The sequence below is a fragment of the Methylobacterium sp. 2A genome, from assembly GCF_009806555.1.
Classification (GTDB): domain Bacteria; phylum Pseudomonadota; class Alphaproteobacteria; order Rhizobiales; family Beijerinckiaceae; genus Methylobacterium.
This window is the reverse complement of record NZ_VUOK01000060.1, coordinates 109,061-220,165: the sequence shown is the minus strand read 5'-3', so window position 1 is coordinate 220,165 and position 111,105 is coordinate 109,061. Positions and strand designations below refer to the sequence as shown.

The 111,105-nt window shown below is 69.2% G+C and carries 107 protein-coding genes and 2 pseudogenes (1 of these 109 running past the window's edge); 55 read left to right on the top strand and 54 right to left on the bottom strand.

Features of this window, described 5'->3' with window-relative positions:
• The 4 genes from FVE89_RS27495 to FVE89_RS27480 all read left to right on the top strand — a co-directional run.
• Positions 1-160, top strand: the end of a protein-coding gene (locus tag FVE89_RS27495; protein WP_161393319.1) for a hypothetical protein. Its footprint begins 1,670 nt before the window's first position; 160 of the gene's 1,830 nt are visible here — the last part of the coding sequence; its start codon lies off the left edge, out of view; its stop codon occupies positions 158-160.
• Between the two features lie 240 nt (positions 161-400).
• Complete coding sequence (gene oxlT, locus FVE89_RS27490; protein WP_161393318.1) at positions 401-1,687, top strand: oxalate/formate MFS antiporter; 1,287 nt, start codon at positions 401-403, stop codon at positions 1,685-1,687.
• A gap of 240 nt (positions 1,688-1,927) precedes the next feature.
• Positions 1,928-3,673 carry an oxalyl-CoA decarboxylase gene (gene oxc / locus FVE89_RS27485; protein WP_161393317.1) on the top strand — a complete coding sequence of 582 codons (1,746 nt, stop codon included), beginning with the start codon at positions 1,928-1,930 and terminating at the stop codon, positions 3,671-3,673.
• Between the two features lie 192 nt (positions 3,674-3,865).
• Complete coding sequence (locus FVE89_RS27480) at positions 3,866-4,573, top strand: esterase (protein WP_161393316.1); 708 nt, start codon at positions 3,866-3,868, stop codon at positions 4,571-4,573.
• Here FVE89_RS27480 and FVE89_RS27475 read toward each other — a convergent pair.
• The 3 genes from FVE89_RS27475 to FVE89_RS27465 form a co-directional block, all read right to left on the bottom strand.
• Positions 4,555-5,733, bottom strand: a complete 1,179-nt coding sequence (locus tag FVE89_RS27475; RefSeq protein ID WP_161393315.1) for an HPP family protein — start codon at positions 5,731-5,733, stop codon at positions 4,555-4,557. The two genes, FVE89_RS27480 and FVE89_RS27475, sit on opposite strands and share 19 nt — an antisense overlap.
• A gap of 83 nt (positions 5,734-5,816) precedes the next feature.
• Positions 5,817-7,067, bottom strand: coding sequence for a formyl-CoA transferase (gene frc, locus FVE89_RS27470; protein ID WP_161393314.1), 1,251 nt, complete (start codon positions 7,065-7,067; stop codon positions 5,817-5,819).
• A 59-nt stretch (positions 7,068-7,126) separates the two neighbouring features.
• Positions 7,127-7,582 (bottom strand): PAS domain S-box protein, encoded by a 456-nt coding sequence (locus FVE89_RS27465; protein ID WP_161393389.1) that lies wholly within the window; start codon positions 7,580-7,582, stop codon positions 7,127-7,129.
• Positions 7,583-7,894: 312 nt separating this feature from the next.
• On the opposite strand from FVE89_RS27465, the gene FVE89_RS27460 reads away from it, so the two are divergent.
• Together FVE89_RS27460 and FVE89_RS27455 are read left to right on the top strand one after the other, a co-directional pair.
• Positions 7,895-8,548, top strand: coding sequence for an ABC transporter ATP-binding protein (locus tag FVE89_RS27460; protein ID WP_161393313.1), 654 nt, complete (start codon positions 7,895-7,897; stop codon positions 8,546-8,548).
• A gap of 137 nt (positions 8,549-8,685) precedes the next feature.
• The gene (locus FVE89_RS27455; RefSeq protein ID WP_161393312.1) at positions 8,686-9,927 is read left to right on the top strand and encodes a capsule biosynthesis protein; all 1,242 of its coding nucleotides are present in this window, start codon (positions 8,686-8,688) and stop codon (positions 9,925-9,927) included.
• Positions 9,928-9,943: 16 nt separating this feature from the next.
• On the opposite strand, the gene FVE89_RS27450 is transcribed toward FVE89_RS27455, so the two are convergent.
• Positions 9,944-10,546, bottom strand: a complete 603-nt coding sequence (locus FVE89_RS27450; protein ID WP_161393311.1) for a hypothetical protein — start codon at positions 10,544-10,546, stop codon at positions 9,944-9,946.
• Between the two features lie 213 nt (positions 10,547-10,759).
• Here FVE89_RS27450 and flhA point away from each other — a divergent pair, with 213 nt between their 5' ends.
• Complete coding sequence (gene flhA, locus FVE89_RS27445; protein WP_161393310.1) at positions 10,760-12,898, top strand: flagellar biosynthesis protein FlhA; 2,139 nt, start codon at positions 10,760-10,762, stop codon at positions 12,896-12,898.
• Between the two features lie 313 nt (positions 12,899-13,211).
• On the opposite strand, the gene FVE89_RS27440 is transcribed toward flhA, so the two are convergent.
• From FVE89_RS27440 to fliI, 3 genes are all read right to left on the bottom strand, one after another.
• Positions 13,212-14,279 (bottom strand): lysylphosphatidylglycerol synthase domain-containing protein, encoded by a 1,068-nt coding sequence (locus FVE89_RS27440; protein ID WP_161393309.1) that lies wholly within the window; start codon positions 14,277-14,279, stop codon positions 13,212-13,214.
• Between the two features lie 147 nt (positions 14,280-14,426).
• Positions 14,427-14,834: a flagellar export protein FliJ gene (gene fliJ / locus FVE89_RS27435; RefSeq protein ID WP_161393308.1), complete on the bottom strand. Its 408-nt coding sequence runs from the start codon at positions 14,832-14,834 to the stop codon at positions 14,427-14,429.
• 61 nt (positions 14,835-14,895) lie between these two features.
• Positions 14,896-16,248, bottom strand: coding sequence for a flagellar protein export ATPase FliI (gene fliI / locus FVE89_RS27430; RefSeq protein WP_161393307.1), 1,353 nt, complete (start codon positions 16,246-16,248; stop codon positions 14,896-14,898).
• A 417-nt stretch (positions 16,249-16,665) separates the two neighbouring features.
• On the opposite strand from fliI, the gene FVE89_RS27425 reads away from it, so the two are divergent.
• Entirely contained in the window at positions 16,666-17,367 is a 702-nt protein-coding gene (locus tag FVE89_RS27425) for a response regulator transcription factor CtrA (RefSeq protein WP_161393306.1), read from the top strand.
• Positions 17,368-17,608: 241 nt separating this feature from the next.
• On the opposite strand, the gene FVE89_RS27420 is transcribed toward FVE89_RS27425, so the two are convergent.
• The gene (locus FVE89_RS27420) at positions 17,609-18,370 is read right to left on the bottom strand and encodes a trypsin-like serine protease (RefSeq protein ID WP_161393305.1); all 762 of its coding nucleotides are present in this window, start codon (positions 18,368-18,370) and stop codon (positions 17,609-17,611) included.
• Positions 18,371-18,459: 89 nt separating this feature from the next.
• Positions 18,460-19,854: a cysteine--tRNA ligase gene (gene cysS, locus FVE89_RS27415; protein WP_161393304.1), complete on the bottom strand. Its 1,395-nt coding sequence runs from the start codon at positions 19,852-19,854 to the stop codon at positions 18,460-18,462.
• Positions 19,855-20,140: 286 nt separating this feature from the next.
• Here cysS and FVE89_RS27410 point away from each other — a divergent pair, with 286 nt between their 5' ends.
• Positions 20,141-20,488, top strand: a complete 348-nt coding sequence (locus FVE89_RS27410) for a hypothetical protein (RefSeq protein ID WP_161393303.1) — start codon at positions 20,141-20,143, stop codon at positions 20,486-20,488.
• A 15-nt stretch (positions 20,489-20,503) separates the two neighbouring features.
• Here the strand turns inward: FVE89_RS27410 and FVE89_RS27405 are convergent, their stop codons facing one another.
• A complete protein-coding gene (locus FVE89_RS27405) occupies positions 20,504-21,016 on the bottom strand; it encodes a CreA family protein (RefSeq protein WP_161393302.1) in 513 nt (170 codons plus the stop codon).
• A 158-nt stretch (positions 21,017-21,174) separates the two neighbouring features.
• Here FVE89_RS27405 and FVE89_RS27400 point away from each other — a divergent pair, with 158 nt between their 5' ends.
• Both FVE89_RS27400 and FVE89_RS27395 read left to right on the top strand, forming a co-directional pair.
• Positions 21,175-22,245, top strand: a complete 1,071-nt coding sequence (locus tag FVE89_RS27400) for a DUF2865 domain-containing protein (RefSeq protein ID WP_161393301.1) — start codon at positions 21,175-21,177, stop codon at positions 22,243-22,245.
• A gap of 68 nt (positions 22,246-22,313) precedes the next feature.
• Entirely contained in the window at positions 22,314-24,182 is a 1,869-nt protein-coding gene (locus tag FVE89_RS27395; protein ID WP_161393300.1) for an OmpA family protein, read from the top strand.
• Positions 24,183-24,241: 59 nt separating this feature from the next.
• Here the strand turns inward: FVE89_RS27395 and FVE89_RS27390 are convergent, their stop codons facing one another.
• Positions 24,242-25,450 (bottom strand): MFS transporter, encoded by a 1,209-nt coding sequence (locus tag FVE89_RS27390; RefSeq protein ID WP_202131106.1) that lies wholly within the window; start codon positions 25,448-25,450, stop codon positions 24,242-24,244.
• Between the two features lie 101 nt (positions 25,451-25,551).
• On the opposite strand from FVE89_RS27390, the gene FVE89_RS27385 reads away from it, so the two are divergent.
• From FVE89_RS27385 to FVE89_RS27360, 6 genes are all read left to right on the top strand, one after another.
• A complete protein-coding gene (locus FVE89_RS27385; protein ID WP_161393299.1) occupies positions 25,552-26,148 on the top strand; it encodes a TetR/AcrR family transcriptional regulator in 597 nt (198 codons plus the stop codon).
• A gap of 85 nt (positions 26,149-26,233) precedes the next feature.
• Entirely contained in the window at positions 26,234-27,442 is a 1,209-nt protein-coding gene (locus tag FVE89_RS27380; RefSeq protein ID WP_161393298.1) for an MFS transporter, read from the top strand.
• Positions 27,443-27,570: 128 nt separating this feature from the next.
• Positions 27,571-27,822, top strand: coding sequence for a type II toxin-antitoxin system ParD family antitoxin (locus tag FVE89_RS27375; RefSeq protein ID WP_161393387.1), 252 nt, complete (start codon positions 27,571-27,573; stop codon positions 27,820-27,822).
• Positions 27,819-28,031, top strand: coding sequence for a hypothetical protein (locus FVE89_RS27370; RefSeq protein ID WP_161393297.1), 213 nt, complete (start codon positions 27,819-27,821; stop codon positions 28,029-28,031). The genes FVE89_RS27375 and FVE89_RS27370 overlap by 4 nt, the downstream gene beginning before the upstream one ends.
• Positions 28,028-28,795: a class I SAM-dependent methyltransferase gene (locus FVE89_RS27365; RefSeq protein WP_161393296.1), complete on the top strand. Its 768-nt coding sequence runs from the start codon at positions 28,028-28,030 to the stop codon at positions 28,793-28,795. Before FVE89_RS27370 ends, FVE89_RS27365 begins: the two co-directional genes overlap by 4 nt.
• A 121-nt stretch (positions 28,796-28,916) precedes the next feature.
• Positions 28,917-30,203 carry a hemolysin family protein gene (locus FVE89_RS27360; protein WP_161393386.1) on the top strand — a complete coding sequence of 429 codons (1,287 nt, stop codon included), beginning with the start codon at positions 28,917-28,919 and terminating at the stop codon, positions 30,201-30,203.
• Positions 30,204-30,218: 15 nt separating this feature from the next.
• On the opposite strand, the gene FVE89_RS27355 is transcribed toward FVE89_RS27360, so the two are convergent.
• The 3 genes from FVE89_RS27355 to gltX all read right to left on the bottom strand — a co-directional run bounded on the left by FVE89_RS27355 (position 30,219) and on the right by gltX (position 32,335).
• Positions 30,219-30,533, bottom strand: coding sequence for a type II toxin-antitoxin system RelE/ParE family toxin (locus FVE89_RS27355; RefSeq protein WP_342389839.1), 315 nt, complete (start codon positions 30,531-30,533; stop codon positions 30,219-30,221).
• Positions 30,530-30,745: a CopG family transcriptional regulator gene (locus FVE89_RS27350; protein ID WP_202131105.1), complete on the bottom strand. Its 216-nt coding sequence runs from the start codon at positions 30,743-30,745 to the stop codon at positions 30,530-30,532. Before FVE89_RS27350 ends, FVE89_RS27355 begins: the two co-directional genes overlap by 4 nt.
• 249 nt (positions 30,746-30,994) lie before the next feature.
• Positions 30,995-32,335 (bottom strand): glutamate--tRNA ligase, encoded by a 1,341-nt coding sequence (gene gltX / locus FVE89_RS27345; RefSeq protein WP_161393293.1) that lies wholly within the window; start codon positions 32,333-32,335, stop codon positions 30,995-30,997.
• Positions 32,336-32,484: 149 nt separating this feature from the next.
• On the opposite strand from gltX, the gene FVE89_RS27340 reads away from it, so the two are divergent.
• The gene (locus tag FVE89_RS27340; protein ID WP_161393292.1) at positions 32,485-33,762 is read left to right on the top strand and encodes an FAD-binding oxidoreductase; all 1,278 of its coding nucleotides are present in this window, start codon (positions 32,485-32,487) and stop codon (positions 33,760-33,762) included.
• Positions 33,763-33,765: 3 nt separating this feature from the next.
• On the opposite strand, the gene FVE89_RS27335 is transcribed toward FVE89_RS27340, so the two are convergent.
• Together FVE89_RS27335 and FVE89_RS27330 are read right to left on the bottom strand one after the other, a co-directional pair.
• Positions 33,766-34,236: a hypothetical protein gene (locus FVE89_RS27335; protein WP_161393291.1), complete on the bottom strand. Its 471-nt coding sequence runs from the start codon at positions 34,234-34,236 to the stop codon at positions 33,766-33,768.
• Positions 34,236-34,649, bottom strand: coding sequence for a hypothetical protein (locus FVE89_RS27330; protein WP_161393290.1), 414 nt, complete (start codon positions 34,647-34,649; stop codon positions 34,236-34,238). Before FVE89_RS27330 ends, FVE89_RS27335 begins: the two co-directional genes overlap by 1 nt.
• 206 nt (positions 34,650-34,855) lie before the next feature.
• Between FVE89_RS27330 and FVE89_RS27325 the strand changes: the two genes are divergently transcribed.
• Genes FVE89_RS27325 through FVE89_RS27315 form a run of 3 tightly spaced genes read left to right on the top strand, consistent with a single transcriptional unit; the run spans position 34,856 to position 37,846 of the window.
• On the top strand, positions 34,856-35,488 hold the full coding sequence (locus tag FVE89_RS27325) for a TadE/TadG family type IV pilus assembly protein (protein ID WP_161393289.1): 633 nt from the start codon (positions 34,856-34,858) through the stop codon (positions 35,486-35,488).
• Entirely contained in the window at positions 35,482-36,129 is a 648-nt protein-coding gene (locus FVE89_RS27320; RefSeq protein ID WP_161393288.1) for a TadE/TadG family type IV pilus assembly protein, read from the top strand. Before FVE89_RS27325 ends, FVE89_RS27320 begins: the two co-directional genes overlap by 7 nt.
• Positions 36,113-37,846, top strand: a complete 1,734-nt coding sequence (locus FVE89_RS27315) for a pilus assembly protein (RefSeq protein ID WP_246731198.1) — start codon at positions 36,113-36,115, stop codon at positions 37,844-37,846. The genes FVE89_RS27320 and FVE89_RS27315 overlap by 17 nt, the downstream gene beginning before the upstream one ends.
• Positions 37,847-37,894: 48 nt before the next feature.
• On the opposite strand, the gene dksA is transcribed toward FVE89_RS27315, so the two are convergent.
• The 3 genes from dksA to FVE89_RS27300 all read right to left on the bottom strand — a co-directional run bounded on the left by dksA (position 37,895) and on the right by FVE89_RS27300 (position 40,880).
• Positions 37,895-38,314 (bottom strand): RNA polymerase-binding protein DksA, encoded by a 420-nt coding sequence (gene dksA, locus FVE89_RS27310; protein WP_161393286.1) that lies wholly within the window; start codon positions 38,312-38,314, stop codon positions 37,895-37,897.
• Positions 38,315-38,487: 173 nt separating this feature from the next.
• Entirely contained in the window at positions 38,488-39,504 is a 1,017-nt protein-coding gene (locus FVE89_RS27305) for a hypothetical protein (RefSeq protein WP_161393285.1), read from the bottom strand.
• A 2-nt stretch (positions 39,505-39,506) separates the two neighbouring features.
• The gene (locus FVE89_RS27300) at positions 39,507-40,880 is read right to left on the bottom strand and encodes an MBOAT family O-acyltransferase (RefSeq protein ID WP_161393284.1); all 1,374 of its coding nucleotides are present in this window, start codon (positions 40,878-40,880) and stop codon (positions 39,507-39,509) included.
• A gap of 159 nt (positions 40,881-41,039) precedes the next feature.
• Here FVE89_RS27300 and FVE89_RS27295 point away from each other — a divergent pair, with 159 nt between their 5' ends.
• Positions 41,040-41,294: a type II toxin-antitoxin system prevent-host-death family antitoxin gene (locus FVE89_RS27295; RefSeq protein WP_161393283.1), complete on the top strand. Its 255-nt coding sequence runs from the start codon at positions 41,040-41,042 to the stop codon at positions 41,292-41,294.
• Positions 41,291-41,734 carry a type II toxin-antitoxin system VapC family toxin gene (locus FVE89_RS27290; RefSeq protein WP_161393282.1) on the top strand — a complete coding sequence of 148 codons (444 nt, stop codon included), beginning with the start codon at positions 41,291-41,293 and terminating at the stop codon, positions 41,732-41,734. The genes FVE89_RS27295 and FVE89_RS27290 overlap by 4 nt, the downstream gene beginning before the upstream one ends.
• Before the next feature lie 5 nt (positions 41,735-41,739).
• Here FVE89_RS27290 and FVE89_RS27285 read toward each other — a convergent pair.
• A pseudogene (locus tag FVE89_RS27285) lies at positions 41,740-42,986 on the bottom strand (Hsp70 family protein).
• Positions 42,987-43,142: 156 nt separating this feature from the next.
• Between FVE89_RS27285 and FVE89_RS27280 the strand changes: the two are divergent.
• Entirely contained in the window at positions 43,143-44,639 is a 1,497-nt protein-coding gene (locus FVE89_RS27280) for an ATP-binding protein (RefSeq protein WP_161393281.1), read from the top strand.
• On the opposite strand, the gene FVE89_RS27275 is transcribed toward FVE89_RS27280, so the two are convergent.
• A complete protein-coding gene (locus FVE89_RS27275) occupies positions 44,640-45,068 on the bottom strand; it encodes a flagellar assembly protein FliX (RefSeq protein ID WP_161393280.1) in 429 nt (142 codons plus the stop codon).
• Between the two features lie 243 nt (positions 45,069-45,311).
• Here FVE89_RS27275 and FVE89_RS27270 point away from each other — a divergent pair, with 243 nt between their 5' ends.
• Genes FVE89_RS27270 through FVE89_RS27260 form a run of 3 tightly spaced genes read left to right on the top strand, consistent with a single transcriptional unit; the run spans position 45,312 to position 47,275 of the window.
• Entirely contained in the window at positions 45,312-46,448 is a 1,137-nt protein-coding gene (locus tag FVE89_RS27270) for a flagellar basal body P-ring protein FlgI (RefSeq protein WP_161393279.1), read from the top strand.
• A 25-nt stretch (positions 46,449-46,473) separates the two neighbouring features.
• On the top strand, positions 46,474-46,815 hold the full coding sequence (locus tag FVE89_RS27265; RefSeq protein WP_161393278.1) for a rod-binding protein: 342 nt from the start codon (positions 46,474-46,476) through the stop codon (positions 46,813-46,815).
• Positions 46,802-47,275 (top strand): hypothetical protein, encoded by a 474-nt coding sequence (locus FVE89_RS27260; RefSeq protein WP_161393277.1) that lies wholly within the window; start codon positions 46,802-46,804, stop codon positions 47,273-47,275. The genes FVE89_RS27265 and FVE89_RS27260 overlap by 14 nt, the downstream gene beginning before the upstream one ends.
• 20 nt (positions 47,276-47,295) lie before the next feature.
• On the opposite strand, the gene FVE89_RS27255 is transcribed toward FVE89_RS27260, so the two are convergent.
• The 5 genes from FVE89_RS27255 to FVE89_RS27235 form a co-directional block, all read right to left on the bottom strand.
• Positions 47,296-47,616 (bottom strand): hypothetical protein, encoded by a 321-nt coding sequence (locus FVE89_RS27255; RefSeq protein WP_161393276.1) that lies wholly within the window; start codon positions 47,614-47,616, stop codon positions 47,296-47,298.
• 1 nt (position 47,617) lies between these two features.
• On the bottom strand, positions 47,618-47,878 hold the full coding sequence (locus FVE89_RS27250) for a hypothetical protein (RefSeq protein WP_161393275.1): 261 nt from the start codon (positions 47,876-47,878) through the stop codon (positions 47,618-47,620).
• 151 nt (positions 47,879-48,029) lie between these two features.
• Positions 48,030-49,598 carry a flagellin gene (locus FVE89_RS27245; RefSeq protein WP_161393274.1) on the bottom strand — a complete coding sequence of 523 codons (1,569 nt, stop codon included), beginning with the start codon at positions 49,596-49,598 and terminating at the stop codon, positions 48,030-48,032.
• Between the two features lie 2 nt (positions 49,599-49,600).
• Positions 49,601-51,433 (bottom strand): flagellar hook-associated protein FlgK, encoded by a 1,833-nt coding sequence (flgK, locus tag FVE89_RS27240; RefSeq protein WP_161393273.1) that lies wholly within the window; start codon positions 51,431-51,433, stop codon positions 49,601-49,603.
• 31 nt (positions 51,434-51,464) lie between these two features.
• Entirely contained in the window at positions 51,465-52,805 is a 1,341-nt protein-coding gene (locus FVE89_RS27235) for a flagellar hook-basal body complex protein (RefSeq protein WP_161393272.1), read from the bottom strand.
• A 301-nt stretch (positions 52,806-53,106) separates the two neighbouring features.
• On the opposite strand from FVE89_RS27235, the gene FVE89_RS27230 reads away from it, so the two are divergent.
• Positions 53,107-53,574 carry a BLUF domain-containing protein gene (locus FVE89_RS27230; protein ID WP_161393271.1) on the top strand — a complete coding sequence of 156 codons (468 nt, stop codon included), beginning with the start codon at positions 53,107-53,109 and terminating at the stop codon, positions 53,572-53,574.
• Positions 53,575-53,582: 8 nt separating this feature from the next.
• Positions 53,583-54,041, top strand: a complete 459-nt coding sequence (locus FVE89_RS27225) for a response regulator (protein ID WP_161393270.1) — start codon at positions 53,583-53,585, stop codon at positions 54,039-54,041.
• An 18-nt stretch (positions 54,042-54,059) separates the two neighbouring features.
• Here the strand turns inward: FVE89_RS27225 and FVE89_RS27220 are convergent, their stop codons facing one another.
• A complete protein-coding gene (locus FVE89_RS27220; RefSeq protein WP_161393269.1) occupies positions 54,060-55,673 on the bottom strand; it encodes a peptide chain release factor 3 in 1,614 nt (537 codons plus the stop codon).
• A 179-nt stretch (positions 55,674-55,852) separates the two neighbouring features.
• On the opposite strand from FVE89_RS27220, the gene FVE89_RS27215 reads away from it, so the two are divergent.
• Together FVE89_RS27215 and FVE89_RS27210 are read left to right on the top strand one after the other, a co-directional pair.
• A complete protein-coding gene (locus FVE89_RS27215; RefSeq protein WP_161393268.1) occupies positions 55,853-57,379 on the top strand; it encodes a DUF1800 domain-containing protein in 1,527 nt (508 codons plus the stop codon).
• On the top strand, positions 57,376-58,563 hold the full coding sequence (locus FVE89_RS27210; RefSeq protein WP_161393267.1) for a DUF1501 domain-containing protein: 1,188 nt from the start codon (positions 57,376-57,378) through the stop codon (positions 58,561-58,563). The genes FVE89_RS27215 and FVE89_RS27210 overlap by 4 nt, the downstream gene beginning before the upstream one ends.
• Before the next feature lie 10 nt (positions 58,564-58,573).
• On the opposite strand, the gene FVE89_RS27205 is transcribed toward FVE89_RS27210, so the two are convergent.
• Complete coding sequence (locus FVE89_RS27205; RefSeq protein WP_161393266.1) at positions 58,574-59,620, bottom strand: low specificity L-threonine aldolase; 1,047 nt, start codon at positions 59,618-59,620, stop codon at positions 58,574-58,576.
• 220 nt (positions 59,621-59,840) lie between these two features.
• Here FVE89_RS27205 and rpsU point away from each other — a divergent pair, with 220 nt between their 5' ends.
• Positions 59,841-60,176, top strand: coding sequence for a 30S ribosomal protein S21 (rpsU, locus tag FVE89_RS27200; RefSeq protein WP_161393265.1), 336 nt, complete (start codon positions 59,841-59,843; stop codon positions 60,174-60,176).
• 168 nt (positions 60,177-60,344) lie between these two features.
• Here rpsU and FVE89_RS27195 read toward each other — a convergent pair whose 3' ends face one another.
• Positions 60,345-60,737 (bottom strand): response regulator, encoded by a 393-nt coding sequence (locus FVE89_RS27195; protein ID WP_161393264.1) that lies wholly within the window; start codon positions 60,735-60,737, stop codon positions 60,345-60,347.
• 318 nt (positions 60,738-61,055) lie between these two features.
• Between FVE89_RS27195 and FVE89_RS27190 the strand changes: the two genes are divergently transcribed.
• Positions 61,056-61,841, top strand: coding sequence for a class II glutamine amidotransferase (locus tag FVE89_RS27190; protein WP_161393263.1), 786 nt, complete (start codon positions 61,056-61,058; stop codon positions 61,839-61,841).
• A gap of 101 nt (positions 61,842-61,942) precedes the next feature.
• Positions 61,943-63,376, top strand: a complete 1,434-nt coding sequence (locus tag FVE89_RS27185) for an NAD-dependent succinate-semialdehyde dehydrogenase (RefSeq protein ID WP_161393262.1) — start codon at positions 61,943-61,945, stop codon at positions 63,374-63,376.
• A gap of 7 nt (positions 63,377-63,383) precedes the next feature.
• On the opposite strand, the gene FVE89_RS27180 is transcribed toward FVE89_RS27185, so the two are convergent.
• Positions 63,384-63,590, bottom strand: coding sequence for a SlyX family protein (locus FVE89_RS27180; protein WP_161393261.1), 207 nt, complete (start codon positions 63,588-63,590; stop codon positions 63,384-63,386).
• A gap of 506 nt (positions 63,591-64,096) precedes the next feature.
• Here FVE89_RS27180 and FVE89_RS27175 point away from each other — a divergent pair.
• On the top strand, positions 64,097-65,572 hold the full coding sequence (locus FVE89_RS27175; protein WP_161393260.1) for a PAS domain-containing methyl-accepting chemotaxis protein: 1,476 nt from the start codon (positions 64,097-64,099) through the stop codon (positions 65,570-65,572).
• Positions 65,573-65,596: 24 nt separating this feature from the next.
• Here the strand turns inward: FVE89_RS27175 and FVE89_RS27170 are convergent, their stop codons facing one another.
• From FVE89_RS27170 to FVE89_RS27160, 3 genes are all read right to left on the bottom strand, one after another.
• Complete coding sequence (locus tag FVE89_RS27170; protein WP_161393259.1) at positions 65,597-66,739, bottom strand: GGDEF domain-containing protein; 1,143 nt, start codon at positions 66,737-66,739, stop codon at positions 65,597-65,599.
• A gap of 220 nt (positions 66,740-66,959) precedes the next feature.
• Complete coding sequence (locus FVE89_RS27165; protein ID WP_202131104.1) at positions 66,960-71,030, bottom strand: Pls/PosA family non-ribosomal peptide synthetase; 4,071 nt, start codon at positions 71,028-71,030, stop codon at positions 66,960-66,962.
• Between the two features lie 111 nt (positions 71,031-71,141).
• Positions 71,142-71,729 (bottom strand): histidine phosphatase family protein, encoded by a 588-nt coding sequence (locus FVE89_RS27160; RefSeq protein WP_161393258.1) that lies wholly within the window; start codon positions 71,727-71,729, stop codon positions 71,142-71,144.
• Between the two features lie 96 nt (positions 71,730-71,825).
• On the opposite strand from FVE89_RS27160, the gene FVE89_RS27155 reads away from it, so the two are divergent.
• Together FVE89_RS27155 and FVE89_RS27150 are read left to right on the top strand one after the other, a co-directional pair.
• Positions 71,826-72,800: a polyphosphate kinase 2 family protein gene (locus FVE89_RS27155; protein ID WP_161393257.1), complete on the top strand. Its 975-nt coding sequence runs from the start codon at positions 71,826-71,828 to the stop codon at positions 72,798-72,800.
• 17 nt (positions 72,801-72,817) lie between these two features.
• Complete coding sequence (locus FVE89_RS27150; RefSeq protein ID WP_161393256.1) at positions 72,818-73,972, top strand: AAA family ATPase; 1,155 nt, start codon at positions 72,818-72,820, stop codon at positions 73,970-73,972.
• Between the two features lie 203 nt (positions 73,973-74,175).
• On the opposite strand, the gene fabI is transcribed toward FVE89_RS27150, so the two are convergent.
• Both fabI and FVE89_RS27140 read right to left on the bottom strand, forming a co-directional pair.
• A complete protein-coding gene (gene fabI, locus FVE89_RS27145) occupies positions 74,176-75,000 on the bottom strand; it encodes an enoyl-ACP reductase FabI (protein ID WP_161393255.1) in 825 nt (274 codons plus the stop codon).
• Positions 75,001-75,094: 94 nt separating this feature from the next.
• Positions 75,095-76,033 carry a DnaJ C-terminal domain-containing protein gene (locus FVE89_RS27140; protein WP_161393254.1) on the bottom strand — a complete coding sequence of 313 codons (939 nt, stop codon included), beginning with the start codon at positions 76,031-76,033 and terminating at the stop codon, positions 75,095-75,097.
• 217 nt (positions 76,034-76,250) lie between these two features.
• On the opposite strand from FVE89_RS27140, the gene FVE89_RS27135 reads away from it, so the two are divergent.
• From FVE89_RS27135 to FVE89_RS27120, 4 genes are read left to right on the top strand one after another with little or no spacing between them, the layout of a single operon-like run.
• Complete coding sequence (locus tag FVE89_RS27135) at positions 76,251-76,637, top strand: VOC family protein (protein WP_161393253.1); 387 nt, start codon at positions 76,251-76,253, stop codon at positions 76,635-76,637.
• Entirely contained in the window at positions 76,637-77,683 is a 1,047-nt protein-coding gene (locus FVE89_RS27130) for an iron ABC transporter substrate-binding protein (protein WP_161393252.1), read from the top strand. Before FVE89_RS27135 ends, FVE89_RS27130 begins: the two co-directional genes overlap by 1 nt.
• Before the next feature lie 50 nt (positions 77,684-77,733).
• Positions 77,734-78,732, top strand: coding sequence for an iron ABC transporter permease (locus tag FVE89_RS27125; RefSeq protein ID WP_342390082.1), 999 nt, complete (start codon positions 77,734-77,736; stop codon positions 78,730-78,732).
• Positions 78,732-79,505, top strand: a complete 774-nt coding sequence (locus tag FVE89_RS27120) for an ABC transporter ATP-binding protein (protein ID WP_161393251.1) — start codon at positions 78,732-78,734, stop codon at positions 79,503-79,505. Before FVE89_RS27125 ends, FVE89_RS27120 begins: the two co-directional genes overlap by 1 nt.
• 20 nt (positions 79,506-79,525) lie before the next feature.
• Here FVE89_RS27120 and FVE89_RS27115 read toward each other — a convergent pair whose 3' ends face one another.
• Together FVE89_RS27115 and FVE89_RS27110 are read right to left on the bottom strand one after the other, a co-directional pair.
• Positions 79,526-80,293, bottom strand: coding sequence for a Crp/Fnr family transcriptional regulator (locus tag FVE89_RS27115; protein WP_161393250.1), 768 nt, complete (start codon positions 80,291-80,293; stop codon positions 79,526-79,528).
• Between the two features lie 133 nt (positions 80,294-80,426).
• Positions 80,427-81,245, bottom strand: a complete 819-nt coding sequence (locus tag FVE89_RS27110; protein WP_161393383.1) for a GH25 family lysozyme — start codon at positions 81,243-81,245, stop codon at positions 80,427-80,429.
• Positions 81,246-81,513: 268 nt separating this feature from the next.
• Here FVE89_RS27110 and FVE89_RS27105 point away from each other — a divergent pair, with 268 nt between their 5' ends.
• On the top strand, positions 81,514-81,951 hold the full coding sequence (locus FVE89_RS27105; RefSeq protein ID WP_161393249.1) for a DUF488 domain-containing protein: 438 nt from the start codon (positions 81,514-81,516) through the stop codon (positions 81,949-81,951).
• A 99-nt stretch (positions 81,952-82,050) separates the two neighbouring features.
• On the opposite strand, the gene FVE89_RS27100 is transcribed toward FVE89_RS27105, so the two are convergent.
• From FVE89_RS27100 to FVE89_RS27085, 4 genes are all read right to left on the bottom strand, one after another.
• Positions 82,051-82,440 (bottom strand): catalase, encoded by a 390-nt coding sequence (locus FVE89_RS27100; RefSeq protein ID WP_161393248.1) that lies wholly within the window; start codon positions 82,438-82,440, stop codon positions 82,051-82,053.
• A 31-nt stretch (positions 82,441-82,471) separates the two neighbouring features.
• On the bottom strand, positions 82,472-82,672 hold the full coding sequence (locus tag FVE89_RS27095; RefSeq protein WP_246731211.1) for a hypothetical protein: 201 nt from the start codon (positions 82,670-82,672) through the stop codon (positions 82,472-82,474).
• A 115-nt stretch (positions 82,673-82,787) separates the two neighbouring features.
• A complete protein-coding gene (locus FVE89_RS27090) occupies positions 82,788-83,705 on the bottom strand; it encodes a DNA-binding response regulator (protein ID WP_161393246.1) in 918 nt (305 codons plus the stop codon).
• Entirely contained in the window at positions 83,698-87,057 is a 3,360-nt protein-coding gene (locus tag FVE89_RS27085) for an ATP-binding protein (protein WP_161393245.1), read from the bottom strand. Before FVE89_RS27085 ends, FVE89_RS27090 begins: the two co-directional genes overlap by 8 nt.
• 229 nt (positions 87,058-87,286) lie before the next feature.
• Here FVE89_RS27085 and urtA point away from each other — a divergent pair, with 229 nt between their 5' ends.
• From urtA to FVE89_RS27035, 10 genes are all read left to right on the top strand, one after another.
• On the top strand, positions 87,287-88,555 hold the full coding sequence (urtA, locus tag FVE89_RS27080) for an urea ABC transporter substrate-binding protein (RefSeq protein ID WP_161393244.1): 1,269 nt from the start codon (positions 87,287-87,289) through the stop codon (positions 88,553-88,555).
• 89 nt (positions 88,556-88,644) lie between these two features.
• Positions 88,645-89,571: an urea ABC transporter permease subunit UrtB gene (gene urtB, locus FVE89_RS27075; protein WP_161393243.1), complete on the top strand. Its 927-nt coding sequence runs from the start codon at positions 88,645-88,647 to the stop codon at positions 89,569-89,571.
• Positions 89,572-89,585: 14 nt separating this feature from the next.
• On the top strand, positions 89,586-90,758 hold the full coding sequence (urtC, locus tag FVE89_RS27070; protein ID WP_161393242.1) for an urea ABC transporter permease subunit UrtC: 1,173 nt from the start codon (positions 89,586-89,588) through the stop codon (positions 90,756-90,758).
• 7 nt (positions 90,759-90,765) lie between these two features.
• The gene (gene urtD, locus FVE89_RS27065; RefSeq protein ID WP_161393241.1) at positions 90,766-91,551 is read left to right on the top strand and encodes an urea ABC transporter ATP-binding protein UrtD; all 786 of its coding nucleotides are present in this window, start codon (positions 90,766-90,768) and stop codon (positions 91,549-91,551) included.
• A 2-nt stretch (positions 91,552-91,553) separates the two neighbouring features.
• Complete coding sequence (urtE, locus tag FVE89_RS27060; protein ID WP_161393240.1) at positions 91,554-92,318, top strand: urea ABC transporter ATP-binding subunit UrtE; 765 nt, start codon at positions 91,554-91,556, stop codon at positions 92,316-92,318.
• Positions 92,319-92,327: 9 nt separating this feature from the next.
• Positions 92,328-93,347: an alpha/beta fold hydrolase gene (locus FVE89_RS27055; RefSeq protein WP_161393239.1), complete on the top strand. Its 1,020-nt coding sequence runs from the start codon at positions 92,328-92,330 to the stop codon at positions 93,345-93,347.
• Positions 93,348-93,409: 62 nt separating this feature from the next.
• Positions 93,410-94,639, top strand: a complete 1,230-nt coding sequence (fmdA, locus tag FVE89_RS27050; RefSeq protein WP_161393238.1) for a formamidase — start codon at positions 93,410-93,412, stop codon at positions 94,637-94,639.
• Between the two features lie 111 nt (positions 94,640-94,750).
• Positions 94,751-95,068 carry a zinc ribbon domain-containing protein gene (locus tag FVE89_RS27045; protein ID WP_161393237.1) on the top strand — a complete coding sequence of 106 codons (318 nt, stop codon included), beginning with the start codon at positions 94,751-94,753 and terminating at the stop codon, positions 95,066-95,068.
• Between the two features lie 44 nt (positions 95,069-95,112).
• Positions 95,113-96,168: an aliphatic amidase gene (locus FVE89_RS27040; RefSeq protein ID WP_161393236.1), complete on the top strand. Its 1,056-nt coding sequence runs from the start codon at positions 95,113-95,115 to the stop codon at positions 96,166-96,168.
• A 58-nt stretch (positions 96,169-96,226) separates the two neighbouring features.
• Positions 96,227-96,796 carry an ATP-dependent Clp protease proteolytic subunit gene (locus tag FVE89_RS27035; protein WP_161393235.1) on the top strand — a complete coding sequence of 190 codons (570 nt, stop codon included), beginning with the start codon at positions 96,227-96,229 and terminating at the stop codon, positions 96,794-96,796.
• Positions 96,797-96,802: 6 nt separating this feature from the next.
• Here the strand turns inward: FVE89_RS27035 and FVE89_RS27030 are convergent, their stop codons facing one another.
• From FVE89_RS27030 to FVE89_RS27015, 4 genes are all read right to left on the bottom strand, one after another.
• Complete coding sequence (locus tag FVE89_RS27030; RefSeq protein ID WP_161393234.1) at positions 96,803-97,651, bottom strand: oxidoreductase; 849 nt, start codon at positions 97,649-97,651, stop codon at positions 96,803-96,805.
• Positions 97,652-97,679: 28 nt separating this feature from the next.
• Positions 97,680-99,641, bottom strand: a complete 1,962-nt coding sequence (locus tag FVE89_RS27025) for a cytochrome C oxidase Cbb3 (RefSeq protein WP_161393233.1) — start codon at positions 99,639-99,641, stop codon at positions 97,680-97,682.
• A gap of 114 nt (positions 99,642-99,755) precedes the next feature.
• The gene (locus FVE89_RS27020) at positions 99,756-100,697 is read right to left on the bottom strand and encodes a glyoxylate/hydroxypyruvate reductase A (RefSeq protein WP_161393232.1); all 942 of its coding nucleotides are present in this window, start codon (positions 100,695-100,697) and stop codon (positions 99,756-99,758) included.
• Between the two features lie 92 nt (positions 100,698-100,789).
• On the bottom strand, positions 100,790-101,017 hold the full coding sequence (locus tag FVE89_RS27015; RefSeq protein ID WP_161393382.1) for a hypothetical protein: 228 nt from the start codon (positions 101,015-101,017) through the stop codon (positions 100,790-100,792).
• A gap of 218 nt (positions 101,018-101,235) precedes the next feature.
• Between FVE89_RS27015 and FVE89_RS27010 the strand changes: the two genes are divergently transcribed.
• Positions 101,236-102,708, top strand: a complete 1,473-nt coding sequence (locus FVE89_RS27010) for an MFS transporter (RefSeq protein WP_161393231.1) — start codon at positions 101,236-101,238, stop codon at positions 102,706-102,708.
• Between the two features lie 21 nt (positions 102,709-102,729).
• Here the strand turns inward: FVE89_RS27010 and FVE89_RS27005 are convergent.
• From FVE89_RS27005 to otsB, 5 genes and pseudogenes are all read right to left on the bottom strand, one after another.
• Positions 102,730-103,098 (bottom strand): annotated as a pseudogene (locus tag FVE89_RS27005) (type II toxin-antitoxin system VapC family toxin); the annotation flags it as partial.
• Positions 103,099-103,112: 14 nt separating this feature from the next.
• Positions 103,113-103,355: a type II toxin-antitoxin system prevent-host-death family antitoxin gene (locus FVE89_RS27000; RefSeq protein WP_161393230.1), complete on the bottom strand. Its 243-nt coding sequence runs from the start codon at positions 103,353-103,355 to the stop codon at positions 103,113-103,115.
• A gap of 65 nt (positions 103,356-103,420) precedes the next feature.
• Positions 103,421-104,425 carry a glucokinase gene (locus tag FVE89_RS26995; protein ID WP_161393229.1) on the bottom strand — a complete coding sequence of 335 codons (1,005 nt, stop codon included), beginning with the start codon at positions 104,423-104,425 and terminating at the stop codon, positions 103,421-103,423.
• 90 nt (positions 104,426-104,515) lie between these two features.
• Entirely contained in the window at positions 104,516-104,920 is a 405-nt protein-coding gene (locus tag FVE89_RS26990) for a DUF4260 domain-containing protein (protein ID WP_161393228.1), read from the bottom strand.
• A 28-nt stretch (positions 104,921-104,948) separates the two neighbouring features.
• Positions 104,949-105,692: a trehalose-phosphatase gene (otsB, locus tag FVE89_RS26985; protein WP_161393227.1), complete on the bottom strand. Its 744-nt coding sequence runs from the start codon at positions 105,690-105,692 to the stop codon at positions 104,949-104,951.
• Positions 105,693-105,806: 114 nt separating this feature from the next.
• Here otsB and FVE89_RS26980 point away from each other — a divergent pair, with 114 nt between their 5' ends.
• The gene (locus FVE89_RS26980) at positions 105,807-106,316 is read left to right on the top strand and encodes a DUF427 domain-containing protein (RefSeq protein ID WP_161393226.1); all 510 of its coding nucleotides are present in this window, start codon (positions 105,807-105,809) and stop codon (positions 106,314-106,316) included.
• 52 nt (positions 106,317-106,368) lie between these two features.
• On the top strand, positions 106,369-107,592 hold the full coding sequence (locus tag FVE89_RS26975; RefSeq protein ID WP_161393225.1) for a serine hydrolase domain-containing protein: 1,224 nt from the start codon (positions 106,369-106,371) through the stop codon (positions 107,590-107,592).
• A 7-nt stretch (positions 107,593-107,599) separates the two neighbouring features.
• Here the strand turns inward: FVE89_RS26975 and FVE89_RS26970 are convergent, their stop codons facing one another.
• The 4 genes from FVE89_RS26970 to FVE89_RS26955 all read right to left on the bottom strand — a co-directional run bounded on the left by FVE89_RS26970 (position 107,600) and on the right by FVE89_RS26955 (position 110,536).
• Positions 107,600-108,232: a DUF2147 domain-containing protein gene (locus FVE89_RS26970; RefSeq protein WP_161393224.1), complete on the bottom strand. Its 633-nt coding sequence runs from the start codon at positions 108,230-108,232 to the stop codon at positions 107,600-107,602.
• 197 nt (positions 108,233-108,429) lie between these two features.
• Positions 108,430-108,960, bottom strand: a complete 531-nt coding sequence (locus FVE89_RS26965; RefSeq protein WP_161393223.1) for a GNAT family N-acetyltransferase — start codon at positions 108,958-108,960, stop codon at positions 108,430-108,432.
• Positions 108,961-109,135: 175 nt separating this feature from the next.
• Positions 109,136-109,336 carry a hypothetical protein gene (locus tag FVE89_RS26960; RefSeq protein WP_161393222.1) on the bottom strand — a complete coding sequence of 67 codons (201 nt, stop codon included), beginning with the start codon at positions 109,334-109,336 and terminating at the stop codon, positions 109,136-109,138.
• 96 nt (positions 109,337-109,432) lie between these two features.
• Positions 109,433-110,536 carry a helix-turn-helix transcriptional regulator gene (locus FVE89_RS26955; RefSeq protein WP_161393221.1) on the bottom strand — a complete coding sequence of 368 codons (1,104 nt, stop codon included), beginning with the start codon at positions 110,534-110,536 and terminating at the stop codon, positions 109,433-109,435.
• Positions 110,537-111,105 lie beyond the last annotated feature (569 nt).

The window sequence follows — 111,105 nt, the reverse complement described above, 5'->3', positions numbered from 1 at the left end:
GGCGGCCGCTCGCACCCTGATCGGCGTACCGGCCGACCCGACCGCGATCCCCGCCCTCGACGAGACGCTGAACCCGGCCGAGGAGCCCACGCTCGGAGCCTGGGGTCCGCCTACGGATTCTGAAGCGGCGCCTCCAATGGCCGGTGCGGACCAGATCTGACGGGCGGCGGCTCCCGCACGCGGCGCCCTGCATGGACGCCGCGCGGTCTACGAGTCAGAGTTGTAGGCTGCGGCGCTCAACACTCGTATTCCGGTCAAGCGGAAAAATATCGCCGGACTGACAGTTCATACGGACCGTCTCGATCTGGTATATTGCATGCCTGGAAGGGATGTGCATGATTGGCTCCGCAATCGAGACGCCGCCACCGCAAGGCCGCGCCGCCCAAAGAGAGGCTTAGGGATGGAACGCCAGGATTCGCCGTCGGCGAAATGGTGGCAGCTCGCCTTCGGCGTGACCTGCATGGCCATGATCGCCAACCTCCAATACGGTTGGACATTGTTCGTCGATCCGATCGACCAGCGCTATCACTGGGGCCGGGCCGCGATCCAGCTCGCCTTCACGCTGTTCGTCGCCACCGAGACCTGGCTGGTCCCGGTCGAGGCCTGGTTCGTGGACCGCTACGGCCCGAAGATCGTGGTCGCCTTCGGCGGCGTGATGATCGCCCTGGCCTGGACGATCGACGCCTACGCCGACAGCCTGTTCATGCTGTATCTCGGGGCCGTGATCGCCGGCATCGGCGCGGGCTCGGTCTACGGCACCTGCGTGGGCAACGCCCTCAAGTGGTTCCCGCATCGCCGCGGTCTCGCGGCCGGCGCCACGGCGGCCGGGTTCGGCGCGGGCGCGGCCATCACGGTGGTGCCGATCGCCCGGATGATCGCCTCCAGCGGCTATCAGGACGCCTTCCTGTATTTCGGCATCGGCCAGGGCGCCGTGGTGCTGGCCCTCGCCTTCCTGCTGCGCAAGCCGTCGACGATCACGCCGGTCCAGCGCAAGAGCCTGCGTCTGCCCCAGACCAAGGTGGACCGCAGCCCCCGCGAGGCGGTGCGCACCCCGGTCTTCTGGGTGATGTACGCGATGTTCGTGATGGTGGCCTCCGGCGGCCTGATGGCGGCGGCGCAGATCGCCCCGATCGCCCACGACTTCCAGGTGGCCGGCGTTCCGGTGAGCCTGTTCGGCCTGCAGATGGCCGCGCTGACGCTGGCGATCTCGCTCGACCGGATCTTCGACGGGTTCGGCCGGCCGTTCTTCGGCTTCGTCTCCGACCATATCGGCCGAGAGAACACGATGTTCATCGCCTTCTCGACGGCGGCGGCGGCGGTGATCGTGCTGCTCACCTACGGCCACAACCCGATGGTGTTCGTTCTGGCCACCGCGGTGTATTTCGGGGTGTTCGGCGAGATCTACTCGCTGTTCCCGGCGACCTGCGGCGACACGTTCGGCTCGAAATATGCCGCCAGCAATGCCGGCCTGCTCTACACCGCGAAGGGCACCGCGGCCTTCCTCGTGCCCTTCGCGAGCCTGCTCTCGGCGGCCTATGGCTGGTCGGCGGTGTTCACGCTGATCATCGTCCTCAACGTCACGGCGGCGGCGCTGGCCATGTTCCTGCTTCGCCCGATGCGCGCCCGCTACCTCGCCGCGGACGAAGCCCCCGCGGCGCTCGCCGCCCAGCCGATCCGGGCGGCCTGAACACGCGCCCCTGAGACGACACGAAGGACGCCGAACACGCACTGATCTCCTATTCTCTCCCTCATCCTGAGGTGACGAAGCGAAGCGGAGGCCTCGAAGGAGGTCTCCAGGGATCGCCGAGACCTCTGGAGCCCTCCTTCGAGGCTGCTGCGCAGCACCTCAGGATGAGGGGGAGGATGGGAATTCGACACGCTCACCGGCTCAGAGAGCCGTAGCATTCATCCTCTGGAGAGACCCCCGATGACCGCCCTGGCCAAGATCGTCCATACCAATCCCGAAATCGACGCGGAGCCCGAGCTGACCGACGGCTTCCACCTCGTAATCGACGCGCTCAAGCTCAACGGCATCGAGACGATCTACGGCGTCCCGGGCATCCCGATCACCGATCTCGGCCGCATGGCCCAGGCCGAGGGCATGCGGGTGATCTCGTTCCGCCACGAGCAGCACGCCGGCAACGCCGCGGCGATCGCGGGCTTCCTCACCCAGAAGCCGGGCATCTGCCTCACGGTCTCGGCCCCGGGCTTCCTGAACGGGCTGACGGCGCTCGCCAACGCCAGCACCAACTGCTTCCCGATGATCCTGATCTCGGGCTCCTCCGAACGCGAGATCGTCGACCTGCAGCAGGGCGATTACGAGGAGATGGATCAGCTCGCCATCGCCAAGCCCCTGTGCAAGGCGGCCTTCCGGGTGCTGCACGCGGCCGATATCGGCATCGGCGTGGCCCGCGCCATCCGCGCCGCCTGCTCGGGCCGTCCGGGCGGCGTCTATCTGGATCTGCCCGCCAAGCTGTTCGCCCAGGTGATGGATGCCGAGGCCGGCCAGAAGTCGCTGGTCAAGGTGATCGATCCGGCCCCGGCCCAGCGCCCCGCCCCCGAGGCGATCGCCCGGGCGCTCGAGGTCCTGAAATCCGCCAAGCGGCCGCTGATCGTGCTCGGCAAGGGCGCGGCCTACGCCCAGGCCGACGAGGCGATCCGCGCGCTGGTCGAGACCAGCGGCATCCCCTACGTGCCGATGAGCATGGCCAAGGGCCTCCTGCCCGACACCCACCCGCTCTCGGCCGGCGCGGCACGCTCGACGGCGCTGAAGGATTCGGACGTGGTGCTGCTGATCGGCGCCCGGCTGAACTGGCTGCTGTCGCACGGCAAGGGCAAGAGCTGGGGCGAGCCGGGCTCGACCAAGTTCATCCAGATCGACATCGAGCCGCGCGAGATGGACTCGAATGTCGAGATCGTCGCGCCCGTGGTCGGCGACATCGCCTCCTGCGTGCAGGCGCTGCTCGACGGCATGGGCCAGGGCTGGCAGCAGCCTCCGTCCGACTGGATCGACACGCTCAAGGCCAAGCGCGAGGCGAACATCGCCAAGATGGCGCCGAAGCTCATGAGCAACGCCTCGCCCATGACCTTCCATGCCGCGCTCGGGGCGCTCCGCACCATCGTGAAGGAACGGCCGGACGCGATCCTGGTGAACGAGGGCGCCAACACCCTCGACCTCGCCCGGGGCATCATCGACATGTACCAGCCGCGCAAGCGGCTCGATGTCGGCACCTGGGGCATCATGGGCATCGGCATGGGCTTCGCCGTCGCGGCCGCGGTCGAGACCGGCAAGCCGGTGCTCTGTGTCGAGGGCGACAGTGCCTTCGGCTTCTCCGGCATGGAGGTCGAGACGATCTGCCGGTACGGCCTGCCGGTCTGCATCGTGGTGTTCAACAACAACGGAATCTACCGCGGCACCGACACCGACCCGACCGGCCGCGATCCGGCCACGACGGTGTTCGTGCCGGATTCCCGCTACGACAAGATGATGGAGGCCTTCGGCGGCGTCGGCTACCACGTCACCACGCCGGACGAGCTGACCCGCGCGGTCAACGAGGCGATGAATTCGGGCCGTCCGGCGCTCGTCAACGCCGTCATCGATCCGGCCGCGGGCAGCGAGAGCGGCAATATCGGCAGCCTCAACCCGCAGAGCGGGATCAAGAAGAAGAAGTGAGGGCGGGCCGAGGCCCCTGACTGGATGACCTTTGACGGCCGGATCGCTCAGCGGTCCGGCCGTTTCTGATGCAGACTGGACGCACCGCACGCGCTTCCCTCCCCCGCAGAGGGGGGAGGGAGAGCAGCGGATGCCATCGCTTCAATCCTGACGGCGACGCGCACACGCGAAGCCACCCGCCATTGTCCTAAGATGATCGACCCCGACCTCGCCGGCCGCCTGGACTTCCGTCACCGCCTGCCCACGCAGCAACCCCTTCCCCCGGGCCGGCACGATCTCGGGCTCTTCGCCGAGCGCGACGCAGTGCTGCTGGTCCCCGAAGGCGTCGATCCCCGCCGCCCCTCCCCGCTCGTGGTGCTGTTCCACGGCGGCGGCGGCAGCGCCGAACGCATCCTGCCGAGGCTGGACCGCCATGCCCAATCCGAAAAGTTCCTGCTCCTCGTCCCGCAATCACTGTTCCCGACCTGGGACATCGTCATCGCAGGCCACGGCCCCGATCGGGAGCGCGTCGCGGCGGCGCTGGAACACGTGGCCGACCGGTTCCTGCTCGACCCCGAACACCTCGGCTTCGCCGGCCATTCCGATGGCGGCAGCTACACGCTCTCCCTCGGCCTCGCGAACGGCGACGTGGCGAGCCACCTGATCGTCTCGTCGGCGGGCTTCCTGTCCGTGCACCTTCAAGTCGGCGCGCCAAGAATCTTCCTGTCGCATGGGACGCGGGACGCGCAGATCCCGATCGACCGGAGCGCCCGGGTGCACGTGCCGGCCCTGCGCGAGGCCGGCTACCCGGTCACCTATGTCGAGTATGACGGGCCGCACGCCCACCAGCCGGACGTCGTGGCGCAGGCCGTGGACTTCTTCCTGCGCGATCGGCCCGCGGATCAGGCCAGGGCGGGCTGAGCCGGAGCACGGAGGCGGGCCGGCGCCTCGGGTGTGCCGGCTTCGGCGAGCAGCGCCGGGATCAGGTCCGTCTGCGAGACGATCCCGACGAGCCGGCCATCGGCATCGACCACCGGGAGGTGGTGCAGCCCCGCCTCCGACATCCGCGGCACGAGCGCCGCGATGGGCATATCGGGCTTGACCGGCTCGACCGCGCTCATGATGTCGGCGGCGCAGCCATGGGGCGCCCGGCCCCGCTCGGCGGTGAGCAGGAGGCGGCGGCCGAGGCCGAGGCGCGGTCCGGACCGGTCCCAGGCCGCCTTGTCGAGGAGGTCGGTCTGGGTGACGATCCCGAGCACCCGAGCGCGCTCGTCGGTGACCGGCAGCGCCTTGATCCGGTGGCGGCGCAGCAGCCGCAGCGCCTCGGCGAGCGGCGCGTCGGGCGCCACCGCGATCACGTCACGCGACATGATCGCCGCGCAGGTGATCGGCCCCGAGCTGCGGCCGTAGACCCGCATCTGCACCCGCCGCAGGATCTGCTCCAGGTCGCCGCGATCGACGTCGAGGAGCTGGTCGAACTCTTCAAGCGCCGCATCGAGATCGGCGGCCCGGAATCCGACCCGGGCGCCCGAGGGCGGATCGGCCGTCCGCGGTCCGGCCGGGCGATGATGCGGGTAGGCGCGCCCGGTCAGGTTGTTGAACAGCAGGGCGGTGGCGAGCAGGATCAACGAGTTGGCCGCCACCGGCCAGAGCACGAAGCCGTAGCCCAGCGCCCGGATCGCCGGGCCGCCCAGCACGGCCGTCAGCGCCACGGCCCCGCTCGGCGGGTGCAGGCAGCGCAGGAGCATCATCAGGGCGATCGCCACCCCGATGGCGCAGGACGCGGCCACGAACGGATCGGCGATCCACCCCGCCGCCGTGACGCCAACCAAAGCGGCGACCAGATTGCCGCCGAGGATCGACCAGGGCTGCGCCAGGGGACTCGCCGGCACCGCGAAGAGCAGCACCGCCGAGGCGCCCATCGGCGCGATCAGGATCGGCAGCGCCTCGGCCGGGACGGAAGCCCGGCAGACGAGGCCGGTCGCCAGGATCCCCACCAGGGCTCCGGCAGCGGAGCGCAGGCGCTCGCGCTTGCTGACCGGGGTCAGCTCCGGAAGAAAACGACTCAGGAACGTACGCATCGGATCCGAGGCTCGCACATGAAAAGGACGACGCCGAGGCGGCGCCGTCCTGTCTCAGGATCGCGGAGGGCGTCCCGTTCCTATCAGACCGCGCGGGCCTCGTGCATGGCCCGGATCTGCTCCTGCGTGTAGCCCAGACCCGCCAGCACCTCGTCGGTGTGCTCGCCGAGCAGCGGCGAAGCCTTCACCTCGACCTTCATGTCGGAGAACTTGATCGGGCTTCCGACGGTCAGGTACTTGCCGAGCTTCGGATGCGCCACCTCGACGACGGTGCCGCTCTCGCGCAGGGACTTGTCCTCGGCGATCTCCTTCATCGACAGCACCGGCGCGCAGGGGATGTCGTAGGTGCGCAGGATGTCCACCGCCTCGAACTTGGTCTTGTCCGCGAGCCACTCCTCGATCGTCTTGAAGATGTCGAAGATCTTATCCTGACGCGCCCGCGGAGTGTTGTAGGCGGGATCGGTGATCCACTCCTCCTTGCCGAGCGCCTTGCAGATCGGGGCCCAGGCGTGGCCCTGGATCGTGAAGTAGATGTAGGCGTTCGGGTCGGTCTCCCAGCCCTTGCACTTCAGCACCCAGCCCGGCTGGCCGCCGCCGCCCGCATTGCCGCCGCGCGGCACCACGTCGGAGAACTCGCCGTGGGGATATTGCGGGTATTCCTCCAGATAGCCGAGCGCGTCGAGGCGCTGCTGGTCGCGCAGCTTCACCCGGCAGAGGTTGATCACCGAGTCCTGCATCGACACGGCGACCTTCTGGCCCTTGCCGGTCTTGTTCTTCTGGTGGAGCGCCGTGAGGATGCCGATGGCCAGATGCATCCCGGTGTTCGAGTCACCCAGCGCAGCGGCGCTGACGGTGGGCGGGCCGTCCCAGAAGCCCGTGGTCGAGGCAGCACCGCCCGCGCATTGGGCGACGTTCTCGTAGACCTTCAGGTCCTCGTAGTGATGGCCGTCGGAGAACCCCTTCACCGAGGCAAGGATCATGCCCGGGTTCAATTCCTGGATGCGGGCCCAGGAGAAGCCCATCCGGTCCAGCGCGCCGGGGCCGAAATTCTCGACCATGACGTCCGAATCCCGGATCAGCTTCTCGAGGACTTCCTTGCCGGCCTGGGTCTTGGTGTCGAGGGTGAGCGAGCGCTTGTTGGAGTTCAGCATCGTGAAATAGAGCGCGTCCGCATCCTCGACGTGGCGCAGCTGCGTGCGGGTCACGTCGCCGGCGCCGGGGCGCTCGACCTTGATCACGTCGGCGCCGAACCACGCCAGCAGCTGCGTGCAGGCCGGGCCGGCCTGGACATGCGTGAAATCGATGATCTTGATGCCTTCCAGCGGCTTGCTCATGGGGCGTCCTCCCTTGGATTGATTGGCGTTGGGGTGAAGGCGATGCCCGGCGGACCCGTTCAGGCCGGCACGGCGGCTTCGAGCTCGGCCACGCGCTGGCGCAGCCGCTTTTCTTCCGACCAGCGCTCGGTCTCGTCGCGGATCACCGCCACGATTCCGGTCACCCGGTCAGCGGAGTCCCGGACCATCCCCACCGTGAAGGCGATGGAAAGCTGGCTTCCGTCCTTGCGGATCGCCGGCACCCTCAGGGTCTGCGCCCCGTAGCGTGTGGTGCCGGTCCGCATCGTCTTGGCGTAGCCGTCCCAGTGCCGACGGCGGTGCCGCTCGGGCGTGATCAGGTCCAGCGTCTGGCCGAGTGCCTCCGCGGCGGTGAAGCCGAAGATCCGCTCCGCAGCCGGATTCCAGACGGTGATGGCCCCCTCCGGATCGGCCACGACGACCGCATCCCCGATCGCATCGACGAGACCCGCGAGGTCGTACGGCGCGGCGGGCCGCGCGCTGGTGTCCCCATCCATCAAGGGATGCGTCATGGGCGGCCTTTCTCTCCGGGATTGGAGCTAAAGTTCCAGCTCGCTGGTCCCGTGCCCGCGTTTCCGCGCCCAGAACCGTTGGTATTTGGTATGCCATATGGGGAATGGCGTCAACGCCCGGCTCAAGAGCTGCACTTTCATTCCGGGCCGATCTGTATCCCGGAGGCGCAGGCCATCGGCCCGGATCCCCCGGCCAGCAGGCCTATCGTGTTCTCAGATTTGCCGCTTTCGGCGCGCAGGAGCGCGGCGGCCGACAGCTCGGACCGGCGGTTCGGCACCCCGCCCTGGAGTCATCCGGTGATCCGCTTCGACAAAGTCAGCAAGGTCTACCGCACGGACGGTCACAAACGGACCATCCTCGAACAGGCGACATTCACCCTGAAGCCGGGCATTTCCTACGGGATCCTCGGCATCAACGGCGCCGGCAAATCGACCACGATGCGGCTGATCGCCGGGACGGAGGACGCGACCCGGGGCAAGATCCATCGCGGCCTGCGGGTCTCCTGGCCGCTGGGTTTCGCGGGCGGCTTCCACCCGAAGATGACCGGCCGCGACAATGTCGTGTTCGTGGCTCGGATCTACGGGGAGGACCCGCGAAAAGTCCTGGATTTCGTCGAGGACTTTTCCGAACTCGGCAGCTACCTCGACGTGCCGATCTACACGTATTCATCCGGCATGGGCGCGCGCCTCGCCTTCGGCATGAGCATGGCGATCCCGTTCGACTGCTACCTGATCGACGAGATCACCTCGGTCGGCGACGCGCGCTTCTCCAAGCGCTGCGACGAGGTCTTCTCCCAGCGCCGCAAGAACGCCGACATCATCATGGTCTCCCACTCCATGGAGACGATCCGGCAATGGTGCACGCAGGGCCTCGTCCTGCTCAATGGCCGCGCGATCATCTACGAGGACGTCAACGACGCCATCGAGGTCTACCGGCGGCTCAACGCGTGAGGCGCCGCGGCCCGCGGATGGGCGGACATGCTTTTGCCGTGTCCGCGTGAGAGACCGATCGGACGCGTGCGCCGCCTTGCGGACAGGTGCTTCCAGACGGATCGATCTTCAGGGCCGGGGAGGCCGGGAATCAAGCCATGAACATGGAGATCCGGAAAGCCGAAGGGCAGCCGGTCACGACCGCGGAGCGCCAGCAGGCGATCACCGAGTCGCTGCGGCAGATCGCGCGGATGTCGCGCTTCGCCGACCGCAAGAAGGGCATCCGGTCCTACCAGAGCCACGTCAAGAACGACCCCTGGATCCCGATCCTGTTCGCGGTCTGCTTCGTGCTGCCGACGCTCGCCGGCGCCCTCTATTTCGGGTTGATCGCCTCTGACCGGTACGTCACCGAGGCGCGCTTCGCGATCCGGCCGGCCATCGGGACGGCCGACAAGGCGGCCCCGGATTCGGTGGGGACCAGCGCCGGCGTCCCGACACAGATGGTGGCGCAGGACACGCTGATCACGAAGGAATACATCGTGAGCCGGCCGATGCTGGAGACCCTCGAGGCGCAGCTGCCGCTGCGCGAGTGGTTCGGCAACGACAGCATCGACTACATCTCGCGCTTCGATCCGAGCAAGCCGATCGAGAAGTTCCTCCGCTACTGGAAGCGGCGCGTCGATATCGACATCGAACCCAATTCCGGGATCATGGCCGTCACCGTCGAGGCGTTCGACCCGGATCAATCCCTCGCCATCGCCAAGGCCGTCATGAAGGAGGCCGAGCGGATGGTGAACGACCTCAGCGTGAAGGCGCGCGAGGACTCGGTGGCCGAGAGCACCCGCGAGCTGAAGCTCGCCGAGGAGCGGATGACCAAGATCCGCCTCGCCATGCGCGACCTGCGCAACCGCGAGGGCGTGCTCGACGCGCAGAAATCGAATGAAGTCAATCTGAAGATGATCGCCGAGCTGCGGGCCTCGCGGATCAACCTCGCGGTCCAGCTCGCCATCGGCCAGCGCGATCTCGGCCCCGAGTCGCGCCGCATCATCGACATCAAGCAGCAGATCAAGGATCTCGACGAGAACATCGCGCGGATCGAGCGGCAATCCGCCAGCCAGGATCCCGAGCAGAAGCGCCTTCTCTCGGATGCGCTGACGCGGTTCGAGGCGCTGGAGAACGACCGGAAGAACGCCGAAAAGTACTACCAATCGGTGCTGACGGCCCATGAGCGCGCCCGCATGATCGCGGCGCGCCAGATCGAGTTCTTCAGCCCGATCGTGGAGCCGGTGCGGGCCGAATCGTCGACGGAGCCGCGGCGCCTGCTGATGATCAGCCTCATCACGGCGGGGTCCGCCGTGCTGTTCGCCGCCGCCATGTTCGCGCGGAAGATGATGGCCTGAGAGGCGACACCTCGACTCAGCGGTCGGAGCCGGCCGGCATGCCGGACCGGCTCGCCGCGGGTCCGACGGTGCCGCCGGTCCAGCCCTGGGCGCGCCAGCCCTCGGCGCGTTCGTCGAGATCGATCGAGCCCGATTGAGCCAGGATGCCGAGCACCCGGTCGGCCCTGCTCTCGTCGGCGCGGACCGTGACCAGCGTCCCGCCACGGCGGACGCCCTCGGCATAGGTCTCGGCCTCGCCCTCGCTCAATCCCGCCCCGGTCAGCCCCCCGATCAATCCTCCGGCGGCGGCGCCGACGCCCGCGCCGGTCACGGTCGCCACGAGCCAGCCCGCAGCCACGACCGGCCCGAGTCCGGGAATGGCCAGGAGGCCGAGGCCGGCGAGCAGACCCGCACCGCCGCCCAGCACCGTGCCGACCGTCGCGCCGGTGCCGGCGGAATCGATGGTCTCGTCGGGCTCGTGTGCCTTGTCGATCGGCGACAGCGCCGCGGCCTCGGGGTCGGTCCGATTCGAGATGATGCTGATCTCGCCGTGGGGAATGCCGGCAGCCTCGAGCTGATCCACCGCCCGGGCGGCGTCCTCGTAATCGTCGTACAGGGCGGTCAATGCGCGTGCGGCCATCGAAATCTCCCGGATCCGCGGCGACGCCGCCGGCCGGACACGGTGGGACCGTCGCCGGGCGGTGCGTTCATCGCCCCGTCAAGCGGCGGAAGCGCACCGGGTTCCCGATCCCGTCGGCGGCCCTCTTAACGGGCCGCTAACCATCCACCCGGCAGATCTTGCCGGGTTCGCCGCGGGAAACGCGTCCCGGACAGGCGGCGACGGGTGGGATCGATGGCGGAGACGGCGAGCGCGCCGACACGGATGGGTCCGGCGGCCATACTGGGGCAGTTCGCGCTGCCCAGCCGCGGCGACGTGCAGGCCCTGTCGAAGCGTTCGGATCTCCTGTTCGCCACCGGCGTGCTGGCGATCCTCGCGGTCCTGATCTTCCCGCTGCCCGCCATGCTGCTCGACCTGCTGCTGGCGGTGTCGATCATCACGTCGGTGCTGATCATGATGACCGGCCTGTCGATCGACAACCCGCTGGAATTCACCGTCTTCCCGACGCTGCTGCTCATCGCCACGATGCTGCGGCTCGCCCTGAACCTCGCCTCGACCCGCCTGATCCTGGGGCACGGCCACGAGGGCACGGCGGCGGCCGGCCACGTGATCGAGGCCTTCGGCCGCTTCGTGATGGGCGGCAACTTCGTGATCGGGATCATCGTGTTCGCGATCCTGATCATCGTGAACTTCGTGGTCATCACCAAGGGCTCGGGCCGCATCGCCGAAGTCGCGGCCCGCTTCACCCTCGACGCCATGCCCGGCAAGCAGATGGCGATCGACGCCGACCTCTCGGCCGGGCTGATCGACGAGAAGGTCGCCAAGGCCCGGCGCGCAGCCCTGGAGGAGGAATCCTCCTTCTTCGGCGCCATGGACGGCGCCTCGAAATTCGTGCGCGGCGACGCTGTGGCGGCTTTGCTGATCACCTTCATCAACGTGGTCGGCGGCATCATCATCGGCGTGGCGCAGCAGGGCCTGAGCTTCGGCGAGGCCGCCAAGAGCTACACGCTGCTCACGATCGGCGACGGGCTCGCGAGCCAGGTTCCGGCCCTGATCGTCTCGACCGCCGCGGGCCTGCTGGTCTCCAAGGCCGGCGTGAAGGGCGCGGCCGACAAGGCGCTCGGCAAGCAGCTCGCGCATTATCCCAAGGCGCTCGGCATGTCGGCGGCGGTGATGCTGCTGATCGCGCTCCTGCCCGGCATGCCGATGCTGCCGTTCCTGCTGCTCGGCGGCGGCGCCGGCTACGCCGCGTGGCGGATCAACAAGACCGCCAAGGAGGCTCCACCCCTCGACGCAGAGGGCGCCCCGACGGACGCGAAGGGCGTCGCGGCCGCCAAGGAGGAGACCGTCACCGACCTGCTCAGGCTCGACGACCTGAAGCTTGAGATGGGCTACGCGCTGCTCGCGCTCGTCAATGGCGAGGGCCAGGATCGGCTCACGGATCAGATCAAGGCCCTGCGCCGGCAGCTCGCGGCGGAGCTGGGCTTCGTGATGCCCTCCGTGCGCATCCTCGACAACGTCCAGCTCGATGCCAACACCTATGTGGTGCGGGTGAAGGAGATCGAGGCCGGCACCGGCCGGATCTTCCCGGGCCAGTTCATGGCGATGGATCCGATGGGCGGACAGGTCCAGCTGCCCGGCCAGCACATGCTGGAGCCGACCTTCGGGCTCCCGGCCACCTGGATCGATGCGGCGCTCCGCGATCAGGCCCAGGTGAAAGGCTACACCGTGGTGGATGCCGCCACCGTGGTCTCGACGCATCTCACCGAAGTGATCAAGGCGCATGTCTCCGAGCTCCTGAACCACGTCGAAGTGTCCAAGCTGCTGCGCGAGCTGCCGAAGGAGCATACCGAACTCCTCAAGGAGATCGTGCCGTCGCAGATCTCAACCACCGGCATCCAGCGGGTGCTGCAATTCCTGCTGGCCGAGCGCGTCTCGATCCGCGACCTGGGGGCGATCGTGGAGGCGATCGCGGAGGTCGCGGGCGGCGTGAAGAACCCGCGCGACGTGGTCGAGCACGTCCGTGCCCGGCTCGGGCGGCAGATCTGCGCCCAGTATCAGGACCAGAACGGCAGCCTGCCGATCATCACCCTGTCGCCGGCCTGGGAGCAGGCCTTCCTGGAATCGATCGTCGGCGAGCGGGAGGAGCGCTACCTCGCGATGCAGCCGTCCAAGCTCAGCGACTTCGTCAACGCCGTGCGCGACCGGTTCGAGACCGCGGCGCGGCAGGGCGAGATGCCGGTCCTGGTGACCTCGGCGCAGACCCGGCCGTTCGTACGCTCGATCATCGAGCGGTTCCGCCGGGAGACCCCGGTGATGAGCCAGGCGGAGATCCACCCGCGGGCGCGGCTGCGGACGGTGAGCTCTATCTGAGGGTGTACGGAGTCAGGGCGCCGACGGCTCCGCATTTCCTCTCTCCCCTGCGAGGGTAGGGCGGCACCTGCGTCAGCAGGGGGCGGGAGACGGGAACCCGGGTTGAGAAAAAAGGGCGGGATCTACACGCAGCACTGAACTTTGAGCCTCTCACGAAACTCCCGCTGCGCTGTCGCGGCCAGAGGGAAATGTCCGGTGCCCGGGAGTTTTGTGAGGAGCTCTTTGTCCTGCAGCGTCGCTCCCCTCTCCCGACCCCCGTCGGGGGCCACCCTCCCCAGCAGAGGAGGGAGGGAAATAAGCCCACCGACCGACTTCACACCGCCTTCTGCTTGAGTTCCCGCTCCAGCTCGTGCGGATCGAGCCCCGGCGCGACGACCGGAGGATCCGGCACCACGGCCGCCTTCGATCCGTTCGCCGCCGAGCCGATGGCCGCCGCGAGCCGGGACCGCTCGAAGGCGATCACCACGATCACCGAGATCAGCGCCGGGATCCAGAAATAGAAGATCCGGAAGATGATCACCGCGGCGATGATCGCGTCCTTCTGGGCCTCGTCCGTGATGTGCATGGCCGTGATGAACACGATCTCGAACACGCCGAGGCCGCCCGGCGCATGCGAAGCCAGGGCCACCGAGAACGAGGCCAGGAAGATCGCCAGCACCGGGATGAAGCCCGGATTCATCGCCTCGGGCAGCGCGAAATAGATGATGCCGGCCGCACCCAGCAGCTCCAGCGGCGCCGCGAGGAGCTGGCGCACCATGATGCCGGGCCGCGGATATTCGAGCTTGAAGGACCGGATGTGCAGCGGCCGCAGGTGCAGGATCGAGCCGATCACGTACAGGCCGACAAAGCCCAGCATGCCGATGCCGACGATCAGCGCGGTCTTCGGATCGGTGAGGAAGCCCGGCAGCTTGCCCTCGAGCCGCGACAGCAGGTTCGGATCGACCACCAGCGTGAACCCGCCGAGCAGGACCGTGCCCAGGAAGAACGTGAACGAGCAGAGGGCCACCAGCACGGCCACCTGCGCCGCGGTCAGGCCCTTGGCGGTATAGGCCCGGTAGCGCACCAGGGCACCGGAGAAGACCGAGGCGCCGATATTGTGCGAGAGCGCGTAGGTCGTGAACGAACAGAGCGAAACGAACAGCCACGAAATGTGGCGGACGCCCAGATGCAGCAGCGCGATCCGGTCGTACCAAGCGAGCGCCGCGTAGGCCACCAGCGTCGAGAGAGCCGCCAGCACGATCCGGTGCGGCGGGATCGCCAGCACCGCGGCCCAGATCGCCGACAGCGAGGTCGTCTTCAATTCCTGATAGAGAAAATAGCCCGAGACGACGACCGCGGCGAGGCCGATGAGTGGCCAGATGAACTCGCTGATCTTCTTCATGAACACCGACGCCCCGGGGAGAGCCCCTGATGCGCCGTCACGCGGCGCCCTGCAAGCGGCGTGACGCCACCCGAGGCCCCCTTGTCAGGTGATCATGACGGTTTCGTGCCGGGCGGCCGGCCGAGGCGGCTCCGGCCCCCCCCCGCATCAACCGCGGGCGCGGTTCAACCCGATGCCGTCCATCGCGGCCTGATCGCGGACCGATTCGGCGGCCCGCTCGGCGGTACGTTCGCGGTCGTTCAGGATCTCGACCTTCTTCAATTCCTCGAACGCCTCCCCGAGTTCGGCCTTGGCCTCCGCGAGCTGGCCCTCCAGCGCCTGGGCGGACTGGCGCATGTTGTCCCGGCGGGTCGCCGCGGCACGCGCATAGGTCGGATAGGCGAAATGACCGACATCGGTGATGCCGGCGCGGGCCTCCTCCACGGCGACCTCGCGGTCGAGCTCCACCGCCATGCGCTGGAAGTCGGCCATCATCATCTCGATCTGGGTCACGCGCCGGCGCTTCTCATCGACCTGGAAGCGGCGCAGGCGGATCAGCGTGTCACGCGATTTCATCAGGACGCTCACTCCACGCAACGCTCAAGGCAGGGCCCAGAATGACGTCGGATCCCTGCCCCTAGGCCCCGCCGACAATCTGACCGAGCCGTGCGTAACCATCGCCGATGGACGTTGCTTCTTCCTTACCCTGCCCAAGAAAAGCCTCAAGATGAGGCATGAGCGCCACCGCCTCGTCGACCTCCTGGGACGAGCCGGCGCGGTAGGCGCCGAGCCGGATCAACTCCTCCATGTCGGCATAGGTCGAGAGCACCCGCCGCGCTCTTCGAACTACCGGCAGGTAGGCCGGATCGCAGGATCGCGGCATGGTCCGCGAGACCGAGCGCAGCACGTTGATCGCCGGATAGCGCCCGCGCTCCGCAATGGCGCGCTCCATGACGATGTGGCCGTCGAGGATGCCGCGCACCGCGTCGGCCACCGGCTCGTTGTGGTCGTCGCCCTCGACCAGAACGGTGAACAAGGCCGAGATCGTCCCCTGCCCCACCCCCGGGCCGGCCCGTTCCAGCAGGCGCGGCAACTCGGAAAACACCGTCGGCGTGTAGCCCTTGGCGGTGGGCGGCTCTCCGGCCGCGAGGCCGATGTCACGCTGGGCCATGGCGAAGCGCGTGATCGAATCGATCATGCACAGCACCTTGGCGCCCTGATCGCGAAAATACTCGGCCACCGAGAGGGTCACGTAGGCGGCGTTGCGGCGCATGAGGGCCGGCTCGTCCGAGGTCGCCACCACCACCACGGAGCGGGCGAGGCCCGCAGCGCCGAGATCGTCCTGCAGAAACTCCTGGACCTCGCGCCCACGCTCGCCCACGAGCCCGATCACCGCCACGTCGGCCGCGGTGTAGCGGGCGAGCATCGAGAGCAGCACCGACTTGCCGACGCCCGAGCCGGCGAAGATGCCCATCCGCTGTCCGGCACACATGGTCAGGAAGGTGTTGATGCAGCGGACCCCGAGATCGAGCGGCCCGCCGACCCTGGCGCGGGCATGGGCCGGCGGCGGATCGGCCCGCAGGCTGTAGATGTCCGGCCCCTGCGGCAGGGGGCCGAGCCCGTCGACCGGCCGACCCAGGGCATCGATCACCCGGCCGAGCCAGCCGCCGGACGGGCGGATCGCCCCCGCGGACTCGTCGCGCACATAGGCCGGGCAGCCCCGGCGGACGCCCTCCAGGGAGCCGAAGGGCATCGCCAGCGCCCGGTCCCCCTGGAAGCCGATGATCTCGCAGGGGACCAGTCCATGGCCGTTCGCGCCCTCGACGTCGATCCGGCCGCCGAGCCGCATCGCCGCCACGGGCCCGGCGACCTCCACGAGCAGGCCGCGGATCGCCACCACCCGGCCGAAGGTCTCCAGCACCTCGACCCGCTCCAAAGCCGCCCGCGCCGCCGCGAGGGAGGAAACGGGTCTTGCCGAATCCTGTGTCATGAGCCGCGCTCTCAACGCTTCGTTTACCGGCCTCCTTAACACTGCGATCCACGGGCACGTAGCGGCTCGGTCCGGCGTTGGGTCCCGGCCAAGCTCGATGAAATCGGGCGCTGTGGCCGGTGAACCACAACTCAGACCGAAGCGTTGCGTGAGAAGTACTTAGACCGCAGGGGCGGAGGCCCCGGTCGCGGGCGCCACGGAATCACGGTCCCGGACGGGGCCGGAGGAGGCTTATTCTTCCGGTCAAGCTCGCGGATCCGCGAACGAGGCGCTTGCGGACGGGAATCAGGTTTTGTTAACGATTAATCCATAGCGTCCCACGTCAAGCATGACGAGGCGCCCGTCCACAGGCCGGTGGCGGGCGAACGATGGGACGTGTCTGCGCGCTGATGCGGCCGGCGGGGCTGGGGACCGACGATGCGGGTACTTTTGATCGAGGACGACAGCGCGACCGCGCAGAGCATCGAGCTGATGCTGAAGTCCGAGAACTTCAACACCTACACCACCGATCTCGGTGAAGAGGGTATCGACCTCGGCAAGCTGTACGATTACGACATCATCCTGCTCGATCTGAACCTGCCCGACATGTCGGGCTACGAGGTGCTGCGCAACCTGCGCGTGGCGAAGGTGAAGACGCCGATCCTGATCCTGTCCGGCATGGCCGGCATCGAGGACAAGGTGAAGGGCCTCGGCTTCGGCGCCGACGACTACCTCACCAAGCCGTTCCACAAGGACGAGCTGGTGGCGCGGATCCACGCCATCGTGCGCCGCTCGAAGGGCCACGCCCAGTCGGTCATCACCACCGGCGACCTGATCGTGAACCTCGACCAGAAGACCGTCGAGGTCGGCGGCGCCCGGGTGCACCTGACCGGCAAGGAGTACCAGATGCTGGAACTCCTCTCGCTGCGGAAGGGCACGACGCTCACCAAGGAGATGTTCCTCAACCATCTCTACGGCGGCATGGACGAGCCGGAGCTGAAGATCATCGACGTGTTCATCTGCAAGCTGCGCAAGAAGCTCGCCAACGCCAGCCAGGGCAAGAACTACATCGAGACCGTCTGGGGCCGCGGCTACGTGCTCCGGGAGCCGATGGACGGCGAGGAGCGCATGGCGGTCTGATCCGCCAAGCGATCCGATCCCGAAAAACCCCGTGCGGTCCGGCCGCGCGGGGTTTTCGCGTTTTGGACGCAGCGCGCGAGATGTCGGATATCCCGACAGATCCCCTCATCCTGAGGTGCCGGAGCGCAGCGCAGGCCTCGAAGGAGCCCTCCAGCTGGCCGCGCGATCCCTGGAGCCCTCCTTCGAGGCCCGCTTCGCGGTCACCTCAGGATGAGGGGATCTGTTGGGAGAAGCCGAGGCTTCAGCGCGCCTTGGAAAAAACCTGCGCGGCTGGCGCGATCACCACGTAGTTGCCGCAGGGCGCGGCCCGGCTGATCACTGCGCTGGCGACGCCCCAGACATAGAGGCCCCGCCGATCCTGCGCGACGACCGGTCCGCCGGAATCGCCGAAGCAGACCTGGGCGCCCCGGGCCTGCGCGATGGTCAGCCCTGTGGTGCTGGCCGCCAGCGGCGTCAGCGCTGCCGTACGCAGCCGCCCGACGCCGTTCCCCGACAGGCCGGCCCCGGCGATCCGCAGGCTCTTCGGGACACGTTCCGGATCGGCCGCCAACGCGATCGGCCGGCGATCGCGCACCGGCTCGGTCAAGCGCAGCACGGCGAGGTCGAGGGAGAGATCGGCGAGGCTCACGTCGGGCGCCGCGTTCGGCAGCATTTCCCCCGGATCGGGGCTGTAGCGGGCGGCGATCCGTGCGCCGTAGACCGGCGGCGTCGGATCGGAGCCGCGGAAGAACACCACCAGCGCCCCGAGGGGATCGCCGTTCACGCAATGCGCCGCGGTCAGCACGAGGTCCGGTGCGATGAGGACGCCGGTGCAGCGGGTCAGCTTCAGCGCCTCCTCGGGCTGGGTGATCGTGCCGATGGCGACGGTGGCCCGCGCGAGGGCATCCCGCCCCGCCGGCGCACCGCCCTGGATCGCCGCGGCCGGCCCCGAGAGGCCGAGCCCGACCCCCAACGCCAATCCGGCGCAGGCAAGCCGCCCTCCGAGGGTTCCGAAGATGCTCACGTGCGGATTCTCTCCCGGCGAACTGTCCTGCCTGACAGATGCGAGCCGCAACCGTCGGCGCAAGCGAGCGAGAGGACGCAGCCGAAACGTCAGCGCGCCACTGTCCACGTCGTCGTGCCGTCCTTGTTGTCCTTCACGGCAACGCCCATCGCGGCGAGCGCATCGCGCGCCCGGTCGGACGCGGCCCAATCCTTGGCGGCCCGGGCCGCCCGGCGGTCGGCGATCAGCGCCTCGACCGCCGCGACGTCGATGCCGGAGGCGGCGACCGCATCCTGCTCACGGCCGCTTCGGGTGCGTGCGAGAAGGCCGAACAGGTTCGCCCCGGCCCGCAAGGCACCGGGCTCCGCCTCCGCGCCGCTGAGCCGGTGAAGTTCGTTGATCGCCGCCGGCGTGTTCAGGTCATCGCACAGGGCGTCGACCACTGCGTCGGGGATGCCCGTCGCCGCCGGCTCGTCCCCGGCGGCGTTGTACCAGCGGTCGAGCACGCGGCTCGACTCCTCGAGGCCGCGCAACGTCCAGTCGATCGGCTGGCGATAATGAGTCCTGAACATGGTGAGCCGCACCACCTCCCCCGGCCAGTCCTTCAGCACGTCGCGGATGGTGACGAAGTTGCCGAGCGACTTCGACATCTTCTCCCCCTCCACCTGGAGGAAGCCGTTGTGCAGCCAGACATTGGCCATCACGGGCGTGCCGAAGCAGCAGCGCGATTGCGCCACCTCGTTCTCGTGATGCGGGAAGATCAGGTCGATGCCGCCCGCGTGGATGTCGAAGGTCTGACCGAGATGCTTGGCCGACATGGCCGAGCACTCGATGTGCCAGCCCGGCCGCCCGGGCTCGGCGATCCCGGCCGGCGACGGCCAGGACGGCTCGCCGGGCTTCGCCGGCTTCCACAGCACGAAATCGAGGGGCGAGCGCTTGTAGGGCGCGACCTCCACGCGGGCGCCCGCCTCCATCTCGTCGAGGGGGCGCTTCGACAGGCCGCCATAATCCGGCATCGACGGTACGTCGAACAGGACATGGCCCTCCGCCACGTAGGCGTGGCCGGAGCGGACCAAAGCCTCGATCATCGCGACCATCTCGGCGATGTGATCCGTCGCCCGCGGTTCGATGAAACGGGGGCGCTCGCCGGCCACGTTCACGTCCTCGGGCATCAGAACGCCGAGGTCGCGCACGTCGCGATGGAATTGCGCCAGCGTCCCGTCGGTGAGGTCGCGGATGGTGATGCCACGCTCGGCGGCCCGGGCGTTGATCTTGTCATCCACGTCGGTGACGTTGCGCGCGTAGGTGACGTGCGCCGGCCCGTAGAGGTGGCGCAGCAGCCGGAACAGCAGGTCGAAGACGATGATCGGCCGGGCGTTGCCGATATGGGCTGTATCCCAAACGGTCGGACCGCAGGCATACATGCGCACATGCTCCGGATCGATCGGCGCGAAGCTCTCCTTGGCGCCGGTCAGCGTGTTGTAGAGCCGCAACATCGGCGCCATGAAACCCATCCTCCTCCCGGCGCAGCCGCCGGCAAAACGAGCCAGCCCTCAGAGGCCTACGGAGCGCCCACGGCCAAGAACGGCCGAAACGTGGCGCATCAGGCGATGCCGCCACGGCATCCTGTTGCATCGCCGCGACGGCGCGGGCCGCGCGATGGGGCTAACGCAAAAGCGTGAGAAATTCGAGAAGGCCTTAGCGCCTTGCGGGTAAGGCTTCCTTAACCGCGCCGTCGGACCGTCCGGGCCACGAACCTCACGCCGCAGATCCTGTGCTCAAGGACCCTCGATGCGACGCTCGGCCGCCGGTATCCTCGCCCTCGCCACCGCCTTTGCCACCGCCGGACTCGCGCATGCCGCGCTGGCGGGCAGCGACGGCGAGACACCCGCGAAGGCGCCGAGCCACGTGGAGAAGACGTTCCTCATCCCGTCGAGCGACGGCTACGGCGTCGGCGAATGCCTGACGACGCCGGGCAGCAGCTGCGGCCAGGTCGTCGCCAACGCGTGGTGCGAGGCGCAGGGCTACGCGGCGGCCAATTCCTACGGCGTCGCCGCCGCCGACGAGTACACGGGCGCGATCAGCGGCCCCGTGCCGGCCCCGACCGAGCGGCCGATCCGCATCACCTGCCAGGACTGACCGCCCGCGACCGCCCTACTTCAAGGCGTCGGCACATTTCGGGGCCGGCTCGGTGCCCCAGGGGGCAAGCGGCACCGCCGAGGTCGAGTTCTTCGGCGAACCCTGGATGACCTTGTCCGAATAGACCATGTAGATCAGGGTGTTGCGCCGCGCGTCACAACCGCGGACGATCTGCATCGACTTGAAGATCAGCGAGCGGCGCTCGCTGAACACCACCTCGCCCTGGCTGAGCTTGCCCTTGAAGGCGACCGGCCCGGTCTGGCGGCAGGCGAGCGAGATATCGGAGACATCCTCGGCCAGACCCAAAGTCCCCTTGATCCCGCCCTTCTCGGGCTGCGTGTACCAGCAGGCGATGCCTGCCACCGCCGGATCATCGATCCCGTAGACCACCAGCTTGTCGTTGGGCGTCAGCGGGCGCCAGACCGTCGACTTGTCGAAGATCCGGTCCGGCTCCTGGGCTGCCACCGCTCCGGCCGTGGCCAGCCCCAGCGCCAGAACGCCAACATAGGTGAGACTCCGAAACCACATCGCCGGCCAATTCCCCCTCAAGCTTGTCGATGGGATGTAGGAGGGGTGTCGCCGTCCTGCGAGGGGGCGTAGGATCGGGATGCTTCGGCCCCGAAGCGCGGATGCGCGCCGCTCGGCCTCTTCGGAACGTAGCGTACCCGGTCCACGCGATGCATCCTATGCTTCACCGTCCGATCGTCCGTTCGCTCGGCCGCGTCCTCCTGATTGCGGCCCTGACCCTCGGATTCTCCAGCCCCCTCCTCGTCCCGGCCGTCGCGCAGGAGACACCGGCGGACGGGCCGGCCGCCGAGGCGCGACCGGTCCCGCAGGTGCCCTCGCCCCAGTGCCGGCGCTATCGGGCCGAACTGGCATCGCTCCAGACCGGCGCCAGCACGACGCGGGCCCTCAACGACGAGATCGGGCGGCTGGAGGCCTATTACCGCGGCCTCAACTGCACGGAGAAATTCCTGTTCTTCGATACGAGGCCGCCGCAATGCGGCGCCGTCGAGCAGCGGATCCGCGCCCTCAAGGCGACCTACGGCGGCGCGGTGCTCGACGACGACGGAACCCGCAGACGCGAACTTCAGGGCTTGGTGGCCTCCACCTGCCCGGCGCGGGAGGTCTACGCGGCGGGCGGGGAATCCTATGCCCGGGGCGGCTCGCAGATGGTCTGCGTGCGGAGCTGCGATGGCGGCTTCTTCCCGATGCGCAACCTGCCCGAGGGACGCGGCAGCGCGGACGAGATGTGCCAAGCCCTCTGCCCCGGCACCGAGGCGCAGGCCTATTCCATGCCCTATGGCGACGATGCCCTGAAGCACGCCGCGACGGTGAAAGGCAGCCGCGCCTATACGAGCCTGGCCAACGCCTTCAAGTTCCGCAAGGAATTCGTCCCGAACTGCTCCTGCAAGCCCGAGGGCAAGACCTGGGCGCAGTCGCTGGTCAAGGCCGAGAGCATGCTGGTCCGGCACAAGGGCGACATCTTCGTGACCCCGATGCAGGCCGAGGCGCTCTCGCGCCCGAAGGTCAGGCTGACGCTGGTCGGCCGGGCCGACCGGACCGCGGCGGAACTGGCCGCCGACGCGGCCGGACGGGCGGGCGTCGGGCCGAAGGGCGACGGCGAGACCGCCGACACCAACACGGGCAACGGTGAGCCGGAGGGCACGGTCACAGGGTCCGTGAAGCCCGATCACGTGGCCGTGCGTATCATCGCGCCGAACGTGATCGCAGTGCCCCAGCGCCTGACACCGTAGAGCACGAGCGCAGGGAACCAATCGCGGCGGTCCGTGTTCGGCTCGGCCTGAACCGAAACGAGACCTCGATGCGGCTCCTGCGACTGCTCCTCCTCACCGGCACCGTTCTGCCGGGACTGACCGCCCTTCGTCCGGCCGACGCGTCGCCGGGGCGGATCCTGCTGGCGCAGGGCGGCCCGGAGGAGCGTGGCCCCCGGGGTGGCGAGCCCCCGCATGGCGGCCCGCGACCGGAACGCCCGCCGCAGGAAAGGCCCGGCCCTCCCCCCGGCCCTCCGGCTGGACGCGAGCGGCCGGAACGGGCCGCCCCGCCGCCGCGGGAGCGGCCGGAGCCCCCGGCCCAGCGCCAAGCCGAGCCACATGCCGAGCCCCCTGCCGAGCCGCCGCAGCGGGAACGCGCGCCCGAGCGCCGGCCCGGGCCGCCGGACGCGCGTCCGCCTGCCCGGGAGCGGCCGGATCGTCAGGAGCAGCGCCAAGAGCGTCAGCCTCCGCGTCAGGAGCATCAACCGGATCGGCCAGCCCCGGACCGGAACGTCGGTCCCGGCGCCGAGCCCCGGCCGGGCAACGACCGTCCGGTGCCGCCGCAGCGGCAAGCCCCCGACCGCGACCGCCACGCGCCGGATGCGGATCGCCCGAACACGCTGCAAGGTGGCCCGGACCGGCCCAATCCGCGCCCCGACACCCAACACGATATCCGTCCGCAGCCGGGCACGGGTCCTGCCGGGGAACCCGGCCGTCCCGCACCGCCCGGCACGGCGCCGGGGCAGCGCCAGGATCTTCAGCGTCAGACTATCCAGCCTGACGGCCGGCCGCAACCGAATGCCGGCCCGGGCGCCGAGCCGGGCCGCCCCCTGCCGCCCAACATGGCGCCCGGAGTCGTCGGTCGGCCGTTCCAGCCGCCGGGTCAGGCGGGCGGCCCCGGCCCCGCAGGTGGCCCCGGTGCCCCGGGCGAGCGCGGCGCCTTCAACGCCCCGGGTCAGCCCGGCTATGTCCCCGGCGGCTTCCGTCAGGATGATACGGTTCGCGATTTCGAGCAGGTCCGCAGCGACCGGCGCGAATTCAACGAGGGCGGCCGGACCGTCTACCGCGAGCCCGGCCGCATCATCGTGCGCGACCGGGACACCTACCTGATCCGCCACGACGAGAACGAGCGCTTCCGCGATCTCGACCCGCGCGGCTACCGCTACGAGCGGCGGGGCGCCGATTTCTACAGCACGATCGACCGTCCCGGCGGCGAGCAGATCGTCACCGTGACCGGCGACGATGGGCGGCTGTTGCGCCGTTACCTGCGCTATCGCGACGGGCGCGAACTGGTGCTGATCGACAACAGCTATGCCGGCCCGCTCCGCCCGATTTACGACGACGTGGTGGTCCTGCCGCCTCCGGATATCCGGATCCCGCGCGATCGCTACATCGTTGATTACGCGCAGGCCGATGAGGGCGAGGTCTACGAGGCGCTGACGGCACCGCCGGTGGCGGCGGTCGATCGCCGCTACACGCTCGATCAGATCCGCTACAGCCCGGATCTCCGCGCCCGGCTCCGCGCGGTCGACATCAACACGATCACCTTCGACACGGGCTCGTTCACCGTCACGCCCGATCAGGCGCAGAAGCTGTCGGTGATCGCCGCCGCGATGAACCGCGCCATCCGGGCCAACCCGCAGGAGGTGTTCCTGATCGAGGGTTTCACGGACGCGGTCGGCTCCGCGATCGACAACCTCTCGCTGTCGGACCGGCGCGCCCAATCCGTCGCGACGGTCCTCTCGCAGCAGTTCCAGGTGCCGCCGGAGAACCTGACGACCCAGGGCTACGGCGAGCAGTACCTCAAGGTGAACACGCAGAGCCCGTCGCGGGAGAACCGCCGGGTCGTGGTCCAGCGGATCACGCCGCTGCTGCAGCAGGGGCAAGCGCACGGCCTGGCTGCGCCGCCGCCGCGCTGAACCGGCCGGGGACCGGTCTCGATCGGGCACCCGTCATCGAGCGCCCGATTGCGCATGGCTCACGTCAGCCGTGCGCGGCGGGGCGCAAGGCTGAGCAGGCCGAGGACCGCGAGACCTGCGCCGACCCAGAGCGGTGCGGTGAGGCCGAGCCCCAGATCGATCGCGGCACCGCCCGCCCAGGTTCCGAAGGCGAGTCCGCCAGTGATGACCGACGTGTGAAAGCTGTTGACCAGGGGGCTCGGCTCGGCCGCGCGCATCACCCGCGCCACCATGGCGGGGTTGAGCGAGACGCCGACCAGACCGACCGCCAGGAAGGCCGCGGTGCTGATCACGGGGTTGCCCGCGAAGGCCGCGAAAGTCGCCAGGGCGGTGGCCAGGATCGCCAACCCGCCGCCCAAGACCGGGATCGTATACCGATCCGCGAGCCGGCCGACCACGAGGTTCCCTACCACGTTCGCGACGCCGTAACCGGCCAGGAGCAGTGGGATCGCCGAGGGGCTGAAGCCGCCGACCTCCGTCATGATCGCCGTGACGTAGCTAAAGGCCGCGAAGGTCGCCCCGATGATCAGGCCGCTCGTCGCGTAGGCCGCCCAGAGACGTCCGCTCCGCAGTGCGCCGAGGTTGGCGGCGAGGCTCGCGCCGGCCTGCCGCTCCGTCCTCGGAACGCCGACACCGATTGCGGCGAGCGCGAGCGCCGCCAGAGCGACGATGCCCCAGAAGCTCGCGCGCCAGCCGAACGCCTGGCTGATCAGCGCCGCACCGGGCACGCCCATGACGGGTGCGATCATCAGCCCGGCCAGGACCACGGACACCGCCCGCCCTCGGATCTCGGGGCGGACATGGGCCGCGCAGAGCGTGATCGCCACGCCGAAGCATCCGGCGCTGGCGACGCCCTGCAGCGTGCGGGCGAGCGCCAGGACGGGATAATCCGTGGCCAGCGCCGCGAGGGTGCTGGCCGCCAGAAAGAGGCCGAGGAGCCAGAGCAGGGCCGGCCTGTTCGGAACGCCGAGCGCCAGGAGCAGCGCCGTGACGATCGGCCCGCCGAGCGTCATGCCGAGCGCGAACAGGGCGATGAGAAACCCGGTCTCCGGCACGGTCACCGAGAAGGCCGCCGCGAGGGTCGGCATCAGGCCGGCGACGATGAATTCCGCGGTCGTCACCACGAAGATCGCCGCGCCGAGCAGGAAGACCCAGCCCGGGACCGACCGGCAAGCCGGATCCGAATCACACGCACGCGGCATCGCGGCGCTCGTCACGGAGGTGTTCATGGCCAGCCGTCCATTTCTTTAAGATCGACTACATATATGCCTGCCGCGCTTGCGCCCGCACGTCAACGGTTTATGTAAAATCGGCTACAGAAAGGTACGTCATGCCGGCGGCACGTGGCCGACCCCGGAGCTTCGATCGCGGCTGGGCCCTCCAGCGCCTGTTGGATGTGTTCTGGTCCAAAGGTTTCGAGGGAGCGCAGATCGGCGATCTGACCGCCGCCATCGGGGTGGCGCCGCCGAGCTTCTACGCCGCCTTCGGCTCGAAGGAGGCCGCCTTCCGGGAGGCGGTCGATCTCTACATCGCCACGGTGGGTGCCGCGCCGATGCAGGCCCTCGAGGATGCGCCGACGGCGCGCGCGGGCCTGCGCGCGATGCTGGAGGGCAGCATCGACGTCGCCCTCTCGAACCGCTCGGGCGGCTGCCTGCTGATCCTCGGCGTGGTCAGCAGCCTGCCCGCCAGCGACAACCCGCGCGCGCACCTGCTCCGCGCTCGTCGCAAGACGCTGGCGCTGATCCGCGATCGGCTGGAGCGTGCCAGAGATACCGGCGACCTGCCGCCGGAAGCGGATCCGGCGCGGCTGGCGGCGTTCTACCACGGCATCATGCAGGCCATCTCGTTCCAAGCGCGCGACGGGGCTTCGCGGGAGGCGTTGCAGGCGCTGATCGAGCCGGCGCTGGCCGCGCTCAGAGCGGCGTGACCGGCGACCCCGATCCACCCATCGGAGTTGACGGCGGCACCGCCGAACATCACCAAAGCGCGACGATCGGCAAAGCAGGATGGACATGGACAGCGAAGCGGACGGACGGCTGATCCGGTCGGGCACACCGGTCTTCCGCCGCACGGCGCTGGCGCTCGCGGCCGCGGGGTTCTCGACCTTCGCGGTGCTCTACGCGGTGCAGCCCCTGCTGCCGATCTACGCCGAGGTCTTTTCCGTGTCTCCGGCGGAGAGCAGCCTCGCCCTGTCGCTGCCCTGCGGCCTGCTGGCAGTGGCGCTCCTCGTCGTCAGCCCCCTGTCGGAGGTATGGGGCCGCAAGCCCGTGATGCTGGCCTCGCTGCTGGCCTCCGCGCTGCTCACCATCGTGGCCGCCCTGATACCCGGCTGGCACGGATTCCTGATCCTGCGTGCCCTGACCGGACTGACGGCGAGCGGGTTGCCGGCGGTCGCCATGGCCTATCTGGCGGAGGAGATGGACGCGCAGGCCATCGGCCTGTCGATGGGACTGCTCGTGGGCGGCAACGCGCTGGGCGGCATGTCCGGGCGCCTCATCAGCGGCGTCATGGCCGATCATGTCGGCTGGCGGATCGGGCTCGCCACCATCGGCGTCCTGGCGCTGGCCGCGGCCCTCGCCTTCTGGCGCTGGCTGCCGCCCTCGCGCAGCTTCGTGGCGCACCGGATGGCGTGGCGCGAGGTACCGGGCAGCTTCACCCACCATTTCCGCGATGCCGGCCTGCCGTGGCTGTTCGTGGAGGGGTTCCTGCTGATGGGCGGGTTCGTCTGCATTTACAACTACATCGGCTTCCGCCTGCTCGATCCGCCCTTCTCGCTCAGCCAGACGGTGATCGGCCTGATCTTTTCCGTTTATCTCGCCGAGATGGTGAGCAGCCCGGTCGCCGGCGAACTCGCCAGCCGGTTCGGCCGGCGGCGGGTGCTGTGGCTCGCCACCGGGCTCGGACTCGCCGGGATCCTGATGACCCTCTCGGCGCACATCCTGCTGATCGTGCCCGGGATCGTGGTAACGACGGTCGGCTTCTTCGGCGCGCATTCGGTCGCGAGTAGCTGGGTCGGCCGGCGGGCGCGGCGGGACCGGGCGCAGGCCTCCTCGCTTTATCTGTGCCTGTACTACCTCGGCTCCTCGGTGCTCGGAACGGCGGGCGGCTGGTTCTTCGCCCATTCCGGCTGGACCGGCGTCGTGCTGTTCACCGGCGCGCTCTACGGACTGGCGCTCCTCGTGGCGCTGCGGCTGTCGCGCTTGGCGCCGCTGCCAGCTTGAGCCCGTCCAGGCAGACGCTCAAACCCGAGATACCGCTCGGGGCCGAACCACCGGAACGCGGGTTCCCGTCCGTGGTCCAGTTGGCAATCTTTGCCAAACCCGCCATTCTCCTTTCAGGAGGCGGCGGCATGGCAACCATGAATATCTCGTTGCCCGACCCCATGAAGGCGTGGGTTGAGGCGCAGGCCGGCACCGGCCGCTATGCCAATGCAAGCGACTACGTGCGCGATCTGATCCGACGCGACCAGGAACGCCTTGCCAAGATCGATGAGCTGCAGCGGCTGATCGACGACGGACTGGCGGCCGGCGTCAGCGACCGGTCGGAGGAGGAGATCCGCCGTCTCGGCCGCGAGAGGTTGGCGGCGCTCCGGGCGCGATGATCTACCGGACCTCGCCCCGGGCGGACGAGGACATCGCGGAAGCCTACGTGGCAGGCGCCTTGCGCTTCGGTGAAGCTCAGGCCGAGCGTTACCAGGATGGTCTGTCCGACGCGTTCCGGCGCGCCGTTATTGCGGACCGCTGCGCCGCGACGCATCGTCCGCGCTCAGCGATTCCGGACGACGTTCCTGATAGGAGGTTGAATCCATGAGCGGTCGCGATCACGCCAGCCATGTCGTCGACCAGTTCGGCGCGCAGGCCGCCGCCTACGTTTCGAGCGCGGTTCACGCCGGCGGCGCCGATCTCGACCGGATCGGCGCCCTGATCCGCGCGCTTCCGGGGGCGCAGGCCCTCGATCTCGGCTGCGGCGGCGGCCATGTCGCGTTCGCGGCGGCGGCGGCCGGCGCGAATGTCACCGCCTACGACCTCTCGGCCGAGATGCTGGAAGCCGTCTCCGCCGAGGCGGCCCGGCGCGGCCTCGACCGGATCGAGACCCGCCAGGGCGCGGCCGAGACGCTGCCCTTCGCGGATGCGTGCTTCGACGCGGTGCTGACCCGGTTCAGCGCCCACCATTGGCGCGACGTGCCGGCCGCCCTCGCGGAGGCCCGGCGGGTGCTGAAGCAAGATGGCCTGCTCGTCGCCTGCGACGCGGTCGCCCCCGAGGATCCGCTGCTCGACACGCATCTCCAGGCGGTGGAGTTGCTGCGCGATCCCTCGCATGTCCGCGACTACCGCGTCTCGGAATGGCGCGCCATGCTGGAGGCGGCAGGCTTCACGCCCGGCGCCATGCTGGCGAGCCGCCCGCGCATGGAGTTCGCGAGCTGGATCGCCCGCATGCGCACGCCGCCGACCCAGGTCGCGGCGATCCGCGCGCTCCAGGCCTCGGCCGCCGCCGAGGTCACGGCGCATTTCCGGATCGAGGCCGATGGCAGCTTCCTGCTCGATTCGGTGCTGATCGAGGCGCGCCCGCGCTGAGCTGGGGCGAACCGGGCCGAGGCTTGGCCGTTGCGGATGGGGCACCGTGTGCCCATCTTGCCTGTCCGCGCAACCAGAGGGAGCCGACCCCGCTAGGCGGGGGCCGGCTCGATGAACCGGCCTGATCGAGCTCGTCACCGTCGTCCTGCTGATCGTGCTGAACGGCGTGTTCTCCCTCTCGGAGCTGGCCCTGGTCTCGGCGCGCAAGAGCCGGTTGCGCGCGATGGCCGACGCGCGCCGGGCCGGCGCGAAGGCGGCGCTGGCGCTCGCCGAGGAGCCGGGGCGCTTCCTCTCCACGGTGCAGATCGGCATCACGCTGATCGGCATCCTGTCGGGCGTGGTCTCGGGCGCGGCGCTCGGCGACCGGCTGACCGTGATGCTGATCGATCTCGGCCTGCCGCGGGGCTGGGCCGACACGCTGGGCTACAGCCTCGTGATCGGCGTGATCACCTACCTCTCGGTGATCATCGGCGAGCTGGTGCCCAAGCACCTCGCCCTGCGAAACCCTGAGGGGATCGCCTGCGCGGTGGCCCCTGGCATGCGCGTGGTCTCGAAGGTGGCGCTCCCCGCAGTCTGGCTGCTCGACGCCTCGACCCGGGCCGTGTTCCGCCTGATCGGCCAGGAGACCGAGAGCGCCAGCGCGGTCACCGAGGAGGAGATCCGCAGTCTCGTGGCCGAGGCGGAGACCGCCGGCGTCATCGAGGGGGATGAGCGGGCGATGATCTCCGGCGTGCTGCGGCTCGGCGACCGCTTGGTCCGCGGCGTCATGACCCCGCGCACCGACGTGGTCTGGATCGACCTCGCCGACGATCCGGCGACCGTGCGGGATCGGATCCTCGCGAGCCCCCATGCCAGATTGCCGGTCGCGGATGGCGGCCCCGACGCGATGATCGGCGTCCTGCAGGTGCGCGACCTGATCGGACCGCTGTCCCGGGGCGAACCCCTCGACCTGCGCGCGCATCTGCGTAAGGCGCCGGTTCTGCCCGACACGCTCGACGCGCTCGATGCCCTGAACGTCCTGCGCAACGCCCCGGTGCCGATGGCTCTCGTCCACGACGAGTACGGCCATTTCGACGGGCTCGTGACGCCGGCCGACATCCTCGACGCCATCGCGGGTGCGTTCCCCTCCGAGCAGATCGAGCCGGATGCGGTGCGCCGCCCGGACGGCTCCTGGCTGATCGCGGGCTCGATGCCGGCCGACGAACTGGCCGATCAGCTCGGCCTGCGGCTCCCGCCCTCGCGCGACTACGCCACCGCGGCCGGCCTCGTCATCGCCACGCTCCAGCGCCTGCCGGAGACGGGCGAGACCTGCGACATCGCCGGCTGGCGCTTCGAGGTGGTGGATCTCGACGGACGGCGCATCGACAAATTGCTGGCGACGCGGCTGGAAGAGGCCGAGTCGGTTTAAGCGGCGGAGAGCGTTTTAGTCGCGGGGCCAGCCCTCGGCTGTCCAATGTCGCTTGGCGTGGATCACTTGTAGCACATCGACCCATTCAGCACCGTCGGGCTGCGGGATCAGCGCATAGGCGACGATGTAGGGTAGAGGCGGCAGCACGAGTTCGAACGAGCCGGCGACTCGCCCCGGCCGGCCGATCGCTAGTTCTTCCAGGTGGGCGACGGCGCTCTCGACACGGTCGGCAACAGCCGCCGCTGCCGCCGGATTCTTGGCGGCGATGGTGGCCAGGATGGTCAGAAAGTCCATCTCGGCCGGCTCGGTCCAACGAACCCGACGCTTCACTGTCCGGCTCGGGCAGCCTCGATGAGGTCGCGAGCCTTCCGCATCACCGCGTCATGGTCGACGACGCGGCCGGCGCGTGAGGCGGCTAGGCCCGCCTCGATCTCCTCAATGATCGCCAGCTCATGATCGACGTAACCGGCGATCGCTTCGCCGACGATGGCGCTGCTATCCCGGCCGGTTCGCTCGGACAGGCGAGCGAGCTTGGCCGGCACGTCGGGTGGCAGTTCGGCGGTCAGGGTAGAAAGGTCAGCCATCGCGGTAGCATACCGCAAACAAAGGCGGTCGGCACCTCAGAGCGCCCGGAGCTCAACGGGGCGCTGCCCGTCGGTGATCTACGGGTCCACTCAGCCTGCGCGCACACCGCGATTGCGATCTCGAGAGCGGTTTTGTGCGCCCGGTTATACGCAAAGCAGGGCGGACCCAGCACCAAGACCAGCCTTGTCGCGGCAGCGCTCATCTCATCACGCGGCCTCGCCAGCAATCCGCTTCGCCGCCCGGTCCCGCCCGATCAGCGGCAGCAGGCCGGCGAGGTCCGGCCCATGCTCCAGCCCGGTGAGGGCGAGCCGGAGCGGCATGAACAGGCCCCGGCCCTTGGCCCCGGTGCGCATGCGGATCTCGGAGGTCCAGGCCTTCCAGGTCTCGGGGCCGAAGGGCTCCGGCGGCAGGGTTTCCAGGGCAGCCGCGATCACGGCCGGCTCGGTCAGCACCGGCTCGACCGGGCCGGCGACGACCCGCCACCAATCGGCCGCCTCCGCGACCCGGGTGAGGTTGGCTCGCACCGCCAGCCAGAAGGCCTCGGCGCGATCCGCCGGGATCCCGAGTTCCGCCAGACGGTCGGCCGCCTCGGTGTACGGCATCGCGTGGACGAGGCGCGCGTTGAGGCCGTCGAGTTCCGCCGTGTCGAACCGGGCGGGCGCCCGGGAGATTTCGGCCAAGTCGATCAGGCCGGCCAGCGTATCGAGATCGGGGACGGCCCGCACGGCTTCGGCCGAGCCGGTCAGCACGGCGAGCGAGCGCACCGCGGCGGGCTCGTAGCCGGCCTCGCGCAGGCCCCGCAGCGACAGGTGGCCGAGCCGCTTCGACAGCCCCTCCCCCTCCGCGGTGGTGAGCAGATTGTGGTGGCCGAAGACCGGCACGGGGGCGCCCAGCGCCTCGAAGATCTGGACCTGCACGCCGGTATTGGTGACGTGGTCCTCGCCGCGGATCACATGGGTGATGCCGAGATCGGCGTCGTCGACGACCGAGGGCAGCGTGTAGAGGTAGGTGCCGTCCGCGCGGATCAGCACCGGATCGGACAGGGACGCGCAGTCGACATGGGCCGGCCCGCGGACGAGATCGTCCCAGGTCACGGTGCGGGCCTCCAGCAGGAAGCGCCAATGCGGCCGGCGGCCCTCGGCCTCCAGGGCGGCACGCTCCTCCGCGGTGAGCTTGAGGGCTGCCCGGTCGTAGATCGGCGGCTGGCCGCGGCCGAGTTGACGCCTGCGGCGGCGCTCCAGCTCGTCTTGCGTCTCGTAGCAGGGATAGAGCCGGCCTGCCGCACGCAGGCGGTCGGCGGCGGCATCGTGCTGCGCCTTCCGGTCGCTCTGCCGGGCGAACAGGTCGGGCTCGATGCCGAGCCACACCAGATCCTCCCGGATCGCCTCGGCAAAAGCCTCGGTCGAGCGCTCCGCGTCGGTGTCGTCGAGGCGCAGCAGGAAGCGCCCGCCGGTCCTGCGGGCGAACAGGGCGTTCAGCAGGGCCGGCCGGGCATTGCCGATATGGAGATAGCCGGTCGGCGACGGGGCGAAGCGGACGATAGTCATGGCCCGCTCCATACCCGATCTTCGGCCCAAGTGGCGGGGGACTTCACAGGATCGGCCCCTCGCCCAGGTCATGGCGGCCGGCGGTCGAGGCGCTACCCAGGGTCGAGGAAACCCGCCAGAAGACACCGCGTGGTGCGGGACGAGGCGCAATGGCGACGGACGAGACGGCCGACATCGTGGTGATCGGCGGCGGGATGGTCGGCCTCGCCAGCGCCATCGCGCTCAAGGATCGCGGCCTCGACGTGGTCCTGTGCGATCCCGGCGAGGCGCGCGCCCGGACCTCCTACGGCAATGCCGGCGTAATCAGCCGCGGCTCGATCCTGCCGATGTCGAGCCCGGCCCTGTGGGGCAAGCTCCCGGCCTATCTGCGCAACGCCGACCGGGGCCTGCGCCTGAACTACGCGCACCTGCCGCGGATCCTGCCCTACACGGCGCATTTCCTGGCGAGTGCCCGCGCCGCCCGCTGGCGCCGGGCCGCCGAGGCGCTGCTGCCGCTGACGAGCGCGGCCTATCCCGCGCATGAGCGCCTCGCGGCGCGGGCCGGAACCTCTGACCGGCTGCAGCAGACCGGCTGGCTGAAGGCCTACCGCACCGAGGCCGCCTTCGCGGCTGCGGCGCTGGAGCGCGAGATCCTGACCCGGCATGGCGTCGCCTTCGCGATCCTCGACACGGCAGCGCTCCGCGATCTGGAACCGGCCCTGGTACGGCCCTACGCCAGGGCGATGCTGCTGACCGAGACCGGCTCGGTGCGCGAGCCCGGCCGCCTCGTCGAGGCCTGCGAGGCGTTGTTCTCCGGGCTCGGCGGACGCCGCCTGCGCGGCAGCGTCGCGCGGCTGGCGCCGGATTCCAGCAGCTGGCGGGTCGAACTGGAGGCCGGCGCGGTCCGGGCGCGGCAGGTGGTGCTCGCGGCAGGCGCCGCCTCGGGGGCGATCGCGCGGACGCTCGGCTACCGCTTCGCGGTGGCGGCCGAGCGCGGCTATCACAGGCACTACGCCCTGCATCCGGAGAGCCCGCCGCTCACCCGCCCCGTGCTCGACACGGGCGCCGGCTCGATCCTGTCGCCGATGGGCGAGCATCGTGTCCGGGTGCTGTCGGGCGTGGAACTCAACGCCCGCGAGGCCGCCCCGGACCATACCCAGATCGAGGCGGCCTCCCGCGAGGCCACGGGAACCCTGCGGCTGGGCGGGCCCCTCGACAACGAGCCGTGGCTCGGCTCCCGCCCCTCGACGCCGGACGGGATGCCGGTGATCGGCCGCGCACCACGGCACGACGGACTGCTCTTCGCCTTCGGCCACGGCCATATCGGCCTGTCGACCGGGCCGATCACCGGCGAGATCGTGGCCGACCTCGCGACCGGCCGAACGCCGGCCGTTCCGGTGGCGGCCTTCGCGCCGGACCGGCTCCTGCGCTGGCCGCGGCTGATCTGACTCTCAGCGCCAATCGTAGGGGTTGTATGGGTCGAGGGCGGCCTGGATCTTGCGCAGAATCGCGGGCTGGCGCTGGAGATCGACATCCCGGGCGAGCGCCCGCAGGAAAGCCCGTGGTCCATGTTCGAGGTCGCGGGTGAGGCCGTCATAGCGGTCGGACGGCTCGACATGGGCCGGATTGACGGCGATTCGGTAATCCAGCCCGCAGGTCGGCGGATCGATCCCCAGGCGGTAGCAGATCCGCACCCGGGCGAAGGGGGCCTCCGGGCGGTAATCAACGCGATAGCCGCCCAGGCTGAAGGCGCCGCCGGTGACGCGCTCGGCGTAGGCGAGGGTCTGGGCCACGGTGGCGAACCCCTCGGTACGCCGCTCGCGCACGAGGTCGATGGCGGCGCGCTCGGAGGGCACGACCGATTGCGCCCAGGATGCGGTGGAGACCAGAGCGGCCAGGAAAGCGGGGACCAGGGCTTTCATCACGGCTTCTTCATGCAGACCGCGACGGGCTGGGCATCCTTGGCGGCCTTCGCGGTCATGTCGAGGCAGCCGACCGTGGCGACTCCGTCCGTGACGGTCACGGACGGCAACACCGCCATGCCTCGGCAATAGGCGCCGATCAACTCCTCGTCGCGACGGCAGGCCACGTCCAGCCGGATCTGGCTGTTCACGGCCGGACCTGCCGGCCCCGCAGGACCTGCGGCTCCCCGCTCGCCGGTGGGTCCGCGTTCGCCCGTCGCTCCATTCAGGCCGGCCGGTCCCTGCGGTCCGGGCGGCCCCTGATCGCCCTTCGGACCGGGCGGCCCGGCCGGACCCGGCTTCGCACCGTCGCAGCCCGCCAGCGCGAGCGCCGCGATCGTGGCAGCCACGACCGCGGCCAGAGGAAAGGTCATCGGGATCTCCGGCCAAGCCTGTGCCGGAAAGTGGGGCACCCCCCCGGGTCGTCAATCGCACGCGGACCGATCCCATTACCTGTGGTCGACGCGGAAACGTGAGATAAACCAATTTCGGAATCGGTCAGAGTATCTGCATTAAGTCTTTGGTAAATTATCGATCATAACGCAATTCGCGAGGGTATTCCTTTCGTAATTCCCGGTGAATGACGGACAAAAAACCAACGTTTCTCGGCAGAGACAGAACGTTCGGTTGCCAGCTGGCGCGTCTGCGTGGCGAGGCCGATGGGGCCGCCGCGGTGGAGTTCGCCCTGGTGAGCCTGCCCTTCCTCGCTTTGTGCGGCGCGATCTTCCAGGTCGCGTTCCAGATCTGGGCCACGCAGAATTTCGATCGCGCCCTGCAGAACGCCGTGCGCACGATCTTCACCGGGCAGTTCCAGCAGGCCAATGCCGGGCAGACCGACCCGACCAAACTCCTGGCGGCCCTGAAGACGACCATGTGCGGCCCGGCCAGCGCCACCGTCGTCAACATTTTCAATTGCCAAGCCGTCAAGCTCGACGTCGCCACCGCGAGCACGTTCTCGAGCGCCACCCCGTCGACCCCGGTCAACGGCGCGACCGGCACGTGGAACACCAAATTCGGGACGAACTACGCCTGCGCCGCGCCCGGTACGATCGTGATCGTCACCGCGGCCGTCCAGTTTCCGACCTTTTTCAATCTGTTGGGACTCAACACGCGCCAGTTCACAACCGGCAGCGAAGCCGGATCGAGCCTGCTAATCTCGACGGCGGTTTTCCGCACGGAGCCGTACCAGACCGCGGGGACGAGCCCGTGCTGAGGCGCCTCACCCGCGGAGCCAAGCAGCTGCGGCGCGACCGCCGTGCCGCGGCCGCGGTCGAGTTCGCCGTCATCCTGCCGGTCCTGCTGGCGATCTGGGCCGGAATGACGGAGCTGGCGCATGCCATCGACGAGTGGCGCAAGCTGACCCTGCTCGCCCGCACCGTCGCCGATCTGACCGCGCAGGGCGATACGAAGAATCCGCTCAGCACGACTCTGATGAGCGATATCTTCGCCTCGGCGACCGCGGTCATGCGCCCGTTCAACACGGCAAATGCCAAGATCGTCGTCAGCGCGATGGGCGTCGGCCTCACGGGATCAACCCAGACCCCCACCGTCTGCTCCAGCTACGCCAACGGCAACGCCACGGCCCGCAGCACCGGTCTGGCGAGCGGCCTCACCGTCCCGCCCGGCTATCAGACTGTCGGCATGCGCTACATCCTGGCCGAGGTCAGCATCGCCTACACGCCGATGATCGGGAGCGCCCTGGTCAAGCTCGCCCCGGGCGTCGGCAGCACGATCACCTTTTCCAGCGTCGTCCCGTGGCCGACGCGGGGCGGGAAGACCTACGGAAACAACATCTACACCGAAGTGGTGTTGCCCGGCACGAATGCAGCGGCGTGTAATGGCTCGGCTCCGTAGCGGAATCCGCCACCTTGCGCAGGACCATCGCGGCAACGTCGCGCTCCTGTTCGCCTTTCTCAGCGTGCCGATGCTCATGTTCGGTGGCGCAGCCATCGACTACGGGTTCGCGACCCGTCTCGAAACGAAGCTCCAGGCCGCGACGGATGCCACCGCGCTGCTCCTCTGCCAGACGCCCTCGACCACGACGTCGACCGACCTGAACACTTTGGCACAGACGACGATGGCCGGCGCCGTGGGAGCGACCAACCTCGTCGTCGATCCGCTGATCATCACCAACAACCCGCGGCAGATCACCCTGACGGCGCACAAGCTGTCGACGACCTTCTTCGGCAAGCTGACCGGCACTTCGCGCATCAACCCGGGCGCCACCTCGCAATGCGCCACGCCGCTTCCGAAGACCTTCGAAATCGCGCTGGTGCTCGACAATACGGGGTCGATGGCGGAGTCGAGCGGCGGCCAATCGAAGCTGCAGGCCGTGCAGCAGGCCGCGACGAACTTCGTCAACTACGTCTACACCAACAGCTCGTTCAGCAGCGCGACCCGAATATCGATCGTGCCGTTCGCTGCGGCCGTGGCGGTGAACCCGACGACCTACCGGAGCGCCAGCTGGATCGATCAGAATGCGCAGTCCAGCTACCACTGGACCAACGTGATCAATCCCAGTGGATCCAACTTCACGAGCCGGTTCAGCATCTTCAACAGTCTCAAAGCCGCCAACGCCAATTGGGGCTGGGCCGGCTGCCTGGAGACATTGCCTTACCCTCTCAACGTCCAGGATGCCGCCCCTAGCAGCTCCAACCCGGATTCTTACTTCGTGCCTCTTTTCGCCCCCGACGAGCCGGGCCCTGGCAGCACCAGCTACTACGATTATTCGGATCCGAATGGCAGTACATACCGTAGCTACAACAGCTACATCGACGACACCGATGGCACCCGGAACGGCAAGTGCGGCACCAGAAACTCCGCGACATCGTACATGCCGCTCCTTGGTCAAGCCTGCAAATACATCAGCCCGAGCAATCCCACGACGAATACTGCTCTCGGCATTCCGAGTGGCCCGAATTTCATGTGCACGACGCAGCCCCTCATACCGCTGACGAGCGACACGACGGCCCTCAAGACCGCGATCAGCAATATGGCGGCTTCCGGTTCGACCAATATCCACGAAGGCTTCATGTGGGGCTGGCGGACGCTCTCACCCGTGAGCGTCTTCTCGACCAGCTACGCTTCCTCGAACCCCACCGCGAGCGCGCCGGCGGCCTACACGACATCCTCCAGTTCATCGAACGCCAGCACGATCAACAAGATCATCATCCTGATGACCGACGGCGCGAACAGCTGGACGGCCAATCCATACGCACCGACGAAATCGCTGTATTTCGCCGACGGCTATTTCCAGAACGCCAACGGCACGAGCGCGAACCCGCGGATGCCGCCTTCGCCGTACCAGAACGTCTCGGACGCCAACAGCGCCCGGAACGCCCTCGACGCGCTCACGGCGACGGCCTGCACCAACGCGAAGGCGGTCAACATCTCGATCTATACGATCGGGTTCAGCGTCTCGAGCGACCCGATCGATTCGGCCGGCCAGACGCTCCTGAAGAACTGCGCCTCCTCGGCGAACCAGTTCTTCATCGCCAACACCTCGGACGATCTGATCGCGGCCTTCCAGAAGATCCAGGCCAGCATCGGCGCGCTGCGGCTGACGCAGTGACCCGACCGGGCGGTCCCGCCGCAGGCCGCGGCGCCGACGGGCGCCCGGTCAATCGTCCCGGTAGACCCGCTCCCGCCGCTCGTGCCGCTCCTGGGCCTCCAGCGAGAGGGTGGCGATCGGCCTCGCATCGAGCCGGCGCAGGGAGATCGGCTCGCCGGTCTCCTCGCAGTAGCCGTAGGAGCCGTCCTCCAGCCGGGCGAGCGCGGCGTCGATCTTGCCGGTGAGCTTGCGCTGGCGGTCCCGCGCCCGCAGCTCGATCGCCCGGTCGGTTTCCGACGAGGCGCGATCGGCGAGGTCGGGATGGTTCTCGTTCTCGCTCTGCAGCGCGACCAATGTGTCCTGCGCCTCGCGCAGGATGTCGTTCTTCCAGCTCAGCAGCTTGCGCCGGAAATATTCGCGCTGCCGGTCGTTCATGAAGGGCTCGTCGTCGGACGGGACGTAGCCGTCCTCCAGCGTCACCTTCGCCATGCGTCACCCTCGCTGGAATCGAGCCGCCCACCAGGGGATGGCCGGTGCGCGGCGATAACGTAAGGTGCCGTATAGTCGAGGTGCTCTATCGCGACAACGCGCACGGGACGGGGGTCTGCAGAGCGCTGGCACTGCACCGCCGCGTGCGGCAAACAAGACACGGTACAGAGCTTTTAGTCTGTCATCTGTGTCCGCAGGCGTACGATCGCGGCGGCGATCTCTGTCGTAAGCGATCGGGCCAGCGGCAGCCTGTAATGCGTCTGGTCGAAGAACAGGTCGGGATCGGCCGCCTCGGGTCGCCCGTCGCGCCAATCCACCACAAGGCTCAACGGATGCGTCGTCAGCGCGGTGCGGACATCCGACCGGCAGGCCGCCTCGGCCTTCGCCCGGGGACTGCCGGCCGGCGGCTCGGCCCGCGCGTAGACCGGCGGGAAGACGACCACCACCGGCGTCCGTGCGGGGATCCGCGCCAGCTCGGTCCGCAGGCGTTCGGCGATCGGGAACGGGCCGCCGTGATGCGGTTCCGGCGCGGACCCCACCGGCTTCTCCAGGGCCGCCTTCTTGGCGGGATCGATGCCGAAGCCCTGGCTGAGATAGTTGCGCTCGTAATCCCACCATCCGTCGGCGGCGGCATTCTTGCGATGCGGGTTCAGCAGCCAGCCGATGCGGTTGATCGTCTCCTGCGCGGCCGGGAAGCGGATCAGGCCCTCGAGGTAGTCGGGCCAATCGCCGAGCAGCCAATAGGGAAACCCATGCTCGCTCGGGAAGGCGGGATCGTCCGCGCACCAGAACGCGTCGGCCGAGAGCACGAGGGCGGCCGGCCGGGCGTGGTGCTGCAGATACCAGTCGAGCACCGCGAATTGCTCCGCCGGGCCGGTCGCCGGCACCGAGAGCTGGACGAACGGGATGCCGGTCAGCCGGGTCAGCGCCGCCGGCTCGATGAGCTGGATATGCGAATTGCCGATCACCGCGCCGGTATAGGCCGGATCGCGCCCGCGCACGGCCGAGGCGGTGCGCGGCCCCTGCGGCCGGACGGCGCCGCGCGACAGCAGGGTCGAGCGCCCGGTGTCGTAGGGATCGATCAAGACCGCGAGCGCCAGATAGGCCGCGAAGATGCCCGCGACCGACAGCAGCAGGAATCGGGCGAAGCCGCGCCAGGTCCGGTCCGCGCTGGGTGGGATCGCCGCCATCCTCAGAACTGGAAGTAGATGAACTCGTAGTTCGCATCGTCGCCGATCTTCAGCAGGACGAGGACGAACAGGAGCGCGAAGCCGAAGGCGAGGAGCCGCCGCGGCGGCAGCCGGTGGACCGCCTCCCAGGCGGTCGGCCCGAGTGTGGCCACGAGGGCGGCGATCGCGATGGTGCGCCACTTGAAGCCCGAGCCCTTCGGGGCGAGCCCGAACAGGCCCTTGAACACGATGAGCGCGGCCTCGAAGCTCGTCGCGCGGAACAGCACCCAGGTCAGCACCACGAACAGGCTGGTGAGCAGCCAGCCGACCGGGGCCGGGATCGCGACCCGCGCGCGGCGCGCCAGCACGCCTGCCCCGAGGCCGATCCCATGCAGCGCCCCCCAGGCCAGGAAGGTCAGGCCCGCCCCGTGCCAGAGGCCGCCCAGCGTCATCGTGGCGGCGAGCGCCCCGACCTGCCGCGGCAGCCCGTGCCGGTTCCCGCCCATCGGGATGTAGAGGTAGTCGCGCAGGAAGCGCGACAGGGTCATGTGCCAGCGCCGCCAGAAGTCGCGCAGCGAGGTGGCGCGGTAGGGCGCGTCGAAGTTCTGTGGCAGCACGAGGCCGAACAGCAGCGCGATGCCGAGCGCCATGTCGGTGTAGCCGGAGAAGTCGAAATAGATCTGGAAGGTGAAGCCGAGCGTCGCCTGCCACGCCTCGACGACCGTGACGGCCTTGCCGGCGCCGGCCGCCTGGAACACCGGATTCACGTAGGCGGCGAGCGGATCGCCCAAAAAGACCTTCTTGGCGAGGCCGACCGCCAGCAGCATCAGGCCGCGGCTGAAGCGCTCGGCGGCATCGGGCCGGGCGTAGGGCTCGGCGTCGAACTGGTGCATGATCTCGCTCCAGCGCACGAGCGGGCCGGCGAGAACCTGCGGGAAGAAGGCGATGTAGAGGGCGTATTTCACGAGCCCGAAGCCCGGCGCCCGGCCGGCCCGCAGGTCGGCGAGATACATGATGTGGTGGAAGGTGAAGAACGAGATGCCGAGCGGCAGGGCGAGCCCGAGCCGCGGCGCCTCCAGGCCAGGGATCAGGTTGGCGAGGTCGGCGAAGAAATCCAGGTACTTGAACACCCCGAGGAGCGCGAGGTTGGCCGCGATGGCCGCCGGGACCAGCCAGCGGCCGGGCCAGCGCCGGTAGAGGCGCGCCACGCACCAGTTCGCCAGGACCGAGCCGGCGAGCAGCGGCACGAAGCGGATGTCCCACCAGCCGTAGAACACGAAGGACAGGCCGACGAGGAGCGGCAGCCGCCAGCCCGGCGCGGCCCGCGCCACGAGGGCGTGCAGGATCAGGGCGGCCGGCAGGAAGGCGAGGAGGAAGACGAAGGAGTTGAACAGCATCGGGCGAGGCGGCGAACCGGATGGGCCGCCAATATCTCCGATCGGAAGCGGGTGGCCTTGTCGGGGATCGGGGGCGGCCCGTCAATCGCCGCTTGGCAGCCCCTGCCGCATCGTCCTAACGTACCAACATGAACGGCGCTGTTTTCAAGAGGATCGGTCTTGACCGTCACCACCTTGTCCAGCCGAGCGTTTCAGCAGAACGCCAGCCACGCCCAGAAGGCTGCCGAGAACGGGCCGGTCTTCATCACGCGGCGCGGTGAGCCCGTGCAAGTTCTCCTGAGCATCGCGGAGTACCGGCGGCTCTCGGGGCAGCGGCGGAACATCGTCGAAGCCCTGTCGTATCCCGGCCTCTCCGACATCGATCTCGATATTCCGCGCGCGATCGACATCCCGCGGCCCGCCGATCTGTCGTGACCTTCCTGCTCGACACGAACGTCGTGTCCGAGCTGCGCAAGGCCGGCGATGGCAAGGCGGACGCGAACGTGGTGCGGTGGCTATCCGGCGAGGATGCCAGCCGCTTCTATCTGTCGGCGGTCACCGTGATGGAGCTGGATCTCGGCATCCGGCTCATGGAACGGCGCGATCCCGTTCAGGGCACGCGCCTGCGCACGTGGATGGACAGACATATCCTGCCTGAATTCGCCGCGCGGGTTCTACCCGTCGACATGGCGGTCGCCCTCTGCTGCGCGGGGTTGCACGTCCCCGATCCGCGGCCTCATCGGGATGCCCTCATCGCAGCGACCGCGCTCGTGCATGCGATGACGGTCGTCACCCGCAACAGCGCCGATTTCATCCCGACCGGGGTGCGTATCGTGAACCCGTGGCAGATGGCCAGCCCAATTCCGGCGGGTTGAGCGACTCACCCCCCGCGCCGGGCCGCCTCGATCGTCAGCCCCAGCCCGACCGACCCGAAGATGTCGCCCTCCACCACCCGGGCGGACGGCAGGGCCGCGGTCAACGCGGCGCGCAGATGCGGAAGGCCGGTCGAGCCGCCGGTGAGGAACAGGGCGTCGATCCGCTCCGCCGCCAGCTCGGCCTGCGCGAGGCAGCGTGCGATCCGGGCCGCCACCGCCCGGGCGAGGTCGCCCGTCTGGTCGGCCAGCGCCCCGCGGTCGAGGCGGGCGGCGAGGCCGCGCTCGATCAGGGCGAGATCGAGCTCCGTGTCGCCCCGCTCGGAGGCCGTGATCTTGGCGCCCTCGACCGCCCCCGCCAGGGCGTGGCCGCGCTCGCCCTCCACCACGGCGTGCAGACGCTGGACCAGCTCGGGCCGGGCGCAGTCGCGGATCACCTCGTCGATCTCGCGCAGGGTCTTCGGGTTGTAGAGCCGATTGATCGCCGACCACGTGGCGAGGTCGTGATAATAGGCGTTCGGCACCGCGAGGTCGCCCCGGCGCATCGGGCTGCCGAGGCCGAGGAGCGGCATCACCGTTCCGAGGCTGAGCTGCCGGTCGAAATCGGTGCCGCCGATGCGCACGCCGTCATTGGCGAGGATGTCGCCGGCCCGATCCGGGCGGCCGCGGCGCTCGGGCGACAGGCGCACGATCGAGAAGTCCGAAGTGCCGCCGCCGATATCGGCCACCAGGGCGATCTCTTCCGATTGCACCTGCCGCTCGTAGTCGAGGGCCGCAGCGATCGGCTCGTACTGGAACGAGATGTCCCGGAAGCCGACCGTACGGGCGATGTCCCGGAGCGTGTCCTCGGCCCGGCGATCGGCCTCCGGGTCGCCATCGACGAAGTGAACCGGGCGGCCGTGGACGACGCTGTCGAGGGTTTGGCCACTGGCCGCCTCGGCCCGTGCCTTCACCTCCGTGAGATAGCGGGCGATGATGTCGCGCAGGCGCAGGCGCTGGCGGCCGACCGGGGTCGCCTCGTCCATCAGCGGCGTCCCGAGCACGGATTTCAGGCCGCGCATCAGCCGTCCGGACCGGCCCTCGACATAGGCGGCCGTGGCCGCCCGGCCGATCACCGGATCCCGGCCGAGCTCGAGAAGATCGCGCTCGGAATCGTCCGGTGCGATCCCTCCAGCGGCAGCAGGGTCGGACCTTCGGGGCCGAGATGGCCGAGGGTGGTGTTCGACGTGCCGAAATCGAGGCCGCAGGCCGCCATCGTGTCGTGAATCCGGGTTCTGTCTGGGAGGGGCGTGGCCGTACAGGGCCGAAGCGTCCCGGTCCAGGCCGGAAACAGCGGGGCAGGTATCGCGGGAAGCGTGGACAGTGCCCCGGCGGACCGTCCGCAGCCGCCGCCGGCGTGCTATGAGACCCCATGCGATCCGACATCGATCTCGGCCTGACCGGCGAGCGCCCCGCGCTCCTCGACCTCACCGAACTGCTCGCCACGCGGCTTCTGGTCCAGGGCAATTCGGGCTCGGGCAAGTCGCACCTGCTCCGCCGCCTGCTGGAACAGAGCGCCGGCCTCGTGCAGCAGGCGATCATCGACCCGGAAGGGGATTTCGCCAGCCTCGCCGAAAGCTACGGGCACGTGGTGGTGGAGGCGGACGGCGACGATGTCGCCCTGCAGCGGATCGCCGCCCGGGTCCGCACCCACCGGGTCTCGGTGGTGCTGTCCTTGGAGAACCTCGACGCGGACGGGCAGATGCGCGCCGCGGCCGCGTTCCTCGGCGGGCTGTTCGATGCCGACCGCGACCATTGGTATCCGATGCTGGTGGCGGTGGACGAGGCGCAGCTCTTCGCGCCGGCCGCCGCCGGCGAGGTTTCGGACGAGGCGCGGCGCCTCTCGCTCGGCGCGATGACCAACCTGATGTGCCGCGGGCGCAAACGCGGGCTCGCGGGCATCATCGCCACGCAGCGGCTGGCCAAGCTCGCCAAGAACGTGGCGGCCGAGGCCTCGAACTTCCTGATGGGCCGAACCTTCCTCGACATCGACATGGCCCGGGCGGCCGACCTCCTCGGCCTCGAACGCCGTCAAGCCGAGACGTTCCGCGATCTGCCGCGCGGGCATTTCGTGGCTCTGGGTCCGGCCCTGTCGCGCCGTCCGATCACGATCGCGGTTGGGCCGACCGTGACGGTGAGCCGCAGTTCCTCGCCGGTGCTCGTCCCCCTGCCGGAGGCGACGGAGGATGCCCGCTCGCTCATCCTCACGGCGAGCCCGGCGGAGGTCGCGGTGCCGCTTGCTCCTCGCCCGAAGCCGCGTCCCACGCCGACGCCGGACGTGCTGGTCCAGCTCGCGAATTACCGGCCGCCCGCCCCCGCGGAGGAGCCTGAAGAGGAGCCGATGGATCCGGAGGCGCGCGAGGCGGCGCTCGCCGAGGTGCTGGCCTCCGTCCTGGCGGATGCGGATGCCGCCGCCTGCACCCCCGCGACCCTCTATCAGGATTTCACGGTCCGGTGCCGGATCCGGCGGCTGCGCGGCGACACGATGGGCTTGCCCGAATTCAAGCGGCGGCTGGCCGTCGCCCGGGCCGAGGCCGGAGGCGCGGTCGCCGACGATTCCGGCTGGGCGCGCGCGCAGGAGATCGCGGCCGGTCTGCCGGACGACCTCGCCGGGCTGTTCCTCGTGGTGGCCCGGGCGGCGATCGAAGGCGCGCCCTGCCCCACCGACACGATGCTGGCCGAGGCCTACGGCACGAGTTCGGGCGGCCGGGCGCGCCGGATGCTGGCCTATCTGGAGGAGCGCGGCGCGATCGTGACCCGCAAGGATTTGCGCGGCGCGCCGATCATCGCGGTGCCGGATCTCGGCGTCGAGACCGGGCCGGGCGAGCCGCAGATGCTGCCGACCGGGCCGAAGCGGCGGGCGGGTTAGTTAAGCGCTGCGGCGCGCTTCCAGCTTGGCCAGCTCCACCGCCGCCCGCAGCTCGATCTCGGCCATGAGGCCGTCGAGCCGCGGATCGCCCGAGGGACCCGAACGCTCGGCCAGCCGGCCCGCGATGGCGCGCAGCTCCTGCGGCGCCACCCGGCCGCCGAGCAACGCGGCCTTCAACCGGTCCAGCCCGTCGAGCAGGTCCTGGCCGCGCTTGGCCGAGCGGCGGCGCCGCTCCTGCGGGGTTTCGCTCTCGGCTTGGAGGAGCAGCACCGCGTCAAGCCCGGCGAGCGATGCGGCCGCCGCGGTCGCGTGGGCGCCGGAGGCCGGAGTCGCGGCGGCGTCGAGGCTGAAGCCGGGGCCGCCGTCTTGCCGTCGGGGGGCCGCGACGCCGCCCGCGCTCTGGATCGGCTGGCGAGTCTCGACGCGCATGATCCGGTTCGCGTTGCTCCAGGCGCCCCTGCGCCGCACCGGAAATTCGGCCCGTGGGGTTAAGCGTCGGTAAACGGGGCGGCAGAAGCTGCCGGGTAGGCAGCTCCGGTGCCGGCGCCGCACGGCCGACCGCATCTGCGTCGGTCGGGAAACAACAACATTCTGAGGGGCTTGGCGGCTCAGCCGGGATGGCACGGCGCTGGCAGGGTGCGGGCAGGTCCGTTCACCCACGAAACCCTCGGCATGCGCCAGCGTCCCGCGTTCAGTCTGCTCCGGTCTTTGCCCGGCCTCCTCGCCGGCGCGCTGCTGCTCGCGGCGCTTTCCGGCCCGGCGCTCGCCCTGTCGCGGGTCAAGGACCTCGCCTCCATCGAGGGCGTGCGCCAGAACCAGCTCGTGGGCTACGGCATCGTGGTCGGCCTCAACGGCACCGGCGATACGCTCAACAACATCCCGTTCACCAAGCAGTCGCTGCAGGCGATGCTGGAACGGCTCGGCGTGAACACCCGCGGCGCCACGATGCGCACGCAGAACCTCGCCGCCGTCATGGTGACGGCCAACCTCCCGCCCTTCGCCGCGCAGGGCACGCGCATCGACGTCACGGTCTCATCCCTGGGCGACGCCAAGTCGCTGCAGGGCGGCACGCTGCTGGTGACGCCGCTGCTCGGCGCCGACGGGGAGGTCTACGCCCTGGCCCAGGGTTCGGTGGCGATCGCGGGCTTCGCCGCCGAGGGCGCCGCCGCCAAGATCACACGGGGCGTGCCGACCAACGGGCGCATCTCCAACGGCGCCAATATCGAGCGCGAGATCGCCTTCAAGCTGAACGACGCCAAGTCCCTGCGCCTGTCCCTGCGCAATCCCGACTTCACCACCTCGAAGCGGATCGCCGCGGCGATCAACGACTTCATGGGCGCCGACACGGCCGAGCCCACGGATCCCGCCACCGTCACGATCCAGATTCCGGCCCGCTACAACGGCAACATGATCCGGCTGATCACCGAGGTGGAGCAGTTGAAGGTCGAGCCCGACCAGACCGCCCGCGTCATCGTCGACGAGCGCTCCGGCATCATCGTGATGGGCCGCGACGTCCACGTCTCCACGGTGGCGATCGCGCAGGGCAACCTGACCATCACCATCACCGAGCAGCCGCAGGTCAGCCAGCCGGCGCCGCTCTCCAACGGCCGGACGGCGGTGGTGCCGCGCACCGGCGTCAAGGTCGATACCGGCGAGGGCAACAAGCTGGCCCTGGTCAAGGAGGGCGTGAGCCTGCGCGAACTCGTGGACGGCCTCAACGCCCTCGGCGTCGGCCCCCGCGACCTGATCTCGATCCTGCAGGCCATCAAGGCGGCCGGGGCCCTGCAGGCCGAAATCGAGCTGATGTGACGAAGCCTTCGGGAGGGGCACGACCATGCAGGGCATCACCATCGCGACCAACGTCGCCGCCAGCCTCGGGACCGCGGCGAACGGCCTGACCGGCTCCGCCAGCAAGGCCAAGGCCTGGAAGACCGCGACCGAATTCGAATCGATGTTCCTGGAATCGAGCCTCGATCGTCTCACGCAATCCGAAGGGACCGACGGCCCGCTCGGCGAGAACGGCACGGGCGGCGGCATCTACCGCTCGATGCTGACCAAGGAATACGCGGGACAGATCGTGAAGAGCGGCGGCGTCGGCATTGCCGATTCGATCTTCCGTGAGATCATGAAGATGCAGGGAGCATCGAGCGATGGACCGACCCATGCACAGGTCTGAACCGCTGCGCGTCGCGGACCGCGTGACCGCGGAGGCGCTGGTCGCCGGGGTGCTCGGCAACATGGCCGCCCTGGAGGCGGTGCTCGCCGACGAGGCGGCCCATGTCCGTGCCGGGCGGCTGCGGGAGGGGATCGCGGCCTCCGAGCCGAAGGCGGCGCTGGCGGCCGCCTACATGCAGGGCCTGGAGGTCGCCAAGGCCAACGCCGTGGCGCTGAAGCGCTTCCATCCCGAGGGCGTCGAGCAGTTGCGGGTGGCGCACAAGCGCTTCACCGCCGCCGTCGAGGCGAACCAGACCGTGCTCGACAGCGCCAAAACGGTGTCGGAGGGCCTGATCAAGTCGCTCGCCGAGGAGATCGGCCGCGCGCAGCTGCCCGCGACCTATGGACGGCAGGCCCCGGCCCCCTCCCCCTACGGTCGCGGCGTCCGCAGCGGCCCCCTGGTGCTGTCCCGGAATCTGTAGGGCGCCCCCGAACAGGCGATTCAGCGGCGGCCGTTGCCGATGCGCAGGTAGGTCCGCACCTCGCCGAGCTCTGTATCGGCGCGGTTGTCGATCGCGAGGCGGCCGGCGACGAGCGGTGCCACCGCCGGGGCGTGCCCCGCGCGCAGATCCATCCCCGCCGTGACGCGGCCGGACACGCGCACGCAGCTGTCGCTGCCCGGCAGGCGCACGAACCCCTGACCCTTCGAGGAGCACGGCACCGGCCCGGGCGCCATCGGCGCCTTCTGCAGTTCGGTGGCCAGGGCGGGGCAGGTCAGCAGCAGGGCTGCCAGGATCGAGGCCGGCAGCGTCTGTCCCGGCATCTCAGGCGGCCTGTCGCGTCAGCTGCCGGTGCAGCAGATCGATATAGCCTTCCACCTCCGCGATGAACACGTCGAGATCCGGCTCGAGGATGCGCAGCCGTGCGAGGTCGCGCAGGAGGATGTCGAGGGCGACGCCGCGGTCGTCCAGCCGGGCATAGCCGGCGATGTAGAGATCGACCGCCTGCTCGACGACCACGATGGCGCCGACCGGCGGCGCGGCCCCCAGACGGCGGACCAGCTCGACAGGTTCGGACAGCGACATGCGAACCTCACCTCACATCGACGGCGACCCGACGGTCCATCCGCAATCCACGGTTCACTGCGGGAAAGCGGCAAGACTATGATCGCGGCGATCGTTCAAGATCCGGTTCACCGGAAACAGGAGGCGCCCGCATATCGGCCGTTGGCGGTCCTCAGCTGATGTAATTGACCAGCGACAGCTTCGAGAGCGTGGCCGTGATCTGGTAGCTCGCCTGAAGCCGGTTCTGCACGTCGAGGAGTTTGGCCACGACTTCCTCGGTCGGGGCCTGCTCGATCCCGTCGATGGTGTTCTGCACGGTGTTCTGGGTGGCCGCGTTCGTGCTGCTGGCGTTGGTCAGGCGCGCGGAGGCGAGGGAGAGCTGGGTGACGGTGTCCTGGATGCTCGGGCTGGTATAGGCGGAGGTCAGGAGGCTTCCCGCCCGGTCGACCACCGCCTGATAGGCAGTGTTGACGTCGCCGCCGGTCGTCGCGGGAAGGGCGTAGGCCATCGTGGCGAGGCCTGTCAGGACCTGCTGGATCGAGCCGTCGTTGGCGCGCGCGCCGGTGCCGATGCTGGCGCCCGCGCTGATCTGGACCGACTGGGTGTCGATCGCCGGCGTGCCGGAATCCTCGCCCTGGTACCAGAGCACCGTGTTGTCCTTCGTCCCGGCGACGTAGGCGGGCAGACCGCTCGACGTGTCGATATGCGGAGGATAGACACCGGCGCTCGCCGAGCCCTTGAAGAAGTTCCCCGCGGCGGTTGCGGTCGAGCTGGCCGCCAGGGTGGTTCCGGCGGCGGCCGCGAGGGCCCCTTGGAGAGCGGTGTTGAGGTTGTCGGCGGTCTCGGCCGTGTTCGCGCCGATCTTGAAGGTCGCCCCCATCCCCGTCGCGGCGGGGTCCGACGACCCCGAAACCGCGGTGAGCGTCAGCGTCGTCGAGGTCTTGTCCGACATCTGCAGCGTGACCGTGACGCTGTCGCCGACGGCCGGCTGAGTGTTCACGTTGAAGCTCACCGTGCCCGGGGTCGTGGCCGTTCCGGCGACGGGTGTCGCGGTGATCGCCGTGGGCAGGGAGGGCGCCGACGACGTGGCGCCGCCCAGCGTGAAGCCGAAGGTCCCACGGGTCGCGTCGTTCGGCTCCGACACGACAACCGGGTTGTTGCCGGTGGGGGAGACCGTGAGCCGGCCCATCCCCGATCCGAGATCCGCCTTCACCTGGGCGGCGATGTATCCCTGAAGGCCGAGCTTCGGGGTCCCGTCGCTGTTGGTCGTGCCGGACAGGATCGTGTTGACGTCGGCGACCGGCGGGGTGGTCGCGTTGCCGCCGCCGAACAGGTAGTTGCCCGCCGCCGACTGGTTCAGGGTATCGAGGGCCGTCTGCAGGTCCGACAGCGCGGTGGCGCGACCCGCGACGCTGCTGGCCGCGGCGCTCTGGAGGCCGTTGTTGAGGGTGTCCCGGGCGCTCGTCCCGATCGTGGCCACCTGCGTCAGGCTGGTCACCGCCAGATTCGTGCGGGTCTGGGCGGCACCGATGCCGGCGGCATAACCGGTGAGCGCGCTCAGCGTCGCCTGGGCGGCGAGCGCCGTCGAACGCCCGGAACCCAGGCCACCATAGGTCGTCGCCACCTTCCCGCTGGAGACCTGGTTCGACAGGTCGTTCAGCTGGTTCTTCAGCGTCGTGAGGTTCGAGGCGTTGCGGGCCGTGAGATAGGAGCCGGCCGCGAAGGGCGTGATCGTCGTCATGATCAGATCTGCAGCAGCTGGTTGAGCATGTCGCGCGCCGCGGAGAGCACACGGGCATTGGCGCCGTAGGCGGTCTGCAGGGCGATCAGATTCGACATCTCCTGGTCGATGTTGACCCCCGCCGCGGAGGAGAACCGAGCCTGCGCGGTGGAGAGCGCGGTCTGCTGCGTCGCGTCGATCGCGCTCGTGTTCGCGGAGGCGGCGCCCTGCGTCGCGATGATGTCCTGCGCGAAGCCGGCCACGGTGGTGCTGTAGGGCGCCGAGACGCCGCCGATCCCGCTCGCCGACGAGAAGGTCATCTGCGTCGAGGTCAGGGCCGAGAACAGGCTCTGCGCCCGCTTTCCGGTGGCGGTCGTGTCCGACGCGCTCGTCGACGTCAGGAACGCCAGGTTGCCGGAGACCTGGCTGTTGATGGTCAGGCGTTGGGCAAGGCCGGCCAGCGTCGAGCCGCCGTCGAGCGAACCGGTGTAGAGGCTGTTGGCCGTGCCATCCACGAACAGGGCGAGTTGCGGATAGCCGGATGTGGGATCGGCCGAGGTCGGGACGGTGATGCTGGCCGTCGCCGTGACCGGCTTCGCGCCGGTGCTCGTGATCGTGAGGCTCGTGCCGGTGACGTTCGCCGACAGTTCCGGATCGAGGCCCTTGAGCGCCGAGTCGATCTGCGCCGTGCCCACCGGGATCTGGATCGTCGCCACCAGGGCGTTGGCGTCGACGGTCTGGCTCGCGGTGACGGTGGTCGACGGGTCCTTGGACGCGACCAGGATGATGTTCCGGCCCGTGCTGTTCGCGCTGGCCGGGATCGTCAGGGTGTTGCCCGGCTGGAGGCCGCTCAGATCGATCGTGGCGGCATTGCCCGTGGCCTGCTGGGTGGCCGTCACCTGCTTGTTGGTCAGCCCGGTGGCGAGCCCCGCCGCGAGGTCGTCGAGCTGGCGCTGCGCCTGCGGCAGGGTCTGGTCGCGCAGCTCGAACTCGGCGGCGAGGCTGCCGGAGCGCAGCACGTTCGGTGCGCCGAGATCGATGACGCCGCCGCCCGGCAGCGTGGCGGTGATGGTCCCGACCGAACGCTGATTCGGATCGGTCGAGTAGGTCGCGTTGGCATTCAGGGTGCCGCGCCCGTCGAAGCTCAGCGACGCGGCGGAGCCGCGGTCGACCAGCGTCACGCCCGACTGGGTCAGGATTGACACCGTCCCGTCGCGCTGCGCGGTCGTCTTGATGTCCATGTAGCTCGACAGGCTGGTGATCGCCTGATCGCGCTGGTCCTGAAGGTCGGCCAGCGAGGCATCGTCGGAGGTGTTCTGGATCTTGGTGTTCAGGCTGGCGATGCTCGTCAACAGGGCGCCAGCCGCGTTCGTGTCGGTGCCGAGCTGCGTTTCGATCCCGCTGCGCAGGGTCTGCACCGTGGTGGCGGCGCTGTTGATCTGGGTGGCCAGCGCCGAGGCGTCGCCGAGGACCGTCGTCCGGGCGGCCGCGGAGGTCGGGTTCGCGGCCAGTTCCTGCAGCGATTCGGTGAAGGTGTTCAGGGTGCCGTCGAGCGACGTGGCGGTACCGGGCGTCCCGTAGAGGGCGTCGAGCTGCGTGGCGATCCCGGCCTTGGTGCTGGTGTAGGCGGCGCCGGAGGTCTCCAGCCGCAGCTGGCTGAGCGCCGCCGCATCGAAGCTGCGGGTGATCTGCCCGGCCGCGACCCCGGAATTGTTCGGGCCGGTGGAGACGGTCGAGAGCGTCCGCTTGACGTAGCCCGCCGTGCCGGCGTTGGCGACGTTCTGCGAGACCACGTTGATCGCCGCCTGCGTGGCGGCCAGCCCCGCGGTGGCGGTCGAAAGCGCATTCAGCGACATCTCACGCCCTCCGCAGCCCGGCGCCCGACACTCAGCGGATCACGTTGAGCAGGTCAGACATCATCGTCTGAGCCGTCGACATGACCCGCGTGTTCGCAGAATAGGCCTGCTGGGTTACGATCATCTTAGAGAATTCGGTCGCAATGTCGGTGTTGGATTGCTCGATGCTGGCGCCCGAGATCGTGCTGCCGTTGAGCCCGGAGAGCGGCGGGCCGGAATCCACAGTCTGGACGTAGTTGCCGCTCGTATCGCCTTTCAGGCCGTCCGGATTGGCGAACTGGGCGATGCCCACCGTGGCGATCGCCGCCACCGTCCCGTTCGAGAACGTGCCGTTGATCTTGCCGTCGCTGCCGACCGCGACGCTCGTCAGGGTCCCCGCGGTGCTGCCATCCTGGGTCAGCTTGTTCGTGGTGACGGCGCCCGTCGAGTCGGAATACTGGGTCAGGTCACCCGTCCCGAAATTCAGGTTGATGCTCGGAAAGGTATAGTCACCGATCTTGACGTTGTTGATGGTGGCGGGACTCGTAGCGGGTGCCGTCATCTTGCCCGTCGAGTCGAACGTGAAGTCTGTCCCGGCATTCGTCCAGTCGGTCGCCGTGGCCGAGACCGTCGGATCGGACGCATAGAAGAGGTTCCACGTCGCCGGGGTTGTCGCCGTCGCGTCGTTCATCTTCGCCCAGCGCGTGCTCAGCGTCAGCGGCGCGCCGGTCGACGTGTACACCGTGACCGAGGGCCCAGCGATGCTCTTGCTGACGAAGTCCGGAGCGTTGGCCGCAGTGACCGATGCCCCCACCGCCCCGCCGAAGGTGTCGTCCTTCGTGGCCGTATAATTGGCGGTCGCTGGCGTTGCGGGGAGATTCGCCGCGTAGTTGATCGTGGTCGTCACCTGAGCCGGAAGCGAGACGTTGTTGATCTGGATCGGGCCTGTATCCTTCACCTGACCGGTTTTCGGGTCGAGATTGGTGCCGGTCAGGTATCCGCCGGCTCCGTTGACCAGATAGCCGTCCTTGTCCTGGGTGAAGTCGCCGCGGCGGGTGTACATCGCCGTACCGCCGAGCGTCGAAGCCCCGTTCGCATCGCCGGTCTTCTGCACCACCGTGAAGAAGCCCGTGCCGCTGATCGCCATGTTGGTCGGCACGCTGGTCGCGACGACGTTACCGGCCAGCGTGTTGGTCAGCTGCGACTGGGCCAGGACGGAACCGGAGGTCTCGCGCTTCGGCACCGATTCGTTCATCAGGTCGACGAAGCTGGTATCGACGCGCTTGAAGCCGGTCGTCTGCGAGTTGGCGATGTTCCCGGAGATGTTGCTGATGGCGTAGGATTGCGCCTGCAATCCGGAGACCGAGGTCTGCAGGGCTGAGAAAAGATCCATGGCGAGCGATCCCGATGCGCGCCGGCACGGCCCGCAGGTCCGAACGGCCGCAACCGTTGTGCCACTGCCAAGGTCTTGATAATGCAGGCGGTGCCCCGACGGGACCCGGCAGCCTTGGCAGGCCGGGCGGCCCGACTGGGCAAATCCTGCCCGGCAGGGGACGTGTCGGTCCGGGGCGGCCGCTGGCCCTCGTTTACGACACGTTATCCGGACCCGTGCGAGGATTGCCGTCGGCCAGGATTAGGTGCGGCGCGTCTGGATTGGATGCGCCGGACCGGTGGGGATTTCAGGTCTCGGGATCATGCGGGCGAAACGGACCAGCCTCGTCCACATCATCTACTTCTCGCGCCTCAACCTGTCGTCGGATCCGGGGAAGCGGTCCGAGCAGATCGCCGAGATCGGCCGCACCGCCCAGAAGAAGAACGAGTTCGCGGTCATCACCAGCTTCCTGGTGATCGAGGGCAACTTCGCCTGCCAGGTGATCGAAGGGGAGCGCTCGTCGGTCCACGAAACCTTCGACCGGGTGAGCGCCGATACGCGTCACCGGGAGGTGCAGATCAGCGAGTGGCGGGAGATCGCCAAGCGCGAATTCGTCCATTCCTTCAAGAGTGCCCAGCGTACCCCGGGGAACGAGACCTTGTTCGCCAAGGCGAACCTGCTGCCGATGCTTCAGCGGGGCACGCCGAAAGCCTCCGCGATCCACGGGCTGTGCCTCGCCCTTCAATCCGACACGATGTCCCGCCAGGGCATCGACCATCTCTTCGTTTGAGTCGCGCGATGTCCGAGAGCGATACGCCCCCGATCCTCATCGTCGACGATCAGGAGAAGCTCCTGCGTCTCATCGTGATGCTGATGACGCGCATCGGCTTCCCGGACGTCGAAGGCGTCACCAGCGCGACCGAGGCGCTGGAACGCCTGCGGCAGCGCCGCTACGCCCTCGTGATCTCCGACCTCGACATGGAGCCGATGGACGGGCTCAGCCTGCTCCGCGAGATCCGCGCCGACGACGCGCTGATGAACACGCCGTTCATGCTGACCGAATCGTCCTTCGATTTCGAGGACATCAACCTCGCCCACCAAGCGGGTGCCGACGCTTTCATCCTCAAGCCGTTCGACATGGCGGTTCTGAAGGCCAAGCTGAAGCAGGTGCTCAACCGCAAGCCGCGCAAGCGCGAGGCCCCGATGGCGGCGGAGTCGAGCCTGAACGTGGAATTTCCGATGCTCGGGAAATTCTGAGGGCGGCCCCGTCCACCCTCACGCCGCCCGCTTCTGATAATCCTTCACGTCGGTGAAGCGCACGGCCGGGTAGCGCTCCTCCTCGTAGCGGAGCGAGAACGCCGTCGTCGCCATGAAGACCGGAGCCCCGTCGAGGTCCTTGGCCATGGCCGAGCCGTGCGAGTCGATGAACTTGTCGAGCTCGGCCTCGGAATCCGAAGAAACCCAGCGGCAGACCGAGAACCGCGAGGTCTCGTAATCCACCGGCAACCCGTACTCGGCCTGGAGCCGCTCCTTCAGCACGTCGAGCTGCAGCGCGCCGACCACGCCGACGATCGCCTGGCTGCCGTCCTGCGGCACGAAGACCTGGACCACGCCCTCCTCGCCCATCTGCTGGAGCGCCTCGCGCAGCTTCTTGGCCTTCATGGCGTCGGTGAGCTTGATCCGGCGCAGGATCTCGGGGGCGAAGCTCGGCACGCCGCGGAACAGGATGTCCTCGCCCTCGGTGAGCGTGTCGCCGATCCGGAGCGTCCCGTGGTTCGGGATGCCGACCACGTCGCCGGCAAAGGCCTCGTCCGCGATGGCGCGATCCTGCGCGAAGAAGAATTGCGGCGCCGAGAGCGAGATCGGCTTGCCGGTGCGCACCAGCCGCGCCTTCATGCCCCGGCTGAGCTTGCCCGAGCAGACCCGCATGAACGCGATCCGGTCCCGGTGGTTCGGGTCCATATTCGCCTGGATCTTGAACACGAAGCCGGTCATGCGCGGCTCGGTCGGCTCCACGAGGCGCTTGTCGGCATCCTGGCCCCGGGGTGGCGGCGCCACCTGGGCGAGGCCGTCGATGAGGTCGCGCACGCCGAAATTGCGCAAGGCCGAGCCGAAGAACACCGGCGTCAGGTGGCCCTCGCGAAAGGCGTCGAGGTCGAACGGCTTCAGCCCGCCCTCGGCGAGTTCCACCTCCTCGCGCCACGCATCCGCCGCGCCGTTCTCGGTGAGGAGTTCGTCGAACAGCGGATCGTCGGGACCTGAGACCGCCACCATCCCGGCATCCTCGGCGGCGTCGAGCCGGCGCACGCGTTTGCCGCCGAGCTCGTAGGTCCCGGAGAAGTTGCGGCCCGTGCCGATCGGCCACGTCACCGGCGCGACGTCGAGCGCCAGCGTCTTCTCGATCTCGTCCAAGAGCTCGAACGGGTCGCGGGCCTCGCGGTCGAGCTTGTTGACGAAGGTGACGATCGGGATGTCGCGCAGGCGGCAGACCTCGAACAGCTTTCGCGTGCGCGCCTCGATGCCCTTGGCGGCATCGATCACCATCACGGCCGAATCGACCGCCGTCAGGGTGCGATAGGTATCTTCCGAAAAGTCCTCGTGGCCGGGCGTGTCGAGCAGGTTGAAGACGCAGTCGCCGTACTCGAAGGTCATCACCGAGGTGACCACCGAGATGCCGCGCTCCTTCTCGATCCCCATCCAGTCGGAGCGGGTCGAGACCCGGTTGCGCTTGGCCTTCACCTCGCCGGCGAGCTGGATCGCGCCCCCGAACAGCAGCAGCTTCTCGGTCAGCGTGGTCTTGCCCGCGTCCGGGTGGGAGATGATCGCGAAGGTGCGCCGCCGCGACACCGGATCGGCCGGCCTCGCCTCGGTCTTGGTCTGCATCAGCATGGAGCGAACGCTCTGGATCGGCGGAACGTGAGGGTGCGCCTCGGGCGCGGTCTCGGGATCGTGTAGCGGCACGCCCCGATATTGGCAAAGACGCGGGGCTGATCGGGGCGTCCCTTCAGGGACCGTACAGGGGTCCGGCAACAGGCTCCGTCCGCCGATCCACGCTTCGCGAGGCTGCCATGTCGCGCGCCGCACCACGCTGTCTCCTGATCGCCGCCCTGCTCGTATCCGCGGCGGGTCCCGGCCCGCGGGCGACCGGCGCGGCCGCCCCCTCCACGGCGGCCGATGTCGCCTTCCTCGATGCCCTGACCTGGGGCGCCACGCCCTCGGCCTTCGCGCAGTTCGAGGCGGAAGGGCGCGCGCGCTGGCTGCACGGCCAGCTCCATCCGCCCGCCGGGACGCGGCTTCCGCCGGATGCGCAGGCCGCGATTGAGGCGCTGACGCCGCCCGGCAGCCTGTTCGAGCAAACCCAGGCGCTCGACGCGCAGGCGAAGGCCTTCAAGGACATCCAGGACCCCGAGGCCAGGAAGGCCGCCCAGCACAGCTTCCAGGAGGCGCTCAACACGGCCGCCCGCAACGCCGCCTCCGCCTGGGTGCTGCACGCCCTCTACAGCCCGGACCAGCTGCGCGAGCGGCTGACATGGTTCTGGTTCAACCGCTTCAATGTGCACCAGGGCAAGGCGACGCTCCGCGCCGCCGTCGGCGACTACCTCGATACGGCGATCCGCCCGCACGCGCTCGGGCGCTTTCGCGACCTGCTGATGGCGAGCCTGCGCCACCCGGCGATGCTGCGCTACCTCGACAACGCCGACAACGCCGCCGGCCGCATCAACGAGAACTACGCCCGGGAGATCATGGAGTTGCACACGATGGGTGTCGGCTCCGGCTATACGCAGGGCGACGTAGAGGCGCTGGCGCGGATTTTGACGGGGGTCGGCATCGACCTGAAGCCCGAGGATCCGAAGCTCAAGCCCGAGCACGCCGCCGATTTCCGCCGCGACGGGCTGTTCGAATTCAACCCGAACCGGCACGATTACGGCGACAAGGTCTTCCTCGGCACGCGCATCCAGGGCCGCGGCTGGCCGGAGGTCGAGGAGGCGGTGGACCTCATCGCCCACCATCCCGCCACCGCGACGAACGTGTCCCGGGCACTCGCCACCTACCTCCTCGGGCAGGCGCCGGACGACGCGCTGGTGGCCCGGCTCGCGGCCGTCTTCACCCGCACGGACGGCGACATCGCGGCCGTGATGGAGGCGCTGGTGCGCGAGCCGGCCTTCGCGGCCGGGTGCGGCGGCTTCAAGGATCCGGTGCGCTACGTCTTCTCGGCCGTGCGCATGGCCTATGACCAGCGCGTCATCCTCAATCCCGGCCCGGTGCTCGGCTGGCTGAACCGGCTCGGCGAGGGCCTGTTCAACCGCTCGACACCGGATGGCTATCCGCTTGATGCGGCGGCCTGGAGCGGGCCGGGGCAGCTCGCGACGCGGTTCGAGATTGCCCGGCAGATCGGCTCCGGCTCGGCCGGGCTGTTCAAGCCGCCGGCGTCCGACCAGCCCGAGCAGCCGGCTTTCCCGGTTCTCGCCAACGGGCTCTACTTTGCGGCCCTGTCGGGCACGCTCTCGGCCTCGACGAAGGCCGCGCTCGCCCAAGCGGTCTCGCCCCAGGACTGGAACACCCTCTATCTCGCCTCGCCGGAGTTCATGCGATGAACCGTCGCGACCTGATCCGCGCCTCGGCGGCGCTCGGCCTGTCCACGGTGGCGGGGCGCGTCTGGGCGGCCCCGAAGGCCGATGCGCGCCTCCTCGTGGTGTTCCTGCGCGGCGCCTACGACGCCGCCAACGTGGTGATCCCGACCGGCAGCGAGTTCTATTACCGGTCGCGGCCGAACCTCGCGATCGCCAAGCCCGACGCGGCCGATCCGAAGGCGGCGCTCGCGCTCGACGCCGACTGGAGCCTGCATCCGGCTCTGCGCGAGACGATCCTGCCCCTCTACGCCAGGGGGCAGGCGGCCTTCGTGCCCTTCGCCGGCACCGACGACCTGACGCGCAGCCATTTCGAGACCCAGGACACGATCGAGATGGGCCAGACGATCGGGGCCGTGCGCGACTACAATTCCGGCTTCATGGCACGGCTCGCCGCGGAGCTGACCCGGGTCCGCCCGATCGCCTTCACCGAGCAGATGCCGCTGATCTTCCGGGGCGGCGAGACGGTGCCGAACATCGCCATCAACGGCGTCGGCAAGCCCGGCATCGACGACCGGCAGGCAAAGCTCATCGCCGCCATGTGGAGCGGCACCAAGCTCGCCGGTTCCGTCACCGAGGGCTTTCGCGTGCGCGACGAGGTCTACCGCTCGATTTCCGACCACGCGGCTCAGGCCGACCGCGGCGCGGTCTCGCCGAAAGGCTTCGAGCTGTCGGCGCGGCGCATCGGGCGCTTGATGCGCGACTCGTTCAATCTCGGCTTCGTGGATGTCGGCGGCTGGGACACGCACGTGAATCAGGGCGCCGGCACCGGCTACCTCGCCGACCGGCTGGGCGAGCTGGGGCGCGGCCTGTCGGGCTTCGCGGAGGAGATCGGGCCCGGCTGGTCCGACACCGTCGTGGTGGTGCTGTCGGAGTTCGGCCGCACCTTCCGCGAGAACGGCAATCGCGGGACCGACCACGGCCACGGCAGCGTCTACTGGATCCTCGGCGGCGGCGTCCGGGGCGGCCGGATCGCGGGTCCGCAGGTCCGGGCCGACGAGGCCAACCTGTTCCAGAACCGGGATTATCCGGTCCTGACCAACTACCGGGGCCTGCTCGGCGGCCTGTTCCGGCGCCTCTACGGCCTCGATCAGGCGCGCCTGCGGCGAATCTTTCCGAGCGCGGATCCGGCCGATCTGGCGCTGCTGTAGCGGCCCGGCCTCAAGCCGCCGCAGCCGACAGCGCGCGCAGGTCGTCGATCAGCTGGTGAACGCGGTCCAGCTTCGCGTCCCAGGCGAACATGAACCGCGCCCCGCCGCCGATGAAGGTGTAGAACCGCCAGCCTCGGGCGCGCAGACCGTCCATGGTGGCTTGCGGCATCGTCAGGAAGACGGCGTTGGCCTCCACGGGAAACAGGATCCGCACCCCCGGCAGCCCGGAGACGGAATCGGCGAAGAGCCGGGCGCAGGCGTTGCCGTGGGCGGCGTTCCGCAGCCACGCGCCGCTCTCCAGCATGCCGACCCAGGGGGCGGCGAGGAAGCGCATCTTGGAGGCGAGCTGGCCCGCCTGCTTGCAGCGATAGCCGAAATCCTCGGCGAGCTTGCGATCGAAGAACACCACCGCCTCGCCGGCATGCATCCCGTTCTTGGTGCCGCCGAAACACAGGACGTCGACGCCGGCACGCCACGTCACGTCGGCCGGGCTGCAGCCGAGGCTCGCGCAGGCATTGGCGAAGCGCGAGCCGTCCATGTGCAGGGCAAGGCCCAGCTCCCAGCAGGTCGCCGACAGGGCCTGGATTTCGGCGACGCTGTAGACCTGCCCCGTCTCGGTCGGCTGGGTGATGGTGACCACGCGGGGCCGCGGGAAGTGGATGTCGCTGCGATTCGTCGCGAGCGCGCGGATCGCCTCCGGCGTGAGCTTGCCGCCCTCGGTGCGGACGGTGAGCAGCTTCGAGCCGTTGGAGAAGAATTCCGGCGCGCCGCACTCGTCGGTCTCGATATGAGCCGAGTCGGCGCAGATCACGCTGTGGTAGGATTGGCAGAGTGCCGCGAGCGCCAGGGCGTTGGCCGCGGTGCCGTTGAAGGCGAAGAAGACATCGCAGTCGGTCTCGAACAGGGTCCGGAACGCGTCCGCCGCGCGCTTCGTCCAGGCGTCCTCGCCGTAGGCCGGGGCGTGGCCGCGATTGGCCGCCTCCATGGCGGCCCAGGCCTCCGGGCAGATGCCGGAATAGTTGTCGCTGGCGAATTGCTGCGAGTCGTCGTGTTTCATTCCGGCAACCTATCACGGCAGGGCCGAAGATCGATCGTGCGAACAGGTTGGAACTGGTGCGCGCTTGGTGTAATAGCCCCGTCAAGGCGTGGTCTCCACGCCGATTCGGAAACCGACGTTCCCGTCCCTCCCGGGTTCACCCGGGCGAGGGACGTTGCCGGTTTCCAGATCGGCGGCGGGCTGCGCGAGTCTCAAATCCAGGTCCAGAGGATCAAGTCCGTTGCAGGTACTCGTTCGCGACAACAACGTCGATCAGGCGCTCCGCGTCCTCAAGAAGAAGATGCAGCGCGAGGGCATCTTCCGCGAGATGAAGCAGCGCAAGGCTTATGAGAAACCCTCCGTGCGCAAGGCCCGCGAGAAGGCCGAGGCCGTCCGCCGCGCCCGCAAGCAGGCCCGCAAGACCGCGATCCGCGAGGGTCTGATCGCTGCGCCGAAGCCGAAGCCCCGTTTCCCCGCCGGCAGCCGCCGTCCGGGCTTCCCGTCCCCCTCCGCCGCGCAGGGACAGGGTGGCAACGCTTCGGGTCAGGTGCCGGTGAGCCCCGCTCCCGTCGCCTGAACGACGACGCTACGCTCGAAAAAAGGCCCGGCCCGCGTGAGCGGCCGGGTTTTTCTTTTTGCTGCACTCGATTCGTCGCGTGTGGCGCTCCGGATCAGCTGCGCCCCCTCCCCCCTTTTGCGGGGAAGGGAGGGATGCGGATCGCTTCGCGCCTTCTATTGAGCTCCCTCAGGCCGCCTTGGCGGCCAGGGTCGCGTGCTCGGCCTGGACCAGCACGTCGAGGGCGCGCCAGGGCTTCTGCATGTACACCGCCTGATCGGGCAGGCGCGCATCGCGGCCCGTCCCGGACGTCACGACCACCCGGACGTCCGGCCAGCGGCGGCCCACCGCCTGCGCCAGGGAGACGCCGTCCATGGCCCCCGGCAGGCGCACATCGGCGAAGAGCAGCGCCACGGTGACGTCCGGGCGCTCCAGAACCGAGAGCGCGGCCTCGGCGCTCTCGCAGGCGATCACGCCGAGATCCGTCTCTTCCAGAACCGCGGTGGCGAGGTCACGGACCGCCGCGTCGTCCTCGACGACGAGGGCCACCGGGTTGGAACACTCGGGCTGTGCGCGATCCATTGATGTCTCCTGAGGTGGGTGCGTTGCCCCGCGGCGGGTCACGGCCTTCAAAACAGGCTTCTGATTCCCCGGTTCGGCCATGCTGACCTGTCAAGAGCCGGCTCACAAGAGTCGGCGTCATCCGGGACCGCATGCCCGTGCCGCCGGCAGCCCGCGCCAAATTCGAGCGGTGAGCCCGAATTTGGCGCATCGGCCTTGCGGTTAAGAAACTGTTCACCCCTGTGGACCGACTGTTAACATCCTGCGACGGAACGTCCCGACCCGCGCCGAGGCCCCGTCGGGTTCGCGCGGGCCACAGTTGAAGGATCGCTGTCCGACATGTGCCGCTTCCTCGCCTATAGCGGTGAGCCGGTCTTCCTCTCCGACCTCGTCTGCGCGCCGGCGCACTCGCTGGTGCATCAGTCGCTGCACGCCGACGAGGGGAAGACCGAGACCAACGGCGACGGGTTCGGTATCGGCTGGTACGCGGAGCGCCCGGAGCCGGGCGTCTATCGCGACATCTCGCCGGCGTGGTCGGACGAGAACCTGGTGAACCTCTGCGGGCAGGTGCGGGCGCGGACCTTCTTCGCCCATGTCCGGGCCTCGACCGGCACCGCGACCGCCCGGGCCAATTGCCATCCGTTCGTCCACGGCCGGCACCTGTTCATGCATAACGGCCAGATCGGCGGCTATCACCGGATCAAGCGCCGGCTCGAGGCGCTGATCCCGGACGCGCTCTACGATCACCGCCGCGGCAGCACCGATTCGGAAGCCATCTTCCTCCTGGCGCTCGCCAACGGGCTGGCGCAGGATCCGGTGGGCGCGATGGCGCGCACGCTGAAGACGGTCCGCGGCCTGATGGACGAGGCCGCGATCTGCGAGCCGGTCCGCTTCACGGCGCTGCTCACCGACGGCGAGACGCTGACCGCCTTTCGCTGGGCCTGCGACGGCCGCCCGCCGAGCCTGTACTTCCGCGAGGGACCCGGCGGGATCGTGGTGGTCTCCGAGCCGATCGACGGCTGCCGCGAGGGCTGGCAGGTGGTGCCGAAGGGCGCGACGCTCCGCGCCCGCCACGGAACCGCGACCATCGTGGAGGTCCCCGAGCGCGCCCGTGCCGCCGCCTGAGTGACAACCGCCCGGGCCATGCCGCAACGGGCATTGCCCGAACGCGCCGAATGGCCACATTCGGCCGGCGGCCGACGCTGCGGCCGGGCGGGAATCGATCGATGTATCCGGATACCGAGCTTCACATCGCCGGACGCTGGCGCGCGGGCGCCGGACAAGACACGCTGCCGGTCCTGAACCCCGCCACCGGCGAGACGATCGGCCAATGCGCGGTGGCCGGTACGGCGGATCTCGACGAGGCCCTGGCGGCGGCGGCGCGTGCCTTCCCGGCCTGGCGGAAGGTGGCGCCGTTCGAGCGCGCGAAGGTGATGCGCAAGGCGGCCGACCTGATGCGCGAACGCGCCGACGCCATCGCCCGGATCATGACCCAGGAGCAGGGCAAGCCGCTGGCCGAGGCCCGGATCGAGACGCTCGCGGCCGCCGACATCATCGACTGGTTCGCCGAGGAGGGGAAGCGCGCCTATGGCCGCGTCATCCCGGGCCGCGCCGACGGCGTGCTCCAGGCCGTGATCCGCGAGCCGGTCGGCCCGGTCGCCTGCTTCACGCCGTGGAACTTCCCGATCAATCAGGCGGTCCGCAAGATCTCGGCAGCCCTCTGCACCGGCTGTACGGTGATCCTGAAGGGCCCCGAGGATACGCCGGCGAGCTGCGCCGCCCTGGTGCGCGCCTTCCTGGATGCCGGGATCCCGGGCGACGCGCTCTCGCTAGTGTACGGCGATCCGGCGACGATCTCGTCCTACCTGATCGCGCACCCGGTGATCCGGAAGATCTCGTTCACCGGCTCGACAGTGGTGGGCAAGAAGCTCGCGGCGCTCGCGGGCGAGCACATGAAGCGGGCCACCATGGAACTCGGCGGCCACGCCCCGGCGATCGTGTTCGGTGACGCCGATGTCGAGAAGGCGGTCTCGATCCTGGCCCCCTCCAAGTTCCGGAACGCCGGACAGGTCTGCGTCTCGCCGACCCGCTTCCTCGTGCACGATTCGGTGTTCGACCGGTTCGTGGAGGGGTTTTCGAGTTTCGCCAGAAACCTCAAAGTCGGCGACGGGCTCGACCCCGACACCAAGATGGGTCCGCTGATCCACGGCCGGCGCCTGGAAGCGGTCGAGGCGCTGACGGCGGATGCCGAATCGGGCGGTGCGACGCTCCGCGCCGGCGGGAAGCGGATCGGCAACCGGGGCAACTTCTTCGAGCCCACGGTCCTCACCGAGGTTCCGCTCACCACCCGGATCATGAACGAGGAGCCCTTCGGCCCGCTCGCGATCATCAACCGGTTCTCCGAGGACGAGGAAGCCCTGACCGAGGCGAACCGCCTGCCCTATGGGCTCGCGGCCTATGCCTACACCCGCTCGGCCGAGCGGGCGGCCCGGGTGTCGAACGCGGTCGAGAGCGGCATGATCTCGATCAACCACCACGGCCTCGCCCTGCCCGAGACGCCGTTCGGCGGCGTCAAGGATTCCGGCTACGGCAGCGAGGGCGGCCCGGAGGCGCTCGACGCCTACTTGGTCACCAAGTTCGTCACGCAGGCCAATTTCTGATCGGCCGTCAGTAATGCGGAGGCGGCGGTTCGGGCACCCCCGGGGCGGCCCGAACCGCCGCCTCCTCCACCTGCTCGCGCAGGCCCTCGACCTGCCGGGACAGCCGGTCGATCAGCCGCCACTGCTCGGTGACGATGCGGTTGAGATCCTCGACCGTTGCCTCCTGCTCGGTGAGACGCATCTCCAGGCGGTCCATCCGGCTCGGCTCGTCCATCTCTGATCTCCCTCAGCTCGGCGTCGGGCCGGCCGCGCGCGCGGATCGTCGTTCCATAGCGACGCCATCGCGCCCGGCCGTTCGCGCAGCGACCTTTAATCGATAGCGCGCTGTTGGCGGCAGCCCCCTGCGGGCGGCCGAAGGATCGACCGTGAGCGCGTGCCTGTCTTGGGAATGCGCTCGCGCCGGACCGATCTCCAGGCGATCCAGAGCTCAATGCTTACAATAAACAATATCTATCGCTTAAAACATTAAATATTTACGTTCTACGACTCTCAATATTGTCGCTATCAGGGCCAAGGCGCCCTTTCAAGCAAGTTCATGTCGGACAGATACGGGCGCAAGGGCCCGCCGAAATTTAAACTCCCCCAACTCATGCGGCGGTTTTACAACTCTCGGAAGGTTCAGATGCGATATGAAGAATTAAGACCACCCCCGTTATCTGTTTTTAAACCATCCTGTGGCGGATCGTTGAGCCTAACGGGAGATTGATTTTGGGGGCGTCGATGGCATTGTTTGGTTCACGTTCTGATATCCCCCTGTCGGCCCTCGACCGGACCATGGGGCGGATCGAGTTCGATCTGGCGGGCCACATCCTGGACGCCAACGCGATCTTTCTCGATCTCGTCGGCTACACCCTCGCGGAGGTGCGGGGGCGCCATCACAGCCTGTTCGTGCCGGAATCCGAGCGCGAGACTCCGGACTACGCCACGTTCTGGGACCGGCTGCGGGCCGGTCAGCCCCAGGTCCGCGAGTTCGCCCGCCTGACCAAGGACGGACGGATCGTATGGGTAAAGGGCTCCTACAACCCGATCCTCGACCGCAGCGGCAAGGCGACCAAGGTCGTGAAGATCGCCACGGACGTGACCGAGGAGCGGGCGCGCAACGCCCTGTATGCGGGTCAGATCGCGGCCATCAACCGCTCGCAGGCGATGATCTGCTTCACCCTCGACGGCACCATTACGGACGCCAACGCGAATTTCCTCTCGACCATGGGCTACACCCTCGACGAGATCCGCGGCCACCATCACCGGATGTTCATGTCGCCCGCCGATGCGGCGAGCCCGGACTACGCGGCGTTCTGGGCGGCCCTGACGGCGGGTCAGTATCAGGCCGGTGAGTTTCAGCGGATCGGCAAGGGCGGGCGGGTCGTCTGGATCTTCGGCGCCTACAACCCGATCCTCGATGCGGCGGGCAAGCCCTGCGCGGTCGTCAAGTTCGCCACGGACGTGACCCGGCAGGTCGAGGACCGGCAGCGCCGGGCCGCGGGCCAGCGCGCCATCGACGGGGATATCGCGGCGATCCGGGACTCGATGAGCCGGGTCGTCCGGCAGGCCGACGAGACCGCGGAAGCGTCGAACCAGACGGCCCGCAACGTCCAGGCGGTCGCGGCCGGCTCGGAGGAGTTCGCCGCCTCCATCGAGGAGCTGAGCCGCCACGCCCTCGGGGCGAAAGCCTCGGTCGATCAGGTCGTCACCCGCGCCGAGGAGGCCGGGGCGATCGTGGTCGGGTTGACGGGCGCCGCCGACCGGATCGGCGCCGCCGTGAACCTGATCCGCTCCATCGCCGACCAGACGAACCTCCTGGCGCTCAACGCGACGATCGAGGCGGCGCGTGCGGGGGCGGCCGGCAAGGGGTTCGCGGTCGTGGCTGCCGAGGTGAAAGCCCTGGCCGAGCAGACCGCCCGGGCGACCGGCGAGATCGGCAGCCAGATCGCCGCCGTCCAGATGGAGACCGCCAAGGCCGTCTCCGCCATCGACGGGATCGGGTCGACCATCGAGCAGCTGAGCGCGATCACGCTCAGCGTCTCGTCGGCCGTGACCGAGCAGGCGGCGGTGACCCGTGACCTGACGGAGAACATGCAATCGGCCGCCCACAGCGTCGATACGGCCCGCGCGGCGATGGCGGACATCGCGGCCTCGGCGACCCAGATCGATGAATCGGTGCGCAAGGTCTCGGAGGCGGCGCGCGCCCTGGCCTGACCGGACGAAGCCGCCGCGTGAGCCTCATGCGGCTCGCGCGGCGACGGCCACCCGGTCGCGACCGCCGTTCTTGGCAGCATAGAGCGCGGCGTCCGCCCGCCGCATCAACGCGTCCAACCCGAGCCCCCTATGCGCCTGGGCGATCCCGATGCTGACGCTGACGCGCAGTTCCGGAAGCTCGGGCACGCGCAGACGCGCGAAGGCTTTGCGCACGTCCTCGGCTCGGGCCAGGGCTTCCGCGGCCGAAATCCTCGGCAGGAAACAGACGAACTCCTCTCCGCCCATCCGCCCCAGCAGCGCGTCGTGCGGCAGCAGGGACGTCGCCATGGTGCAGAATCCCACCAGCACCGCGTCGCCGACCGCGTGCCCATGCACGTCGTTGACGGCCTTGAACCGATCGAGGTCGAAGAGCAGCAAGGCCCCATCGTCACGGCTGCCGAGCGCGGCGACGGCGGCCGTGACGAAGGCGCGGCGGTTGCGCACCCCCGTGAGCGCGTCGGTGGAGGCGGCGATGCGCTGCTCCCGCTCGGCACGCTCCTTCACGAGCGCCATGAAGGTGAAAGCCGCGGCGATCGAGAACAGGATGGTCGCGAAGCACAGGATCGCCACCCAGGGCGAGGCCAGCGGGTTCCGGTCGACCTGCGGCGGCGCCAGCAACGTCGCGGGAATGCGCACGGCGTAGAAGGCGCCGTGCAGCCCGAGCACGGCGGCGGCCGTGAACCGCGATGCCAGCCGCTCCGCACGGCCGCGCCAGATCTCGATGGTGGCAGCGCCGCAATAAAGCGTCGCCACCCCGGAGGCGTACACGATGCGCAGCGTCAGCGACTCGTAGAAGGCCGGAATGAAGCACAGGGCGCACCAGATGAGCGCCCCCGCCATCGCCAGCCCGACCCGTGGATGACGGCGCTCGAACGAGCGGACGCCACTCCAGATCAGCCCATAGGCGCAGAGGATGACCGCGTTGGACAGACCGACCGAGACCGGATCGGGGATCTGGCCCCGCAGCGCGAGCCCGGTTGTGCCGGCTGCGCCGACGAGATGGGCGACCCCCCAGTAGGCCAGGGTGCGCTCCTCGGGCGCCTGCCGCCACGATGTGAGGAAGAGCGCCCCGGCCAGCAGAGTGACGGTCGAATTGACGACGAGCAGCGTGGCGGGATCAAGCTGCACGGCCGACCATCCCCCTATCCGAAGACGCCGCCGCGCACCCGTCCGTCGTCGTCATTGAATACGTTCGTTGGCGAATCAGCCTAGACCGCTACCAGTAGAGCCTAAACCGCCATATAGCCACATCTCGTTGCGACAATCCTGCGTATTCGGAAACGACAGAGTCGAGTGTGCTGGCCGAGACGCGGATATCCGCGCCTCGTTCACGATTCGTCACGCATGTTCAATCGGCGTGAATCACCGGGACTGCCGGAGCCCCTTCCCATTCCGTGTTGCCGGGGATCGACTCGCCCTTCATCACGATGGTGAGCGGGCGCAGGCGCGCGAAGTCGCCGACCTTCGTGTCGTACAGCACCGTCGAGAAGGCACCGACCGAGACGCCGCGGCCGACGACCACCCGGCCGATCTTCATGATCCGGTCCTCGTAGAGGTGGGTCTGGAGCGCCGAGACGCGGTTGATCGTGGCGAAGTCGCCGATCGTCACGCAGTCGAACTCGGTGATGTCGGTGGTGAGCATGCACACGCCCCGGCCGACCTTCACGCCGAACAGGCGCAGCACCCAGGGCAGGAACGGCGTGCCTTGCAGGTGCTCCAGCAGCACCTTGCCGGCGAGCCCCCAATAGGCGACCGCGATGGCCTCGGTGCGCATCGCCCACCACGACCACATCGGCTGCATGCCGGGCTTGTAGACACCCATCAGCAGCCACTTCATCGCGATGACCGCCGAGGACTGGATCAGCGCGATGGCGACGCTGGCCGTGACGAAGCTGATCGCCAGCCCCCACCAATCCTTCTCCAGGATCGCCGGGTAGAAGTACCAGTCGATCACCGTGATCGCGAGGGTGATGTAGAGCATCGGCGAGAACGAGGTCGCGAAGGCCTCGAACACGCCGCGGCGGACCTTCGCCCACAGCCCCGGCTCGTAGGTCTGAGCGTTCGATCCCAGATCGACCTTCTGGCGGGCGGGCAGCCGGATCGGCGGCGAGCCGAACCACGTCTCGCCGGGGCTCATGGCCTCGTTCGCGGGCGGCTTGGACTTGATGCCGATCAGCACGTCGTCGGGGATGACGGCGCCCGGCGGCACCACCGCGTCGTTGCCGACGAAGACCCGCGCGCCGGTCTGCGTGGGCTCCAGATGCATCCAGCCGCGCCGGATCTCTTCCTCGCCATACACCACCTCGTCGGCGACGAAGTTCTTCGCCCCGATATCGGCGAGGTCGTAGCGCCCGCCGAGATTGGTCGAGATCTCGGCGCCGTGGCCCATATTGGCGCCCATCAGCCGGTACCACGCCCGCATGTAGACGGTGGCGAACAGCGACGAGAGCGTCTCCAGCGTCACCTCGACGGCGAGCGCCAGCGACCATTTCCGCAGATAGAACAGCGAGTGGACCGAGTAGGTGCCGGAGCGCGTGCGGGGCAGAACGACCCAGCGGATGCCGGCTATCAGCAGCACCGTGCCGGCGGTCATCAGCATGGCGGTGGGCCAGGTGAGGATCGGCAGGTACCAGTGATAGTCGACGTCCGTGATGTCGGAGAGCGAATCCGAGATCTGGTCGAAGATGAAGAAGGCCGGGAAGATCGGCAGCAGGCCGACCGCGGGAATCACGCCGAGCAGAAGGACGTAAGCGGCCAGGAAGGCGGCCCGCCGCGACCACGGGGCATCCGAGGGCGCGGGCAGCGCGGCCGGATCCGCCATCCCGACCTTGCGGCCGGGCGAGCCGTCCCAACGTTCCGCGGCCCCGACCCGTGATCCGGCCGGGATCGTGGTGAGATCGCCGATCTCGGCCTGCGGGCCGATCACCGTATCGTGGCTGATCACGCAGGAGGTGCCGACCGCCGCATCCGCGCCGATCTCGACGGTCCCGATGACCAGCTCGTTGCCGGTGATCTCGGCATTGGCGATCACGAGGCGGCCGCCGAGCGACGCGCCGTCGCCGATGGTCAGAAGGTCGGGGGCGCCGATCTCGATGTCGGAGATCAGGGTGTCGCGGCCGATCCTGGCGCCCATCAGGCGCAGGTAGATCGCGATGGCCGGCGAGCCCTGGAGCCACTTCACGTGGACGAGGGGGGCGAGCCGCTGCGCCAGCCACCAGCGGTAATAGTAGGCGCCCCAGAGCGGATAGCGGCCGGGCTTGGTCCGGCCCAGGATCAGCCACTTGCCGGCCAAAGCCACGACGGCGGTCACGCCGTTGATCGCCACATAGACGAGGAGCAGCACCCCGAGCTCGGCGAAGAAGCTCAGGCCCCCGCCGGTGAGCAGCAGGTAGGTCACGAACATGCCGAGCCACTGGGTGGTGGCGAGCGCGATCACGAAGGGCAGAGCCACGAGCTGGGCGAGGCCACAGAGCGCCCGGCGCAGCAGCGGCGGCGGCGCGAAGCTGAGGTCGCGGGTCGCGGCCGCAGCGCCCATACCGCCGGTTCGGGCGATCAGCGCGTCGGCCATCGCCCGCATCGTGCGGAGCGCGTAGACGTCCGGCAGGGTGATGCCGGCGAGCGGCGGATTCTCGCGCACCGCCGAGACGAAGCGAGCGGCTAAGAGCGAGTGGCCGCCGAGATCGGAGAAGAAGTCGCCTTCGAGCGGGATCGGCTGGTTGCCGAAGATCTGCTTGGCGGCGGCGACGAGGGCGGCCTCGGTCTCGTTGGCCGGGGGCTCCTGCTCGCCGTCGGCCGAAACCACGGTGAGCGGGGCGATCTTGAGGGCCTTGCGGTCGACCTTGCCGGAGGTGAGGCGCGGCAGCGTCTCGGCCACCTCGAAATGGCCCGGCACCATGTAGGGCGGCATCTGCCCGGCCAGCGTCTTGCGCAGGGCGGCGGTGTCGATCGTGCGGCCACGCTCCGGGATCAGGAAGGCGACCAAGCGATCGACGCCGTCATCCTGGCGCAGCACCACCGCGGCCTGATTGATGTCGGGCACGCTGCGGATCCGCGCCTCGATCTCGCCGAGTTCCACGCGAAAACCGCGGATCTTCACCTGATCGTCGATGCGGCCGTGGAACACGATCCGACCGGCGGCATCGAGGGAGACCGCATCGCCCGAGCGGTAGAGCACCGGGTCGGTCCCGTCCGACGCGAAGGGGTTGGCGATGAACTTTTCCGCCGTCAGCTCGGGGCGGGCGAGGTAGCCCCGGGCCACGCCCGGGCCGCCGATCAGCAATTCCCCCTGCTGGTCGCGACCGAGCAGGGTGAGATCCTCGCCCGCCACGTACACCGAATAATTCGGGATCGGACCGCCGATCGTGACGGGCTCGCCGGGCCGCATCTCGGCGGCGGTGGCGACCACGGTCGCCTCGGTCGGCCCGTAGGTGTTGAACAGCTGGCGCGTACCCGTGGCCCAGCGCGCCACCAGCGGCTCCGGCAGGGCCTCGCCGCCGAGCAGCACCAGGCGCACGGTCGGCAGGTCGCCGGAGATCATCGCCAGCAGGGTCGGCACGGTGTCGAGCACCGTGATCCGCTCGGCCTCCAGGATGCCGGGCAGGGATTCCACGTCGCCCATCATGGCCGGGCTCGCGACGAACAGCGTCGCGCCGACGAGATACGGGACCCAGATCTCCTCCATGGACAGGTCGAAGGCGACCGAGGCGCCCTGGAACACCACGTCGTCGGCGCGCATCCCGTAGAGCGCGTTCCCCGAGCGCAGGAAGTGGCAGATGTTGGCGTGGCTGATGACGATGCCCTTCGGCACGCCGGTCGAGCCCGAGGTGTAGATCAGGTAGGCGGGGTGATCGGGCGTCAGGCCCAGCGCGCGGGCATCCGGTACCGGGGCCCCGGCCGGGGTCGCGGCATCGAGATCGGCCGGGGTCAGGGCCGGTGCGGCGTCGGGCGCCGAAGGCTTGAGCGCCGGTGAGACGAGGAGCGCCCGGGCGGCGGCGTCGGTCAGGCACACGCCGACCCGGTCGGCCGGCGCCTCCGCGTCGAAGGGCAGCCACGCGGCGCCCGACAGGGTGATGCCGATCTGCGCCACGAGGAGTTCAGGCCCCCGGGCCATCCAGAGGCCGACCACGTCCCCGGGCCCGATGCCGCGATGGCTAAGCCCGGCGGCGATCCGTTGGGCGCGGGCAGCGACTTCGGCATAGGTCAGGTGCGGATGGACGCCGCCCGCCTGCACGGTCGCGCCATCGATCAGGCAGGGATGATCGGGCCGGGACCGGGCCGAATCCAAAAAAATCTCGGCCAGCACCTCGTCGCGGATCAGGTCGGGGCGGTGCGGGCCCCGCAGGATGGCCGCCCCGGCATCGTGACGTCCGCTGCCCCCGGCAGCCAGTCCGGGCCGGGTCTTCTCGGCGACGTCACTCATCCGCTGCTCCGCTGGCCGCCCGCGCAGGCCGGCGCCTCTCGTGGCAGCCGCCCTATAGCCCACCGATCATGCCGTTATCGAGGCGGCTTTGCACTGCGCTCGCGCACCTGATCAACCCCAGCGCCAGCCGGCGGGCTCCAGAATCAGCACCTCGCCCTGGCGGATCCCGATCCGCGGGGCGGCGTAGATGTCGAGATGGCCGAGCGCCACCAGCGCCGCCCGCGCGACGCCGCCATGGGCGACGATGACCGTATCGCGCTCCAAACCGGAGAGCAGCGGGCCGACGCGCTCGACCAGGGCGGCGTAGCTCTCGCCCCCGATCCCGGGCGGGCGATGGTGCCAGCGGTCCCGGTCTCGGCCTGCGGCGCCGGCCGGATCGCGGCGGCGGATCTCCGCCCAGGTCGATCCCTCCCAGCTTCCGAAACCGATCTCCCGCAGGCGCGGGTCGGTCCGATAGCCCTCCGGCGGCAGGCCGAGATTCGTCCGCAAGATCTCCATGGTGCGCCGGGTCCGCTTGAGCGGGCTCGCCACGAAATCCGCATCCACCAGCCTCTCGCCCGCCGCCACGGCGAGGCGCTCCGCAACGGCGGCGGCCTGGAGTTCGCCCTGCGCATTCAGATCGGTGTCGCGGCCGCCCTGGAGGCGGCCCTCGGCATTCCAGTCGGTCTGGCCGTGGCGGATGAAGTAGATGCTGACCAACCGTCTCAATCCCGTCCTGCACCGGCGCTCGGAACGGCTCGGAGCGCCATCCGTTCTCGCCGACGGCCGGCAACACCCGGAAACAGGTCCTGCCCCATGTCGAAGAAGCACGGCAAGCATCATCGCGGCCAGAAACCCGCCGATGGCGTGACAGAGACCGCCGACCTGCACGGATCGAGCCGGCCATCGACCGCCCGGTGGGCCGGCGGCGTGGCGGAGGCCGTGCGGGAAGGACCGGGGGGCCATCCTCAGGTGCCCGTCCGCGCAGCCCCGGGCATCATCACGGTTGCGCCCGGCACCCGGTTCCACCTCAGCGCCGTGGATACGGGCGCCGATGGCGGCCTCGACAAGGACTGGGCCAAGGACGCGCTGGCCAAGGAGAGGGAGCGCATCATCGCCCTTCAGGAACGCCTCTACGCGGAGCGGGCGCGCAGCCTGCTACTGGTCTTCCAGGCGATCGATACGGGCGGCAAGGACGGGACGATCCGGTCCGTCCTCAAGGGCGTGAACCCGCAGGGCTGCACCGTCACCTCGTTCAAGGTGCCGTCGAGCGACGAACTCGATCACGACTTCCTCTGGCGCTACCATGCCAGGGCGCCGGGACGCGGCCTGATCGGCGTGTTCAACCGCAGCCACTACGAGGATGTGCTGGTCGTGCGCGTGAAGGGCCTCGTGTGGGACGCGGTCTGGCAGAGCCGCTACGGCCGGATCAACGACTTCGAGCGCCTGCTCACCGAATCGGGCACGACGATCGTCAAGTTCTTCCTGCATATCTCCAAGGCCGAGCAGAAGAAGCGCCTGGAGGCCCGGATCGCCGATCCGGAGAAGCACTGGAAATTCGATCCGGCCGATCTGGTCGAGCGGAAATCCTGGGATGCCTACCAGCAGGCCTTCGCGGACGCCCTCACCCGCTGCTCGACGCCCTATGCGCCCTGGCTGGTGGTGCCGGCCGATCACAAGTGGTTCCGCAACTACGTGATCGCGCGGACCGTGGCGGATACGCTGGAGGCGATGGACCCGCGATTCCCTGACGCCCCGAAGGGCATTGCGGAGTTGACGGTTCCCGACTGAGATCCTGGAGCCGCGTCATGCTGGTCGTTCGGGAGGTGGCGGTCTCGGGCTACCGGACGCTGCGGCGGATCGGGTTCCCGGTCGATAACCTGTCGGTCTTCGTCGGCGGCAACGGGACCGGCAAGACCAACCTCTACCGCGCCCTCGAACTGTTGCAGGCGGCGGCCCGCGGTACCCTGACCCGCGACCTCGCCGCGGAGGGCGGCATGGACTCCGCCTTCTGGGCTGGGCGTCGTCGGCAGGGCGATCCCGCCCGGATCCGCCTGTCGGCGACGCTGCGCCAAGAGACCACCGGGCAGGACTTCACCTACGCGGTGGAGATCGGCCTCGTTCCGCAGGCCGGCGCGGAGATCTACGGCGCGGCCTTCCGCCAGGAGCCGCAGGTCAAGGCCGAGCGCCTGACGGTCCGGACGGGCGGCCGCACGGCCGTGATCCTCGACCGCGACGGCCGCACCGGCTTCGTCCGCAACGCCGAGGGGCGCAAGCAATCCCTTGGGTCGGACCTGCTCGCCACTGAGACGGCTCTCGGTAGCCTGCTCGACGCGAACGGCCAGCCGGAGATCGCTCTGACGCGCCAGGCCATGACGGCGTGGCGCTTCCACCACGGCTTCCGCACCGACGCGGAGTCGCCGCTTCGACGCCCCTGCCTGGCCGTGACGACGCCGACGCTGGCCTCCGACGGTTCGGATCTCGCGGCGGTCTTCGCCACCCTCGCGCACATCCGACAGGACACGGCCGACCTCGACGCGGCCGTGGACGGCACCTTCCCCGGGGCACGGCTCGTCGTGCCGGAGCCGGGGCGGGAGGCGAGCTTCGGCCTGATAGTCCCGGACTTCGCCGGCCGGGTCTTTTCCGCCTCGGAACTGTCGGACGGGACCCTGCGCTACCTCGCCCTCGCCGGCGCCCTCCTCGGCTACCGCCTCCCGCCGTTCATCGCGCTGAACGAGCCGGAGACCAGCCTGCATCCGGACCTCATGGACCCGCTGGCCCGGCTGATTGCCCGGGCGGCGGAGCGCACGCAGGTCTGGCTGGTGACGCATTCCGAGCGTCTGGCCACGGGGATCGCAAAACACGGGCGCGCGCAGCCGCGCACAGTCATCAAGCGCGATGGTGAGACGTGGATCGCGGGGTTGAAGCTGTCGGGTGACTTCGCCGAGGTGGAAGACGAGTGAGGCGGTCGCGGTCTGCTGCGGACGCCCTCCCCCGCAGACGGGTTACGCGCTACACAGGCTTGGCGCGCGGCTGATGACGGAGCGCGACAGGCCCCCTCTCCCGCCCGGGAGAGGGGACCCGCGCCCTTCCAAGTTGACGGATTAGCTCACCGAGACCGCAAACTTGTGTCGCCCGCAGAGGGGAGAGGGGGACGCGCCGCCCCTCAATCCTTGTCGAGCGTCAGGTCCGGCGCCTCGGGGTTCTTCATGCCGACGACGTGGTAGCCCGCATCCACGTGCAGGATCTCGCCGGTCATGCCGGCCGCCATGTCGGAGACGAGATAGGCCGCCGTCTCCCCGACCTCGCCGATCGTCACCGTCCGGCGCAGGGGCGCGTTGTACTCGTTCCACTTCAGGATGTAGCGGAAATCGCCGATCCCCGAGGCGGCCAGCGTCTTGATCGGCCCGGCCGAGATCGCGTTGACGCGGATGTTCTTCGGCCCGAGATCGGCCGCGAGGTAGCGCACCGACGCTTCGAGCGCCGCCTTGGCGACGCCCATCACGTTGTAGTGCGGCATCCACTTCTCGGCGCCGTAATAGGTCAGCGTCACCAGCGAGCCGCCCGGGCGCATGATCTTCTCCGCGCGCTGCGCCACCGCCGTGAACGAGTAGCACGAGACCAGGAGCGACTTGGTGAAGTTCTCCTCCGAAGTCTCGATGTAGCGGCCGGTCAGCTCGTCCTTGTCGGAGAAGGCGATGCAATGGACCACGAAGTCGATGCCGTCGGGAAAGACCCGGGCCGCCTCCGCGAACACGGCGTCGATCGTCGCAGCCTCGGTCACGTCGCAATGGCCGATGACGTGGGCGTCGAGTTCCTTGGCGAGCGGCTCGACGCGCTTGCGCAGGGCGTCGCCCTGATAGGTGAAGGCGAGCTCCGCACCGTGGGCGCGGGCGCTGCGGGCGATGCCCCAGGCGATCGAGCGGTTGTTGGCGACCCCCAGGACGATGCCCCGCTTGCCCGCCAGAAGGCCCTGCCCGTGTTCCGCCATGATCGATCCCGAAGCCTCGCGGCCCCTCTCGGAGCCGGGGGGCCTCCTTAGCGGAGGCGGCCCGGCGACGGAAGTCCGGCCCGCCCCTCGCGCCTCAAGCGGCCTTCGCGCCGCGCCGCGCCCGGGCGAACTCCATCAGCGCCGCATCCTCGCCCTCGGGCAGGACGATGGCGGTGGTGGCGAACAGATCGCCGGCATTCCCGTCCTTCCGCGGCAGGCCCTTGCCGCGCAGGCGGAAGGTCCGGCCCGAGCTCGTCATCGACGGAATCTTCATCTCGACGGCGCCCGTGAGCGTCGGCACGCGAATCGTGCCGCCGAGCACGGCATCCTCCAGGGGCACGTCGACGGTGGTGCGCAGATCGGAGCCGTCGACCGTGAAGCGGGGATGCGGCCGGATCCGGATGGTCAGCAGCGCGTCACCCGGCTCGCCGCGCGGGCCGGCGCTCTGGCCGAGGCCGCGCAGCCGGATGGTCTGCCCGTCGACCACGCCGCGGGGGATGACCACGTCCACCTCGCGGCCCGTGGGCAGGTAGAGGCGTAGCTTCTCCTCGCTGGCGACCTGCTCCAGCGTCACGGCGAGCTCGGCGGCGACGTCCTCGCCCTTGGGCGTGCCGCGCTGGCCGCCGGGGCCGGCGCCGCCCGCGCGAAAAGCCTCGCCGAAGATGTGCGAGAAGATGTCCTCGCCCATCCCGCCGCCCATGCCGCCACCCATGCCGCCCTGCCGGCCGCGGGCCATGCCCTCGAAGTCGAAATTGCCGCCGCGCCCGCCGCCGAAGCCGCCCCCGAATCCCTCGAATCCGGTCGCGCGCGGCTTGCCTTCGGCGTCGATCTCGCCGCGGTCGAACTGCTTGCGCTTCTCGGCGTCGCCCAGGATCTCGTAGGCCGCGTTCGCCTCGGCGAACCGGTCCTTGGCCTTCACGTCGTTCTTGTTGCGGTCGGGGTGGAAATCCTTGGCGAGCTTGCGATAGGCCTTCTTGATGTCGGCCTCGCTCGCCCCCTTGGCCACGCCCAGCACGTCGTAGGGATTGCGCATGGAACTCTATGGCTATGCGGAGTGGAAATTCCACCCGAATGTGGGAAGGCTGTTGCATAGCTGCAACGGTCCTGATCGCGAAAGTCTGCGGGTTCGCGTGGGACGTCAAGCGGTGCCCCTCGCCCAGACGGTACGCGGTGCATAACTTCGGCGTCAGACCGGGTCGGGCTCCCGAACCAGCCACCCCGGAAGCCGAATCGCGAGGATCCGGGACCCGATGCAGCACTACACCTGTGACCACGTCCATCTGCGCAGCCGCGACGCCGTGGCGGCCGCGACCTTCTACGTCCAAACCTTCGGCGCGCGGGAGGTGAAGCGCGTCGGTGACGGGGCGGTCCAGCGGGTCGTCCTCGACCTCGGCGGCCTCACGGTGTTCATCGAGCAGGCCCCGGCCGGGACCGCGCCGGCCGGACCGACACCGTGCCTTGGCATTGAGCATATCGGCCTGCGCGTCGCCGACATCGAAGCGGCGATGGCGGATCTCGAAGCCCGGGGCGTCCCCGTGCGGACCGGCATCACGGAGCGGGGGCCGGGCCTGCGCATCGCCTTCGTGGAGGGGCCAGACGGGGCGCTGATCGAAATCCTGGAGCGTGGATCCGTCTGATGCGTTCCTGGGTGGCATACGGCCGGTCGTTTGCAGGGGCGCTGCTCGCCTGTCTGGCCCTGGCCCATGGAGCCGCGGCGCGCCCGTTCACCGACGCCGCCGGCCGGACCGTCGAATTGCCGGATCGCATCGAGCGGGTGCTGGCCGCCGGGCCCCCGGCCGCAGTGCTGCTCTACACACTGGCGCCCGACCGGATGGCGGGCTGGGTCAGCGCGCCCCGGCCCGAGGCGCTGCCGTTCCTCGACCCGCGCACCCGGACGCTCCCGGCCTATGGCCGCCTGACCGGGCGGGGCGGCACCGCCAATGTCGAGGCCGTGCTCGCCGCCAAGCCCGACCTGATCGTCGATTCGGGCAGCCTCGGCCCGACCTACGCGTCCCTCGCCGACCGGGTGCAGGCCCAGACCGGTATCCCCTACATCCTGCTCGACGGCAGCTTCGCCCGGATGCCCGAGACCTATCGGCAGCTCGGGGCGGCCCTCGGCCGGCAGGCGGAGGCCGACGCCCTCGCGGCCTCCGCGGAGGCGCTGATGGGCACGGTGGCGAAGGCGGTCGGACCCATCCCGGAGGCTCGGCGGCCCGGCGTCTACTATGCCCGTGGTCCACGCGGGCTGGAGACGGGGTTTGCCGGCTCGATCAACACCGAAGTGCTGGAGGCGGCCGGCGGCCGGAACGTGGCGCAGGCCGGCGACGGGCGCCTCGGCGCCGTCTCGCCGGAGCAGATCCTCGCCTGGAACCCGGACGTGATCGTCACCCTCGATCCGGCCTTCGCGGCCGCCGTGCGGACGGAACCGCTCTGGCGGGACGTGCGGGCGGTGCAGACGGGCCGGATCTACCTGGCGCCGCAGCTTCCGTTCCCTTGGTTCGACGCGCCGCCGGGGGTCAACCGGCTGATCGGCCTGCGCTGGCTGGCGGGGCTGCTCTACCCGGAACGGTTCCCGCAACCGATGTCGGAGGGCGTGCGAGATTTCTACCACCGCTTCTATCACGTCGATCTCGACGCGGCGCAGGCGGCCGCGCTGCTCGCTCCGCCGGACGCCCGGCATTGAGCCGGGAGCCAGCAATTGCCGGAGCGGCACGCACGGACCAACGCGCCGGGATCCCGGGGGCGCTGCTCGCCGCGGCGGCACTCCTGATGCTGGCCGTGCTCGCGCTCGCGGTCGGGAAATATCCCGTCACCCTCGCGGATCTGGCGCATGTCCTCGGCCATCGGCTGCTCGGCCTGCCCGCCCGTGCGCCGGCTGCGGTCGAGACGGTTGTGATGCAGGTGCGCCTGCCCCGGGTCGTGGCCGCCCTGGTGGTCGGCGCAGCCCTCTCGGCGGCGGGAGCGACCTATCAGGGCCTGTTCCGCAACCCGCTGGTCTCCCCCGACATCCTCGGCGTCTCCGCAGGCGCCGGGCTCGGCGCCGTACTGGGGATCTATCTCGGCCTGCCGGTGGCACCGATACAGACGCTGGCCTTTCTGGGCGGCCTCGGCGCGGTGGCGGCCGTGTACGGGGTCGGGCTGGCGGTGCGGCGTCACGATCCGGTCCTGACCCTTGTCCTCGCCGGTGTGGCGGTGGGCGCGGTGCTGGGGGCCGGCATCTCGCTCCTGAAGGTCCTGGCCGATCCCTACAACCAGCTGCCCGCCATCACGTTCTGGCTGCTCGGCAGCCTGTCCTCGGTCACCCTGGGGGATGTCGGCGCGGTGCTGCCGATGATGCTGCTGGGCCTCGCACCCCTGGTCCTGCTGCGCTGGCGGATGAACCTGATGAGCCTCGGTGACGAGGAGGCCCGGGCACTCGGCGTCGAGACGCGGATCCTGCGCCCCGTGCTGATCGCCGGCGCGACCTTGGTCACGGCAGCCGCGGTCTCGATGACCGGCGTGATCGGCTGGATCGGGCTGATCGTGCCGCATATCGCGCGCCTGCTCGTGGGTCCGGATTACCGCCGGCTGCTTCCGGCCTCCCTGATGCTCGGCGCCGGCTATCTCCTGATCGTCGATCTGATCGCGCGGAATGCCGGGACGATCGAGGTACCGCTGGGCATCCTCACGGCGCTGGTCGGCGCCCCGTTCTTCCTGTGGCTGCTGGCAGCCGGACGCGGCCGGATCGGCTGATGCTGCTGCGCGTCGCGGATCTCGCCTTCGGGTACGGCGACCGGATCGTCGGTTCGGGCGTCTCGTTCGATCTGGCAGCTGGCGAGGTCCTGTGCCTGCTCGGGCCGAATGGCGGCGGCAAGACGACGCTGCTCAAGACCCTGCTCGGCCTGCTCCCCGCCCGGGCCGGGCTGGTCCAGCTCGACGGTTCCCACCTGTCCCGGCTGTCCCGGACCGCCATCGCCCGGACGATGGCCGCCGTGCCGCAGGCGCACGCGGCCTTCTTCCCGTTCACGGTTCGCGACATGGTGGTGATGGGGCGGGCGAGTCGGCTCGGCCCGTTTGCGGCCCCCGGCCCGTCCGACATCGCGGCGGCCGAGCGGGCGCTCGCCACCCTCGGGATCGGCCATCTGGCCGGCGCCGTCTACACCGAGATCAGCGGCGGAGAGCGGCAGCTGGCCCTGATCGCCCGGGCACTCAGCGGGGAACCGCGGCTGCTCGTCATGGACGAGCCCACCGCAAGCCTCGATTTCGGCAATCAGGCCCGGGTCCTGGGGCAGATCCGCCGCCTGGCGCAGGGCGGTATCGCGGTCCTGTTCTCCACCCACGATCCCGGCCACGCCCTGTTGTGCGCCGACCGGGTGATTGCTCTCCACGCAGGTCGGCTGGCCGCCGATGGGCCATCCGCCGAGACGGTCACGCCCCCGCTCCTGCGTCTGATCTACGGGATCGACGTCGTGATGGCGCCGGTGCCCGGGATTGCCGCCCCGGTCTGCGCGCCGGTCATCCGTTGAGCCGCGTCAGGCCGCGCGTGCTAACCGGCTCTCGTTCGAGACACCGGTTCCCGATCCCGGCGTTCCGGGGCGTACACCGGCTCGAGTACGGCCTCGCAATGCAGCCGTACGCGGGCGTGGCACTCGCAGGCGGCGGCTGACACGGCGGGGCGGTCGAGGATGGTGATGCGCCCGCGCGCGACACGGATCAGACCCTGATCCTGCAGCAGCCGCAGGATACGGGTCAGATAGGTGCGCTGGACGCCCAGCATCGCGGCGAGCAGTTCATGGGTGATCGGGAGCGTGTCGCCACCGATCCGGTCCTGAAGCGTCAGAAACCAGCGGAGGCAGCGCTGCTCGATCGGGTGCAGCGCGTTGCAGGCGGCCGTCTGAAGCAGCTGCGCCACGAAGCAATCGGTGTAGCGCGTGAGGAGATCGCGCAGCGAGGCGGATTGGCTTGCGGCCTCCTCCAGGCGCTCCGCCTCCAGGCGCAGCATCGGACCGCCGATCTGCACCATCCCCTTGACGAAAGCCGGCACGCGCCCCTGCGCCACGATTCCGCCGGCGACGCCATCGTGGCCGATCGTGGCGGTTTCGGCAATCCGTCCATCCCGGGTGGTCACGACCAGTGCCAGAACGGCGTTGTGGCAGGGGAAGGTGACGTGCGCGACCTGCTCGCCGGCTTCGAAGACGGTTTGCCCCCGGGCGTAGGTGACCGCCTCCAGATGCGACGCGATCAACGCCCGATCCAGATCCGAGAGCGCGTCGAGAAGCAGATTGCCCGTCGGGCCGGCGCTGTCGATTGGCATCGGACTGGGACAGATGCAGGAAAAGAAGCTCCCGAAAGGAACCTCTCAGGGCGCCCGGGCTGAGCCGGACACCCACGCATACCCCTCGCCGCCCGATACGGAACTAACCTAGGTTTGGTATCATATCGCGAAACTACTTGTCGGTGCAAAGTCCCTGTTCCGACAGGCGCTTGTGCTCGCGCGGGTCGCAATCCGTCGTCAGGAACGAAGCCCAGTCGGAGGGCGTGCCGTAGAAGGCGTTGCGGTCCACGTCGCCCTGCACGCCCGGGACACGGCCGGTGGAGGTGAACTGCCACAACATCCACTTACGGTTGACGAAACGCTGTTCCGGCTCTGCCGCGGTGGAGCGCAGCCAGTGCGGGTAGTCGAGCAGCTCACCCTCCAGCACATCCTTGTGGAAGGTGATGTCGGTGTAGATGATCGGGCGCTTGCCGGTGTAGCGCTCCATCTCCTCCAGCATCTCGGTGACCATCGCCAGGGCCTGGGCCTTGGGCAGCTTCTTCGGGCAGGTCTGCGAATGGCCGTTCCACTCGACGTCGAGCACCGGCGGGAGGGCGGTGGGATCGTTCGGGACGTTCTTCTTGAACCAGTCCATCTGCTCCTTGGCGGAGCGGCACCAGAACACGAAGTGATAGGCGCCCCGCGGAACACCGGCCCGGGCCGCGCCGTCCCAGTTGGTCCGGAAGCGCTCATCGACGTGGTCGCCGCCCTCGGTGGCCTTGATGAAGGCGAACTGCGTGCCGGCCGCCCGGACCGAGGCCCAGTCGACGTTGCCCTGCCACTTCGAGATGTCAATGCCCTGGATCGGGTGGAGCTTGGCCTTGGCCACGCCGGGATGGGGCTTGGCATCCCCCTTGGTGGGGTAGAAATTGTTATTCGAGGCGCAGGCCGCCAAGCCGGCGAGGATCATCGCCGCGGCGACCCGGCCGACGAGCCGGCGGGCGGCCTTCATACGGTCGCCCACGCCTTGAGACAGGCCGCAGGAGTGAATGCGCGAGAGCTGGTTGATCCGCGACATCAGTGTTTAGCCCGCCACCGAAGAAGCGCCACAGACAGGCGTATTCGATGGCCCCGGCGCGGTTAATGGACCTTTGCGATCATTGCGGCGGAATTCCGGGATGCGTTGCGCCGTCGCGACATACGCAGGGGATCCAACGGTGTTGCACAGGCTGCCGTCCGGCTAAGTGCCGGTCCAACAACGCGAGTTCGGTCACACCACCGTGAGCAAGCAAATCTTCACCATAGGGTACGAAGGCCTGGATTCGGAGCAGCTCGGCGGCATCCTGCGCGATGCCGGCGTCAGCGTGCTGGCGGATGTCCGGGCGGTCGCCAATTCGCGCAAGCGCGGCTTCTCCAAAGGCGCGCTCGGCGCGTCGTTGCGGGAGGCGGGGCTCGGCTACACCCACCTGCGCAGCCTCGGCACCCCGAAATCCGGACGGCAGGCGGCCCGCGCGGGGGATGCGGCGCTGCTGCGCCGGATCTACTGCGACGAGGTGCTCGACACGGCCGACGGGCAGACGGCCCTCGACGAACTGGCCGCGATGGCCGAAGCCGCACCGCTCTGCCTGCTCTGTTTCGAGCGTGATCCGGCCGTCTGCCATCGCCGCATCCTGGCGGAGCGTCTGGCCGAGCGGGGCTTTACCGTGCGGGATCTCTGAACGGGTGTTTCCGGGGCAGTGGGAAGCGCCCCCGATCGGACCGCGCGCCCGCCCTCCCCTTTGCGTGGGAGGGAGATGCGGCGTCGCCGGTGCGTGCGTTCAGATCGAAAGGCGCGATCCGGTCGAGGATTCGTGCAGAGGCTGCATGCGTGCGCCGAGCGCGTCGGCGAGTCTTCGAAACGGGCGCAGGGCGGCGCCGAGGCGCGACGGCGGGGGGATGCGCCGCGTCCGCCGATCCGGCTCGGCCACCGGCTCGACCGGCATGTACAGCGCGTCGAAGAACGGGATCTCCAGGATCGTCGCGCCTGCTGCGTCGGTGATCACCATGGTGGCTGCGAACAGGCGCGGATCGCCGCCGTGCTGGCGCATCAGACCCTGCACGATGACGCGCGCGGCCGCCCGGGCGGCGTCGGCGTCGGCGACCCATTGCGCGGCGGAAGCCGGGAGCGCGGCTTCGCCGAGGCGGATGGTGAAGTGGGCGTGGATCATGGAGGCTCCTCGGAAGGGCCGATCTGCGGTGTCAGGCGGCCTGCGCACCCTCGCCGGCCTCGGCTGCCGGTTTCGGATCGAAGGCATCGGCCAGGAGTTCGAGGCGCCGGGCCATGTCGCGCACCTCGTTCAACGCGATCGACTTCTGGCCCTCTTTGACCGCACGGGTGATGTCGCTGATCTGCGTCGTGGCGATCCGCTTCAGTTCCTCGGCGAGTTGCTGGCAGGTCATCATCGCATCCGGCTCGGCTGGTCGATCTGAGCGAGGACCGTGGCGCGCCGGCACTTACCAAGGCGTTTCCCCGGGCCGCGCCGCCTGTGGACAAGGTGGGGATCGCCCCGCCGGCTCAATCCTGGAGATGGCGCGCCGCGATGATCGAGGCCGCCGTGCGGTTCTCCACGCCGAGCTTGGCGTAGATGCCTTCGAGATGCTTCGTGACGGTCCGGTGGCTGAGGCCCAGGATCTCCCCGATGTCGCGGCTCGATTTGCCGCGCGACAGCCAGAGCAGCACCTCCGCCTCCCGGCCCGTCACCGGCAGGCGCGCCCGCAGCCGCTCCACCCCCACAGACGGCTCCTCGCGCGACAGACGCAGCAGGATCTCGTCGGGCGTTCGGCCGATGAAGCTCAGGGCGAAGGCCACCCCGTCGCGGTCGGTCAGGGTCAGCGGTCCCGCAGCCCCCACGAGGCAGCCCCGCAGCCAGTCGCGGGCCCGCGCCGGCAGGACGACGACGCCCGACGGATCGGCTCCGAACCCGACCAGCAGCCGCCCGGCTTGCGGCGTCGACCACAGGACCGTCCCGTCCTCCGCGACCGCGAACAAGGTCCGCCCGGCCGTGTCGAGGGCGGCCCGCGCGCTCTGGGCCGCGCGGGCGCTCGCCAGATGCACGCGGATCCGCGCCAGGATCTCGTCGGGGGCGATCGGCTTGGTGACGTAGTCGATCCCGCCCGCGGAGAGACCCTTCACGATGTGCTCGGTCTCGCTCAGGCCCGTCATGAAGATGACCGGCACATGCGCGATCTGCGGCTTGGCCTTGAGCCGGCGGCAGGTCTCGAACCCGTCCAGGCCGGGCATCACGGCGTCCAGCAGGATCACGTCGGGGGTGATCTCGTCCACGAGCGCCAGGGCGAGGTCGCCGCCGACCGCCACCAGCACGGTGGCCCCGGACCGCTCGATCGCCTCGGTGAGGAAGCTCAGCGTATCGGGGGAATCGTCGACCACGAGGACGACGTCCCGGTTCGGCCGGCTCGGCGGCGGCTCAGCCATTGCGGGTGAGCCCCTGCAGGACCGACAGGTATCGGCGCAGGTCGTAGCCCTCCACGAGCCCGCGCATCTGCGCCACGAAGGCCGGCGGCGCCGAGGCCTCCAGCTCCATCCGATCGAGCGTCGCCTCGATCGCCCGGATATGGCCGATCCGCCCGAGGCGCAGGAGCTCGCCGATCTGCGCTTGGCCCGGCGTCTCCAGCGGGCCGGCGGGATCGGGTGGGAGGGCGGCCGCACCGGTCCATTCCAGGCGCAGCAGCTTGCCGACCCGCTCCATCACGTCGCGCAGATCGAAGGGCTTGGCGAAGATCGCGTCGTGGGGCGCGTCGTCGCCGCGCACCGGGCTGATCTCGTGGACGTTGGCCGACATCATGGCGATCGGGCCGGCATGGCCGGCGGCGCGAAGCGCGGCGGCGACCGCCCAGCCGCTCATCCCCGGCATGGCGATGTCGAGCAGGATCAGGTCGATCCCCCCGGCCGCGACCGCCGCCAGGCAGTCCGGTCCCGAGCCGGCCTCCAGCACGGCGATGCCGTGCGGCTCCAGGATCGCCCGCATCAGGGCGCGGTGGGCGGTGTCGTCGTCGGCCACCAGGACGGTGCGGCGCGCGCCCGCATAGGCCCGCTCCGGGACCTCCGCGGGGGCTGGCAGGACGATGGGCGCGGGCTCGGCCACCGAGGCCAGCATCAGCCGCAGCCGGGCCTGCGTGCCGCCGCCGGGCGCCGCCGAGATGGTGATCTCGCCGCCCAGCAGCTGTGCCAGCAGGTTGGCGATGGTGAGCCCCAGCCCCGTACCCGGCGTGCTGCGCGCGGCCGGCGTCGAGCCGCGCTCGAACGGTTCGAAGATCCGCGCGAGATCCGCCTCCGGGATGCCGGGACCGGTGTCGCGGATCGTGAACACGGCGATCTGGCTCCGGTAGCTCAGGTCCAGCGAGACCGTGCCGGACGGCGTGAACTTGATGGCGTTCGACAGCAGGTTGAGCAGCACCTGCCGCAGGCGCTTCTCGTCGGTCGCGACGACCGCTGGCAGGATTTCGGGCCGCGCGAAGCGGAACTCCAGCCCGGCCTCCCGGGCCTGGAGACGGACCATGTCGACGAGCTGATCGAGGAAATCGGCGAGTCGCACCTCGTCGCGGTGGATTTGCAGGCGGCCCGCCTCCATGCGCGAGATGTCGAGGAGGCCGTCGATCAGGCCGGACAGGTGCTGGGCGCTGCGCCGGATCACCCGGATGGCGTTGAGCCGGTGCGCCGGGATCGCGGGATCCGATTCGAGGAGCTGGGCGTAGCCGAGCACGGTGGAGAGCGGCGTGCGCAACTCGTGGCTGATGCCGACCACGTAGCGGCTCTTGGCCTGATTCGCCGCCTCCGCCCGCTCCTTGGCCTCCTGCAACTTCGCGTCGGTGATCTTGTGGGCGGCGATCTCCGCCTCGTAGAGGGCGGTCTGGCGCATGGTCTCGGCCTGCGCGACCCGGCGGCTCTCCTGGGCGAGCACGAACAGCCACGCGACCACGCCGAGGATCACCACCAGGGTGAAGAACACGCTGGTCAGCGCCGCACGCAGGAACTCCCGGTTCTCCGGATGCGCGATGGTCGCCCCGGCGTGGACGATGCCGAGAATCAGGCCGATCACCACGCAGAGCGTCAGCATCACCGCGAGGTAGCGCCCCAGCGGCGCGCCGATCCAGGCCGCGGTGCGGCCCGGCAGGATCCGGGCGACCGCGGCCTGGGCCTGCGCCTCCAGCCTTCCGTGCGGCTTGCACAGGTCGCCGCAGCGGGCGTCGAGCGAGCAGCAGAGGGAGCAGATCGGCCCGTCGTAGGCCGGGCAATGGGCCATGTCCTCGCCTTCGAAGGGCAATTCGCAGACCCGGCAGACGATCTCGGCCGCGGGCCAGTCCACCCTGGGCTGCCGGGCGAGGTACCAGCGCCCCGCCGTGGCCCAGGCGATCGCCGGCGCGGCGCCGAACGCCGTGACGAGGGCGAGCAGCGGCGCGAAGGGCTGGAGCACGGGGCCGAGCAGTCCGCCATAGGCGAAGCCGCCGCCCAGGAGGGCCAGCACCATCGCGCCCGTGCCCACCGGGTTCACCGCGTAGAGATGGGCGCGCTTGAACTCGATGCCCGGTGGCGAGAGTCCGAGCGGCTTGTTCACCGCGAGGTCCGCCGCGAGTGCCCCGACCCAGGCGGACACGACGGACGCGTAGAGCGGCAGCGTGCTTGCGATCGTCTTGTCGATGCCGAACTCCATCAGGAGCAGCGCGATCGCGACGTTGAAGACCAGCCAAACCACCCGGCCCGGATGGCTGTGGGTCAACCGGGAAAAAAAGTTCGACCACGCGATCGAGCCGGCATAGGCGTTGGTGAGATTGATCTTGAGCTGCGAGACCAGCACGAACAGCCCGGTGAGCAGCAGCGCCGCCCGGCTCCCCTCCCCGGTCAGGTAGCCGAAGGCCACCGCGTACATGCGGGTCGGCTCGGCGGCGTGCTCCGGCGGCACGCCGTGGCCGAGCACCAGAACGGCCAGCGCGGCGCCGAGCAGGATCTTGAGCATCCCGGGCAGGATCCAGCCGGCGCCCCCTGCGAGCACCGGCAACCACCAGCGACGGTCGCGCGGACCTCTCGGTTCGGGCACGAACCGCAGGAAGTCGACCTGCTCGCCGACCTGGGCGAGGAGCGCCAGCAACACGCCGGTGGCGAGCCCGAACCGGGCGAGATCGAAGCCCGCTTCTCCGTCGAGACCCGGGAAGCGCACCAGCGCGTGCAGCTTCTCGCCCCCCTGCGCGACCACGAATACCAGCGGCAGCAGGCTCAGGCCGATCCAGAGCGGCTGCGACCAGATCTGGAACCGGCTGATCAGGCGGATGCCGTAGACCACGAGCGGGATCACCGCCCCCGCGCAGAGCAGATAGCCGATCCCCAGCGGCAGCCCGAAGCAGAGCTGCAGCGCCAGCGCCATGATGGCCGCCTCGATGGCGAAGAACAGGAAGGTGAAGCTCGCGTAGATCAGCGAGGTGACGGTCGAGCCGAGATAGCCGAACCCGGCGCCCCGGGTCAGCAGGTCCATGTCGACGCCGTACCGGGCGGCGTAGACCGTGATCGGAATCGCCGTGGCGAAGATGATCAGGCCGACGAAGAGAACCGCCGCCAGGGTGTCGGGGAAGCCCGCGGTGAGGGCCAGCGTGCCGCCGATCGCCTCCAGGGCCAGGAACGAGACCGAGCCCAGCGCCGTCTGCGCCACCTCGAACCCGGACCAGCGCCGCGCCTTCTTGGCGGTGAAGCGGAGCGCGTAATCCTCCAGGGTCTCGTCGGCGACGAAGCGGTTGTAATCCCGGCGGATCGGGATGATGCGCTGCACGCCGGTCATGAGGCCGCGCGCCCGCGCGCGCGCGAGCCCCGCGGCATTCGAGCGGCGCTCCCGCTATTCGCGCCCAAGACCTGCATGACTCCACACTATTCCGCGGCCATGTTGCGGCGCATGCAAGAGTACCGCCATACGCAAAATCGCGTATAGGCCCCGGTGTGCCACCAGACCTAGCCTGCGCTCAACGATCCGGGCCGCCTCTCGAGGCCCGGACGCCAACAGGGTCAGGCAGATGGCAGACGACACCGATACCGGCGCCGATCACGGCTTGCGCAGCCCGCTGCGGCGCCGGCTGCTCATGGGGCTGGCCGGCGCCCCGGCACTGGCGCTGATGCCGCGCTCCGCCTGGGCTGCGCCGCCGACCGCCTCGGTCAACACCACCGGGCTCGCGGTGACCGACACGGAGGTGACGGTCGGCATCCTGCACTCGATCACCGGCACGATGGCGATCTCGGAGACGGGCGCGCAGGAAGCGGAAAAGCTCGCGATCCAGCAGATCAACGATGCCGGCGGCGTCCTGGGCCGCAAGATCAAGATCATCCAGGAAGACGGCGCGTCCGACTGGCCGACCTTCGCCGAGAAGGCCAAGAAGCTGCTCGTCAACGACCATTGCGCGGCCGTGATGGGCTGCTGGACCTCGGCCTCACGCAAGGCGGTCCTGCCGGTCTTCGAGCAGTATAACGGACTGTTGTACTATCCGACCTTCTACGAGGGCCTGGAGCAGTCGAAGAACGTCTTCTACACCGGCCAGGAGGCGACCCAACAGATCCTCGCCGGCCTCGACTGGGTGCACAAGGAGAAGGGCGGCGACAGCTTCTACTTCATCGGTTCGGACTACATCTGGCCGCGCACCTCCAACAAGATCGCCCGCAAGCACGTCGAGAACGTGCTCAAGGGCAAGGTGGTGGGCGAGGAATACTTCCCGCTCGGCCATACCCAGTTCAACTCGGTGATCAACAAGATCAAGCTCACCAAGCCGAAGGTGATCTTCGCCGACGTGGTCGGCGGCTCGAACGTGGCGTTCTACAAGCAGCTCAAGGCGGCCGGCATCGACCTGTCGAAGCAGGTGCTGATGACGATTTCGGTGACCGAGGACGAGATCGACGGCATCGGCGGCGAGAACATCGCCGGGGCCTATGCCTGCATGAAGTATTTCGAGTCGATCCAGAACGACAACAACAAGGCGTTCGTGGCCGCCTTCAAGAAGATGTGGGGCGAGAAGACCGTCATCGGCGACGTGACGCAGGCGGCCTATCTCGGCCCGTTCCTGTGGAAGATGGCCTGCGAGAAGGCCGGCTCGTTCGACGTCGACAAGGTCGTGGCGGCCTCGCCGGGCCTGGAGTTCAAGGGCGCGCCGGAAGGCTACGTGAAGATCGACCCGAACCATCACCTCTGGTCGAAGACCCGGGTCGGCCGGGCGAAGACCGACGGCCAGTTCGAGATCGTCTACACCAGTCCCGAGCTGATCAAGCCGGATCCGTTCCCGAAGGGATATCAGTAGTCGCACCGGTTCTCCCTCCCCCCTCTGCGGGGGAGGGAGAGCGGGGCGGGCTTCAGTCACGCATTCTCTTTCGCGGAAGACCGAACGACATGCTCGGCGACTACTCCCTCGGCGACCTCGGCGCGATCTTCGCCATGCAGGGCTTCGCCGGCCTGATCCTGTTCTCCGTCTACCTGCTGATGGCGCTCGGGCTCGCGATCATCTTCGGCCAGATGGGCGTGATCAACATGGCGCACGGGGAGTTCATGATCCTCGGCGCCTACGTCACCTATCTCTGCTCGACCTTCTTCCAGACCTACCTGCCGGCGCTGTTCCCGATCTACTTCTTCATCGCGATGGGGCTGGCGTTCCTCGCCTCAGGCGCCCTGGGCATGCTGGTGGAATGGGGCCTGATCCGGTTCCTCTACAAGCGCCCGCTCGACACGCTGCTCGCCACCTGGGGCCTGTCGCTGATCCTTCAGCAGGCCTACCGGTCGATCTTCGGCGCCCGCGAGGTCGGCGTCGAGCTGCCCTCCTGGCTGATCGGCTCGGTGCAGGTCACCGACACGATCGAGATCCCGATCAGCGGCCTGTTCGTCATGGCCGTCACCATCCTGATCACCGTCTGCGTCGCGCTCCTGATCTTCCGCTCGCGCTTCGGCCAGCAGGTCCGCGCGGTCATGTCGAACCGCGCCATGGCGGGGGCGGTGGGCATCGATACCGAGAAGGTCGACCGCTACACGTTCGGCCTCGGCTGCGGCATCGCGGGGATCGCGGGCTCGGCCTTCACGATGATCGGCTCGACCGGGCCGACCTCGGGCCAGCTCTACATCGTCGACACCTTCCTGATCGTCGTGTTCGGCGGCGCCGCGAGCCTCTTGGGCACCATCGCGTCGGCCTTCTCGATCTCCCAGACCCAGTCGACCCTGGAATTCTTCCTCTCCGGCTCGATGGCCAAGGTGATCACCCTGCTCGCGGTGGTCGGCATCCTGATGCTGAGGCCCCAGGGCCTCTTCACCCTCAAGGTCCGGCGCTGAGGATCATTTGCACGATGACCAACCCCGTCCAGACCCTGACCAAATCCGTCACCGTCAACGACAACCCGTTCATGAAGCCGGTGGAGTGGCTGAGCCTCCTCCTCCTGGCCGGGGTGATCCTGGTCGTCCTGCCGCTGATGCTCGATAGCTTCCGCCTCAACCTCGTCGGCAAGTACCTGACCTACGCCTTCGTGGCCCTCGGGCTGGTGATCTGCTGGGGCTACGCGGGCATCCTCTCCCTCGGCCAGGGCGTTTTTTTCGGGTTGGGCGGCTACTGCATGGCGATGTACTTGAAGCTGGAGGCTTCGAGCATCGAGAACACGAAAATCCAGTCCACGCCCGGCATCCCGGACTTCATGGACTGGAATCAGATCACCGCCCTCCCCTGGTTCTGGCAGCCGTTCAAGAGCCTGCCGCTGACGCTGATCCTCACGATCGCCGTCCCGGTCCTGTTCGCGATGCTGATCTCCTTCGCGATGTTCAAGCGCCGGGTCGGCGGCACCTATTTCGCGATCATCACCCAGGCGATCGCCGCGATCCTGACGATCCTGATCGTCGGCCAGCAGGGCTACACGGGCGGCATCAACGGCATCACCGACCTGCGCACGCTCCACGGCTGGGACATCCGCACCGACCACGCCAAGACCATCCTGTACTTCGTCAACGGCGGCCTGCTGATCGCCTGCATCCTGGCGGCACAGTACGTGAAGCGGTCGAAGCTCGGCCGCATCCTCGTCGCCATGCGCGACAAGGAGGACCGGGTCCGCTTCTCCGGCTACTCGGTGGCGGGGTTCAAGGTCTTCGCCTTCTGCTTCGCGGCCGGGCTGGCGGCGATCGGCGGGGCGATGTTCACCCTGCAGGTCGGGTTCATGTCGCCCTCCTTCGTGGGCATTGTCCCCTCGATCGAGATGGTGATCTACGCCGCGGTCGGCGGGCGTCTGTCCCTGTTCGGCGCGGTCTGGGGCACCCTGCTCGTCAACTGGGCCAAGACCAGCTTCTCCGAGAGTTTTCCGGATCTCTGGCTGTTCGGCCTCGGCGCCCTGTTCATCGCCGTGGTGCTGGCCTTCCCGAACGGCCTCGCGGGGATCTGGCGGGAGCAGATCGAGCCCCGCCTCACGCGCCGGGTGAAGGGCCTACGCGCCCCGCCGCCCGCCATCGTCCCGCCCCACGGCGCCCCGGCCGAGTGAGTCCCCCATGAACGCCGCGATCCTCTCCTCCCCCTTGGTCGGCGCCGAGGCCGCCCCGCCCGATCACCTCCTCGCCGTCGAGGCGCTGACGGTCTCCTTCGACGGGTTCAAGGCGGTCAACGACGTCTCGTTCTACGTCGAACCCGACGAGATCCGGGTGATCATCGGCCCGAACGGGGCCGGCAAAACCACGGTGCTCGACCTGATCTGCGGGCGCACCAAGGCCAGCGCCGGCTCGATCCGGTACAAGGGCCACGAGCTGACCAAGCTCTCCGAAAGCGCGATCGTGCAGGCCGGCGTCGGCCGCAAGTTCCAGACGCCGTCGATCTACGACGACCTGACGGTGTTCGAGAACCTGGAGATCTCGTTCCCCCGCGGCCGCTCGGTCTTCGGCGCCCTGACGTTCAAGCGGGATGCGGAAGTCCGCGACCGCATCCACGCCATCGCCGGGACGATCTTCCTGAAGGACCAGCTGAAGGAACGGGCCGAGTTCCTGAGCCATGGCCAGAAGCAGTGGCTGGAGATCGGCATGCTGCTGATCCAGGACCCGGAACTGCTGATGCTCGACGAGCCGGTGGCCGGGATGAGCGTCGGCGAGCGGATCAAGACCGCCGAGCTGCTCAACCAGATCATCAAGGGCCGCTCGGTTCTGGTGATCGAGCACGACATGAAGTTCGTCGAGGACATCGCCCACCGGGTAACCGTCCTGCACCAGGGCAAGGTGCTGTCTGAGGGTTCGATGGAGCGGGTCAAGAACGACCCGAAGGTCATCGAAGTTTATTTGGGACATTGACGATGGCGTCGCTCCAGACCGCGCGCACCCCTGGAATCCAGGCGCCGCCCCTCGCCACGATCCCGTCCGCCACGCCGGCGCTCGCCGTCGAGGACCTGCACGCCGCCTACGGCCAGAGCGAGGTCCTGCACGGGCTGACCTTCTCGGTGGCGCCCGGCGAGATCGTCGCCGTGATGGGCCGCAACGGCATGGGCAAGACCACCCTGATGAAGACCCTGATGGGCCTCGTGCCGGTCAAGGCCGGGTCGATCCAGGTCGAGGGCGCGGACGTGGCCGGGCTCAAGAGCCATGCCCGGGTCGCCAAGGGCCTCGCCTACGTGCCGCAGGGCCGCATGATCTTCTCGACCATGACGGTGCAGGAGAACATCGAGACCGGCCTGACGGTCACCGGCACCCGCAAGGTGCCGCAGGATCTCTACGACATGTTCCCGGTCCTGCTGGAGATGAAGGGACGGCGCGGCGGCAACCTCTCGGGCGGGCAGCAGCAGCAGCTCGCCATCGCGCGGGCGCTCGCCAGCCGCCCGAAGGTCCTGCTCCTCGACGAGCCCACCGAGGGCATCCAGCCCTCGATCATCCGCGAGATGGGCCGGACGCTGAAGGCGATCCGCGACGCGCGCGGCCTCTCCATCGTCGTGTCCGAGCAGGTCCTGAGCTTCGCCCTCGACGTCGCCGACCGGGTGATCGTGATGGAGAACGGCGCCATCGTCCACGAGGCCCCGCGCGACGGGATCGACGAGGCCGCCGTCGCCCGGTTCCTGTCGGTCTAGGGGCAGAGCATGGCCGATCACGAGATCTTCGAACTCGGCGACTTCGTGCTCCAGTGCGGCAAGACGCTGCGCGCCGCCAAGCTCGCCTTCAAGACCTTCGGGACGCTGAGCCCGGCCAAGGACAACGCCATCGTCTACCCGACCTGGTACTCGGGCCAGCACACCGAGAACGAATGGCTGATCGGCCCCGGCAAGGCGCTCGACCCGGACAGGTACTGCATCATCATCCCGAACATGTTCGGCAACGGGCTCTCGTCCTCGCCGAGCAACACGCCGGCGCCCTGGAACGGGCCGCGCTTCCCCAACGTCACCGCCTACGACAACGTCCGCGCCCAGCACCGCCTCGTCACCGAGCATTTCGGCATCGAGAAACTGGTCCTCGTCACCGGCTGGTCGATGGGCGCGCTCCAGACCTACCACTGGGCGTCGATGTACCCCGCCATGGTGCCGAGGATCCTGCCGTTTCAGGGCTCGGCCAAGTGCTCGCGGCACAACTATGTCTTCCTGGAGGGCGCCAAGGCCGCGCTCCAGGCCGACGCCGCCTGGGCGGAGGGCTGGTACACGAGCCCGCCGACCCGGGGCCTGCGCGCCTTCGGCCGGGTCTACGCAGGCTGGGGCCTGTCGCAGACCTTCTACCGGCTGGAAGCCGACATCACCCACATGGGCTACGCCTCGCTGGAGGACTTCCTGATCGGGTTCTGGGAAGGCCTGTTCTACGAACGCGACGCCAACAACCTGCTCGCCATGCTGTGGACGTGGCAGCACGGCGACATCAGCGCCAACGACACCTTCAAGGGCGACTTCAAGGCCGCGCTCGGCGCCATTCGCGCTAGGGCGATCCTGATGCCGGCCTCGACCGACCTGTATTTCCCGCCCGAGGACAACGCCATCGAGGCGGCCGCCATGCCGAACGCGGAGCTGCGCGTGATCGACACGTGGTGGGGCCACTTCGCGGGCGGGCCCGGCACCAGCCCGGACGACATCAAGGTCCTCGACGACGCGCTGAAAGAGCTGCTCGCGAGCGGGTGAGAGACGCGCAGCGGCGCGCGGACGGGGCCTGCCCCGGAGAGTCAGGGAGCTGGAGACACGAGATGCCCGAGACGCTGATCAAGGTCGATCTCACGCAATCGGCCTATGAGAACGACATGGTGCACAACCGCTGGCACCCCGACATCCCGATGGTCGCCACCGTGAAGCCGGGCGCGGACTTCATCGTCGAGACCTATGACTGGACCGGCGGCTTCATCAAGAACAACGATTCCGCCGACGATGTGCGCGACATCGACCTGTCGATCGTCCACTTCCTCTCGGGTCCGATCGGCGTCGAGGGCGCCGAGCCCGGCGACCTGCTGGTGGTCGATCTCCTCGACATCGGCGCCAAGCCCGAGAGTCAGTGGGGCTTCAACGGCTTCTTCTCAAGGAAAAACGGCGGCGGCTTCCTGGACGAACACTTCCCGCAGGCCCAGAAGTCGATCTGGGACTTCGAGGGGATGTTCACCAAGTCCCGGCACGTTCCGGGCGTGCGCTTCCCGGGCCTGATCCATCCCGGCCTGATCGGCTGCCTGCCCGATCCCAAGATGCTGGAGACCTGGAACACCCGCGAGAAGGCGCTCTACGACACCAACCCGGAGCGCGTGCCGGCGCTGGCCACGCTCCCCTTCGGGCCGACCGCCCATATGGGCCGTCTGAAGGGCGACGCGAAGGAGGCGGCCGCCGCCACCGGCGCCCGCACGGTCCCGCCCCGCGAGCACGGCGGCAATTGCGACATCAAGGATCTGTCGCGCGGCTCGAAGATCTACTTCCCGGTCTACGTGCCCGGCGCCGGCCTCTCCATGGGCGACCTCCACTTCAGCCAAGGCGACGGCGAGATCACCTTCTGCGGCGCCATCGAGATGGCCGGATGGGTGCATCTCAAGGTCGATCTGATCAAGGACGGAATGGCCAAGTACGGGATCAAGAACCCGATCTTCAAGCCGTCGCCGATCACGCCGAAATACGACGATCACCTGATCTTCGAGGGCATCTCGGTCGACGAGAGCGGCGGCCAGCACTACCTCGACGTCCACATCGCCTACCGGCAGGCCTGCCTGAACGCGATCGAGTACCTGAAAAAATTCGGCTATTCGGGCGCGCAGGCCTACTCGATCCTCGGCACGGCGCCGGTCCAGGGCCACATCTCGGGCGTCGTCGACATCCCGAACGCCTGCGCGACCCTCTGGATACCGACCAAGATCTTCGAGTTCGACATCAACCCGGGCGCCGACGGACCGACCAAGTTCCTCGACGGCTCGATCCAGATGCCGCTCTCGCCGGATCTCTAAATGATCCATCGTCCGGTGGGCACCGCGGTCCAGCCGGACGCGACAGACCCCCTCTCTCCCGCACGGGAGAGGGGACCCGCGCTTGACCCGGCAGCCTTTCTGAAAGCCCCCATGCCCGTCTACGACTACGCCTGCGAGGCCTGCGGTCCCTTCACGGTGATGCGGCCGATGTCCGAGTTCCGCGATCCGCATGCCTGCCCGGATTGCGGCGGCACGAGCCAGCGCGCCTTCCTCACCGCGCCGCGCATCTCCGGGATGGATGCGGGGCTCAAGGCCGCCCACGCCACGAACGAGCGCAGCCGCCACGCGCCGCGGCGCTCGGGAAGCCATGGTGCGGGCTGCGGCTGCTGCTCACCCAAGAAGGCGACCACCGCCCCGGCCGCCGCCAAGAGCTTCCCGAAGGCGCGGCCCTGGATGATCAGCCACTGAGCCGCGCGTCCCAGGAAGAATCAAGGTCAGGAGGACATCTCACCATGATGCACGGAGACATCTCGTCCAGCCAGGACAGCGTCGGCGTCGCCGTCGTGAACTACAAGATGCCGCGCCTGCACACCCGCGCGGAGGTGCTGGAGAACGCCAAGGCGATCGGCAAGATGATCGTCGGGATGAAGACCGGCCTGCCCGGCCTCGACCTCGTAATCTTCCCCGAATACTCGACCCACGGCATCATGTACGACGCCGCCGAGATGTACGAGACCGCCTCGACGGTCCCGGGCGCGGAGACCGAGGTGTTCGCCGCCGCCTGCCGGGAGGCCAAGGTCTGGGGCGTGTTCTCGCTGACCGGCGAGCGCCACGAGGAGCACCCGCACAAGGCGCCCTACAACACCCTGATCCTGATGAACGACCAGGGCGAGATCGTCCAGAAGTACCGCAAGATCATGCCCTGGACCCCGATCGAAGGCTGGTATCCGGGCGACCGCACCTACGTGTCGGACGGGCCGAAGGGGCTGAAGATCAGCCTGATCATCTGCGACGACGGCAATTATCCCGAGATCTGGCGCGATTGCGCCATGCGCGGCGCCGAGCTGATCATCCGCTGCCAGGGCTACATGTACCCGGCCAAGGAGCAGCAGGTCGTCATCTCGAAGGCGATGGCGTTTGCCAACAACACCTACGTGGCTGTGGCCAATGCGGCCGGCTTCGATGGCGTCTACACCTATTTCGGCCACTCGGCGATCATCGGCTTCGACGGGCGGACACTCGGCGAGTGCGGCGAGGAGGAGATGGGCATCCAGTACGCGGCCCTCTCCAAGTTCCTGATCCGGGATTTCCGCGCCCACGGCCAGTCGGAGAACCATCTCTTCAAGCTGCTGCACCGCGGCTACACGGGCATGATCAACTCGAAGGAGAACCGGCACGGGATGTCGGAATGCCCCTACGACTTTTATCGGCGCTGGATCGAGGATCCCGACGGAACCCGGGACGCCGTAAGGGCCATTACCCGACAGAGCGTCGGCACGGAGGAATGCCCGATCGAGGGCATCCCCTTCGTGGGCAAGGGCGCGGGTGCGCCGGACCCGGTACGCTGAGGCACCGGTCCGGGGCCGCGGGGTCGGCTCCGGATCGATCTTATGACGAGGAGGCTCCTTGGACACCACTCCCCTCGGCCCCACTGCCTTCAGGGCCCCGGCCGTTCTGCTCTCGGGACCGGTCGATTACGACATGTACAAGGATTTCCGCCGCCAGCTCGGCGCGGCGGACAAGCGCGAGATCGTGGTGATCGAGCTGACGACGCTGGGCGGCGATCCGGAGGTCGCCCGGATGATGGGCGAGGACATCCGCTTCAACAGCGCCATGGACCCGAACCGGCGGTTCGTCTTCCTCGGCAAGGCGGCGATCTATTCGGCCGGCACCACCTTCATGAGCTTCTTCGCCCGACCGAACAGGTATCTCACCTGCGGCACGCGGCTGATGATCCACGAGCGCAAGATGGACAAGCAGCTCCATGTCCAGGGGCCGCTCACGACCTGCATCGCCTCCGTGAAGGCGACGCTCAACGAGATCCTGTGCTCGATCGAGATCCAGAACGAGGGGTTCTCCAACCTCGTCCAGGGATCGGACGTGACCCTCGACGAGGTGCTCGAGAAAGCGCCCGCCAACTGGTATCTGGAAGCGGAAGAAGCCAAGCGGCGGGGGCTGATCGAAGGCGTGATCTGAAGAACCTCACGCCTGCGGGTAGTCGGCCCCGAGGCTCGTCTCCCGCCAAGCCTCGATCTCGGCCAAAGCCTGCTTCAGCCGGGCCGTGACCGCGTCATAGCCCCAGGCGCCGAGCACGAGGTGGCGCGGCGGATTGTCGATCTCGGTCACCCGGATCATCGCCTCGCCGGCCCGCACCGGGTCGCCGGCCTGGGTGCCGCTCTTCTCCGAGGTCGCCTTGAGCCGCGCGCCCGCGGTCTCGGCATAGTCCGCAATCGCGTTCGGCGTCTGGATGAGCGAGCGCCCGGCCCAGTCGGTGCGGAACGGGCCCGGCTCGATGCAGGTCACCCGGATGCCGAGCGGCCCGGCCTCGGCGGCGAGGGAGTCGGAAAAGCCCTCCACGGCGTGCTTGGTGGCAGCGTAGTAGCCGGAGGCCGGGAAGCCGACGAAGCCCGCCACCGAGGTAATGTTCAGGATATGGCCGGCCTTCTGCGCCCGCATGACCGGCAGCACCGCCCGGGTCAGGGCGAACAGGCCGAACACGTTGGCGTCGAACTGGGCGCGGATCTTGTCCTCCTCGCCCTCCTCGATCGAGGATTGATAGCCGTAGCCCGCATTGTTCACGAGCACATCGATCCGTCCGAATTTCTCGGTGGCGGCGCGCACGGATTCCGCGATCTGGGCCGCCTCGGTCACGTCGAGGGACAGGGCGAGAACGCGATCTTCGGCCCCCTGCGCGAGGTCGGCGACCTTGGCGCGGTCGCGGGCCGTCACCACCGCGCGCCAGCCCCGCGCGACGACGAGCTTGGCGAGTTCCCGGCCGAAGCCGCTCGAGCAGCCGGTGATGAACCAGACCGGGTTCGTGTTCTGCGTCATGGGTGCTGTCCGTGATCCGCGCGTTGGCTCAGGGCGTTGCGGCCGGCTCCTGCAGGCGATCGACCGAGAGCAGGTAGGCGATCAGCGCCGTCTGCTCGTCGGGCGAGATGCCTGAACCGGCATCGGCCCAGAAGGCGTGCCCCTTCCCGGTAACCCGGGCGATCCGCGCCGTATCCGAAGCCGCGTTCGCAGCGATCACCTTAGCGCGCAGGGCGCGGTCGACCAATGCGCGCAGGCTGTTGGCAGGGTCCGGGGCGAGCCCCTTGTAGAGGGTGCCGGGAACGCCGAGCTGCTTGTCCGAATCGGGTCCGACCGCGACGCCTGAATCGTGCAGGTAGGGCGCCGTCCAGACGAGGCCGACGAGGTTCGGCACCTTGTAGCCGCCCTCCGTGCCGCCCTGTCCCCAGGCGAGCTGGACCTGAGCCTGCTCGTCACCCACGAGCGGTACCGGGACGACCGCCGGCTTGTCGGGCAGCGGGAACGGCGTGCCGACGGCGAACATCGCCGGCGGCGACAGGCGGGCCTCCATCTTGGCGCCGGCCCGGGCGCGGGTCGGCTCGGTGCCGATCTCGGCTTCCGGGATGACCTTGTGGTTGGTGAGCGCCGGCCCGGAATGGCAGGCGCCGCAGCCCGCCTTCTCGAACACCGCGCGGCCGGCGCGCACCCTCTCGGCATCCTGGCCGGAGGCCGGTGGATGCAGCAGGTTCTGAAACGCCGACATGGCGTTGTTGGCGTGGTTGGCGGGCTCGCCCGGAACCGAGGCGAACAAGCCGTTATCGGTGACGTAGTTGGTGGCCGGATAGGTCGGCAGCACCGCGTAGCTGTTCAGGCCCGGCGAGGCCGGCGTCGGGTCGACGCTCTTCAGCACCTCGGACGGGCTCATCGACCCGTCCGGCCTGTACCGGAACGCCTCCGTGGCCGCCCCGCGCAGGACGATGCCGAGATACGTCTCCGGGTCCATGCCGAACAGCCAGGGTGCGGCCGCCGCCAGCTGGGTCGTGTCAGAATTGGCGGCGTGCACGTTGTTGTTGAGCGAGGACAGGCCCGCGAACGGGCCGATCGCCTCGCGCCCGCTCCAGCTGTAGGGCTCGCCATAGGCGGAAAAACTCGACGGGATCGAGGTCGGGTTGGTGACTCGGTCGGCCGAGGAGTCGAAGCTGCCGGGCGGCCAGCTCGCCACCTGCACCTTGGTGGCCGCCTCCACCGCGGCGGCGTCCGGCAGCGCGGGACCCGCGGTGGTCGAGCCGGTATGCTGCGGGTCGGTATTCGGGCGGGCATCGGCCTCGGGCACGCTGGCGTGCATGAAGTAAGCCGAGGAATTCTTGGCGAGCGCCATCAGCAGACCGGCATTGAGATCGACGTTCGGCGCGCCCTCCACGACCTTGCCGGTACCGGGATCGACCGCCGCGTGGCAGAGCGCGCAGGTGATGCCCATGCGCAGGTGGCCGCGATCGTAGAAGGTCTTGATCCCGATGATGAAGGCGCCGCCCTTCGGCACGTCGAGCCCGGTCGGGACCAGCTCGCCCTTCCCGTAGACGCGATCGCCGATGCGCATGTCGCGGGCCATGGCGACCTGCAAATTGGTAGTGCCCTGTCCGCCGAGCTTGGCCACCGCCAGGGCGACCTCCGTGGGCGTCAGGCCGCCGTCGAGCATGCCCATCACGTCGGTGAGGAAGACCTCGTTGCCGAACGTCTCCTGGTAGAAGGCCTGCCGGCCGCGCTCGACCATGGCGGGATCGATCGCCACGGCGGTGCCGCCCGGCGCCAAGTCCTTCCGGCCATTTTCCGTTGCGTTCAGGCGATCCGCCTCCGCCCGCGAGACCCGGCGCCCGAGGATGTCGAAGGCGGTCTGGATCGGATAGCGGTCCGCATTGAGCAGGTCCGCCCGGTCGGGCATCGGCGCGTAGCTGAAGCGCCCGAGGCTCGCGGTGGCGCCGACCGCAACGGCGGCGACGCCGGCAACGATCAGAATGCGGCGTGGCCAGCCCATGGTGTCTCGTCGTCCTCCGCGGATCCACCCTGCGGAAGCGCGGCGATGGACGGCGCGTGATAAACGGCCGGATAAAGCCAGGGTTCATTTCCGGTCGCGGGACCGGGTGTCGCGTCAGTAGCCCCGGGCGGTATCGATCCCCCGCGGCGGCTGCCCGGTCCGACGGTAGTCCCGCAGGTTGGACGCCACCGTGGCGGCGGCCGAGGGCATGTCGGTCGGCCCGGAGATGTGCGGCAGCACGGTCACGCCCGGGTGCGACCACAGGGGCGACTCGGCCGGCAGTGGCTCGACCTCGAACACGTCCAGCACCGCGTGCGCGAGGTGGCCGCTCTCCAGCGCGGCGATCAGGTCCGCCGTCACCACGATCGGCCCGCGGGCGAAATTGATCAGCGCCGCGCCGGGCTTCAGCGCCGCCAGGCGCTCGGCATTGATCAGGCCGCGCGTCTCCGGCGTCAGCGGCACGAGGCAGACGAGGATGTCGCATCGGCCGAGCATGGCCGGGAGCGCCTCCAACCCGTGCTCCGCCTCGATGCCGGGCACGGCTTTCGGGCTGCGGCTCCACCCGGTGACGCGAAAGCCCGCCCCACGAAGCCTCTCCGCCGCGGCGATCCCGAGGGCGCCGAGTCCCAGCAGGCCGACAATCGTGTCGGCGGGCTTCCGATAGGGGTGGGGCCGCCAGATCCCGGCGCGCTGCTGGCGCGCATAGGCCGGCATGTCGCGCTGGAGATAGTAGGTCCAGGCCAGCACCGCCTCCGCCATGGTGCGGGCCATCTCCCGGTCCACCAGCCGCACGATCGGCAGCGGCCGGTCGAAGGCGTTCACCAGCCGCTCCACGCCGGCCCAGAGGCTCTGCACCCAGACGAGGCCCGGCAGCGCCGCGACCTCGGCGGGATCGGGATTGGCCACGATGGCGACCCGGGCCGCATCCCGCTCGGCACCGTCCAACAGGCGGAACGGGACGATCCGCTCCTCGGGCATCGCGGCCGCCAGGACGTCCAGATATTCGGCTTCCTGCGCCGGACCCTTGCACCCGATCAGGGCAATCGCCTCTGCCATTCCCGACTCCGTACCGACCCGGCCGCGAGGACCGCGACGCACCAAGCAGGCGCTGTGCCCGAGTCACGGCGGATCACCAACCGGTCGCGGGGTCAGCGCGCCTCGATCAGGGCCGGGTAGACGAGCCGGACGCGGCGGCGGTCCTCGGGAACCGGGATTTCCGTGCGGCTCCGGATGCTGCCGGTCGTGCTCGGCATCGCGGGTTCCGTCGGCCGCAGGCGCCAGCGCTCGGCGGCCGGCATCGCGATGCGGGGCTTGGGCCGATCGAGATGACCGTCGGCGCTCTCCGAGGGGACGGTCGCGAGGCCCGCGAGCGTCATCAGGCTGAGCATCGTGAAACGGCCTAGGCGGCGATGGCGGGCGGGGGAACGGGAGGACATGACGAGGCACCGTGTGGATGCCTCCGGTCTGCCCGCATCAAATGAAGACGGGCTCGAACCGAATCGTTTCCCAACCCGTTGCCAACACCTGCCTGGTGTTTCGGTAAATGCGGGCTGGTCAGGCACGGTAAACGGCCCGTTGGGGAGGATGCGCGCAGATGACGAGCAAGGTCGAGGGAAGCTCCGGAACGCCGGAACGGGCTGAGATCGGCCGTGTGATCGATACCGACATCTCGGCACGCCTCGACCGGCTGCCCTGGGGCCGGTTCCACGTCCTCGTCATCGTGGCGCTGGGCATCACCTGGGTGCTCGACGGCCTGGAGGTGACGCTGGCTGGCTCTTTGGTAGGCGCCCTGCGCCAGCCGCCGATGTCCTTCTCCGAATTCGACGTGGGGCTCGCCGCCTCCTGCTACCTCGTGGGTGCGGTGACCGGCGCAATCGGCTTCGGCTGGCTGACCGACCGGATCGGCCGCAAGAAGCTGTTCTTCATCACGCTCGCCCTCTACCTCGTCGCCACGGCAGCGACCGGCCTGTCGTGGAATATCTGGAGCTTCTGCCTGTTCCGCTTCTTCACGGGCGCGGGGATCGGCGGCGAGTACACGGCGATCAACTCGACCATCCAGGAACTGGTCCCGGCCCGGGTGCGCGGCTGGACCAACCTCGTCATCAACGGCTCGTTCTGGATCGGCGCGGCGCTCGGCTCGTTCATGTCGATCGTGCTCTTGAAGCCCGAGGTGATCGATCCGGCCTGGGGCTGGCGGGTCGCCTTTTTCACGGGCGGCGCCATCGGCCTCGTGATCCTGCTCCTGCGCACCTGGATCCCCGAAAGCCCGCGCTGGCTCGCCACCCACGGTTACGCGGCGGAAGCCGACCGGGTCGTCACCGGCATCGAGAAGCGCTTCACCGATGAGGGCGTCACCCTGCCGCCGGTGGACGAGAGCAAGCGCATGAAGGTCCGTACTCGCGACCACACCCCGCTCTCGGAGGTGTTCAAGGCTCTGTTCGTGACGAGCCGGAAGGAGACCATGGTGGGGCTCGCGCTCATGATCGCACAGGCCTTCTTCTACAACGCGCTGTTCTTCACCTACGCGCTGGTTCTGGAGCGGTTCTATCAGGTGCCCGGCAACAGTGTCGGCTGGTATCTGCTGCCCTTCGCGCTCGGATCCTTCCTCGGCCCGCTGCTGCTCGGGCGGCTGTTCGACACGATCGGCCGCCGGGCGATGATCGCCTTCACGTACGGGATCTCGGCGCTGCTGCTCGCCGGCGTGGGCCTGCTGTTCCGCCTCGACCTGCTCGGTCCGGTCGGCCAGACCGGGGCCTGGATGGTGGTGTTCTTCTTCGCCTCGGCGGCGGCGAGTTCGGCCTATCTGACCGTCTCGGAAACCTTCCCGCTGGAGATCCGGGCGCTGGCCATCGCGGCCTTCTACGCGGTCGGCACGGGCATTGGCGGCGTCTCGGGCCCGCTTCTGTTCGGGACGCTGGTCGAGACCGGCTCGCGGGACTGGGTGCTGTTCGGCTACGGGCTCGGCGCCGTGCTGATGCTGGTCGCCGCGGTGGCCGGCGGGATCTGGGGCACGGCGGCCGAGGGGAAGTCACTGGAGGAGGTGTCGAAGCCGCTGGCGGCGGCGTGAGGGCCACGCTGTGCGCGCCGTTCAGACCAAGCGGACCGGCGGGCCGTAAAGCGCGACGGTCCGATCCGCTGTGATGAGCTCGAATCCCTCCGTCATGGCCTGAGCGACAAGCATCCTGTCGAACGGATCGCGGTGGATCGGGGGCAGGCCTGCGAGGGCAAGTGTGTGGGCTGCCGTCACCGGCAGCTCCTGATACCCATGGCCGTGCAGGCTGAGGCGCAGGTTTTTGAGATCGATCGAGAAGTCCGGCCGGCTTAAGCCGTTCTTGATCGCGATCTCCCAGAGACTTGCCACGCTGAAGACGAGCGTATTCGCACGCTCTTCGATCAGACGGCCTGCCTCACCGGGGAGACGGTGGGATCCGACAGCCGCCCACAGGAGAATATGTGTGTCGAGAAGATAATTTACTGTCCGTCAAACAGTGCCTCGATCTCGCCGGCGCCCAAGCGGTCGAAGTCGTCCGGAATATGGACATGCCCTTTCAGGAAACCGACGCGCGGCTTATCCACGGGCGCAGGCATGGCGAATGGAACGACCTTGACCAAGGGTTTGCCGTCCTTGGCTATGATGAAAGCATCGCCCGAGGCTGCCTGGTCGACGAGCCGGGAAAGATGGGCTTCCGCCTCGTTCAGATTGACCGTGCGCATGGGTTCCATCCCAGTCGAATCGCGCCGTCGCGCTGTGGCTCACCCGCGATACGTTAGGTAACCCCTCACGCCCCCGTCCGCCACACCTGCCCGTGATAGACGAACGTCGCCTCGTCGTTGACCAGGGCGGCGAGGCCCTGGAAGGCCGGGTCCTGAACGGTGATGACGCTGGTGGGGATCTTGCGCATCATCGCGACGAAGGGTGCCTTCCGCTCGAAGGCGTCGCGAAAGCCGCTCTCCTGCAGCACCTTGACGATCCGGGGCGCGATGCCGCCGCCGATATAGACGCCGCTGGTCGCCAGGAAGGTCAGCGCGAGGTCGCCGCAGACGCGGCCGAGCAGCCGGCCGAACAGCTCCAACGCCTCGGCGGCATGGGGGTCGGAGGCGTCGAGGCCGGTCTCGGTCACCGCAGCGGGTTCGATCTTCTCGTGCGGCCGGCCGGTGCGGACATGCGCCACCGCCGCGTGCAGCCGCGCGAGGCCGGGCCCGGACAGCACCGATTCCACCGTGATCCGGCCCTCGACCCGCTCCAGCGCGTGCCAGACCTTCTCCTCGAAGGCGTCGGCCGGGCCGAAATCGGTGTGACCAGCCTCGGTGGAGACGATCGCGAGCTGGTTGGTATAGGGCACCAGGGCTGCGGCGCCGAACCCCGTGCCCGGCCCGAGCACGACGCGCGCGCCGCCCGACACCGGCGGACAGGGCCCGACCGGCGTGAGGTCGTGCGGCTCGATGTCGGCAGCCCCGGCGGCGACCGGCACATAATCGTTCACCACCACGGCCTTGGACAGGCCGAAATCCTCGCCGATGCGCTGGCCCGCGATCTGCCAATGCGCGTTCGTGAGCTGGTTCACGGGGCCGTCGACCCGACCGCCCATGGCCAGGATGGCCGAACGCGGCGGCGCCAAGTCGCCGCCCTTGGCAAGCGACGCCTTGATGGCGCTTGAGGGATCGGGATGATCTGCGGTCGCCTCATGGGAGAGAAGCCGGGGCTGGCTCCCCTGTTTCTCGATGAGTCCGAAGCGGGCATTCGTACCGCCGATGTCGCCGACCAGGACCGGAAACTCGAACATCGCAGGGTGCCTCTGCTGACTGGACCGTTGCCGGCGGTTCATTCGCCGCACATCCCCGGTTGGGCAAGCCCCGCCGGGGATGGAAACGCCTTATCGCGGCGTGTTCGCCGCCGCACGCGCCCGGCCGATCGCACCGAGATGCGTATCGCCGAAGCCGCTGGTGTATTTGAGGCCGTATCCCGGCATCCGATCAAGCCCGATAGGGGCAAGCCAGATCAGCGCCAGCCCGGCGACGAGGGGCTGGCCGAGCACCGCCGCTGCGCATAGGCCGAGCAGCGGCGGCGTCACCGTATGGACTGCGTTGTACGCGAGGGCGCCCGGGCCGGGGCCGGCGGCGTATCCGAGCATGCTGAGATCCGGAGCGAGCAACAGGGCGGCGAAGATCCACCAGGATCGCCCGAGCCAGGCATAGGCCGCGAGAGCGCAGGCGAGCAGACACGCACCCTCGATCCGCAGGATGCTCCGGGGCCAACCGCCCACGAAACCGTCGGACATGCCGTTCTCCGGACAGAGGCTGGACGTGTCAGGCCGGCGGCAGGGCCGCCGGGTCGATGGCGCCGGCCGCGGCCCAGTCGCGCAGCAGGGCGCGCACGGCGGCCGGGTCGGGCAGGCGATGCTTCGCGACGGTCTCGCCGTCGCCGACCCGGATGGCGATGCCGCCATCCTCGTTGACCGACGCGAAGGCGATCTCGTCGGTCCGGTCGTCCCCGAGGAAGACCGGGACCCGCCCGCGATACGGGCTCTGCTCCATGAAGGCGCGGATCGCGTGCGCCTTGGTGGCCTGCGCCGGCACGATCTCGCCGACCGCCTTGCCGAGCTGCAGCCGGTAATCCGCGCCGAGGGCCTCCGCGGCGGCCTTGACCAGCGCCTCGGCGCGGGCCGCATCGTCGGCGCCCGCGAGCCGCCAATGCACCGCCACGGACGCGCCCTTGTCCTCGATCAGGACGTTGGGCAGCGCGGCGCTCTCCGACTCAAGCCGTGCGACCTGCCGGCGAAGGTCGGGATGGTCCTCCGCCCGGCCCCCGCTGAGGGCGCCGCCGAGGCGGCGCTCGACGCCATGCAGGCCGGCGGCGTCGAGCCGCGCGGGCGCCAGGAAGCCGTCGATCACCGAGACCGGGCGGCCCGTCACGATCGCCAGCGCGCCGTCCAGGCGTCTGCGCAGCTGCTCCAGGGTTTCGACGAGGCCGGGCTCGACCACCACCGCGTCCGGACGCGGTGCGATCTCGGCCAGTGTGCCGTCGAAGTCGAGGAAGAGGGCGATGTCCATCGCGAACGATCCCGGGCTCGAATGTCGGCCACGGGCTAGCACGGGTCGGCCTCCCGACAAACGGCGGTGCGACCGCCCTATATCGCCTCGCGCAGGCTCTGCACGGGGATCCGCATGATCTGGCCGCCGACACATCCCGCACCGGATCCGGTCAAGCCGGGCGAGGAAAGCGTCTGGGATTACCCGCGCCCGCCGCGGCTCGAACCGGTGCGGCGGCGGCTGCGCGTGGTGTTCGGCGGCGCCGTGATCGCGGAAACGGAAGCCGGCTTCCGGGTGCTGGAGACCTCGCACCCGCCGACCTACTACCTTCCGCCGGGCGCCATCGCGCCGGGCGCGCTCGTGAACCCGCGACGCGGCGGCCTCTGCGAGTGGAAGGGGCAGGCGAGGCTGTTCGACGTGCAGGGCGGCGGCAAAGCCGCATCCGCGGCCGCCTGGACCTATCCCGATCCGACGCCGGATTTCCGCGCGATCGCCGGCTACGTCGCCTTCTACGCGCGGCCGATGGAGGCCTGCTTCGTCGGCCCGGACCTCGTCACGCCGCAGCCCGGCACCTTCTACGGCGGATGGATCACCCCCGGCATCGTCGGCCCGTTCAAGGGCGCACCGGGCACGATGGGCTGGTGATTTTCACCGTCGGCCCCCTTACGCTTCCGGACGGACAGAGCATGGAATCGGCATGAGCGCGTTAACCGAGACGGACCCCAAGGCCGCCGGCTTCGATCCGGCGGCGCTCGCCCGCATCGAGCCCTGGATGGACCGCCTCGTCGCGGATGGCCGCCTCGCCGGCCTGTCGGTCGCGGTGGCCCGGCGGGGGCGGATCGCCTTCGCCCGGGCCTGCGGTCAGGCCGACCTCGCCCGCGGCACCCCGTTCACCCTCGATACGGTGGCGCGGATCTACTCGATGACCAAGCCGCTGACCTCGGTGGCGGTCATGCAGCTCTACGAGCAGGGCCTGTTCCAGCTCGACGATCCGATCGCGCGCGTGCTGCCGGAATTTTCCGAGATGCGCGTCGCGGTGGGCGGCAACCGGGCGAAGCTCGAGACCGAGCCGGCACGCCGGCCGATCACCGTGCGGGATCTGCTCACCCATACGGCCGGCCTGACCTACGGCTTCATGGAGGCGACCCTGGTCGACGCGCAGTACCGCGAGCACGGGATCGACTTCCTGGCGCGGGAGGGCACGCTTGCCAATATGACCGCCCGTCTGGCGAAGCTGCCGCTGCTGGCCCAGCCGGGCAGCGCCTGGAACTACAGCGTCGCCACCGACGTGCTCGGCCAGTACGTGACGGCGGTGAGCGGCCGGCCCTTCGCCGACTATCTTCGCGACTCCGTGATCGCACCGCTCGGCATGGCGGATACCGACTTCCACGTGCCGCCCGCGCTGATGCCGCGCTTCTGCGCCGCCTACGCGTATGACCGGGAACGCCGGCTGCGCCCGTTCGACGATTCCGTGGAGACGCCCTTCGCGCAGCCGCCCGCAATCGCCTCGGGCGGGGGCGGCCTCGTCTCGACGGCCGCCGACTACCAGCGCTTCTGCCGGATGATCCTCAACCGCGGCACGCTCGACGGTCATCGCCTGCTCGGCCGCAAGAGCGTCGACCTGATGCTGGCGAACCACCTGCCGGGCGATCTCGCCGCGATGGGCACGCCGCGCTTCGCCGAGACCTCCTATACCGGGATCGGCTTCGGCCTCGGCTTCTCGGTGATGCTCGACCCGGCCCGCGCCCAGATCCTCGGCACGGCCGGCGAGGTCGCCTGGGGCGGCATGGCCTCGACGGCGTTCTGGATCGACCCCGCCGAGGATCTCTCGGTCGTGCTCATGACGCAGCTCGTGCCGTCCTCGGCGCTGCCGATCCGGCGCGAATTGCGCGTCCTGACCTACGCGGCGCTCGCGGCGTGAGCCCCGATCACTCTTGAGCCGGCGCTGCGGGTGCCGGCTTCGGGGCGGCCTTCGCGGCCGCCTTCGCGGCGCCCGGCCTCGCACCGGCCGAAGCACCGGTGGCCGGGGTCGCGAATTCCGGATCGCTGCGCGGACCATTCGGGCCGTTGGTCGGTCCCGTGAGCTGACCGGGGGCGAGATCGCTCACCTTGGTCCAGGTCTGCGACTTGCACAGGAACGCGATCAGGCAGCCGCGGACGGTCAGCTCGCCCGGCGCCTCGGTCCAGATGGTGACATCGTACGACTTGCCGTCCTCGGAATTGTAGATCTTGCCCTCGTAATGGGCGTCGGCGTTGGGCTTCAGGCCCATGACCAGCTGATGGCCGAGCGACGGGCGCGTCTGCTTCTTCGGATCGGGATTCTTGAAGTCGGTCCGCGGCTCGCCCTTGTCGTTGAGCGGAACCTTCAGCCAGACCACGTAACCGCACAGGCGGTCGCCCGCGGTCCCGCACTTCTCGAAGCGCACGCGGGCGCGCCCATCCTCGGTGAGATACGTGCCGCTCGGATCGGTCGGGGTCGCAGCCTGCGCGGCGCCCGCCAGCGCCGGAAGCGCCAGGATCGCGAGCGGCGCAATCCGGCGACCGATCGATGAAAACCGCATACCCGAACTCCTATGCCTCGCGAGCCGGGGGGGGACCGGTCCGCTCGCGTGAGGGAAGACCCCTGCCTCGCGTCATCGCACGCACACCGGGCCAAGCACCGGGTGGCATGCGCTTCTGCCCCGCCCTCTCACGCGCGAAGTTGTCCGCATCATGACAGGACAGCCTTGAGCTGAATGCCGGCGGCGCACGGTCTGTTTCACGTTCGCGTCGGCGGCGTGCCGCGTCCGGGGCCGAGGGGGCGCTGCATGAGGGTCACGTCGAGCCAGTGCCCGTGCTTGTATCCAACACCCACCAGCGTCCCGACGGGCCGGAACCCGAGGCCCGCATGCAGCGCCGCGGAGGCGGGTGATCCGCTCTCCGCGATGACCGCCACCATCGTGCGGCAGTCGATCCGCTCGCACGCGGTGATGAGGGCTTCCAGCAGGGCGCGGCCGACGCCGCCGCCCCGGGCGGTGCGCGCCACGTAGATCGAGTCTTCGACGGTCGAGCGATAGGCCGCGCGCTGATGGTAGGGACCGGCATAGGCGTAGCCGATGACGGCATCGTTATCGACCGCCACCAGATAGGGGAAGCCGCCTTCGCGTAAGACGGCAAAGCGCCGGGTCATCTCGTCGAGCGTGGGCGGCTCCGTCTCGAAGCTCGCCGTACTGGTCGTCACGGCGTCGCGGTAAATCGCCGTGATCGCCGGCAGATCGGCTTCGCTGGCGGGGCGTATCGCGTCAGTCATACAAACCGAGCCTGGGCCGGAATGACCGGTGGAGCGGTCGTCTTCCGATGACGGCGGACGGCGAGGCCGTCAAGGATGGTTGCCGGACGCGGCGAAGCCGGATCCCCGTCGAGGACCCGGCTCCGCGGTGATTGGACAGCGTATCGGCCGGGGCCGCGGCATACGCGCCCGGTCTTCAGCCCTGCTTGGCCTTCTTGTTGGCGTTGTGGTGGCCGACGGCGCAGCCCGCGGCGGCGCCCATCTTGCCGTGGCCGGCCATGTGCCCGGCGACGCCGCCGACCACCGCGCCCTTGAGGCAGCCCTTCGCCTCGGCCGGCGCGCCCGCCAGGAATGCGCCGATGGTCAGGGCCGAGATCAGTGCGATCCGATGGGTCATCGAGGTTTCTCCTAAACGTCGACGTTCAAACGGCCTCGCGGGCCAAGCCGTTCCGTCTCCGACCGTGTGGCCCTGCAAGCCCGGCCGCTGGGGCGGTCAGCGCGCGAGCCCCGCCACCAGGCGAACGAGGTCGGCCTGCCGGGTCGCACCGGTCTTGGCGAAGATCGCCTTCAGCTGGGAGCGGGCGGTCGCCGCAGTGATGGCGAAGCGGGAGGCCGCCTCCGCGATGGCCTCGCCGCCAGCCAGGGCCTGAGCGAGGCGCGCCTCCGCGGGCGTCAGCCGATACGCCGCCTGAAGGATGGCCGCGGCCGGAACGGTCCCGGCCCCGGGCACGCGGCACAGGAGCAGAGTCCGGCCGCCCGCGAACACCCCCCGGCTCGGCCCGACCAGGGGCACGACGTGGATGACGATCGGCTCCGCATCCCGCCGCGCCACCACGACGACCGAGATCGGCGCACGGCCGCACGGGCGTGCCAGAGCCTCCAGCTGCCGCGCCGCCTCGGGATCCTCGGCGACCAGGCGTCCGCCCGCGAGCTTCAGATCGGGGCCGAGCAACGCCGTGAAGGCCGTGTTCCAGCACAACGCCTTGCCATCCGGGTCGAGGACCAGCGCGGCGCGCTCGATCGTGTCGAAGGCCTGAGTCAGTCCGGCGAGCCGCGCCTTCTCGATCATTGCGGTCAGCAGAGCCGCCCGGCGCAGAAGCGGCGACAGGGTCGCCAGCCGCCTTTGCTCATGGTCCTCGAATGGCCCCTGTGCCACCGTCCGCTGCAGCGAGAGGCACCAGAGCCGGCCCTGCACCTCAAAGCCGATGCCCGCAAACCAGCGCAGGCCGCAGGAGCCGAGGAGATCCTGGTAATAGGGCAGCCGCGCGATCTCGTCGGGCGAGGTGAAATCGAGATCGACCGTGACGCCGCGAGCCCGCAATGTCGGCAGCCCGCGCAGGCGATGATCCTCTCGATACCATCCCTCGTCGTAGAAGCGGCGCACCGGTTCAGCCATTGACCGCGTACATAGAGCATCGAGCCCGGTCCGGTCCGTGCGCAGAAGGAGCGCCCCGACGCTACCGGAGCTGGACGAGACCCGCTCGATCAGGTCGGGCCAGCGCGCCGCGTCGATCAGAGCTTCCTCAAGATCCTCCCGGAAGCCCGCTTCCAGATCATCGCGCAAGCGGGTCACGTAATCGCATTTCACGCCGGACATCAGACCGGTCTCCGGAAGTCCCCTTTTCTCGGGGCTCCGCGCTCCGGTCGATGATATACACAATTCGTCCCAGAAATCTACTGATATTTGTAATATTCATTGATATATGTGGCAACAATGCAAAATTCAAGCCAGAAAGTTCGGATATCATATGATCAAGAAGACGGCAGACCCGCGATTCGGTCGCACAATTACTTCAGTCATCCTACGCAAGCTCCGATTCGTGTTCGACAGGACTGACCCACAAGCGGGGATAATCCAATTCATCCGCACGTCATCAATATATCACGGAAAAGTCAATCAATGATGATAATCTAGTATCTCAGCACTGGTCAAGGATACCGGCTCAGAACTTGAAGACGCTGTTGGCGCGCCAGAATTGCGAGCCGTTTTCATTCTGCGCTGGGCGAAGGGTCGTTCGGGTCGAGTTCAGAAGCGCGGGCCGGCAGCGGCAAGGCGATGTTGCCATGCACCGCGCGTCCCACGTCGTGCGCTGGCCTGCGGGATCTGCACCAAGCGGACGGAGCGCGGACAAGCTGCTCGGACGACACTGTGAGTACAGGTCGGCG

Coding starts and splice junctions, on each gene's coding strand:
- oxlT (WP_161393318.1), top strand. CDS start 401: ATGGAACGCCAGGATTCGCCGTCGGCGAAATGGTGGCAGCTCGCCTTC.
- oxc (WP_161393317.1), top strand. CDS start 1,928: ATGACCGCCCTGGCCAAGATCGTCCATACCAATCCCGAAATCGACGCG.
- FVE89_RS27480 (WP_161393316.1), top strand. CDS start 3,866: ATGATCGACCCCGACCTCGCCGGCCGCCTGGACTTCCGTCACCGCCTG.
- FVE89_RS27475 (WP_161393315.1), bottom strand. CDS start 5,733: ATGCGTACGTTCCTGAGTCGTTTTCTTCCGGAGCTGACCCCGGTCAGC.
- frc (WP_161393314.1), bottom strand. CDS start 7,067: ATGAGCAAGCCGCTGGAAGGCATCAAGATCATCGATTTCACGCATGTC.
- FVE89_RS27465 (WP_161393389.1), bottom strand. CDS start 7,582: ATGGATGGGGACACCAGCGCGCGGCCCGCCGCGCCGTACGACCTCGCG.
- FVE89_RS27455 (WP_161393312.1), top strand. CDS start 8,686: ATGAACATGGAGATCCGGAAAGCCGAAGGGCAGCCGGTCACGACCGCG.
- FVE89_RS27450 (WP_161393311.1), bottom strand. CDS start 10,546: ATGGCCGCACGCGCATTGACCGCCCTGTACGACGATTACGAGGACGCC.
- flhA (WP_161393310.1), top strand. CDS start 10,760: ATGGCGGAGACGGCGAGCGCGCCGACACGGATGGGTCCGGCGGCCATA.
- FVE89_RS27440 (WP_161393309.1), bottom strand. CDS start 14,279: ATGAAGAAGATCAGCGAGTTCATCTGGCCACTCATCGGCCTCGCCGCG.
- fliJ (WP_161393308.1), bottom strand. CDS start 14,834: ATGAAATCGCGTGACACGCTGATCCGCCTGCGCCGCTTCCAGGTCGAT.
- fliI (WP_161393307.1), bottom strand. CDS start 16,248: ATGACACAGGATTCGGCAAGACCCGTTTCCTCCCTCGCGGCGGCGCGG.
- FVE89_RS27425 (WP_161393306.1), top strand. CDS start 16,666: ATGCGGGTACTTTTGATCGAGGACGACAGCGCGACCGCGCAGAGCATC.
- cysS (WP_161393304.1), bottom strand. CDS start 19,854: ATGGCGCCGATGTTGCGGCTCTACAACACGCTGACCGGCGCCAAGGAG.
- FVE89_RS27410 (WP_161393303.1), top strand. CDS start 20,141: ATGCGACGCTCGGCCGCCGGTATCCTCGCCCTCGCCACCGCCTTTGCC.
- FVE89_RS27405 (WP_161393302.1), bottom strand. CDS start 21,016: ATGTGGTTTCGGAGTCTCACCTATGTTGGCGTTCTGGCGCTGGGGCTG.
- FVE89_RS27400 (WP_161393301.1), top strand. CDS start 21,175: ATGCTTCACCGTCCGATCGTCCGTTCGCTCGGCCGCGTCCTCCTGATT.
- FVE89_RS27395 (WP_161393300.1), top strand. CDS start 22,314: ATGCGGCTCCTGCGACTGCTCCTCCTCACCGGCACCGTTCTGCCGGGA.
- FVE89_RS27390 (WP_202131106.1), bottom strand. CDS start 25,450: ATGAACACCTCCGTGACGAGCGCCGCGATGCCGCGTGCGTGTGATTCG.
- FVE89_RS27385 (WP_161393299.1), top strand. CDS start 25,552: ATGCCGGCGGCACGTGGCCGACCCCGGAGCTTCGATCGCGGCTGGGCC.
- FVE89_RS27380 (WP_161393298.1), top strand. CDS start 26,234: ATGGACAGCGAAGCGGACGGACGGCTGATCCGGTCGGGCACACCGGTC.
- FVE89_RS27375 (WP_161393387.1), top strand. CDS start 27,571: ATGGCAACCATGAATATCTCGTTGCCCGACCCCATGAAGGCGTGGGTT.
- FVE89_RS27370 (WP_161393297.1), top strand. CDS start 27,819: ATGATCTACCGGACCTCGCCCCGGGCGGACGAGGACATCGCGGAAGCC.
- FVE89_RS27365 (WP_161393296.1), top strand. CDS start 28,028: ATGAGCGGTCGCGATCACGCCAGCCATGTCGTCGACCAGTTCGGCGCG.
- gltX (WP_161393293.1), bottom strand. CDS start 32,335: ATGACTATCGTCCGCTTCGCCCCGTCGCCGACCGGCTATCTCCATATC.
- FVE89_RS27340 (WP_161393292.1), top strand. CDS start 32,485: ATGGCGACGGACGAGACGGCCGACATCGTGGTGATCGGCGGCGGGATG.
- FVE89_RS27335 (WP_161393291.1), bottom strand. CDS start 34,236: ATGAAAGCCCTGGTCCCCGCTTTCCTGGCCGCTCTGGTCTCCACCGCA.
- FVE89_RS27330 (WP_161393290.1), bottom strand. CDS start 34,649: ATGACCTTTCCTCTGGCCGCGGTCGTGGCTGCCACGATCGCGGCGCTC.
- FVE89_RS27325 (WP_161393289.1), top strand. CDS start 34,856: ATGACGGACAAAAAACCAACGTTTCTCGGCAGAGACAGAACGTTCGGT.
- FVE89_RS27315 (WP_246731198.1), top strand. CDS start 36,113: ATGGCTCGGCTCCGTAGCGGAATCCGCCACCTTGCGCAGGACCATCGC.
- dksA (WP_161393286.1), bottom strand. CDS start 38,314: ATGGCGAAGGTGACGCTGGAGGACGGCTACGTCCCGTCCGACGACGAG.
- FVE89_RS27305 (WP_161393285.1), bottom strand. CDS start 39,504: ATGGCGGCGATCCCACCCAGCGCGGACCGGACCTGGCGCGGCTTCGCC.
- FVE89_RS27300 (WP_161393284.1), bottom strand. CDS start 40,880: ATGCTGTTCAACTCCTTCGTCTTCCTCCTCGCCTTCCTGCCGGCCGCC.
- FVE89_RS27280 (WP_161393281.1), top strand. CDS start 43,143: ATGCGATCCGACATCGATCTCGGCCTGACCGGCGAGCGCCCCGCGCTC.
- FVE89_RS27275 (WP_161393280.1), bottom strand. CDS start 45,068: ATGCGCGTCGAGACTCGCCAGCCGATCCAGAGCGCGGGCGGCGTCGCG.
- FVE89_RS27270 (WP_161393279.1), top strand. CDS start 45,312: ATGCGCCAGCGTCCCGCGTTCAGTCTGCTCCGGTCTTTGCCCGGCCTC.
- FVE89_RS27265 (WP_161393278.1), top strand. CDS start 46,474: ATGCAGGGCATCACCATCGCGACCAACGTCGCCGCCAGCCTCGGGACC.
- FVE89_RS27260 (WP_161393277.1), top strand. CDS start 46,802: ATGCACAGGTCTGAACCGCTGCGCGTCGCGGACCGCGTGACCGCGGAG.
- FVE89_RS27255 (WP_161393276.1), bottom strand. CDS start 47,616: ATGCCGGGACAGACGCTGCCGGCCTCGATCCTGGCAGCCCTGCTGCTG.
- FVE89_RS27250 (WP_161393275.1), bottom strand. CDS start 47,878: ATGTCGCTGTCCGAACCTGTCGAGCTGGTCCGCCGTCTGGGGGCCGCG.
- FVE89_RS27245 (WP_161393274.1), bottom strand. CDS start 49,598: ATGACGACGATCACGCCCTTCGCGGCCGGCTCCTATCTCACGGCCCGC.
- flgK (WP_161393273.1), bottom strand. CDS start 51,433: ATGTCGCTGAATGCGCTTTCGACCGCCACCGCGGGGCTGGCCGCCACG.
- FVE89_RS27235 (WP_161393272.1), bottom strand. CDS start 52,805: ATGGATCTTTTCTCAGCCCTGCAGACCTCGGTCTCCGGATTGCAGGCG.
- FVE89_RS27230 (WP_161393271.1), top strand. CDS start 53,107: ATGCGGGCGAAACGGACCAGCCTCGTCCACATCATCTACTTCTCGCGC.
- FVE89_RS27225 (WP_161393270.1), top strand. CDS start 53,583: ATGTCCGAGAGCGATACGCCCCCGATCCTCATCGTCGACGATCAGGAG.
- FVE89_RS27220 (WP_161393269.1), bottom strand. CDS start 55,673: ATGCTGATGCAGACCAAGACCGAGGCGAGGCCGGCCGATCCGGTGTCG.
- FVE89_RS27215 (WP_161393268.1), top strand. CDS start 55,853: ATGTCGCGCGCCGCACCACGCTGTCTCCTGATCGCCGCCCTGCTCGTA.
- FVE89_RS27210 (WP_161393267.1), top strand. CDS start 57,376: ATGAACCGTCGCGACCTGATCCGCGCCTCGGCGGCGCTCGGCCTGTCC.
- FVE89_RS27205 (WP_161393266.1), bottom strand. CDS start 59,620: ATGAAACACGACGACTCGCAGCAATTCGCCAGCGACAACTATTCCGGC.
- FVE89_RS27195 (WP_161393264.1), bottom strand. CDS start 60,737: ATGGATCGCGCACAGCCCGAGTGTTCCAACCCGGTGGCCCTCGTCGTC.
- FVE89_RS27190 (WP_161393263.1), top strand. CDS start 61,056: ATGTGCCGCTTCCTCGCCTATAGCGGTGAGCCGGTCTTCCTCTCCGAC.
- FVE89_RS27185 (WP_161393262.1), top strand. CDS start 61,943: ATGTATCCGGATACCGAGCTTCACATCGCCGGACGCTGGCGCGCGGGC.
- FVE89_RS27180 (WP_161393261.1), bottom strand. CDS start 63,590: ATGGACGAGCCGAGCCGGATGGACCGCCTGGAGATGCGTCTCACCGAG.
- FVE89_RS27175 (WP_161393260.1), top strand. CDS start 64,097: ATGGCATTGTTTGGTTCACGTTCTGATATCCCCCTGTCGGCCCTCGAC.
- FVE89_RS27165 (WP_202131104.1), bottom strand. CDS start 71,030: ATGAGTGACGTCGCCGAGAAGACCCGGCCCGGACTGGCTGCCGGGGGC.
- FVE89_RS27155 (WP_161393257.1), top strand. CDS start 71,826: ATGTCGAAGAAGCACGGCAAGCATCATCGCGGCCAGAAACCCGCCGAT.
- FVE89_RS27150 (WP_161393256.1), top strand. CDS start 72,818: ATGCTGGTCGTTCGGGAGGTGGCGGTCTCGGGCTACCGGACGCTGCGG.
- fabI (WP_161393255.1), bottom strand. CDS start 75,000: ATGGCGGAACACGGGCAGGGCCTTCTGGCGGGCAAGCGGGGCATCGTC.
- FVE89_RS27140 (WP_161393254.1), bottom strand. CDS start 76,033: ATGCGCAATCCCTACGACGTGCTGGGCGTGGCCAAGGGGGCGAGCGAG.
- FVE89_RS27135 (WP_161393253.1), top strand. CDS start 76,251: ATGCAGCACTACACCTGTGACCACGTCCATCTGCGCAGCCGCGACGCC.
- FVE89_RS27130 (WP_161393252.1), top strand. CDS start 76,637: ATGCGTTCCTGGGTGGCATACGGCCGGTCGTTTGCAGGGGCGCTGCTC.
- FVE89_RS27120 (WP_161393251.1), top strand. CDS start 78,732: ATGCTGCTGCGCGTCGCGGATCTCGCCTTCGGGTACGGCGACCGGATC.
- FVE89_RS27115 (WP_161393250.1), bottom strand. CDS start 80,293: ATGCCAATCGACAGCGCCGGCCCGACGGGCAATCTGCTTCTCGACGCG.
- FVE89_RS27110 (WP_161393383.1), bottom strand. CDS start 81,245: ATGAAGGCCGCCCGCCGGCTCGTCGGCCGGGTCGCCGCGGCGATGATC.
- FVE89_RS27100 (WP_161393248.1), bottom strand. CDS start 82,440: ATGATCCACGCCCACTTCACCATCCGCCTCGGCGAAGCCGCGCTCCCG.
- FVE89_RS27095 (WP_246731211.1), bottom strand. CDS start 82,672: ATGACCTGCCAGCAACTCGCCGAGGAACTGAAGCGGATCGCCACGACG.
- FVE89_RS27090 (WP_161393246.1), bottom strand. CDS start 83,705: ATGGCTGAGCCGCCGCCGAGCCGGCCGAACCGGGACGTCGTCCTCGTG.
- FVE89_RS27085 (WP_161393245.1), bottom strand. CDS start 87,057: ATGACCGGCGTGCAGCGCATCATCCCGATCCGCCGGGATTACAACCGC.
- urtA (WP_161393244.1), top strand. CDS start 87,287: ATGGCAGACGACACCGATACCGGCGCCGATCACGGCTTGCGCAGCCCG.
- urtB (WP_161393243.1), top strand. CDS start 88,645: ATGCTCGGCGACTACTCCCTCGGCGACCTCGGCGCGATCTTCGCCATG.
- urtC (WP_161393242.1), top strand. CDS start 89,586: ATGACCAACCCCGTCCAGACCCTGACCAAATCCGTCACCGTCAACGAC.
- urtD (WP_161393241.1), top strand. CDS start 90,766: ATGAACGCCGCGATCCTCTCCTCCCCCTTGGTCGGCGCCGAGGCCGCC.
- urtE (WP_161393240.1), top strand. CDS start 91,554: ATGGCGTCGCTCCAGACCGCGCGCACCCCTGGAATCCAGGCGCCGCCC.
- FVE89_RS27055 (WP_161393239.1), top strand. CDS start 92,328: ATGGCCGATCACGAGATCTTCGAACTCGGCGACTTCGTGCTCCAGTGC.
- fmdA (WP_161393238.1), top strand. CDS start 93,410: ATGCCCGAGACGCTGATCAAGGTCGATCTCACGCAATCGGCCTATGAG.
- FVE89_RS27045 (WP_161393237.1), top strand. CDS start 94,751: ATGCCCGTCTACGACTACGCCTGCGAGGCCTGCGGTCCCTTCACGGTG.
- FVE89_RS27040 (WP_161393236.1), top strand. CDS start 95,113: ATGATGCACGGAGACATCTCGTCCAGCCAGGACAGCGTCGGCGTCGCC.
- FVE89_RS27030 (WP_161393234.1), bottom strand. CDS start 97,651: ATGACGCAGAACACGAACCCGGTCTGGTTCATCACCGGCTGCTCGAGC.
- FVE89_RS27025 (WP_161393233.1), bottom strand. CDS start 99,641: ATGGGCTGGCCACGCCGCATTCTGATCGTTGCCGGCGTCGCCGCCGTT.
- FVE89_RS27020 (WP_161393232.1), bottom strand. CDS start 100,697: ATGGCAGAGGCGATTGCCCTGATCGGGTGCAAGGGTCCGGCGCAGGAA.
- FVE89_RS27015 (WP_161393382.1), bottom strand. CDS start 101,017: ATGACGCTCGCGGGCCTCGCGACCGTCCCCTCGGAGAGCGCCGACGGT.
- FVE89_RS27010 (WP_161393231.1), top strand. CDS start 101,236: ATGACGAGCAAGGTCGAGGGAAGCTCCGGAACGCCGGAACGGGCTGAG.
- FVE89_RS27000 (WP_161393230.1), bottom strand. CDS start 103,355: ATGCGCACGGTCAATCTGAACGAGGCGGAAGCCCATCTTTCCCGGCTC.
- FVE89_RS26995 (WP_161393229.1), bottom strand. CDS start 104,425: ATGTTCGAGTTTCCGGTCCTGGTCGGCGACATCGGCGGTACGAATGCC.
- FVE89_RS26990 (WP_161393228.1), bottom strand. CDS start 104,920: ATGTCCGACGGTTTCGTGGGCGGTTGGCCCCGGAGCATCCTGCGGATC.
- otsB (WP_161393227.1), bottom strand. CDS start 105,692: ATGGACATCGCCCTCTTCCTCGACTTCGACGGCACACTGGCCGAGATC.
- FVE89_RS26980 (WP_161393226.1), top strand. CDS start 105,807: ATGATCTGGCCGCCGACACATCCCGCACCGGATCCGGTCAAGCCGGGC.
- FVE89_RS26975 (WP_161393225.1), top strand. CDS start 106,369: ATGAGCGCGTTAACCGAGACGGACCCCAAGGCCGCCGGCTTCGATCCG.
- FVE89_RS26970 (WP_161393224.1), bottom strand. CDS start 108,232: ATGCGGTTTTCATCGATCGGTCGCCGGATTGCGCCGCTCGCGATCCTG.
- FVE89_RS26965 (WP_161393223.1), bottom strand. CDS start 108,960: ATGACTGACGCGATACGCCCCGCCAGCGAAGCCGATCTGCCGGCGATC.
- FVE89_RS26960 (WP_161393222.1), bottom strand. CDS start 109,336: ATGACCCATCGGATCGCACTGATCTCGGCCCTGACCATCGGCGCATTC.
- FVE89_RS26955 (WP_161393221.1), bottom strand. CDS start 110,536: ATGTCCGGCGTGAAATGCGATTACGTGACCCGCTTGCGCGATGATCTG.